Here is a 113693-nt window from a genome sequence, read left to right on the forward strand (position 1 = left end):
GAGTAGGGAACTGCCAGGCATCAAATTCGTTCCTTTTCCCCTGACAAGGAAAGCAACAGGAACAGACGGTGATCAGCGCGTTGCTGAGAGCTGTGAAAGAATCGGTGGAGCGGTAGTTCAGTTGGTTAGAATACCTGCCTGTCACGCAGGGGGTCGCGGGTTCGAGCCCCGTCCGTTCCGCCACTTAATTGGAAAGCCCTGACTTAACGGTCAGGGCTTTTTCCATTGCAGCTAAATCAGCCCGGGAAGTTCGCGCACTGATTCCCATCGATCTGCAGGATCATGTTAACGACAGCTGATAATCTGAACATAAAGCAATAATCCCGTTGTCGATTCCACCATTACGAATGTGTTCGGTTAAACGCCGACAATGCCAGCCTCTTAAGCGTTCACATACGCTGTCGCTGCTCAGCTGTCCACTCAGTAAGAAAACGATAAAAGCCCGCACACAGGCTGGCTCACCCCAGTGTCGTAGCAGTCAACCGCATTAAGGCGCATCCCGACCGGCAGACGTAGTGACTGCAACGGTGCTCCCTCCGCCACTTCACAATCGATCATAAAGTCCGAAAGACGGCTAATATCCTTACCCAAAGACAGAGCTGATTAATTGTCTGCCCACTGACAGGGCTCAATGATGATAAAGACAACATCGCCTCCCGATCTGCCTCGATTTGCTTAGCGAGCGTAAAAGGGCTGCTTTATGCTGGAAATGCGTGATGAATTCCGACATTCACCTGCATCCATTGAAACCCCGGTCTAGAATCCCTATAACAGACAGGTGTTAACTGTATTTTTGAATCATCAGCCAGGCGGGAAAGTGCGCAAAAAAACTTATGCAATGCGATATGTAGCAGGACAACCAGTGGAACAGATCTTTCCACCTGGCGCGATGCTCCATCTCGGTCAGGCACTGCCTCCCGGCGCCCCGTTGCCAGCGCATCCAAACCTCAAGGTCCTGGTATGGAACATCTTTAAGCAGCAACGCGCGGATTGGATGTCAGTACTGGAAGGATTTGGTAAGGATGCACATCTTGTATTACTGCAGGAGGCGCAGACCACACCTGAACTGGTGGAGTTTGCGACCAGTAACTATCTGGCTGCCGATCAGGTGCCCGCGTTTGTGCTGCCTCAGCACCCCTCTGGAGTGATGACACTTGCCTCTGCGCACCCGGTCTATTGTTGTCCGTTACGTGAGCGAGAACCTCTGCTGAGGCTGTCAAAATCGGCACTGGTCACGGCTTACCCTCTGCCGGCCGGTGATATGCTGATGGTCGTCAACATCCATGCGGTTAACTTCAGCCTCGGTGTGGACGTTTACAGTAAACAGCTGGGACCTATTGGTGAGCAGATTATGCACCACCAGGGACCGGTAATTATGGCCGGTGATTTTAATGCATGGAGCCGTCAGCGCATCAATGCGCTCTACCGGTTTGCACAGCGGATGAAACTGGAAGAAGTCATGTTTACTGCCGACCATCGTCGTAAAGCGTTTGGCCGCCCGCTGGATTTCGTCTTCTATCGCGATCTCAGAGTGAGCGAAGCATCCGTACTGGTCACGCGCGCGTCCGACCATAATCCGCTACTGGTGGAGTTCAGTTCAGGACGTTAGTAAGAGACATTAAGGCTGCCAGCAGAAGGCAAGGGAAGGGGAGGGGAATGCGTAGACGGCGGCAGATGCATAAAAGAAAAAGGCTGACAATTGTCAGCCTTTTCAACGTATCAGGTATCAGGGGTTGCGTTATTATTCACAAACAGCGTTAAGTTATCGCCGGGTTGAATATCTTTCGCATTGTCCAGCACACTGTTCCAGCGCATCACGTCTTTAATATTGACGCCGTGATGACGGGCAATACTGTCAAGAGAATCACCCTTACGAACACGGTAGGTGATGCTGTTGCCGTTATCAGCCAGTCGGGTGCCATTCGAACCGATAGTCAGAGTCTGACCCGGTCGGATATCAGCACCGCGCAGGTTGTTTTCCTGCTTCAGTGTCGAGACGCTGACGCCAAGTTTAGCGGCGATACCAGAAAGCGTATCCCCACGTCGCACTTTATACCCGCCACTCGCGCTGGCTTTTGCAAGCTGCGTCGGCTGTACTGCTGCGATGTCACCGGAAGCCAGTGAGTTACGCAGTTTAGCGACGTTCGACTTCGGCACCATAATATAGTGCGGGCCGTTTGGCGCTGTTGCACCGCCTTTGTAGCCGGTATTGAAGCTCTTCAGTTTCGTGAGCGACATACCTGCCATTTCGGCAGCCTGCGTCAGCTGTATCTGCTGACCCACTTCCACTCGCGCCAGAGCACGACTTTCATTAGGTGTCGGCAGTTTGATACCGTAACGCTTGTTATTTTTGAGCAGTTCACTCAGAGCTAACATTTTAGGCACATACACGGTTGTTTCGCGTGGCAGCGATAAATGCCAGAAGTCAGTCGGCTTACCGCGCGCCTTGTTCTGCTTAATCGCTTTAAGCACACGTCCTTCACCACTGTTATAGGCGGCGATGGTTAATAACCAGTCACCGTCAAACATAGTGTTAAGACGCTGCATCATATCCAGCGCAACTTTCGTGGATGCGACCACATCACGTCGCCCATCGTAATACTGGTTTTGTTTCAAACCATAGTTTCGACCCGTAGCTGCAACAATCTGCCAGATGCCAGCGGCATTGGCGGATGACGTTGCCCGGGGGTCAAAAGCGCTCTCCACTATGGGTAGCAGTACCAGTTCCATCGGCATTTTACGTTTCTGTATCTGCTCGACTATCCAGTACATGTACGGCTCTGCCCGTAATGTTACATCGTGGAGATAGCTCTTATTTTTTAAAAATTTTCTTTTTTGTTCGCGGATTGCCGGGTTTTCCGGAATCCCCATCTTCAACTCGTCACTAATGAAACTCCAGAGATCTGCGTCTGCTGCGAGGCCAGTTCCATCTTCCTGCCATCGCGGCGACAAAAACTCGTCTCCGTACTTTCCATTTTCACCTTGACCAGCTGAAGACAGACTCTGTGCATGCTGTTCGGGAATATTGGCATCGTTCCTGGACGCCTGACATCCCACCAGCAAGACTGAGGCGAGTAATATCGCTTTAGCCTTCATATGTGTGTCAATAGTTCGCTTAAAAGACGAGCAACTATACGTGACGACTTTTCACAACACAACCCGAAAAATCAAAAAGCGTCTTTCTTCTCGCGTAGAACAGCAAATGTATGCCATAGCGGTTCATCAGAAACATTAACGTTTAAAGCGCGTTGTAAATCAACGTCTTGCGAACGGAGAAATAAATTAATTGACCGTTCGTGCGCCAGTTTTACAGGCAGACTAATGCCATTTTCAGCGCGTAAGTCCTTAATTTTCTGATATTCGGCCATTATTTGCGGGTCATGAGGCAGAATAGCCGCAGCAAACTTCAAATTGGATAAAGTATATTCATGCGCGCAACAGACTAAGGTTTCTCCTGGTAGCTGATTAAGCTTTTGAAACGAATCATACATTTGCTCTGCTGTGCCCTCAAAAAGGCGTCCACAGCCACCCGAAAAGAGGGTGTCGCCGCAGAAAAGATAAGGCGCACTGTAATATGAGATATGTCCTAAAGTGTGACCAGGAGTGTGGATCACGTCGAAAGTCAGCCCCAGAACCGTGACTTTATCCCCTTCGCTGACGATCGTTCTGGCTCCTTTGGCCTCGGTTTCCTGAGGGCCGTACACCTCCAGTTGCGGGAAATGCTCACACAGGGTTTTCACTCCACCGGTATGATCGTTATGGTGGTGAGTCAGCAGGATGGCGACCGGCTCCCAGCCGTTGGACGCCATTTTTTCTAACACCGGTTGGGCTTCGCCGGGATCGACAATCAGGCATTTACCTTGATCATCCGTCAGTGCCCAGATGTAGTTGTCCTGCAACGCAGGAATACTGGTAAGATTCATCATCACCTCTCGCAGGTCGTAGTAAAAGGAAGAGCGTAAAGCATGAAGCCCGCTAAATCACGCCAGATTCTGAACGCTCCGCTGTCATGGCGCGATATGCCGTGGGGAGAGTATTTCCGCGACGCGTTAACGCAGCAGCTTCAGCCTTACCTCGGAAAGCTATATGGCTTTCATATGCTTAAGCTTGGCAATCTCAGCGCAGAAATCAACACAGAAAATTGTGCTATTTCACATCAGGTCAATGTGGGCAGTAAAGGTGAGCAGTTGCAGGTGCTGGCCGACCCGATGCAGTTGCCGTTTGAGTCGAAGTCGGTGGATGCCTGTCTGATGGCCCATACGCTCGCCTGGAGCCAGGATCCTCATCGGGTATTGCGCGAAGTGGACAGGGTGTTAATCGATGATGGCTGGATGATCATCAGCGGTTTTAATCCCTTCAGCCTGCTTGGCGTGAGCAAAATGGTGCCGGGATTAACTCGCAAGGCGCCGTGGAGCGGACGGATGTTCAGCCAGATGCGGTTGCTCGACTGGCTGGGGCTGCTGAATTATGAAGTGGTTTATCGCACCCGGTTTCAGGTGCTGCCGTGGCATCGACAGGGCGGGAAACTGATCAGCGCCCACTTACCGGCGCTGGGCTGCCTGAATATTGTGGTGGCACGTAAACGCACCTTCCCGCTGCTGCCGACACGGGCAAAGAAGAGCCTGAGTACCAGCAAGATCCGCCAGACGGTCAACGCGACGCGTCAGTTCCGCAAGGCAGAGGATCAGGACTCGGCTTTATAACCGATATCTTCAAAGGCAGGGTTTTCAGCTGCAGTGCGGGCCAGCACGTCGCAGCGTTCATTTTCCGGATGTCCGGCATGCCCTTTAACCCACTCCCACTGAATTTTGTGGGTGCTGAGTGCTAAGTCGAGACGCTGCCAGAGATCGACATTCTTTACTGGCTTTTTATCGGCGGTTTTCCAGCCACGCTTTTTCCAGTTATGAATCCAGCTGGTGATTCCCTGGCGCACATACTGACTGTCGGTGCTGAGCACCACATCGCAGGGTTGAGTCAGCGCTTCAAGCGAAACAATCGCCGCCATCAACTCCATCCGGTTATTGGTGGTAAGGTGATAGCCCGCGCTGAACGTCTTTTCATGCTGACCGTAGCGTAAAATCGCACCATAACCGCCGGGACCGGGATTTCCGAGGCAGGATCCATCGGTGAATATTTCTACCTGTTTGCGCATCTCTGGTAGACTTCCTCTCAAAAACGCTAAGTCTGACATAAAACGGGTCTTATGAGCACTGCAAATAACCGCCAGATCGTTCTCGATACTGAAACCACCGGCATGAACATGATCGGGGTACATTATGAGGGGCACCGCATCATTGAGATTGGTGCGGTGGAGGTGATTAACCGTCGCCTGACCGGCAACAATTTTCATATGTATCTCAAGCCCGATCGGCTGGTCGATCCTGAAGCCTTTGGTGTCCACGGGATTGCAGATGAATTTCTTGCCGACAAGCCCGCGTTCAGCGAAATCGCTGATGAGTTTCTCGACTACATTCGCGGTGCTGAATTAGTCATTCACAACGCACCGTTTGATATCGGCTTTATGGACTACGAGTTCTCAAAGCTGAACCGTGGCATTGAGAAAACCGAAACCTTCTGCAAAATTACCGATAGTCTGGCGCTGGCGCGTCGTATGTTTCCCGGCAAGCGTAACAGCCTTGATGCGCTCTGCTCGCGTTATGAAATAGACAACACCAAGCGTACTCTGCACGGCGCACTGCTTGATGCCGAGATTCTGGCGGAAGTCTTCCTGACCATGACCGGTGGTCAGACGTCACTCTCGTTCTTATCGGAAAGTGAAAGTGCCCGTGAGGCGCAGGGAGAGAGCATTCAGCGCATCGTCCGTCCCGCCTCTGCACTGCGCGTGGTTACGGCCAGCGAAGAGGAAGTGGTTGCCCATGAGTCCCGTCTGGATCTGGTGATGAAAAAGGGTGGCAGCTGTCTGTGGCGTGGCTGAATGGCCTGTTTTTGTGGATAAAATCAACGCCAAGCTGAAAAAAACAGCAAACGATTTATTCACCTGGAAAAAGCGTTGACGCCGTAACAACCTGCCATTACTATGCGCCTCGTTCCCGACGGGGAACAAAGCGCGGAGCGGTAGTTCAGTTGGTTAGAATACCTGCCTGTCACGCAGGGGGTCGCGGGTTCGAGCCCCGTCCGTTCCGCCAATCTCTTTAAAAAAGCCGATTCAGAAATGAATCGGCTTTTTGCTGTCTGCTATTCAGCGACGGCTTGATTCTTCTGCGCCACTACCTCGCCATGCGCGCGGGTCACATCTTCAGCTTCACGATCTTCACGGGCGATAAAGCGATAGCAGCCCGCCGCCAGACCGGCACCAATGAACCAGCTGAAGTTCGCCACCTGATGCAGGGAAGGAATAAAACTAATCACCAGGCAGATCGCTACCGACGGCAGCAGCGCGCCAATCGCTTTGGGGTTAAAGCCACCGCGATACCAGTAACGACCAGATGGCGTGTCATTAAACAGATCGTCGACTGAGATACGGCCACGCTTAATCAGATAGAAATCGGTTAACAGAATCCCGAACAGCGGCCCGATAAAGGATCCCAGCACATCCAGGGTGTAGTGAATCAGCTCAGGCGACTGGAACAGGTTCCACGGCGTTAACAGCACTGAACCAACGGCGGCGATCATCCCACCGGTGCGGAAGCTGATTTTCTGTGGGGAACAGTTCGAGAAGTCAAACGCGGGTGAAACGAAGTTCGCCACGATGTTGATGCCGATGGTGGCGGTAATCATGGTCAGCAGGCCAATCGCGACCGCCAGATCGTTGCCGACCATGCTTACGGTTTCGATAGGATCGGTGATCATTTTGCCAAACAGCGACTGGGTGCCCGAGACAATCACCACCGTCACCACTGAGAACAGCAGGAAGTTAAACGGCAGGCCCCAGCGGTTGCCGCGACGAATCTCGGACATATTCTTGCCGTAGCGTGAAAAGTCACCGAAGTTCAGCAGCGGCCCGGAGAAGTAAGAGACCACCAGCGCCGTGGCCGTAATCATCTGCCAGGTCTGTTCGCCTGCGGTCAGCGATTTGCTGGCGAGGGTAAATGAGATGCCATCGAAACCGGTCTTGTATACAATCCAGCCCGCCAGTGCCACCATCACCACATAGACCGCCGGTCCAGCGACATCAATAAACCGCTTAATGGCGTTCATGCCGTGCCAGAACACCATCGCCTGCAGTAACCACATAATGCCGAAACAGCACCAGCCCAGCAGCGACAGGCCCAGCCAGTGTGGCACGGTCATTGATGTCAGCGACGGCGCAAACTTCAGCAGCACCAGCATCAGGGCATTCGCCGCCAGATAGGTCTGAATGCCATACCAGGCGAACGCGATCAGCCCGCGAATCACCGCCGGAATATTGGCGCCAAACACGCCAAACGCCTGACGGCAGATCACCGCATAAGGGACACCCGCCATCTGGCTCGGTTTCGCCACCAGGTTGGCACAGATTTGCACGATGCAAATCCCGGCCAGCAGGCAGAGCAGCACCTGCCAGCTGGCTAATCCCAGCGTGAAGAAACTGGCGGCTACCACATAGCCGCCCATGCTGTGCACATCGGACATCCAGAAAGAGAAGATGTTGTACCACGACCAGTTCTGATTGCGAGTCGGTGCCAGGTCTTCGTTACAAAGCCGTGGGCTGTAACGGGCACTGGCTTCAGAGGCCGCGCTGGCCACCGTTGATTGTTTTGGCATGAAACCTGCTCCTGTACCTGAAAGTGGAATGAATAATCTGGTAAGACGGTATTGCAGGATTCAGGCCAGATCTGTTTTCTTGTATACAATATTTATTTTTCACGTATACGATAGTGGCACACAGCGAGCGACCGGAGCAGGTAATGACGAGTAAAACAGGCCAGCGAGACGCCACTCATCTGCAGGACAAAGATGAAGGGATTTACCAGGCGTTGATGAACGCTATTGTTGAGCACCAGCTGCCGCCAGGCAGTAAATTGCCGGAAGAGGCACTTTCCGGGGTCTTTGGGGTGAGTCGCACCGGCATCCGCAAAGTGCTGCAGCGCCTCGCGGCGGTGCAGATGGTCACCCTGACGCCCAAACGTGGTGCGCAGGTGGCGACACCCGGCGTTGAAGAGGCACGTGACATCTTCTCAACCCGCAGTTTAATGGAGTGCGCCAATCTGCCTGCGGTACTGGCGCATCTGCAGCCTCCGCATCTGGCGGCACTGGAGCAGCTCATTGCACAGGAAAACCAGGCGCACGCCGATCATGATGGTCCGGCAGCCATCCGGCTTTCCGCCGCGTTTCATATTCAGCTACAGGCGATCTCCGGTAATCAGGTGCTCACCGGCATGGTGACCAGCCTGACTCAGCGCTCCTCACTGGTAATTGCCGCCTGGGGCGCGCCCTGGCAGCGCGGCTGTCGCTGTGACGATCACGCAAATCTTCTGGCGTTACTGCGCGCTCGTGCGCTGGAACCGCTGACTCTCGCGCTTCAGCATCACTTTGAGCACATCGTTTCCAGCCTGCACTTTGAGCGCAGCGGAGAAACCCTGCCCGATTTCTCCCGACTGTTTGCCTCAGTCTCTGGAGTCGCTTCATGAGTCTGATTCAGGTCATTAATCCCAACACCAGTCTGGCGATGACCGAAACTATCGCTCAGGCCGCGCGTGCGGTCGCCGCGCCGGGCACCGAAATTCTGGCGGTTTCGCCGTCGCAGGGTGTGCCCTCCATTGAAGGGCACTTCGATGAGGCGATCGCCGCCATCGGCGTGCTGGAGCAGATCAAGCTGGGCAGGGAGCAGGGTGTCAGCGGACATGTCATTGCCTGCTTCGGCGATCCGGGTTTACTGGCCGCACGCGAGCTGGCCAGCGGGCCGGTAATCGGCATTGCGGAGGCGGCGATGCATACCGCCACGCTGCTGGCGACACGCTTCTCCATTGTCACCACGCTGCCGCGCACGCTGGTGATTGCGCGTCATCTGTTGCAGCAGTATGGCTTTACCCATCACTGTGCCGCGCTGCATGCCATCGATCTGCCGGTACTGGCGCTGGAGGATGGCAGCGGTCTGGCGCAGGAAAAAGTGCGGCAGCGCTGTATTCAGGCGAAACGGGAAGATGGCAGCGGGGCGATTGTGCTGGGTTGTGGCGGAATGGCGACGCTGGCGGCTTCGCTGACCCAGGAGCTGGGCCTGCCGGTGATTGATGGCGTCAGCGCAGCGGTGAAAATGGTCGAGTCGCTGGTGGCGCTTGGTTTTGGCACCAGCAAACATGGCGATCTGGCCTGGCCTTTGCAGAAACCTCTCTCAGGTGCGTTTCAACATCTAAACTAACGGAACTTTCCCGAATCAAAACAGGTGGAGTAATGACTGACGCTGCAGAGAAGAAAGAGTACAGCTTTAACAAAAACTATCCGCGCGATTTAATCGGTTATGGCGCCAATCCGCCGCACGCCGCCTGGCCCAATAACGCCCGTGTGGCAGTGCAGTTTGTCCTGAATTACGAAGAGGGTGCAGAAAACAGTGTGCTGCATGGCGATGCGGGCTCAGAGCAGTTCCTCTCCGACATCATCGGTGCAGCCAGCTATACCGATCGTCACATGTCGATGGAGTCGCTGTATGAGTACGGCTCCCGCGCCGGCTTCTGGCGCATCCACAATGAATTTCAGAAACGTGGTCTGCCGCTAACCGTTTTTGGTGTGGCGATGGCGCTGGCGCGTCATCCGGAAATTGTCGAGGCGATTAAACAGGCGGACTACGATGTGGTCAGCCACGGCTGGCGCTGGATCCACTATCAGGGCATGGATGCAAAAACTGAACGTCAGCATATGCAGCAGGCGGTGGATGTGCTGGTGGATCTGTTTGGGAAAGCGCCAACAGGCTGGTACACCGGGCGCGACAGCCCGAACACCCGTCGGCTGGTGGTGGAGCAGGGTGGGTTCAGCTACGACAGTGACTACTACGGCGATGATCTGCCGTTCTGGACGCAGGTTACCTGCCAGGATGGCACGGTAAAACCGCACCTGGTTATTCCTTACACCCTTGAGTGCAACGATATGCGCTTTGCCTCGCCGCAGGGGTTTAACACCGCCGAACAGTTCTTCACCTATCTGCGCGACACCTTTGATGTGCTGTATGAAGAGGGAGAGACGGCGCCGAAGATGATGTCGGTCGGCATGCATTGCCGCCTGCTGGGTCGCCCTGGCAAATTCCGCGCGTTGCAGAACTTCCTCGATCACATCCAGCAGCACGACGACGTCTGGATCTGTACCCGCCAGCAGATTGCTGACCACTGGATCGCAACTCACCCGGCACCTTAAGCCAGTTCCGGCGCTTGCCCCGTTCTGAACGGGAGCAGCGCCGGATGCCGTCAGCTCATCAGACTGACCTGCGCCGCCACGATGCACCAGCCGTGGGGCATTCGTACCCAGGTCTGCTGCTGACGGCCAATCTTATCGCTGCCAGGGCGGGTAAATTCGGTGCTGCAGACCGCATAATCCTCGCCAAAAGTCGTAATCACGGTGTTCCGTAGCGTCCTGTTCAAACCGGCTGAAGGACGCGCGGCACGGAAGGCCCGAATTTCATCAATGCCATACAGATTCTCTCCCGCCCCGAGACGCACGGTTCGCGGGTCATGCCAGAACAGCGCATCCAGTTCTTCCACGTCATTGCTGACCAGCGCCTGCTCGTAGCGATAAAACTGCGCCGTTACCTCGGTGAGCACCTGCGGTAAATTAATCTCTCTGTTCATCAGGCTCCTGCCATATTCATTTGCGGCATCGTAATGCCCTTTTTTTCCAGTGCCCAGGCGGCGCGTAGTACTGCCTCTTCATTAAACGGACGGGCGATAAGCTGTAATCCAATCGGCAGGCCACTTCGGGTCGCCAGCGGCACGGTACAGACCGGCAATCCCAGGAAGGAGATCGGCTGCGTCAGCATTCCCATGCTCGCCTTGGCGGGCAGCGACTCACCCTGAATCGTCAGGGTTTGCTGACCGATAGTAATCGCGCTGCAGGGCGTCGCTGGGGCGATCAGCACATCGAACCGATCAAACAGCGGTAACACCTGCTGCTGAAAATGGCGACGGAAACGCTGTGCCTGCACATACCAGGCACCAGGCATCATGGCACCGGCCAGCAGACGCTCACGTGAGTTCGGTTCAAACTGCTCCGGCATCTGGCGCAGGGCAGGCAAATAGTGATTGCCGCCCTCGGCGGCGGTCATGATAAACGCCGCCGAGCGGGCCAGCTCCGCCTCCGGCATCAGCACCTCTTCCTGAGCCTCAAGCGCGGCTGCAACTGCCGCGACGGCCGCGCGGGCATCCTCATCGCACCAGCGGGCAAAAAAACCACCCAGTACGCCACAGCGCAATCCTTCGCTGCCCTGTGACAGCCCTGGCAGCGTCTCGGCCAGTGGACGGTCAGCCTGAAACGCGTCAGCGTGGTCTGCACCCTGCAACAGGTCATACACCAGTGCCAGGTCCTCAACCCGGCGCGCCAGTGGGCCGATGTGATCAAGGCTGGCGACAAACGGATGGCTGCCGCTGCGTGACAGACGACCAAAAGTTGGCTTAAGACCAAAAATACCGCACAGCGACGCGGGCACCCGAATCGAGCCGTTGGTGTCGGTGCCCAGTGAAAAGTGGACCAGCCCGGCGGCCACGGCGGCGGCTGAACCGCCTGAAGAGCCGCCCGCCACGCGGCTCAGATCGCGCGGATTGTGCGTCGCACCATAGTGGCTGTTTTCGGTGGTAAAACCATAGGCATAAGCATCCATGTTCAGCATGCCCGACAGCAGCGCGCCTGCGTGACGCAGTTTCTCCACGGCAAACGCATCTGCCTGGGCCGCAGGGCGATCGCGGAACAGGCTGGCACCGGCCAGTGTGCTGTGACCCGCCACATCAAACAGGTTTTTCACCGCATACGGGATGCCCGCCAGCGGTGGCAGGGTTTCGCCGCGCTGCCGCTGCGCATCAATCGCGCTGGCCTCTTTTAACATGCGCGGCCCGGTCACTTCCGTCCAGGCATTCAGCGCCGGATTATGCTGCTCAACGGCCTGCAGCGTGCTCTTCGCTACCTCCACCGCGCTGATCTCACCCTGCTGGATCGCCCGTTGCAGGCTCTGAATCGAAACATCACCTAATCTCATGCCTGGTATACTCCTGCCACTTCCAGCCGATCGTCCAGCGGAAACGCCATCAGCGGTGCCGCCATCTCCGCGATACGCGACAGCTGGATCAGCAGTTCAGCGCGGCGGGCGTCATCCAGTTCCAGTTGCAGTATCTGCTCCATATGGCCGATGTAGCTGGCCCAGTCGTGTTGATTCATGATTCGCTCCTGTTAAAAACCGGCAGCGCTGCCGTTACTGCGCGGATCGCTTGCGCCCTCAAACATGCCGTTGCTGTGACGCACGATGGCGCCCGCATGGCCCACGGATTCGCTGAAGTCCGGCAGCATTTCCACCTCATGTCCCCACAGACGCAGCATCAATACCGTTTCGTCGTCAAAACGGCCTTCCAGTTTCAGTGAGTCGGACGATTGACCCCAGGTCCGGCCCAGCAGCCAGCGCGGCGCACTGACCGCCTGCTGTAACGGCAGGCCCTGAATGACATGGCGGGTAAAAATCGCCGCCTGGGTCTGCGGCTGACCATCTCCGCCCATGGCGCCATACACCATTGTCCGGCCATCTTTCAGGCGCGCAGCGGCGGGATTCAGGGTATGAAACGGCTGCTTGCCGGGCGCAAGGGCGAGTAAGTGGTCAGGATCCAGGCTAAACGCCGCGCCACGGTTCTGCCAGGTAATACCGGTGCCGGGCAGCACCACACCACTGCCAAACTCGTGATAGATGCTTTGAATAAAGGAGACCGCCAGACCGCTGCTGTCCATCACGCCCATCCAGACGGTATCGCCCGGGCCGCGTCCGCTCCCCCAGGCTGCCGCCTCACCATCGGTGATCTGGCTGGCGAGTGTGGCAAGGTGATCGCTATCCAGCAGCGCCTGCAGATCTTCGGTGACGTGACGCGGATCGGTGATGTGTTTGTCCCGCAGCGCAAAGGCTTTCTTGGTGGCTTCAACGATGCGGTGCACCGTCTGCGCGTCATCAGCCTCCGCCATCGCCAGCCGGTCGGTGATGCCGAGGATGGCCAGCGACACCATGCCCTGCGTCGGCGGGGCGATATTCCAGATGTCGCCTTCACTGTGTGCGAGGTGCAGTGGCGTTGTGCGGCGGGCGCGATGCTGCTGCAGATCGTTCAGCGTCACCGGCATGCCCAGTGTCGCCATCTCGTCGGCCAGATGATGAGCCAGCGGGCCGCGATAAAAACTGTCGAGTCCCTCTTCGGTGAGCTGACTCAGGGTGTTCGCCAGTGCGGGCTGGGTAAAACGGCTGCCGGGCTGCGGCACCTCGCCGTCAGGCATAAACGTGGCGCTGAAGCCGGGTTGATGCTGCAACTCACTGCGAAACGTCGCGGTGGCGGCGCTCTGTGAAGCGGTCACCGGAATGCCGTCGGCGGCGTACCGAATGGCATCACGCAGCAGACGAGCCAGCGGCAGCGGCGGGGTGCCCATCTCCTTAGAGAGCATCAGTGCCTCCTGCCAGCCACTGACTGTACCGGCTACGGTCAGCGCCGCTTTCGGTCCGCGATGTGGAATTTTCGGGTGATCGGCGTAAAAATCGCGGTGAGCCAGTGAACCTGCTGCGCCGCTGGCGTCGATAGCGACAGGATCACCACCGGGCGGCAGAATCAGCCAGAAACCGTCGCCGCCCAGTCCATTCATGTGTGGATAGACCACCGCGATAGTTGCGGCGGCGGCCACCATCGCTTCAATGGCATTACCGCCATCACGCAGTACCGCGAGTGCGCTTTCACTCGCCAGATGGTGCGGCGTCACCGCCATCCCCTGCGGGGCCATATTGCTTTGAATCATCGTTTTCTCATTCTTCGGGTGACAGTACGCATAACAAAGCAAGAGCTGTTCCAGTTTTCACCCTGCGATGACAATGCGCCGGTTAACCTGGCGTAAATTGTGCTAGGTTTTGCTAAACAAAAGTGCTGAAACAAAAGTTACAGGACGCCTTATGCAACAGCTTGATGAACGACTCAGAAGTCACTATCCCCAGCTCTCGCCACAGGAACAGCGCATTGCTGACTTCGTGTTTGACCATTTCGATGACCTGATCAGCTACAACAGCGCCGAGCTGGCGCGGCTCAGTGGTGTGTCGAAAGCCACGGTCAGCAGGCTGTTTAAGCGTCTGGGCTACGAGAAATACAAAGATATGCGTGATGAGTTACGCATCCTGCGTCAGAGCGGCATGCCGCTGACAGATAATCGTGATGCCGTGCAGGGCAATACCTTGCTGGCACGCCACTATAAGCAGGAGATGGCGAATCTGACGCAGTGGGTTAACAGCCTGGATGCACAGCACTTTAACGAGGTTATTCAGCAGCTGTCGCAGGCAAAACGCATCTTTATCATCGGTATGCGCAATGCCTACCCGGTGGCGCTGCACCTGCGCCAGCAACTGGTGCAGGCGCGTTCACAGGTGCATATTCTGCCGCAGCCGGGCCAGACGCTGGCAGAGGAGCTGGTGGATATCACACCGGACGACATGGTCATCGTGATGGCCTTTCGTCGTCGTCCACGCATTATTCGCCCGCTGATGCAGCAGTTGCAGGCAGCCGGTATCCCGCTGCTGGCGCTGTGTGAGCCGCAGGCGCAGACGGTGATTACCCTGGCGCGGTGGCAGCTTTGTACGCCGCTGGATAGCGTCTCCGCTTTTGACAGTTACAGCGCGGCCATGAGTCTGGTTAACCTGATTGCTAATGCCCTGCTGCATGAAATGCTGGCTCAGGGACGTCAGCGGATTCATCAGATCGCTGACCTGTATCAGCAGTTTGACGAACTGGAGCACCGTTAGCAGGCACCGTTTTGGTGCTTTGCCCCATTTCAGAACACATCTTTCCCGGCGTAATCGTCCCGATTACGTCCAGTTTCAACGGAACTCTCTGCCGTCTAACCCTTTTTTAATTGCCACCCGCATTGGCACATTAGTTGCAGAATGCATCCCAAAGAATCTTTTGTTTCATGTTAATCTCACCGGGGTGCATAATGAAAAAAGTTTTAATGGCGGTAGCAGCTGCAGCATTACTGATGGCGCAGGCGGGAAGTGCGCTGGCCGATCAACTGCAGGACATCCAGAAGCGCGGTGTCATCCGCGTCGCTGTGCCGCAGGATTTCCCACCCTTTGGCTCGGTCGGCACTGACCTGCAGCCGCAGGGGTATGACATCGACACGGCGAAATATCTGGCAAAGCAGATGAAACTTAAGTTGCAGCTGGTGCCGGTCAGCAGTGCCAACCGCGTGCCTTATCTGCAAACTGACAAGGTCGATCTGGTTATCTCCAGCATGGGTAAAAATGCCGAGCGTGAGAAAGTGATCGACTTTACACGTGCCTATGCGCCGTTCTTCCTGGGCGTATTTGGTCCGAAAGGTGATGAGATCAAAGCGGCGTCGGCGCTGAGCGGCAAGTCGATTGGCGTCACGCGCGGTGCGGTAGAAGACATGGTGCTCAGCGACGTTGCGCCGAAAGATGCGCAGATAAAACGCTATGAAGATAACAACACCACGTTGTCTGCCTATCTCTCCGGTCAGGTGCAATATGTCGCCACCGGTAACCTGGTGGTCGCCGCGATTGCACGCCAGAATCCGGCTAAAGCGCCTGTCGCGCAGTTTATGCTGAAAGATTCACCCTGCTTTATCGGCCTGAAGAAAGATGAGCCTGCGCTGAAAGCGAAAGTCAATGCGCTGATTGAGCAGGGCATCAAAGATGGCACTCTGAATAAACTGTCAGAAGAGTGGCTCAAAGCGCCGCTGCCCGCCAACCTCGGCGCCTGAGGACGGATTCATGACCGGGCAACTTAACTTTCCCGCCCTGTGGCCCTACTGGCCGGAGCTGCTCTCCGGTCTGTGGGTCACCCTCCAGCTGACGGTGCTGGCGACGACCGGTGGTGTGGCGCTGGGCATTGCGGGCGCGGCGCTGCGCAGCGGCAAACCCAGCTGGATGAGCCGCCTGTGGGGCATCTATGTCGAGCTGATCCGCAATACGCCGTTTGTGGTGCAACTGTTCTTTATTGTTTTCGGTCTGCCTGCGCTGGGGCTGAAACTCACCGCTGGCGAGGCGGCGCTGCTGGCGATGCTGATCAACCTTGGCGCTTACAGTACCGAGATCATCCGCGCCGGAATTCAGGTCACGCCCAAAGGGCAGTGGGAAGCAGGCCGGGTGCTGGGATTAACCCGCAGCCAGACATTTTTGCGGGTGGTGTTGCCACCTGCGCTGCAGCGCATTTACCCAGCGCTGGTCAGTCAGTGCATCATCGTGATGCTGGGGTCGTCGGTGGTGTCCCAGGTTTCTTATGAGGAGCTGACCTTCGCCGCTAACCTGATTCAGTCGCGCACCTTCTTAAGTTTTGAGGTCTATCTGGTGACCACGCTGATCTACCTGGCGTTGTCGATTGCGATGCGCCATCTGCTGCTGGCAATTGGCCGTAAATGGTTTGGAGTGCAGCCATCATGATGACGACCTTTACTGACTGGGACATCCTGCGCAACCTGCTGCTGGCGGCGCGCTGGACCCTGTTACTGTCGCTGGTGGCCTTTGCCGGCGGAACGCTGGTAACGCTGCCACTGCTGTTTCTGCGTCTGCTGCAACGCAAGTGGCTGACGCGCGTGATACGCGGTTACACCGCGCTGTTTCAGGGCACGCCGCTGCTGATGCAGCTGTTCCTGGCATTTTTCGGCGTCGGGCTATTCGGCATTGATGTCGCGCCCTGGACCGCAGCTTCGCTGGCATTGACCTTCTACACCAGCGCCTTTCTGGTGGACATCTGGTACGGCAGCATTCGCGCCCTGCCGAAAGGGCAGTGGGAAGCGTCGCGCTGCCTCGGTCTGACCTTTGGTCAGACGCTATGGCGGGTGGTGGCACCCCAGGCGATCCGCATCGGTATCGCGCCGACCGTGGGCTTTGCCGTGCAGGTGATCAAGGGCACCGCGCTGGCCTCAATAATCGGCTTCATTGAGCTGACTAAGGCGGGCACCATTCTGAACAACGTGACCTATCAGCCGTTTAAAGTCTTTGGGCTGGTGGCGCTGGGCTACTTCCTGATGTGTTATCCGCTGTCTCGCTACAGCCAGTATCTGGAGAAAAAATTCAATGCCGCTCATCACCATTAATCAGGTGCAAAAATATTACGGCGACAACCATGTGTTGAAAGGCGTGGATCTGGATATCGACATGGGCGAGGTGATCTCGATCATTGGTCGCAGTGGATCCGGCAAAAGCACGTTGCTGCGCTGTATGAACGGGCTGGAAGGCTATCAGGAGGGCAGCATCAAGCTCGGCGGGATGACGATTACTGACCGTGATTCGCAGGCGCGTGAAATCAGCCGCTCGGTCGGAATGGTATTTCAGAGCTTCAATCTGTTCCCGCACATGACGGCGCTGGAGAACGTGATGCTGGCGCCGCGCCGGGTGCTGAAGAAAAGCGAGGCCGAGTGCCGGGCGCTGGCGGCGCAGATGCTGGAGAAAGTCGGGCTGGGTGAACGTCTTGACTACTATCCTGCCAGCCTCTCTGGCGGTCAGCAGCAGCGCGTGGCGATCGCCCGTGCGCTGGCGATGACGCCGAAAGTTTTACTCTGTGATGAGATCACCTCCGCGCTCGATCCTGAACTGGTGGGCGAAGTGCTTAAAGTTCTGGAGCAGCTGGCGGCAGAGGGAATGACGCTGATCCTCGTCACCCATGAAATGAGCTTCGCCCGCGACGTGGGCGATCGTGTGGTCTTTATGCATCAGGGGCGCGTCTGGGAGCAGGGCGACAGTAAAACGCTGTTCGCCCAGCCGCAGACGCCGGAGCTGAAGCAGTTTATCTCTTCGGTTCGTCTCTAAATGTTTAGTTTGACAGGCGTTTATTGTTGCAGACAGTCTGACCACGGACAGCGCGGAACAACCGGAGCGTACACGAAGTACGTGAGGATGACTCGCTGTGCTCGCCCCTTCAGGGCCGCCCTTACGGGCGTTCAGGTTGCTAAAGCAGCCTGTGTGAGCACTGCCCGGGGCCAGAATGGCAAATAAAATAGCCTGTCGGGCATCAGAAAAGGAAATGATGATGAATATAACACAATACCCGCAACTCAATCCGCCACAGCGTCTGCTGATGGGACCGGGACCGATCAACGCCGATCCCCGCGTGCTGCGCGCCATGTCGAGCCAGCTGCTGGGTCAGTACGATCCCGCGATGACCCACTACATGAACGAAGTGATGGCGCTCTATCGCGGCGTGTTCCGCACAGAGAACCGCTGGACGCTGCTGATTGATGGCACCTCTCGTGCCGGCATCGAATCGATACTGCTCTCCGCTATCCGCCCTGGCGACAAAGTGCTGGTCCCGGTGTTTGGCCGCTTCGGTCATCTGCTGTGCGAAATTGCCCGCCGCTGTCGTGCGGACGTTCACACCATCGAAGTGCCGTGGGGCGAAGTCTTTACCCCGGACCAGATTGAAGATGCGATCAAAAAAGTGCGGCCACGCCTGCTGCTGACCGTGCAGGGCGATACCTCGACCACCATGCTGCAGCCACTTGAGCAGCTGGGGGCGATCTGTAAACAGTACGGCGTGCTGTTCTACACCGATGCCACCGCGTCGCTGGCGGGCAACCCGCTGGAAACGGATGCCTGGGGACTGGATGCCGTATCGGCGGGGATGCAGAAATGCCTGGGCGGCCCATCGGGCACGTCGCCGATCACCCTGAGCGCAGAGATGGAAGCGGTGATCCGCAAACGCAAATGCGTGGAGCAGGGGATCCGCACCGAGGCGCATCAGGATGGAGATGATGAAATGATCTACTCCAACTATTTTGATCTCGGCATGATCATGGATTACTGGGGGCCGGAGCGGCTTAACCATCACACCGAAGCGACCAGTGCGCTGTTTGGCGCCCGCGAGTGTGCCCGTCTGATCCTGCAGGAAGGGCTGGATAACGGCATCGCCCGTCACAAACTGCATGGTGAAGCGATGCTGAAAGGCATTCAGGGAATGGGGCTGGAGACTTTTGGCGATCTGAAAAACAAGATGAACAACGTGCTGGGCGTGATGATCCCGTCAGGTGTCAACGGCGATCAGGTGCGCAAACTGATGCTGGAGGATTTCGGCATTGAGATTGGCACCTCATTTGGTCCGCTGCATGGCAAGGTGTGGCGCATCGGCACCATGGGTTACAACGCGCGCAAAGATTGCGTGATGCAGACGCTATCGGCGCTGGAAACAGTGCTGACTCATGTTGGTTATCGCACGCCGCAGGGCGCGGGTGCGCAGGCCGCCTGGGATCACTACGGGAGCCAGGCATGATGATGAGTGCCAGCGAAGCTCAGGCCGCTGCACAGCGCGTGATGGCGCGCTGTGATGCGCTGGCAGCGATCAGCGAAACGGCTGAGGGCCTGACCCGCGTCTACCTGTCGGCGGAACATCTGCGCGCCAACGCCTGCGTCGGTGAGTGGATGCAGGCAGCGGGGATGCAGGTGTGGCAGGATGAAGTCGGCAATATCTGTGGGCGCTATGAGGCGGCAGAAGCGGGTGCGCCTGCGCTGCTGCTCGGCTCCCATCTCGATACGGTGCGCAACGCCGGCCGCTACGACGGGATGCTGGGCGTGCTCAGCGCCATTGAAACCGTACAGTGGCTAAATGAACATCAGCGCCGCCTGCCGCTGGCCATTGAGGTGATTGGCTTTGGCGACGAAGAGGGCACCCGTTTTGGCATTACGCTGCTGGGCAGTCGCGGGATTACCGGCAGTTGGCCGCAAAGCTGGGTGACACATCCCGACGGCAACGGCATTACTGTCGCGCAGGCGATGGCCGATGTTGGTCTCGACAGCGACAGGATCGCATCTGCGGCGCGGCGGGTTGAGGATATCGTCGGATATCTTGAGCTGCACATCGAACAAGGCCCCTGTCTGGAGCAGGAAGATCTGGCGCTGGGTGTGGTCACGGCGATTAACGGTGCGCGCCGCCTCAACTGTCGTTTCACCGGCGAAGCGGGCCATGCGGGAACGGTGCCGATGACGCATCGCAAAGATGCGCTGGCCGCCGCCGCCGAGTGGATGGTGTTTATCGAGCAGGCCACCCGTGAGCAGGATCCGCAGCTGGTCGCGACTGTGGGCACGATTAACTGCGCGCCGGGTGCAGTGAATGTGATCCCCGGCGAGGTATCGCTGTCGCTGGACGTGCGCGGTCCGCTGGATAATCCGCTGGAGACGCTGCTCTCCAGCCTGCTAACGCAGGCTGAGGCGATTGCGCTGCGTCGTGGACTTCGCTTCGAGTCGAACGAATATTATCGCATCGGTGCTACCGCCTGTGACTCCGCGCTGCAACAGGCGCTGAGCCATGCGGTGGAAACGGTGCAGGGTCGCAGTCTGTCACTGCCGAGCGGGGCCGGGCATGACGCTATCGCTATCGCTGAACGCTGGCCGGTCGGCATGTTATTTGTGCGTAACCATCGCGGCATCAGTCATCATCCGGCAGAGTCGGTGGCGGTTGACGATGTGGCTCCTGCGCTGCAGGCTTATCTGGAAGCGGTCTCGCTGATTGCCGGACGGAGTTAAAATATGGAGTTAGCCACATTTAATCAGCTGTCAGCTAACGAGGCGCAGTCGGCCATCCGGCACTGTGTGGTGATCCCGCACTGGCAGCAGTCGATGGTGGCGGGCCGGCCTTTTGCCACCATTGAGGCGCTACTGGCCACTGCCGATGCGCTGGCTCGCCAGTGGCAGCAGCCCGAGCTGGAAGCGGCCTTGTCGGCCCATCCCCGCATTGGCGAACGCGCGAACGGCGCGGACAAAGAGTCTGTACTGTCGCGTGGGGAGCAGTCCGCGATGCAGCAGGCCGATTATGCTCTGCAACAGGCGATGCAGCAGGGGAATAAGGCGTATGAAGCGCGTTTTGGCCGGGTGTTTCTGATTCGTGCCAAAGGGCGCAGCGGCGAACAGATGCTCGCAGAGTTGCAGCGTCGGTTGCAGAATAGCGATGTTACCGAGCAGCAGGAGGCGCTGGATCAACTGCGTGAAATTACCCTGTTACGCCTTAAGGAGACGATTCAATGAGCACTGTGACCACCCATATTCTCGACACGGCGCTGGGTAAACCGGCCAGCGGCGTGGCGATTTCACTGGAGCAGAACAGCCCGGAAGGCTGGTTTCCGATTTCACAGGGTGAAACGGACAGCGACGGGCGTCTGAAAGATCTGACGCCTGAGCCGCTGACGCCGGGCCACTACCGTTTAACGGCGGAAATCGGCGACTATTTTGCCGTCGCCGGTCGGGATGCGCTCTACGTCAGTGCACAGATCGATTTTATGATCGCCGAGGCGGGCAGCCATTTTCATCTGCCATTTCTGATTTCGCCCTGGTCCTGGTCAACTTATCGCGGCAGTTAACCGGCGGTGGTTTACAGCGAAAACCGGTCTGCATCCTGCCAGGCCGGGAAGCGCTCGCGGTAAGCCTGAAGCGCGTCCAGTGACAGCTCGGCATCCAGCCGGGCGCGCTGATGCGGCTCGGCCGCGCTGAGGATCTCCCCCTGCGGTGAAATAATCTGGCTGTCGCCACTGTAGTGATGCTGATTGCCATCGCTGCCAACGCGGTTACAGCCTGCCACGTAAGCCTGATTTTCAATCGCCCGCGCTAACAGCAGCGCCTGCCAGTGCAGCGCACGTGGCGCAGGCCAGTTGGCGACATAGAGCGCCAGATCGTAATCATTGCGGTTGCGCGAGAAGACCGGGAAGCGCAGGTCGTAACAGATTTGCGGCAGAATGCGCCAGCCGCGCCACTCAAACACCTGCCGCTGTTCGCCGGGCTGATAGTGGTGATGCTCGTCCGCCATACGGAACAGGTGACGCTTGTCATACTGATGCAGCGTGCCATCCGGTTCGACCAGCAGAAAGCGGTTTACCGCGCCGTGTTCTGTCTGAATTGCCGCGCTGCCGCCGACCAGGGCATCGGTACTGCGGGCATGCTGGTGCAGCCACTCAACCACCTGCGCCTCTGGCAGCGAGCTTTTCGCCGCCTCCATCGCAAAGCCGGTCGTAAACATCTCTGGCAGGATAATCAGATCGCGTCCGGTAAGTCCGGCCAGTTGCGCGTCAAAATGGCGCAGGTTGGCCTCGCCATCCATCCAGCTCAGCGTCTCCTGCAATAGCGTGATTTTCAAAGCTGACATAAGCGCTCCGCGGCGGCATCTAATGTCGCCGGCTGTTTGGCAAAACAGAGGCGGATCAGTTTATGGGGGAAAGCATCGGCGCAGAACACCGACAGGGGTATCGCGGCGACGCCGACTTCACGGGTCAGCCACTGGCAGAAACTGACATCATCCCGATCGGAGATGGCGCTGTAATCGACCAGTAAAAAGTAGGTCCCTTCGCAGGGCAGAACCTTAAAGCGGCTGTTGCTCAGCGCCGTGGCCAGCCTATCGCGGCGATCGCGATAGAACGCTGGTAGCTCAAGATAGTGTTCCGGATGCTCACCCAGCATATCGGCGATTGCCAGCTGCGCCGGGGTATTCACCGAGAAGGTCAGGTATTGATGCACTTTGCGCAGTTCAGCGCTGATCGCCGCAGGGGCAATGCAATAGCCCACTTTCCAGCCGGTCATATGGAACGTCTTGCCAAACGACGACACCGCGATGGCGCGCTGACGCAAATCAGGATGGGCCAGCACACTGGCGTGGCCCGCCTCATCGAAGCAGATGTGCTCATAAACTTCGTCGCTTAGCACATAAACCGGGTGCGCCGAAATCGCCTGCCACAGCGCGGCGAAATCGGATTGCTGCCAGACGGTAGCGGTAGGGTTGTGCGGCGTATTCAGAATCACCAGCCGGGTTTTGTCACTCAGCAGCGCAGCAAACGCCTGCCAGTCCACCCGAAAAGCGGGCGGCTGCAGCGTAATGCGTTTCATCACGCCGCCAGACAACTCCACCGCTGGCGCATAGCTGTCGTAGCTGGGATCAAAGCAGATCACCTCATCGCCCGGCCGCACCAGTGCGGTAATCGCCGCATAGAGCGCTTCGGTCGCGCCCGCCGTCACCGTAATCTCCGCGTCAACATCCGGGCGGTAATCATAAAGTCGCGCGGTTTTCTCCGCTATCGCCTCGCGTAACGGCAGCGCACCGGTCATCGGCGCATATTGATTCGCGCCCTGGCTGACGTGATACGCCAGCCGCTGCTGCAGATAGTCCGGGCCGCTGAAATCGGGAAAGCCCTGAGAGAGATTGATGGCGTTATGCTGCTGCGCCAGCGCACTCATCTGGCTGAAAATCGTGGTGCCGAGTAAGGGAAGTTTACTCTCGGGGATCAGGTTGTGCTGCGTCATGGTGTCAGGCCTTAAGCGCGAAAATTGATGCGGTGTCACCCGGTGTTTGTGCCACTATAAACAGGATGATAGTATTTGGCAATCAAGACGCTTAGACGGCTAAATGCTTCATGCTCCGCGCGTCAGCGGTGTTGGCTGCACTTGCTTACCCGAGTCACTTACTCATGTAAGCTCCCCGGGATAAGCGCGCTTGCCGCCTTGCTGACACACGGATCATTTCGCATTTATATGCGCCATGTTACACACGGTCCATTTAGCATTTGCATGCGTCATGATCCGCGCGTCAGCAGCGTTTGCTTACCCGGGATTACATTTCACCGTAAGGAACCTTTATGTCGCAGAGTCTTCCGTTAGATCAGCTGGTCGCCGCCTGTCACTGGATTGGCGAAAAAGGCTGGGCACCGGCCACCGGCGGAAATATGTCCGTGCGCCGCGATGAACATGTCTGCCTGCTGAGTGAATCGGGCAAAGATAAAGGCACGCTGACGCGGGATGACTTTATTGAGGTCGATATCGCCACCAGCCAGTCGCTCTCTGGCCGTAAGCCGTCGGCAGAAACCGGCCTGCACACGATGATCTATCGCCTCTTTCCTGAGGCGGGCGCGGTGCTGCACACCCACACGGTGAATTCGACCGTGCTGTCGCGGGTGGAGCAGGGTGCGGCGCTATTGCTGCACGGCTATGAGATGCAAAAATCGTTAAGTGGTCAGCATACTCACCTGGATACGCTGGCGATTCCCGTGTTCGACAATAGCCAGGATATCGCGGCGCTGGCGTCAGAAATTGAAGATTACGCCGCACGTTTTCCGCTGCGTTACGGTTTTCTGCTGCGCGGCCACGGCTTAACCTGCTGGGGCCGGGATGTCAGCGAAGCCCGCCGTCATCTGGAAGGTCTGGAATTTTTATTTGAATGTGAACGTCAACGTCGCCTGCTGGAGAAAGCATGATTCGCGCCATTGTTACTGATATCGAAGGCACTACCAGCGATATCCGCTTTGTACATAACATCCTGTTTCCCTATGCCCGCAAGCATCTGCCGGATTTCCTGCGTGAAAATGCGCACCAGCCCGACGTGGCGGCCGCACTGCAGTCGGTGCGCGAAGAAGCCGGTCAGCCGCAGGCCGATCTGGCTGGCGTGACAGATATTCTGCTGGGCTTTATGGACCAGGATCGCAAATCGACCGGCCTGAAGGCGTTGCAGGGCATGATCTGGCGCGATGGCTACGTGAACGGCAGTTTTACCGGTCATCTCTATCCCGACGTCGTGCCTGCGCTCAGCCGCTGGAAGGCGCAGGGCATTGAACTCTATGTATATTCCTCCGGCTCGGTTGCGGCGCAGAAATTGTTATTTGGCTACAGCGATGAAGGTGATATTACTGGCCTGTTCAGTGGCTATTTTGACACCCACGTCGGCGCCAAACGCGACGTCGCGGCTTATCGCACTATTGCCGCTGAGATGGGGCAGCCAGCGGAGCAGCTGCTGTTTCTCTCTGATATTCATCAGGAGCTGGATGCCGCCGCAGAGGCGGGCTGGCAGACATTGCAATTACTGCGTGGCGATGCGGATAATGAGAGCCGCCATCGTCAGGTGACGGATTTTTCTCAGATTAACCCGGAGTCGATTTAGCATGAGCGCACTGACTATTTTTACCGACCGTGAAGCCAGCCAGCCGGTGTGGCACAGCACTGACGCGGAAGCGATTCGTGACCGCCTGAATGTAAAAGGTGTCCGTTTTGAGCGCTGGGAAGCCGATCGTGATTTGGGTGAAAATCCGGATCCCGAAACGGTGATCAACGCCTATCAGCATGCGATTGATCGGCTGGTGGCGGAAAAGGGCTATCAGAGCTGGGATGTGATCAGCATGCGTGCTGATAACCCGCAGAAAACCGTGCTGCGGGAGAAATTTCTCAATGAACATACGCACGGCGAAGATGAAGTGCGTTTCTTTGTCGAGGGTGCCGGGCTGTTCTGCCTGCATCTGGATGGCGAGATCCTGCAGATCCTTTGCGAAAAAAACGATCTGATCTCAGTGCCAGCGGGAACGCCGCACTGGTTTGATATGGGGTCGTCACCCCACTTCACGGCTATCCGTATTTTCGACAATCAGGAAGGCTGGGTGGCGAACTTTACCGGCGATAAGATAGCGGATGCCTATCCGCGTCTGGCGTAATCTGTCAGCCTGTTATGCGAGGCGTCTGCCATAGCGGCAAACGCCTCGCAGACCATTACTGCGGCTGGAAGATGCCGTCCTGCACCTGGTCAGGCGTCACCACGCCGGTGTCCAGCACCCAGCCGCTGATCAGCGCCGCTGGCGTTACGTCAAACGCCGGGTTATAAACCCAGGCTGCTTCTGGCGCCCACTGCACGCTGCCAAAACTGCCGGCAACGCCCGTCACTTCACTGGCGGCGCGCTGCTCAATGGGAATCGCTGCGCCGTCAGGGCAGCTGCGATCCAGCGTGGTATGCGGGGCCGCCACGTAGAACGGGATCTGATGATAATGCGCCAGCACCGCCAGGCTGTAGGTGCCGATCTTATTGGCGACATCGCCATTGGCGGCAATGCGGTCAGCGCCGACCCACACCGCATCTACGTCGCCACGGGCCATGAGGCTGGCGGCCATGGAGTCGGTAATCAGGGTGTAGGGAACCGCCAGCTCGCCCAGTTCCCAGGCGGTTAAGCGGCCGCCCTGTAACAGCGGACGGGTCTCATCAACCCACACATTCTTAATCAGGCCCTGCTGATGGGCACGGGCAATGACGCCCAGCGCGGTACCCACACCCGCCGTTGCCAGCCCGCCGGTATTACAGTGAGTCAGCAGCTGGCTATTAGGTTTCACCAGCGTGCAACCCGCATCAGCGATGGCATCACACAGTTGCTTATCCTCCTGCACCAGCCGCCAGGCTTCCTGAGCCAGCGCAGGCGCAAAGTCCCGCTGGGCCAGCGCCCCTTTCATCCGGTCAAGATTGTTCATCAGGTTGACGGCGGTAGGGCGGGCGGCGCGCAGGGTCTCCAGCGCCTGAGCCAGTTCAGCGCGCGGCTGCCCCTGTTCTGCCAGCAGCGCCAGCAGCAGCGAGGCAGAGAGGCCGATTAGCGGCGCACCGCGCACCCGCAGTGCATGAATATGTTCAATCAGTTGATGCACGCTGTGCGCGGGCAGCCAGTTCTTCTGCTGCGGCAGTGCCTGCTGATCCAGAATCCAGAGCTGATTGTCACGAACCTGTAAGCTGGTGGTTTGAAGTGTCTGCATTGTGGGTGAAATCCATGTTGCGTTAATGATGCGTATTGTGCCAACATGCTGAACGGATGTATAGACGTCTGAACGGCTTATTACACCTGAGTGACCCCCTTCGAATGATGAGGAACAGGCAATGTCGCAATACCGTACCTTTACTGCTGCTGATGCTGTGGAATATGCCCGACAATTTGGCGGCGTGGACAATCCTGCCGCGCTGAGCAGCGCAGAAGAGATTGGTGATGGCAACCTCAACCTGGTGTTTAAGATTTATGACGATCAGGGCATCAGTCGCGTTATCGTCAAGCAGGCACTGCCTTATGTGCGCTGCGTGGGGGAGTCCTGGCCGCTGACGCTGGATCGGGCGCGGCTGGAAGCGCAGACGCTGGTCGAGCACTACAAATATTGTCCGCAGCACACGGTGAAGATCACCCATTACGATGCGGAGCTGGCGGTGATGGTGATGGAAGATCTCTCCAGCCATCGCATCTGGCGTAGCGAGCTGGTGAAGGGCGCTTACTACCCGGAAGCGGCTCAGCAGTTAGGCAACTATCTGGCGCAAACCCTGTTTCATACGTCCGATTTCATCCTGCATCCGCATCAGAAAAAAGCGGAAGTGGCGCGTTTCATCAATCCGGAAATGTGTGAAATCACTGAAGATCTTTTCTTCAACGATCCCTACACCAATCATGAGCGCAACAGCTATCCTGAAGCGCTTGAACCACTGGTCGCCAGCCTGCGTAATGACGATCCCGTGCGCATCGCGGTGGGCGGTCTTAAGCATCGTTTCTTTGCTCACGCCGAAGCACTGCTGCATGGGGATATTCACAGCGGCTCGATTTTCGTTGCTGACGGCAGCCTGAAAGCGATTGATGCGGAATTTGGCTATTTTGGTCCCATCGGTTTTGATGTTGGTACTGCGGCAGGCAACCTGCTGATTAACTACTGCGGCCTGCCAGGTCTGCTGCCTCCGCGCGAGGCTGCCGATGCCCGCGAGCAGCGCCTCAGCGATGTGCATAAACTCTGGACGACCTTTGCTTCAGGCTTCCTGGCGCTTGCGGCAGAGAAAACCCGCGATGAGGCGCTGGCTTATCCAGGCTATGCGGAAGCGTTTCTGCGTAAAGTATGGGCTGATACCATCGGTTACTGCGGCACTGAGCTGATTCGCCGCACGGTGGGAATGTCACATGTGGCGGATATGAAGCTGATTGCCGATCCGGCGATGCGCACTGACTGCATCCGTAATGCGATTAACCTGGGTCGTACGCTGATTCTGGCAGCCGATCACGTCGAAGATGTGGATGCGCTGATTGCCCGCATCCGTCAGGCAGGATAAAAAAAGCCGACATGATGTCGGCTTTCAGGTAAATCAAAAGCTGGCTATAAGAGTGTGCCCGCGCCGGTAACAGGGACAGATCGGAAAGTCGCTAAAGCCATCTCTGGCTCGCTCGGCCCGCGTCGTCCTGACGCGGGACGCTTTCCTCTTCTGACCCTGTTCCCTGCGCTTTGGGCTTAATTATTGCGGCCAGATTTCCCCTGATTTGGCATAGTGCCGCCCTACTGATGAAGAGCGCTGAACTTCAAGCGATGGGACCATACGCCTGGAATAAAGCATCGCGGGCCATGGATGGCCCGCGCTGAGCATGCCATGGATGGCGTTTTTGCGTCTTTACGGAAGGCGTATGCTCCCTGAGCCGATGCAACGCTAACCCTATGCCGCCTCACTCGCGCGTGATGCAGGCTGAGGGGCTTTCTCTGGCACCGGTACTGCCAGTGCCTCCGGCTCAAACTCATCGACGTTAATCGAACGCAGACGGCTGACTTCGGCACGCTGCAACACTTCCGCCTCTTTGGCATCAATCCAGCCCTGATCCAGCGCACGCTTCGCCAGCGCGTCCAGACGGGTAAAGGAGAGGTGCTGCTTCGTCTGTTTGCACAGCCTGTCATGAATCACTTCTGCCGCCATCACATCCTGCAGCGCCTGTTCCAGCTGACCGGCAGGGTTATGTTTACTCGGCGTCAGGTACATGCCACGGCCCAGTCGGCTGCGGGTGGCTGACGGCTGCTGCAGCATTTTTGCCAGCTGATGATCAAGACGGTCAGACGGAGCAGGGCAGTGATGACCGCCAGCGAAAATCGTCATCCGCAAGGCGCCCGCCACCAGACGGTTCGGGAAGTTACGCAGCAGATCGTCAATAGCCACTTCTGCCTGATGCAGTGCATCCTGTACGCCCCAGTGAACCAGCGGCAGATCGGCTTCGTTGCGACCTTCATCGTCATAGCGTTTCAGGGTTGCGGAGGCCAGATAGAGCTGACTCAACACATCGCCCAGACGCGCCGAGATACGCTCGCGACGTTTCAGGCTGCCACCCAGCACCGCCATCGACACATCAGAGAGCAACGCCAGGTTGGCACTGATGCGGTTCAGGTGCTGGTAATAACGGCGGGTGCCATCGCGGGTCGGGCTGGCGCTGGTGCGCCCGGCAGTTAAGCCCAGCCACAGGCTGCGCATCGTGCTGCTGCCCACATGACCGATATGGCTGAACAGCGCCTGATCAAACGCATTCACATCGTTGCTGGCTGCCGCCGCCATCTCCTGCAGCACATAAGGATGGCAGCGAATTGCGCCCTGACCAAAGATAATCATGCTGCGCGTCAGAATGTTCGCGCCTTCCACGGTGATAGCGATCGGCGCACCCTGATAGGCACGGGCCAGGAAGTTACTGTTCCCGAGCATAATGCCTTTACCGCCGGCAATATCCATAGCGTCGATAATGGCGCGCTGACCGCGATGGGTGCAGTGATATTTCACAATCGCCGACAGCACCGCCGGTTTTTCACCCTGCATAATGCCGGCTGTGATCAGCGTAGCGGCCGCATCCATCACATAAGCATTACCCGCAATGCGTGCCAGCGGCTCTTCAATCCCTTCCATCTTACCGATTGAGACGCGGAACTGGCGGCGGATATGGGCATAAGCACCTGTTGCCAGCGCCACACTTTTCAGGCTGCCGGTTGAGTTCGATGGCAGCGTAATGCCGCGACCCACTGACAGACACTCCACCAGCATCCGCCAGCCCTGGCCGGCCATTTCCGGACCGCCGATAATATAGTCAATCGGCACAAATATATCGTTGCCGCGTGTCGGCCCGTTCTGGAACGGCACGTTAAGCGGGAAGTGGCGATGGCCAATTTCCACACCGGGCGTGTTGGTCGGAATCAGCGCACAGGTAATACCAGGATTTTCGTTGTCGCTGAGCAGATGATCCGGGTCGGAAAGTTTAAACGCCAGGCCCAGCACGGTGGCGATCGGTGCCAGTGTAATGTAGCGCTTGTTCCAGGTCAGGCGCATACCCAGCACCTGCTGACCTTTCCATTCGCCCATGCAGACGACGCCAGTATCGGGGATCGCGCCGGCATCTGAACCTGCTTCCGGGCTGGTCAGCGCAAAGCAGGGGATCTCATCGCCGCGTGCCAGCCGGGGCAGGTAATGATTTTTCTGCTCTTCGGTGCCGTAGTGCTGCAGCAGTTCGCCCGGACCCAGTGAGTTAGGCACACCCACAGTAATCGCCAGAATCCCGGAGACGCCCGACAGCTTTTGCAGCACACAGGCTTGTGCATAGGCAGAGAAATCGAGGCCGCCATACTCTTTTTTAATGATCATCGCGAAGAAACGATGCTCTTTCAGATATGCCCAGAGTTCCGGCGGCATATCGGCCAGCTCATGGGTGATCTGGAAATCGTTGGCCATGCGGCACGCTTCTTCGACCGGGCCATCAAGAAAGGCCTGCTCCTCGGCAGTCAGGCGTGGCTGAGGATAGTTGTGCAGCTTCTGCCAGTCCGGTTTACCCTGGAACAGATCGCCTTCCCACCAGGTGGTACCCGCATCGATGGCCTCTTTCTCGGTGCGCGACATCGGCGGCATTACTTTCTGGAAGCGCTGAAAGATCGGCGTTGAAAAGAGGCTGCGGCGCAGCGACGGCAGGTTAAACGGCAGCAGAATGATCGCCAGTGGCAGCAGCAGCCATGGCGTCCAGAGATGCGCAACAGCCATCGCCGCAGTCCACAGCAACAGAATGGCGCTGCTGAGCCGTAACGACAGGCGGTGGTAGAATAGGGCGCCAATCAGCGCCACCGTGGCAAGTATCGAAACAACCATCATAATGAACCGCTCCAAGTAGTAAGAGGTCTGACCTGTTATACAGAGAGGTTTAGAGCAGTTGAGAGCATTTATCAATTTGTTTACATCGCAATTACAACCTGCCTCACAAAAACCTGTTTTAGCCCATTTTTGCAGCACCTTCGGCAACAATATTCCGCGTTAGAGTCCGGACCGACGTGGCATGACGCTTTGCGCTGACCGGCCATTCCGTTAAACTTGCTGCGATTAACCTCTCCTAAAAAAGGACATCCCTATGTACCAGGACATCATCCGCTCTGAGCTCAATGAAGCTGCTGATACGCTGAATAAATTCCTCAGCGACGATGCCAATATCCATGCGATCCAGCGTGCTGCGGTACTGCTGGCTGACAGCTTTAAGGCTGGCGGAAAGGTGCTTTCGTGCGGTAACGGCGGTTCACATTGCGATGCGATGCACTTCGCCGAAGAGCTGACCGGTCGCTACCGTGAAAATCGTCCTGGCTATCCGGCGATTGCCATCTCTGATGTCAGCCATCTCTCCTGCGTCAGTAATGATTTTGGTTATGACTATGTCTTTTCGCGCTACATAGAAGCAGTAGGGCGTCCGGGCGATGTGCTGCTGGGCCTCTCAACCTCCGGTAACTCTGCCAATATCATTAAAGCGATTGAAGCTGCCCGTGCGCAGGGAATGAAAGTGATCACCCTGACCGGTAAAGATGGCGGTAAGATGGCAGGCAGTGCCGACATTGAAATCCGGGTGCCGCACTTTGGTTATGCCGATCGCATTCAGGAGATCCACATTAAAGTGATCCACATCCTCATGCTGCTGATCGAAAAAGAGATGGTGAAGTAACAGCGCTGGCCTCCCACAGAAGGAGGCCACTTAATCAGAGGCGGTAGCTATGTGCGAATTGCTCGGGATGAGCGCCAATGTTCCCACGGATATCTGTTTCAGCTTTACCGGACTGGTTCAGCGTGGCGGTGGGACCGGGCCTCACAAAGATGGCTGGGGCATTACCTTTTACGAAGATAAAGGTTGCCGTACGTTTAAAGATCCGCTGCCGAGCTTTAACTCACCGATTGCGCGTCTGGTGCAGGAATACCCGATAAAATCACATTCGGTGGTGGCGCATATCCGCCAGGCGAATCGTGGTCAGGTGTCGCTGGAAAACACCCATCCGTTTACCCGTGAGCTGTGGGGCCGTCACTGGACCTATGCGCACAACGGACAGCTCAAGGGGTATCGGCAACTGGAGACCGGCACATTCCGGCCGGTAGGCGAAACGGACAGCGAGAAGGCGTTTTGCTGGATCCTTCATCAGCTGGCGACGCGCTATCCACGCACGCCGGGCAACTGGCCTGCGGTGTTTCGTTTTATCGGGGAGCTGGCTGGCACGCTGCGGCAGAAGGGCGTGTTTAACATGCTGCTGTCAGACGGGCGATATCTGATGGCCTTTTGCTCCACCAACCTCTTCTGGATCACCCGTCGTGCACCCTTTGGCCGGGCGCAGTTACTGGATCAGGATGTGGAGGTTGATTTTCAGCAGCACACCACGCCGCATGACGTGGTGACGGTGATTGCTACGCAGCCACTGACGGCCAATGAAACCTGGCAGCGGATTGCGCCAGGTGAATGGGCGTTATTCTGCCTTGGAGAGCGCCAGGAATGAACGGGAGGCCGCTTCGGGACTGGCTAAAACCGGTGCCGGGCTGCTGTTCATCACATATTTACCGCTGGCGACGTTGACCGTCGGCGGCTGGTGATATTTAGCAAAATAAGCGTATCCGGGCTGGAGCTGCTGCCAGAAACTGGCATCGCTGGAGTAGCGGTGACGCTGCATGTTGCTGTCAGTCATGCGGAACGGATAGATGCTGATGCTGACATCCTGCTGGCCATTACGCAGCGCCGCGTTCACATAAGTAAAAATCTCATCCATATAGGCGTTCGTCATGGCATAGCAGCCAATTGACTTACAGTCGCCATGAATCATCAGGTAGTTGCCGCTGTAGCCCTGATTACGATCGAACTGATTCGGGAAGCCAATGTTGATCGCGCGATAAAAACGGCTATCCGGCTTCAGCTGATTCAGCTTCACGTTGTAAAAACCTTCCGGGCTTTTGAAATCGCCTTCACGGCGTTTCGGGCCGAGGCCGCCAGAAAAGTTACAGATGCGGTAGGTATCCAGCAGGCGGTATTCATTACCGATTTTGCCGTAGAGTTCGAGGGTGCGTTCTTCCTTGAAGATCTGGATATAGACCGGGGTACCCAGTAACTGTTTCTTTAATTCTTTGCTGACCGGAGCCGCTGTCTGGACGGGTTCGGGTGTCATTGCCATGCTGAGGGCTGGCAGTAAAATCATCGCAAACAGGAGTGCGATTTTGCCCATGCTGTGTATACCTTGAGGTGAATAGAACATGACGCAAATTGTGCGTCTCTGTTTGCATTATCGGAACTGTCCGCTATCGCAGCGCAACATTAAACATTGTCTGTTTTTTTAGCAAGACGCTGGCAGCCAGATTCGCGATTTACTGAAGGATATTCGGCCACAAATTTGTAAACTTTAATTGTGGGCGCGACAAATATTGCAGTTACCCCTGCCAACTGTATACTTATCCAGTGCCGGAGGGGGTATGCGTAAAATCATTCATGTCGATATGGACTGCTTCTATGCCGCGGTGGAGATGCGTGATAATCCCCAGCTGCGCGACATCCCGATCGCGATTGGTGGCAGCCGTGAACGTCGTGGCGTCATCAGCACCGCCAACTATCCGGCCCGCAAATATGGCGTGCGCAGCGCGATGCCAACTGGCATGGCCCTCAAGTTATGCCCGCATCTCCGTTTGTTGCCAGGACGTTTCGATGCCTACAAAGAAGCCTCCGCACAAATTCGCGACATCTTTACCCGCTACACCCCGCTGATTGAACCGCTCTCCCTTGATGAAGCCTATCTGGATGTCACCGACAGCCCGCACTGTCACGGCTCTGCCACACTGATGGCGCAGGCGATCCGCGCCACCATCTACCGTGAAACCGGGCTGACCGCTTCAGCGGGCATCGCGCCGATTAAGTTTCTTGCAAAGATCGCCTCTGACCTGAATAAGCCCGATGGGCAGTTCGTGATTACGCCGCCGGAGATGGCCGGTTTTTTGCTGACGCTGCCGCTGGCGAAGATCCCCGGTGTTGGCAAAGTCTCGGCCAAAAAGCTGGAGGAGATGGGGCTGGTGACCTGCGGTGACGTGCAGAAGGCCGATCTGGCGCTACTGTTAAAGCGCTTTGGTAAGTTTGGCCGGGTGCTGTGGGAGCGCAGCAATGGCATTGATGACCGCAGCGTCATTGTGGAGCGCGAGCGTAAATCGCTGGGGGTGGAACGCACGCTGGCAGAAGATATCAGCGACTGGGATGCCTGCCTGGAGATAATCGATTTTCTCTATGCCGAGCTGGATCGCCGGCTGACGCAGATCCGACCCGACAGGCAGGTGGCGCGTCAGGGCGTTAAACTCAAGTTCAGTGATTTTCAGCAGACGACCCAGGAGCATATCTGGCCGGTACTGAATAAAGAAGACATGATTGCCATCGCCCGGAAAACCTGGGATGAGCGTCGTGCCGGGCGCGGCGTGCGGCTGGTGGGACTGCATGTCACCATGGTCGATCCCCAGCTTGAGCGTCAACTGCTGCTGGGTCTGTAACGGTCAGCCTCACCGGTCGGCAAGGCTGACGCCGGATTACTTCTTATATTTCGCCGCCAGGGTAGCAAACCACGGCGCGACGAAATCCTCATTGCTGCCCCAGCCCGGAATGATCTTGTTCAGCGACGCGACGTTCACCGCACCAGGCTGGCTGCCGAGCTGCTGCTGAGAGATCGATGCCGCTTTAAACTGGTAAGTCGCAGGCGTCTCTTCACCGGCAATCTTCTTCGCCACCAGCCGCATATTCACCGCGCCAATGGTTTTAGGGTCGACGGCCACCGTCTGCATCCACGGGCTGTTCTTCTCACGCATCAGCTGCAAATCCTGATTCGAGACATCAATGCTGTAGAGCTTGATCTCGGTCCGGCCATTCTCCTGCAGCGCTTTGTAAGCGCCCTGGCTGAAGGCATCCCAGGCACCCCAGATTGCGTCTATTTTGCCTTTCGGGTATTTCGCCAGAATCGCACCAATTTTGTTGGCGGTGTCGCCCTGTACGTCCGTTGAAACTGCGCCAATCGACTCCAGCTGATGAATGCCCGGGTTCTCTTTCAGCAGTTTTTCATACACCACCTGACGGCGTTCCATCGGCGGGAAACCGGCAACCCACAGCTTGACGATGTTCGCCTTGCCGTTGAAATCATGGATAAGCTGACCCAGCGACAGCTGCGCCAGTGAGGCGTCATCCTGCGCGGTGACGGTGACGCCCGGAATCGGACTATCTACCGGCGTATCAAACACTGACAGCTTGATGCCCGCATCGGCAATGCGCTTCACCAGGCCGCTGGCGTAGGGCGCTTTACCGTGCGACAGCACGATGCCGTCATATTTCTGGCTGATCGCCTGATTCACGAAATCCTGGAAGCGCGCATCGTCGCCGTTGCTCAGGAAGGTGCTGACTTTAAAGCCCAGCTGGCGCCCCTGTTGAATGGCACCAGCAACAAACTGGGTGGTGTTGTCATCGGAACCAAGGTTGCGGATCACCGCAATACGGATCGGGCCATCATGGCTGGCGATAGCCGCAGGCACCGGCGTGACGGTCTCCGCGAAGGCAGCGCTGGCGTTCAGCAGGCTCAGGGCCAGCAGCGAGAGTGTTATTTTTTGCATTGTTATCAACTCCGGTAAACGCGCCTCAGCGGCGCTGGATATAGGTGATCGCCAGTGCTAAAGCCAGCACCAGCCCTTTAATAATGTCCATCGCGTAGTAGGGAACAGAGAGCATCACCAGACCGTTCTGCAGCACGCCGAGAATCACCGCGCCGACCAGCGTGCCAAGCGCATTGGGCTTGCCGGAGCCGGCCAGCGAGAAGCCGATCCATGCCGCCGCGACAGCGTCCATCAGGTAGCCGCTTCCGGCGTTAACCTGCGATGAACCGATACGCGAGGCGAGCAGGATGCCGCCCAGACCGGCCAGCAGTGAGGCGATCACATAAGCCAGCACCCGATAACGGGTGGTGCGGATGCCGGAGAGGCGCGCCGCTTCCGGATTGCCACCCAGCGCGTACATCCGGCGACCATGTTTGGTCAGAGACAGCGCCAGCTGCGCGGCGACGGTCACCACCAGCATGATGATGACAATGGTTGGCACCTGGCCGAGCAGGCCAAACGTCGCCGGAATAGTGCCTTCCGCCATATCACCGCTCGGCAGCACCATGTTCTCAGTGATCGATCCGCCAAAACTGTAGGTCATCGCCACACCCTGAATCACAAACAGCGTCGCCAGCGTCGCCAGCATGTCGGGGATACGCAGGATCACAATCAGGAAGGCGTTAAACAGACCGACCAGCGTGCAAAGCGCCAGGGTAATCAGGATCGCGGTGGTGGTGCCGAAGCCGTACCAGACAAACAGTGAAATCACTAACGCATTCGCCAGTGAGGCGGTCGAGCCGACCGACAGATCAAAGCCGCCCACGGTCAGTGATATCGATACGCCAATCGCAATCACCGTAACAATGGCAATCGATCGCAGAATATTGATGATGTTATTGGGTTCAAGGAAGCTGTCGGAGGCCAGGCCAAAGGCGGCAATCAGGATCACTACCGTGAGCAACATGCCCCATTTGTAGAGAAAGTCGAACAACTGGTGACGCCATGGCGAGGGGGTCAGGTTCAGGCTGGTTTCTTTGCTGCTCACGCAGGGGTTCCTCCGGTGGAATAGAGCAAAAGCGTCTCTTCAGTGACGTCGCGTGCAGCCAGCTCGGCCACGATGCGTCCATCCCAGAGCACGCAAATCCGGTCGCATAAGCCGACCAGTTCAGAAAATTCACCCGACGCGTAAATAATGCCTTTCCCTTCGCGCGCCAGGTTATCGATCAGGGTGAACAGCTCGGTTTTGGCTTTAATGTCCACGCCTTTGGTCGGCTCATCGAAGATCAGCACATCCGCGTTGTTGCGCAGCCATTTGCCAATGGCCACCTTTTGCTGGTTGCCGCCGGAGAGACGTCGCAGTGTCTGTGCCGGACCGGTGGTGCGCACCTGCAATTGCCGTATAACCTGTTCTGCCCAGCGCCACGCCTGGCGATGACCAAACAGGCTCCAGCGCGAAAAGCTGTCGTCGGCGCTGACGCTGAGGTTCATTGCGACGGATTCATCAATAAAGATCCCCTCTTTGCGACGCTCTTCCGGCACCAGCGCCATACGACGACTGACCGAGTCGTGCGGCGAACGGGGTCGCCACGGCTGACCGTGCAGTTCACCGCCACTGACGCGGCTTTTGCTGGCACCAAACAGCGCTTTGCAGAGCTCGGTTTTGCCGGCACCGGCCAGTCCGGCAATCCCCAGAATTTCACCTTTATGCAGCCGCAGCGAGATATCCTGCAGCAGCTGCTCATCGTGCAATCCTTCCACCGTCAGCAGCAGCGGCTGTGCCTGTTGTTCACGGCGGGCCGGGAAGATATCGGTCAGCTGATGGCCGAGCATCTTCTCCACGATCTGTTCACCGCTCAGCGCCGCCATCGGGCCGGTTTCGATTAACCGGCCATCACGCAGCACCGTCAGCTGGTCGCAGATCGCTTTGAGTTCATGGATACGGTGAGAGATAAACACCACGCCGATACCGCTTGCTTTAAGACGACGCACCACGGCAAATAGCCGCTCGCTTTCGTGCTGATCCAGCGGGGCAGTGGGTTCGTCGAGAATCAGGAAGCGGCAGTGATGCGACAGCGCCCGCGCCAGCAGTATTTGCTGTTTTTCCGCCAGGGTGCAGCGCTCCACCAGCCGGTTAACGTCCAGCGCCACGTCGAGCTGAGCCAGTAAGGCCCGGGCCTGACGGCGAATCTCGCCCCAGCGATAGCGGTGGCCTGGCTCTGCCAGCCGATCCAGCAGAATGTTTTCCGCCACGCTGAGCTGCGGTACCAGGGCGACATCCACTTCCTGCTGAACCAGATGGATACCCAGCTGTTTCGCGTCACGCGGGGTGCGGATAGAAACCGGCTCCCCATCCAGCAGGATCTCGCCGCTGTAGTGACTGTGCGCGCCGGAAAGGATCGCCATCAGCGTTGACTTGCCCGCGCCGTTAGCGCCGGTCAGTGCATGTATCGAATGGCCGTCACTGCGGAAATCCACCGACGATAGCGCGGAAAAACCGCCAAAAGCGATGGAGATATTACGCATCTCAAGGCAGTTTACCCCTGGCATGTGATGACTCTCCTGAATAAACACTGGCCGCATTTTTTCCTGAACCTTCAGGCGCGGCAACAGCCGAAAGCGCATAAGCTAGCACAAAATCTTATTAGCCATCCAGACATCTGGACATAATGGCGGCTGTGACCAGCGAAGCGTGAGAACGTGGCGGAATAGTAGGGGAAAGCGCGAAAAAGGTAGCGAATTATGCTGGTGAAAAGTCACAGGCATAAAAAAACCAGGCCGGAGCCTGGTTGACTTTTTTTGTGACAGAATTACTTTTCTGGCACCACATTCAGCAGGGTGGTCAGCAGTTTCCAGTAAAGACCCACGCTTTCGATGTGAACCTGCTCATCCGGCGAGTGCGGCCCGGTGATGGTTGGCCCAATCGAGACCATATCCATGTCCGGATACGGCTTTTTGAACAGACCACACTCCAGACCGGCGTGAATCACCTGAATGTTAGGGGTTTTATCAAACAGCGCGATGTAGGTCTGACGGGTCAGCGCCATGATGGCGGAGTCTGCATCCGGCTGCCAGCCTGGGTAGCCGCCTTTCGCTTTCGTCTGCGCGCCGGCCAGCTGGCCCAGCGAGGTCAGCATCTGCACCACATAATCACGGCCGGTGTCGATCAGCGAACGAATCAGGCAGTTGATCTCTGCGTGATCGGCTTCCATCGTTACTACACCGATATTCAGTGAGGTTTCGACCACGCCTTTCGCCACGTCTGAATTGCGGATCACGCCGTTTGGCGTGCTGTTCAGCAGGTTCAGGAAGCGATCGCGGCTGTCAGTGCTCAGGGCATCGCCCTGATGCGCCAGCGGCTCGGTGACCAGTGCAATGTTCGGCTCTTTGATGCCGTGCTCGTTTTTGATGGCGCTCAGGAACTGCGCTGCCGCTGATTTCAGCGCATCTGCTTTGTGGCTTTCTACCGCGACGGTAGCGAAGGCTTCACGCGGAATTGCATTACGCAGCGTACCGCCGCTGAACGCCAGCAGACGCAGATCCAGTTCAGCCGCGTGGGCCGCCAGGAATCGCGCCAGCAGTTTGTTAGCGTTGCCCAGGCCCATATGAATATCGGCACCGGAGTGACCGCCACGCAGCCCTTTCAGCGTCAGTTTCAGGGTCTGGAACTCAGCAGGCACGGCTTCACGGGTCAGCGGCAGGGTGGAGACGAAATCGATACCGCCTGCGCAACCCATATAGATCTCACCTTCCTCTTCAGAGTCGGTGTTGATCAGGATCTCAGCCTGCAGCCAGTTGGGTTGCAGACCGAAAGCGCCATCCATGCCGGTCTCTTCGGTCATGGTCAGCAGCACTTCCAGCGGACCATGCGTCAGGCTGTTATCAGCCAGTACCGCCAGCGCAGAAGCCATGCCGATGCCGTTGTCGGCGCCCAGCGTGGTGCCGCGCGCTTTCACCCACTCGCCATCAATCCACGGCTGAATAGGATCTTTGGTGAAGTCATGAACGGTGTCGTTATTTTTCTGCGGCACCATATCCAGATGCGCCTGCAGCGCGACCGGAGTACGGTTTTCCATGCCTGCAGTGGCGGGCTTACGAATCAGGATGTTGCCGACCTGATCGCGCTCACACCAGAAGCCCTGCTCTTTAGCCCAGCCAGTGATGTAGTTCGCCAGCGCTTCTTCGTGAAAAGAGGGATGGGGAATAGAGCAGATCTTAGCGAAAATATCCCACAGCGGCTGTGGAGAGAGTTGAGACAATTCAGACACGACAGGTCTCCTGTGTCAGTGTACCGGCGAGGCCGGACATCGCGAGTTTCCAGTGAAAAATCGCCGTCAGAGAATCTGACGAGCCAGTCCTGAGAATATCACTGTTTTTTACCGGGTGCGCTCTCAGACGCGCTAAAAAGCCGCAACCGGCGCACGGGTGCTGGTTTTTAGTGCGTCAACTCCTTATAATCTCGCGCAACCTTTTCCCCGTTGCACATTTTTACGCCACCTCGGTTGGCTGGGATTTCTATTTATGAGCGAAAAATACGTCGTTACCTGGGACATGCTTCAGATTCATGCCCGCAAACTGGCCCAGCGTCTGCTCCCTGTTGAACAGTGGACAGGCATTATCGCGGTGAGCCGCGGCGGTCTGGTACCGGCTTCGCTGCTGGCACGTGAACTGGGTATCCGCTACGTTGATACCGTCTGCATCTCCAGCTATGACCACGATCATCAGCGTGAAATGAAAGTCCTGAAGCGCGCAGAAGGCGACGGTGAAGGCTTTATCGTAATCGACGACCTGGTCGATACGGGCGGCACCGCGCAGGCGATTCGCGAAATGTATCCGAAAGCGCGTTTCTGCACCATTTTCGCTAAACCCGCCGGTCGTTCACTGGTTGATGATTACATCGTCGATATTCCGCAGGATACCTGGATCGAGCAGCCGTGGGATATGGGTGTCGTTTATATCCCGCCGATTGTAAAAAACTGATTGATATACATCAGACAACGCCCGGTTTTCCGGGCGTTGTGCATTCTGAGCCTCGCACCCCGAATTGCCGTACAGTACACTTAGCCATCGCCGTTCTGTTGCAGGAGAAGTGAGTATGTCGAGCAAAAATCTCAGCGAGGAGCTATTCAAGCCGCGCTTTAAACATCCTGAAACCTCTTCCCTGGTTCGCCGCCAACATCACGCTACCCCGAATGTCCACTCTGCCCTGGAGGGTGACAGCCAGCGCGGCTGGTATCGCATGCTGAATAAGCTGATGTGGACATGGCGAGGCCTGACGCCGCAGGAGATCAGTGAAGTGCTGGCACGTATTGCCATCAGCAACGCTGAACATACTGATGAGACGCTGCTCGACACCGTGATTGGTTTTCGCGGCGGCAACTGGCATTTCGAATGGTCTAAGCAGGCGGGCATCTGGCAGCAGAAAGCGCTGGAGGCATCCGACGACAGCGAGGCGGGCGACGACTGGCTACATGCGGCCCATCTTTATAGCGTTGCGGCTTATCCCTATATAAAAGGCGATGAACTGGCTGACCAGGCACAGACGCTGGCCAATCGTGCCTATGAAGAGGCGACTCAGCGGTTGCCTGGCGAACTGAAAATCCTGACGTTTGCTATTCCGGGCGGCAGTCCGGTCAGCGGCTTTCTGCATATGCCGCCGGATGTTGAAGCGCCTTATCCCACCGTACTGTTTTGCGGCGCACTCGACTCGTTACAGAGCGATCACTATCGCCTGTTCCATGATTACCTTGCCCCGCGTGGCATTGCTATGCTGACAATTGATGTGCCGTCAGTGGGCAACTCGGTGAAATGGACGCTGAATCAGGACACCAGTTTTCTGCATCAGCAGGTGCTGCGCGATCTAATCAATGTGCCCTGGGTCGACCATACCCGCGTGGCGGCATTCGGTTATCGCTTTGGCGCTAACGTGGCCGTGCGGCTGGCCTATCTGGAATCGCAGCGGTTGCGTGGGGTCGCCTGTCTGGGCCCGATTGTGCATGCTCTGCTGACCCAGACGGCGTTGCAGGATGCGATCCCGGATATGTATATGGATATGCTGGCGAGCCGGCTGGGTATGGCCACCGCCTCCGACAGTGCGCTGCGCACTGAACTCAACCGCTATTCGCTTAAAACCCAGGGATTACTGGGCCGCCGGACGCCCACGCCGATGCTGTCGGGCTACTGGCAAAACGATCTCTTCAGCCCGGAAGAGGAGAGCAGGCTTATCGCAAACTCTTCCTCAGACGGCAAAGCGTTGCGAATTCCGGTGAAGCCGGTGATGGCCAGTTTTGATAAGGCGCTGAATGAAATTTGTAACTGGCTGGAGAAGCGTTTAAAAAGGTGACTGGCAAAATTTACAGTATTTGCTACAACTAGTAGCGGAATTCTTCCGGGCTGCCGCTAAGTGAAATATGACGTCATCGGGCCCATGCGGTGTAGCGTCGTGCTGGCCGTCCGGAAATCAAGGCTGTATAGCGGTCAAAACCTATGGAGAATCAGCATGACGTTACCAAGTGGTCATCCCCGCAGTCGCCTGCTTAAGCGCTTTACGGAGCTTGGGCCTTATATTCGCGATGGGAAATGTGGCGAAACCCGTTTCTTCTTCGACTGCCTGGCTGCCTGCGTCAATGTGAAACCGGCACCGGAATTGCGAGAGTTCTGGGGCTGGTGGATGGAGCTGGAAGCACAGGCTGACCACTTTACCTATGTCTACCATATCGGTCTGTTCGATAAAGAGGGTGACTGGTCGGTGGCAACCATTAAAGGGAAAGAGAACACGGCGCGCGTGGAAGAGACCTTACGGAATTTCCATACCCGTCTGAAAGCGATGCTGAAAGAGTTCGAGCTGGATCTGATCCCAGCCAGCGATTTCGATGAGAAACCGGTGAAGCTGAGCGCCTGATAGGGTAGTGTAGTGAAATAAAGACGAAAAAAATGGCGAGTTTAAAAACTCGCCATTTTAGTTGAAGTCTGACCCGCTGTTGGATCGAGCCTTCTCAGAGAACACGGTCAGATCGGAAAGACGCAAAAGCCGCCATCCATGGCACGCTCGGCCCGCGCCGTCCTGGCGCGGGACGCTTTCCTCTTCTGACCGTGTTCCCTGCGTGTTGAATTTATGCGTTGCTGCCAGCTCCAAATCTGCCCGGTTTGCGAGCCTGAAATCAGAACTGGTAAGTCACACCCATCGCCACAATGTCGTCGTTGTTAAGCGAAAGCGCATTGTCGTCATCCAGCTGGTTAATTTTGTAATCAACGAAGGCGGACATATTTTTGTTGAAGTAATAGGTCGCGCCCACATCGATATATTTCACCAGATCCGCATCGCCGATACCGTTTTCGATATCTTTGCCTTTGGTCTGTACATAACCGATTGACGGACGCAGGCCGAAATCAAACTGATACTGCGCCACCAGTTCGATGTTCTGCGCTTTGTTGGCTGCGCCCGCAACCGCTGCGCCTGTGGCACGGTTGGTACCGCTGATTGGCGTCATATTACGGGTATCGGTGTAGATTGCGGCCAGGTAGACACTGTTAGCATCATACTTCACGCCTGCGCCCCAGGAATCCGCACGGTCACCGCCACCATAAGCGCGCGCCTGTTGCTGGTTGGTGCGGTCAGATGAGGTGATGGCACTCATCAGGCTCACACCAGAATCACCCAGAGCATAGCCGAGAGACGCACCGTAGCCGTCGCCATTCTGACGGTTAATATCAGTACGGGTGTTGGTGCTGGACGCGTCATTTTTGCCCTGGTACTGCAGCGCAAATTTCAGGCCATCGACCAGACCAAAGAAGTTATTGTTACGATAAGTCGCAACACCGGTGGCGCGCTGTGTCATAAAGTTATCAGAGCGGGCTGTACCGTCACCGCCGAATTCCGGGAACACGTCAGTCCAGGCTTCAACGTCATACAGCACACCGTAGTTACGGCCATAATCTACCGAACCGTACTGAGAGAATTTCAGACCAGCAAATCCGAGGCGGGTTTTGTTGCCATTGTTGGCGTCACTACCTTCGGAGTTGTTAACGTTGTACTGATATTCCCACTGACCATAACCGGTCATCAGGTCGTTAATCTGTGTCTGACCCTTAAAGCCGATACGGGTATAGGACTTGTCTCCATCCTGGCTGGCATTATCGCTGATGTAGTGCTCAGCTTTAACTTTGCCGTACAAATCCAGTTTGTTGCCATCTTTGTTATAGATTTCGGCAGCCTGCGCGGCAGAAGCCAGCGTCAGCGTGGAGAGGAGCATGGCCAGTGTGCTTTTCTTCATTTGCTATCAATCCCAATGTGAACACCGTAAAAAAATGAAAGTTTTTGTAAAACACGGACTTTTTACCCGTCAGTGATGAACTTTTTATGACACTTTTCATGATTTCTTGTTAACCATGAACTTTTGGTCTACCTCCTTGTCCGCGTAATTTCGTGCTTTTCCCCCGCTGGCTGTTGGCTTCCTTATCGACTCCTGTTAAAACGTCCTTTCGTAAAAATTTTTCTCTACGGCAGGAAATATGAGTGGCAGTCAGACCTTAGTGGTCAAGTTGGGTACCAGCGTTCTCACCGGCGGATCTCGCCGGTTGAACAGGGCGCACATGGTGGAACTGGTTCGTCAGTGTGCGCAGCAGCACGCCGCAGGCCACCGCATTGTGATCGTGACTTCTGGCGCAATGGCCGCCGGACGCGAACATCTGGGCTACCCCGAACTGCCACCGACCATCGCCTCAAAGCAGCTGCTGGCTGCGGTGGGGCAGAGTCGTCTGATTCAGCTGTGGGAACAGTTATTTTCTATCTACGGTATTCATATTGGTCAGATGCTGTTGACCCGTGCCGACATGGAAGATCGCGAACGCTTTCTGAACGCCCGCGACACGCTGCGTGCGCTGCTGGATAACCATATTGTGCCGGTGATCAATGAGAACGATGCTGTCGCCACCGCTGAAATCAAAGTGGGCGACAACGACAATCTCTCTGCGCTGGCGGCGATGCTCGGCGGCGCCGACAAGCTGCTGCTCCTGACCGATCAGCAGGGGCTTTTTACCGCCGATCCCCGTAACAATCCTGAGGCTGAGCTGATCAGTGATGTGCATATCATTGATGATGCGTTGCGCGCCCTGGCGGGCGACAGTGTTTCCGGGCTCGGCACTGGCGGCATGTCGACTAAGCTTCAGGCGGCGGATGTTGCCTGTCGTGCCGGTATCGATGTGATCATCGCCTCGGGCAGCCGCAGCGGCGTGATCAGCGATGTGATTGATGGTAAGCCGGTCGGTACGCGCTTCCATGCGCAGCAATCGCCACTGGAAAACCGTAAACGCTGGATTTTCGGTGCGCCTCCGGCGGGTGAGATCACCGTCGATGACGGTGCACTGGCAGCCATTATCGAACGTGGCAGTTCGCTGCTGCCGAAAGGGATCCGGGCGATCCAGGGAAATTTCTCGCGCGGTGAAGTGATCCGCATTCGCAGCCTGCAGGGCCGGGATATCGCTCACGGCGTTTCACGCTACAACAGCGACGCGATGCGAATGATCGCCGGTCATCATAGTCAGCAGATCAGCGAGATCCTGGGATATGAATATGGCCCGGTGGCGGTTCACCGCGACGACATGATCGTCAGTTAAGGAGCGGACAATGCTTGAAGAGATGGGAAAAGCGGCGCGTGCCGCAGCGTATACCGTGGCCGATCTGTCAACGGCAGAAAAGAACGATGTTCTGATGACGATTGCTGACCGGCTGGAAACCGAGAGCGCTGACATTCTTGCGGCTAACGAGCTGGATTTAGCCGATGCGCGTCAGAACGGCATGAGTGCCGCGTTATTAGATCGACTGACGCTTAATCCGCAACGCCTCAGCAGCATCGCCAGCGATGTGCGCCAGGTTTGTCAGCTTGCCGATCCGGTAGGGCAGTTAATCGACGGTGGTCAGCTCGACAGCGGGCTGCGCATTGAACGCCGTCGCGTGCCGCTGGGCGTCGTTGCGGTGATTTATGAGGCGCGCCCTAATGTGACGGTTGACGTCGCCAGTCTGTGCCTGAAAACCGGCAACGCCGCTATTCTGCGTGGCGGCAAAGAGACCTGGCGCACCAATGCGGCCACCGTTCGGGTCATTCAGAACGCGCTGAAGCAGCACGGTTTACCGGTAGCCATTGTCCAGGCGATTGAAAATCCTGACCGCGAGCTGGTGAATCAGCTGCTGAAGCTGGATCGCTACGTCGACATGCTGATCCCGCGCGGCGGAGCCGGGCTGCATAAACTGTGTCGCGAGAACTCCACCATTCCGGTGATTACAGGCGGCATTGGCGTCTGCCATATCTACATTGATGAGACGATGGAGATTGAACCGGCACTTGATGTGATCGTCAACGCCAAGAAACAGCGTCCCAGCGCCTGTAACTCACTGGAAACGCTGCTGGTGGACCAGGCGATGGCCGAACGTTTTCTGCCAGCTTTCAGCGCGCGAATGGCGCAGGAAGGAATCGCGCTGCATGCTGACAGCAACGTGCTGGCACAACTTCAGCATGGCCCCGCCCCGGTGAAACCCGTGAATCCTCAGCAATACAATGACGAGTGGCTGTCGCTGGATCTTAACGTTAAATTGGTGGCGGATATGGATGAGGCGATCGATCACATTCGTACGCACGGCACACAGCACTCAGATGCTATCCTCACCCGTAATACGCGTAATGCCGCGCGTTTTGTTCGTCAGGTCGACTCGTCAGCGGTTTATGTCAACGCCAGCACCCGCTTCACCGATGGGGGTCAATTTGGCCTGGGCGCGGAAGTGGCGGTCAGTACACAGAAATTGCATGCCCGTGGCCCCATGGGGTTAGAGGCGCTGACCACCTATAAATGGATAGCGTGGGGAGACGATACGCTCCGCCCATAACGACGATAATTTTTAACAAAGCGGGAGTCTTTCAAAGGCTCCCGTTTTTTTTATCCCGATTTTTCGGACCAGTGAAAGATAGGATTTTCTGCGCATCAGATCATTTTCTGTTCTGTTCTCGTCATCCCTGGCAATTATGCTGCCTGATATTCACGCAATTTCTTACGGAACATTCCTGAAAGCCGGGGCTGCAAGCGGCCTGAGGCAATATTTTTTGTTTAGCCGCAGGCTGAAGCGGATAATGATAGTTAGCAATGCTTGATAAAGCGGTTAGGTAGTAAACGAGCGGTAATATAAAATGAACTGGTAGCAATAACGAAAATAACATCCAGTATCTCTTCTATGGCTGATTATTAACTAATGGTTAAAAAAGAAAGTACAAGACAAGCTTTCACCGCCAGGCTGATAGCGGCCTGTGAGAGTGCCGGCATTGTCGGACATGGACGAAACAAAAAGGTTGCCAGAGCTCTGCAGCAGCAGGGCTGTAAAATTTCAACGCCAGGCGTGTGGAAGTGGTTTAACGCGCAGTCAGTGCCTGATGGCGGCAATTTACTGGCACTCAGTCAATTGCTGGGCGTCAGGGTAGAGTGGCTCCAGTACGGCATGGAGCAATCCACTGAACCTGTAGCGATGAGTACACTCACTGGCCACAAGAGTGTGTTTCGTATTGATAGCCTCGACATTGGTCAGCGCAGTGCTGCGGGCCTGCCCGCGCGCGATGAGTTTGTCGAGACTATCCAGGCGATTGAATATGGTCTGGATGAGGCACGGGTTCTGTTCAACGGCCGTCCGGCGGAAAACATTCGGTTGATCGCTATCAACAGTGATTCTATGGCTGACACCTTTGCACCGCGCGATCAGCTGTTTGTGGATATCAGCGTGCGGATGTTTGACGGCGATGGTATCTATATTTTTACCCTCGACGAGCAGCTCTACCTTAAACGCCTGCAGCTGCAGCATAAAAAAATTGCAGTGATATCAGATAATAAACGCTATGAAACGTGGTATCTCAATCGTGATGAGGTCACCAGCCTGAAGGTGCTCGCAAAAGTGATTATGAGCCAGGCGCGACACTATCAAATTCTCGGCTAAAGCCGTTTCTGCCGCTTTTCTCCGGAGAGCTGCAAAAAAATAATCGGCATAAATTCATAAATTTAACCAGCGGTAAATAAAAAATTAACCAACAGTGTTTGATAAAGCATAAGAACCTGTTAATAATTTGGACATGGATGAACGAAGACGTTCTTTTCAGGGATGACCCGCTCTTAAACAATTCAGGCGCTGCACAAGCGCGAATCATACCACCCAAAAGTCAGTGAACTTTGGGATGGGGTGGATGCGCAAATGCAGCGTCGTCAGATGCCGTTTATTTCCCCTCGCTTACTTTCCACCTGGCTGCTTACGCAGCCGGGCGGTGAGCGTGCGACCGCGATATACGACATTCGGGTCCGTTCGGTTTCCCGAAAGCTCGCGCCTGCCACCCCATCGCCAAATACTCATTCACAGGAGGAGTTATGGCGATTATTCACTATGGCAAAAGCGTTTTCACTGGCAACGCACGTACGCGTCGCCATCGGCGGCGCCAGCCTCTCAGCAGCCTGCAACAGAGCATCGATCAGGCATTGAACTTTCCAGCTGAACCACCAACCCTGAGGCGTGCAGAGCAAATCTGCCAGCGTCAGGTCGCCCCGCGCGTTGATCGCGCAATCACAACACCCCGCGTGACCAGTCAGGAAACACCCAGTTTCGACAATTGCTGTCTTCCGCATGTTCATCTCTACGCCGTGAGCTGAAGCGGAAGCGCGCGCCGTTTTTCGTTCCGGCTAACGCTTTGTTATCTCCAGCTCTCATTGGGCGCAATCTGCTGAATTACTGTTTAGTTTTGCTGCAGCTTCAGCAAGGCCCTTTGCTGTGCCGGGCTTGTTAATGATCAGCGGGCGTTATGTATTTATTTTCACAAGGCTGAAGGCCTTAATTCGTCATTGAGGAGTCCGTATGAGCCAAATCATCGCAGTACTGAATTTTGAAGAGGGATATGTCGACACACCTTATCTCGACACGCTGGGTTTCCCCACGGTGGCGGGCGGCATACGCATTGGGCCAAAAGGGGCGTCGCTCAGTAATTACACTTTCCGCGTGCCACGGCGCGTCGGTGATGTCTGGAAGCAGTGCATTCTGGAAAACAAAGTTCAGGAGATGCAGGGCAGGGAGCTGCTGCGCAATGCGCTGACGAAGTGCAATGACGCTCGTACCGATGTGTTGCTGAGCATGACGTATCAACTGGGCGTGGAGGGCGTCCTGCAGTTCAAAAACATGCTCACCTCCATCATCGCTGAACAGTTTAGTGATGCGGCTGACGCGATGATGAACAGCCTCTGGGCGCGTCAGACGCCGGGCCGGGCCCGGCGTCATGCGGAGATGATGCGCACCGGCACCTATGCGATTTACAGGGGGCTGCTATGAGATGGCTCATGTTTCTCATTGCCGTGCTGACGGCAATCATCATTCTGCTGCTGCTGCAGCGCTTTACCACCCTGCAGTTTGTCTCTCATGCCCGCCTGCTCTTCAAAACCTGGTCTGTCTGGCTTGCGTCGTTGGGTTCCATGCTCAGCGCCTGGGCGCAGTCATTTCCCTCTGCCGCCGTTGATGCCTGGAACGTGCTGCCGGAGGACGTGAAATCGATTCTGCCCCACAACTACCTGGGGCTGGTAGGCGCATTCATGGTGGCGATGGGAGTAATTGCCCAGTTTGTTCGTCAGAAAAACCTGCTCACCGCGAAGGAGCAGGCGGGAGGAGCGAAACCATGACTCTCATTACCACCTTACTGGGCGGCAGCTGGCACTGGCTGGCCGCACTCGCTGGCGTGATTGCGGCGCTGGGCGCCAGTTATTTCGGCGGCAAAAAAATCGGCAAAGTGCAGCAAAAAGCACGTTCTGACGTCGATAACGCGCAACAGGAGGCGTCTCGCGTTAGCGCGGTGGCGCAACAGCAACAACACAACCGCGAGGAGGCTAACCGTGTGGCGACCGACAACCATAGCCTTGATGACGCTGCTGCTCGTGACAAGCTGCAGCAGTCGAAATACCACAAACCCTGAGCCGGTAGCGATTACCGACTCTGCCTGCGTACTTTTTTCCCCTCTTTATACCTACGGCGATGACGCGCAAAAAATGGACGTTCGTACGGTGCGCGCCATCAACACCCACAACGACATGTGGGACTCCCTTTGCGGCCATCCGGCTGCGGCTAAGTAGTGCGCTGATTTCAGCGCGATATCTCTGTGATCCTGAGGAGGATTCTATGATCGAAGTTAACTCTTTTGCTGAACTGCGTACCACTGTTCCACCAAAATCAGGTGAAGTCGCCAGCCTTAAACGCTATTACGATAAGGACTCCAGCTTCCGGGGTGGCGCAGACTTTGTCGGTTTCCTGAGTACGACACCGCTAAAAGATGATGGCGGTACGGTGGCGATAGGCAACGGTTTCTACTGGAAACGCACCATCAACGATCCTACGGAAGTGAACATTCTGCATTTCGGTGCGAAAGGGGATGGCGTCACCGATGATACTGATGCTTTCAAGCGGATGCTGGCATGGACCCAGACCTACAACACCTACGTGAAAGCGATGCCGGTGCGATTTCCGGGTGGCCGCTTCCTGATTTCACCCATCGATCTCACCGATACGGAGTTGCCGTTCTTTGGTATCAGCGGTGATGATACCGAACTCGGATCGTCACCCCGCACCACCATTGTCTCTGACAAAAGCGCGAATACGGTATTCAAGGTGAATGCGCGCAAAATCGTCATTAAAGGCATTTGCTGGCACGGACAGGCTAACGCCGGAACTGTCGACACCTCTCTCAAAGTCACCGTCACGCCTGAACAGTGCAGCAACGTTCAGCCATTCTTTGAAAATACGATTGTTGGAGGCCAGATCGTCAATATCTTCTGCTTCAAGGCTCAAAGCACCGGGGGAACTGTCTTTAAACTGCAGGATACGCTCGACAGTAAATTCGATCAGATCTACAGCTCCAGTACCTATTCCCGTGTGTTTGATGTCGGCTGGTCAAATACACCAAAGGGAAACTGGGACCACTCAACAGCGATTGAGCTGTGTAATGCTAACTTCCAGTCGGGCTATGGGGACGCCACGCTCTACATGCCGCGCGTCACACAGGGAGTCATGCGCAACGTCTGGATTGAGCACACGACTAACCCGGGTGATCTGTCGGACGGGGGCTGGAACATCGAAACGCTTAACATTGAAGATTGCGCCACGCCGCTCAATCTCAACAATGCCCGCGTGGTGATGCGTCATATCAACCTGCAGGCGGGGGCGAAAATCACCAATGATATAGCCGGAAACAAATGGCTATCGACTTTTGAATATGGCTACCGTCGGGATGAGAACTACGGCACGTTCATGACCGGTTCACTGCGTGCCGGCTATTACAGTGGCTATAAAGTGGTGAACAACACCGCTACCGATAACTGGTATCGGCTGGGGCAGCTCTATTTCCCGGCGCCTAACCAGCAATGGGTGATGGAGCTGATCGGTAAAGCGGATGCCACCACGCCGTCCGGCACCGCCGGTTCACCGGTAAATATGCCGGCCACAGGTAAAACCCTGATCAACCTGCAGCGACTGGAGACGGTCTGGGCCGATGCTTACCATATGGGACAACCTTCTGTGCTGGACATTCGTTATGGCCGGGTAGGGACCACCTATGCCGTAATCTGGGTCAAGCTGAAAGCCAATAGCGGCGAGACCATGTTCAATCTGAAGACCACGGGTCCCACCCGGTTTGATACCGGTTCCTGCTCGCTGTTCCAGTCAGATATGACGATGGTTGATGACATCACCAAAATCAGCAACCTGAAACCCGCTGCACGTTTCGGCATGCACAATGGGCTGGCGGGTATCGGTGCCAACGAGAAAGGGGTGGTGACGCTGGCGACTGCGGCGGGTACACCGACTAACAAGACCGCGCCGACCGGTTTTGTGCTGATCAATATCAACGGCGTGGATCGTAAGGTTCCTTACTACGATTGATGATCGGCATATTTTGGGCGAGGTGTGAGCCTCGCCCTTTTTTTGCTCTGTGGGTATCTCCACTTCTCTTTATGTCGGCAGGAACGCATCGCTGCAGAGCCCTGCCAGGCTGCTTCCCTGAGAGAGTCTCGCGCTTTCATGTTCTCCAGTCGACGGATTACGATTAATTTGAATTAGGAGTTGCGTCACTGTGAGAAGTGTGGCCTAATGAATCGTCGGTTTGATTAACAGACACTATCAAAGTAAGTAACCAAAGCAGTTCTCATCTCTAAGTTTGTCGCGAGACATCCCTTCTTTTTGAGTCTTCTCTTACGTTCTGATTAAAATCTGTTCTCAGGCCATTATGCCGGAAGGCTCGATATATTAAGGATTTAAGCATGTCTAACAAAATTCGCGGTACCGTTAAATGGTTTAACGCAGAGAAAGGCTTCGGTTTCATTTCTCCTGCAGACGGCAGCAAAGATGTATTCGTACATTTCTCTGCAATCCAGGGCACCGATTTCCGTTCATTAGATGAAGGTCAGCAAGTTGAATTCACAGTAGAAAATGGCGCCAAAGGCCCAGCTGCTGCGAACGTTGTTGGTCTCTAAGGACTGAAAATTACTTTTAAGTGTCCTCACTGTAATGGCTCACAGTTTCGTACATCACATTTTGATGTTACAAGAGCCAATCCGCATGGAGCGAAATGCATTTTCTGCAAATCTGTCGTCGTTCAGGTGAACATGGCAAGGATTGCAACTCAGAGCCAGCTTCGCGCGCTCTGATAAAGGCTAGTGAGCTTTATAGCGTTGTTGCATTTATAGTAATAAAAGGTCGCCTCTGGCGGCCTTTTTTGTGTCCGCTATTCCTGTCCTCAAACCTCAAACCTCAAACCTCAAACCTCAAACCTCAAACCTCAAACCCTTCCTGCACGCGTCGGGTGGCGTCAGCTTTCTTTGTCTCGGAACAGTGTTAACAGCCTGAAATCTATCCGCTCTCCATCATCGTGCAAAAAAAAGACCCGCCGGGGCGGGCCGTTAAGAAGGTTTAACGCAGTACGGGTTGCAGAGAAAGCTTGCCGGTATTGAACACGCTCATCGCCTGTGCCATGCGCTCGGCCTGATCCTGCAGTGCCTGAGAGGCGGCTGATGCTTCCTGTACCAGCGCGGCGTTCTGCTGCGTTACCGCTTCCATCTGAGTAATTGCCTGATTGATTTCATGGATGCCGCTGCTCTGTTCGCTGCTGGCGATCGTGATTTCGCTCATAATGTTTGCCACGCTCTGCACGCTGTTCACCACTTCACCGATGGTTGAACCTGCATGCGTCACCAGTTTGCTGCCTTCATCGACTTTAGCGACAGAATCTTCAATCAGCACCTTAATCTCTTTGGCTGCGGAAGCTGAGCGCTGTGCCAGATTACGCACTTCACTCGCCACGACGGCAAAGCCACGACCCTGTTCACCCGCGCGCGCGGCTTCTACGGCGGCGTTAAGGGACAGGATATTGGTCTGAAAGGCAATCGAGTCGATAACGCTGATAATATCGACAATTTTGCGTGAGGAGAGGGCGATGGCTTCCATCTTCTCGATGACCTGCTCCATGACCACGCCACCTTCACGTGCCACGCTTGAGGTGGTGGAAACCAGGTGATTAGCTTCACGCGCGTTGTCGGCATTGTGTTTCACCGTCGACGTCATCTGCTCCATCGCAGAGGCGGTCTCTTCCAGGGAGCTGGCCTGCTGCTCAGTTCGGGTTGAGAGATCAAGGTTGCCGCTGGAAATCTGCGTTGATGCAACCGCGATAGTGTCGGAGCCGGTACGCACTTCCGTCACAATTGACAGCAGGTTATCGTTCATCCGCTGCAATGCCTGCATCAGAACACCTGTTTCATCGCGTGAGGTCACCTGCATCTGGGTACTCAGATCGCCGGCCGCCACACGTTCAGCGACATCAACAGCTGCAACCAGTGGACGCACGATTGAACGGGTCAGGAAGTAGCCCAGCATGATAGAAGCAAGAATGGCCAGTGCGGAGAAAATCAGCGTGATGGAGATAGCAGACTGGCCATTTTCCACAATACCCTGACCTTCAGTCCGCAGCTGTGCATCCTGAGAGTTGGCAAAATCCACGGCATCCTGCAGGAATTTATTCTGGGTAGCCGTCATTGATTTCAACACATAGATGCTTGCTGCATCAAAGTTGCCCGCTTTTACCAGGGTAATTAATTCGGCTTTGACCTTTTCAAATGCCTGAGAAGAGGCCAGCAGACCGGCGATCTTTTTCTTACCGATTGGCGTGACCTGAATGTCTTCAATCCTTTTCATGGCGCGGTTGGTACGTTGCGTGGCTTCATCCAGCTGACCATAACGTTTCACATTATTTTCCGGATGTGTCGTGTCGATCACCATGCCGCGCAGGTATTTGATCTGATCGTTGACGCCATCGCGCACATCAAATGCCAGTCGTACTTTCACATAGCGATCATCAACGATCGACGAGATCGCCGTATTGATATTGTTAATTCTGGTAATAGATGTCACACCAATCACTATCAGTAACGTCACAATAATGCCGAAGGCTGCTGCAAGCCGCATTCCGACCTTCATATTCCTGATGCTGAACATGTTCTTTTCCCCGTTATTTTATTAATCAATTTATTAGCAACACTCAGATTCCCTGCTGTTGTACGCAAAGCCGTGCTGAAGTCTGTGGTCACAGCCGCAGGCAAAATGTGATCTCGCGCATACAGTTATCGGAGTGCAGAGTTGTATCTTTAATAATTTTTAAGTAATCACGCAGCGTGAATAAATAATCAGTGAAAAGCATCAGAAAAGGTTAACAAACGAGCGGAGGCGGAATTCAGGCAAAAAAAAGGGCTGTCAGCAGTGGTGCTGACAGCCCGATCCAGACAAACATGAATGGATTCAGAAAACTAAAAAGTAGAGGCCTACCCAGAACGCGACGCTTAAACTGACGGCGCTAATCCAGGCCAGCTGACGTAAACGGCCACGCAATACCTTTTGAGGAGAAGGTGTCGCAGGTGCGGGCGTAACAGGTAAAGTTTCAATGTGCATAGTCGTTTCCTGGTCAGGTCAGCGATTCCGCTGATCAAAAAAAGTAAAAGTGTGCCGGGCATTCTTTGCGGCCCGTGTTCACTTAACGGGCGGTATCGAGAACGTTGAAAATCACGTCTGAAAGTTCATTCAGCTCAAACTTTGCCACATAGCCGTCGGCACCCACTTTACGCACGTGGTCTTCGTTGGCGCTTCCAGAGAGTGAGGAGTGGATCACGACCGGCAGCGTTTTCAGAATCGGGTCACGCTTGATGTTGCGGGTCAGCGTAAAGCCATCCATCTCGGGCATCTCCAGATCGGTCAGTACCAGGGCAATTTTGTCGTGAATCGACTCGCCTGAAGCCTGCACTTCCTGGCTTAGCTGCTTAATTTTTTCCCAGGCATCAAGGCCGGTGTTAAACATCAGCGCCGGAATGCCCATGCTCTTCAGTCCCTGCTCCAGCAGCTGACGCGCGACTTTGGAATCTTCTGCCACAATTGCAACCGCACCCGGACGATAGTTGAAGGCACGCGGTTTGGCCGCTTCAGGCTCGACGCCGCGTGACGACGGGATGATGTCATACAGGATTTGCTCAACGTCCAGCACCATCGCCAGCTCGCTGCCCTGCTTATCGGTGTCCAGGCAGGCGATGCTGGTAATGTTGCGACCGCCGATACCGGCTTCAGCGGTATGGACCTGGCTCCAGTCGAGACGCACGATGTTATCCACGGATTCCACGGCAAATGCCTGGGTGTTACGGGCATACTCGGTGACCAGCAGCAGGTTAAGGCCCGTTTCGGGTACGCAACCTGCCACAGCAGGCAGGTCGATGACCGGAATGAACTGACCGCGAATACTAGCCATACCCAGCAGCGGCGAACTCATTCCCGCGGCTTTGGTGATGGTCTGCATTGGTACAATTTCACGCAGCTTGAAGACGTTAATGCCAAACAGCTCAGACTTGCCTTTCAGCTGATCAGAACCTAAGCGAAACAGCAGCAGCTCAAACTTATTCGATAATGCGAGGTTCGCTCTCTCATCGATCTCTTTCTGAAAATTATCCATGGTTGCCTCTGCATTAACGCAGCTGGTGAAATAGGGTGTGAACAGGTTATCGGCAGCAAACGGAAAAAGGTGAGAAGAGAAAGGTGAAATAAAACGGACGCCAATTATTGTGCCAGGCTTAACCCTGAAGGTTCAACATGGACACCTTTCCAATAAAGGAGTGTGAAATGAAAAAAGTGATTTTAGCGTCGTTGCTGGTGATGATGAGCGCGGGTGTGTCGGCTGAAGAGGGCGGATACAAAGCGGGTGATGCGCCACCGCCGCAGCACAAGCAGGATGCGGGCTATAAAGGCTCAGAAGATACCGGTCAGACACATATTGATCAGATCCGCGACTTCCGTCAGGGCGGGTATGTGACGCTGGAAGGTTACATCGTGAAGAAAGAGCAGGGCGAGCGCTATCAGTTCCGCGACAACACCGGTACGTTACCGATTATCGCACCGAAGAAGACCTTTGATGGTAAAACCTACTCCGCGGAAGACAAAGTACGTGTCAGTGGTAAGGTACAGGGCAAAGGGGATAAAACCACGCTGCATGTGACACAAATCGAAGAGCCATAAGAAATCGGGCGAGGTAATAACCTCGCCCGATTTTATTCAGTCCTTCAGCAGAATCGCCCGGCAGGTTTTGCCTTTGATTTTGCCCTGCTTGAGTTTCACCAGTGCCGCTTTAGCGTGGTTCGCTTCAATCGCCACGTAGGCATGGGTTGGGGTCAGAACGATTTTACCGATCTGATCGGCGCGATAACCCGCTTCACCGGTCAGCGCACCCAGAATGTCTCCCGGACGCATCTTGGCTTTACGACCACCATCAATACACAATGTCATCATGGCGGCAGGCAGAGGCTTGCTGCTGCCTTTTTTCAGTGTGCTGGCAGAAACCCACGGCAGTTTTTGCTGCAGGAAATCCTCCAGTGCATGTGCGCGCGCCATTTCATCGGCAGCAACCAGGCTGACGGCAACGCCATGTTCGCCTGCACGTGCGGTACGACCGATGCGGTGCAGGTGGATTTCAGGATCCCAGGCAAGCTGGTAGTTGACCACCATCGCCAGTGATTTAATGTCGAGTCCGCGTGCCGCGACATCAGTGGCAACCAGTACGCGTCCACTGCCGTTAGCAAAACGGATCAGCACACGTTCGCGATCGCGCTGTTCCAGGTCACCATGCAATGGCAGGGCGCTGATATCACGCGCGTTAAGCGCCGCAGCGACATCGTCACATTCACGTTTGGTGTTGCAGAAGACCACACAGGATGAGGGCTGACGGTCGCTAAGCAGTGCGATGAGCAGACCCAGTTTTTCATTGTGGCTGGCTTCAAAGAACTGCTGGTCAATTGAAGGCAGTTCGCTGACTTCTTCAGTTACCACGCTCAGCGCATCACGCTGGAAGCGGGTACTGATGGCGGTGATGCCGTCGGGCCACGTAGCGGAAAAGAGCAGCGTCTGCCGCGAGGCGGGCGTCGCCTCAATGATAGTTTCCATATCATTGAGGAAACCCATCTCCAGCATCCGATCTGCCTCATCCAGTACCAGCGTGTTGAGCTGGTCCAGTTTGAGGTTTTCGCGGTTGATGTGGTCGAGGATACGACCCGGCGTGCCGACCACGATATGCGGTGGATGCACCAGCGAGTCACGCTGTGCACTCATCGGTTGTCCGCCACACAAGGTGAGGACTTTGATATTTCGGGTGAAGCGGGCCAGCTGGCGCAGCACGTTGCCCACCTGATCGGCCAGTTCCCGGGTTGGACACAGGATGAGTGCCTGAGTCTGAAAGCGGGTGCTGTCAATATGGTGCAGTAAACCAATACCAAAGGCAGCCGTTTTACCGCTGCCGGTTTTCGCCTGCGCACGCACGTCGCGTCCCTGCAGAATGGCGGGCAGCGTAGCAGCCTGCACGGGCGTCATGCTGGTGTAGCCCATCTCGCGCAGGTTATCGAGCTGGCTGTCGGGAAGCGAATTGAGGGTAGAAAAAGCGGTCACGGGCGCGGCCTCTGAGGCTGAAAGTGTAGGGCATTATTGCGGGGCAAGTCTGGCAGAAAGCACGCCTGACAGCAACGGGAACCTCGATGGTTAACGGTATGAAACTATCTCTGCCGGTACGCTTAGGAATAGACTGAAGTTTGCCTGGAAAAGACGGTTTTTTTTAATCGATTCGCTGAATGTAAAGCTTTTCATTTCAAAGTGATAATTTACCAGGACCATGCATTGCTATATAAGCCTTCGTTTTTAAAAATTTATTTCATTGTTAATCAGATGATTCCTTAATAATCACTCCAGTAATAGAATTAATCATTAAAAAATATCGCTCTCCATGCCGATAAAAATCCTGAGCTAATTGCTTTATATTTAGCGCGCCATATTCCTGGTACAACGACCGGTAGAGGGTATTTGCATTGAGTAAACGCATCCAGGGACCACATGAAAATGTGCTTAAAATAGTAGGCCGCGCCGTACTGACACTGCATATTCATGGAGAGGGCTTATCGGCTGATAAGATCGCTTCGATGATTGCGTGTTATGCGGAAGATGAGCCCTGTGATCAGGAAGATCGTCGCTTATACGCGCTGGCAATGGAACTAATGTCGAATAATCAATGGGCCAAAAGCGCGTAACCCGCACTTCGCTCAGGTAAATGCAGAGCCTCCCTTGTGGAGGCTCTGTTGTTTTTGGGGAGAGGGCTGGCTCGCGGTCGATTGAGTCTGGCTCGGTGAAAAGGGTGGTAGCCCGCGATGCTTTGCTTCAGGCGCAGGCTCCCATCGCTTCACGTCAGGTGGTCGTCTGTTAACCCAATGCGGTTTTGCTGTGTCAGGCGGAGGCCAGCGCAAACACCGGTTTACCGCGCGAGAAGGTCGCGACCACCGGCGAGATCCGGGCTACGGCTTCGGCGGAACAGCTTGCCGCCACCAGCATCATACTCGCGTCATCGCCCGTCACGGGCCACTGGCGTTGACCCTGAGCAGAGAGTGGCAGCCGGTCGCCTGTGGCAATCGCCAGCGCCCGCGACAGCGAGAATTCATCCGAGCCGCGATAGAGTTGTGCATAAAGATTCGCTTTTTCCAGCATGCTGCCCGTGCCAAAGGGTGACCAGTGATCGATGACGCTGTCTGTGCCGGTCATCACTTTCACACCCGCTTTCTGTAGCTGCGGAACTGGCATGGTGAGCTTGCCGATCGGCAGCGTGGAGGCGACGCTGAACTGCTGCTCCGCCAGCCCTTCGATCATCCTGTCCAGCGCACTGCCGGTCAGGGTCGCCAGCGCGAAACCGTGGCTCAGCGTCACTTTGCCTTTTAGCACCGGATTCTTCGCCACGGTGTCAATCATGTACTGAATCGCCGCCACGCCAGCAGGGGAGGTTTCATGCAGATGAATATCCACGCCGCGCTGGTAATCGAGCGCAATCTGGAACATCGCATCCAGCGACCTCTCCATCGCACCATCGACATTGGTGGGATCCAGCCCGCCGACATACTCAACGCCGTGCTGCATTGCTTCGCGCATCAGCCCGTCAACCTGCGAGTGCAGCAGGCCGTGCTGCGGGAAGGCAACGATCTCGCAGGGAAAATCGGGGTGCCGGGCTAATGCCGCCTGCAGATGTTCCAGGCTCCTAAGGCCGCTGACCGGATCAATGTTGCAATGGCTGCGGGCGCGGGTGGTGCCTTTGGCGTGCAACAGAGCGATCAAGGCTTCAGCGCGAGCCTCGGAGTGCGGCAGCAATTGCGGAATCAGGACTTGTTCGCGCGCAATCATATCCATGATGGTTTTGCCCTGACGGGGACGCGGAGCCTGCCACGGGCCGCCGTAGAAGGTTTTATCCAGGTGAATGTGCATATCCTGCGTGGCGGGCAGCAGCAGGGCATCCTGTGCGTCCCAGGACGGCAGCGTGCTGTCGCCCTGGCCTGCGGGCACCAGCTGGTCAATTTTACCGTCGCGTACGCTGATGTCATAACGTCCGGTCCGGGTCGCGACGATTTCGTCATCCTCGCGAATAAACCCTTCTTCCAGCCTCACATTGCGCAGCAGGTAGTGATCCTGCTGTGGCAGGGCGGTGGACTGGTCGGGATTGAGAGCGGGTGAAGATGAGGACGTGGCGGCACTGGCCTGACCGAGACCGGCGGCCAGTAAGCCGCCTGCAGCGGTCCAGCGAACACCTTGTCCAAGAAAATCGCGGCGGCTCGGTGAAGAGGAAATAGGCATCAGAGGCTCCTGCAAAGTGAACAAGACATTAATCTGACAAACGACGCTTCACCCTGCTGCGTTATTTTCCACTGACGACTATTCGATATCTCACTGCCAGCGCAGCTGGCTAAAGGCCGCCAGTGACTCTGCCAGTTCGCGCTGCAACGGATCCTGCGGCTGGCGGCAGAACAGTGCCAGTTCAAAGGTATCAATCAACGGCAGTCCCTGCTCAGGACCCAGCACCCGATGTTGCGGCAGGCGGCAGCTGGCGGGCAGTAACGTGAGTCCCAGTCCCTGCGCACTGGCGGCGGCCAGCGCGACCAGGCTGGCGCTGCTGTAGCTAATGCGCCAGCTTCGACCCAGCGCATCCAGCGTCTGGCACACCTCGTCACGATAGAGCCCCTGCTGGGGAAACAGCACCAGCGGCACCGGCGTCTGTTCAAAGCAGGGCCACTCCGCGCTGTCGAGCCACAGCAGGGGTTCGGGACGCGACGCCATCGGACGCTCGCCGTAAGGCTGCTTGATCAGCATGATGTCGAGCTCTTCACGCTGCCAGGCGCGACGCAACTCCACCTGCATGCCACTCATCACATCCAGCCGCAACTGCGGATGGTCGCGGCTGAAGTGCGCCAGCAGGCCGGCAGTGGGTGCAGCGAAATCCTCCGGCACGCCAAGGCGCAACACGCCGTCGCGCCACTGGTCACTCAGCACATCGTGCGCTTCGCCATTCAGAGCAATAATCCGGCGGGCGTAGCCTAAAAGTTTTTCGCCCTCTTCGGTGATCTGCACCTGATGCGAGGTGCGAACCAGCAGTTCCTTTCCTAACATCTCTTCAAGACGCCGCACCTGCTGGCTGACAGTGGATTGCGACAGGTGCACTCTGTCGGCGGCGCGGGTAAAGCTGAAGGTTTCGCACACCGCCACAAAGCTAAGCAACTGCTGCGGGGTAAACATGGGCTGACGATTCATTTTTCCACTACCTGGCAGAGTAATATTTCATTTCCAGATAGTAGCGACTGCTGCCAGGCTGGCAACCTTTAACTGCTTGGATCTCAGATGAAGAGAGAGAACAATCTGCTGCTGGCGGCGCTGGTGCTGGCAGGACTCAATATGCGGCCACTGATGACTTCGGTTAGTCCGTTACTCGGCCAGTTGCGGCAGAGCATTGGTCTGTCGTCACTGGCGGCATCGCTGCTACCTGCGGTGCCGATGATGATGATGGGCGCTATTGCGTTAATCAGCGCCCCGCTGATGCAGCGTTTTGCGGTGCGCAGACTGCTGCTCGGCGGTCTGGTGCTGCTGTTGCTGGCGCTGGTGAGTCGGCTGTTGGTTACTGATGGCCGCTGGCTGGTGCTGACTGCCGTGCCGGGTGGGGCAGGCATTGGCATTGTACAGATGGCGATGCCGGGATTGATCCGTCAGCGTTTTGGCAGCCGGAGCGCCGGCGTGACCGGACTCTGGGCCGCCGCGCTGATGGGTGGCGGCGGAATTGGCGCGGCTATCTCGCCGTGGCTGAGCGCACATTTTGGCTGGCAGGGCGCGCTGAGTAGCTGGGCGCTGCCGGTGGTGCTGGCTATTCTGGTCTGGCTGTTTATCACCACCGCGCCGCCCACAGCCCGGACAGAGGCAGCAGAGATGCCTTCGCTGTGGCGAAAAACCCGTGCCTGGACGCTGGCGCTGAGCTTTGGACTGGTGAACGGAGGATATGCCATCTGTGTTGCCTGGCTGCCTGACTTTTATCATCAGCTCGGCTGGAGCACACAGGCGGGCGGTTCACTGCTTGGTATGATGATCGCCTGTCAGGTCTCGGGTGCGCTGCTGTTGCCGTTGCTGGCTCGGGGCCGCGATCGTCGTCCGCTGTTGCTGTTCACGCTGGCGATGCAGCTCAGCGGCATGCTCGGCTTTCTGCTTGCGCCACAAGGGGCGCCGTGGCTCTGGGCGGGGATTGCGGGCGTCGGACTGGGCGGGGCGTTTCCGCTGGCACTGGTGCTGGCGCTGGATCATCTTGATAAACCCCAGACTGGCGCACGGCTGGTGGCCTTTATGCAGGGCGTCGGCTTTATTATTGCGGGCAGCATGCCGTTTATCGCCGGTCAGCTGCATGCGTTCACCGGCCAGTTCGCCAGCATCTGGATTCTGCAGGCGGCGGTTACGCTGCTGCTGGTCGTCCTGACTCTGCGTTTCCATCCACGCAGCTATCAGCGGGCCTTTCCCGGCGTGAGTAGCTGATTTTGGTCGGACCAATCAAAGCAATACTTTTCTCTGGTTCACACTCCAGAAATATTCGCGCAACTTCTATTGCCACGGATTAACAATACATTAACTATCTCTTGCCACAAGCCCCGATAAAGCATTTTGGTCTGACCAATTCGGGGCGCAGGGCATGCAGCGCTGCGGCTACATGCTTCGTCACCTCTTCCTCTGGAGATACTGGCATGCAGATCTGGCAACAAAACTACGATCCGCTGGGTAATATCTGGCTCTCAAGCCTTGTTGCTCTGATCCCGATTCTCTTTTTCTTCTTTGCGCTGATTAAGCTGAAGATGAAAGGCTATCTGGCGGCCACCACTACAGTGGTGCTGGCGCTGCTGGTGGCGCTGTTTCTCTATCAGATGCCGGTTGCACAGGCGCTGGCTGCCGTGGGTTATGGCTTTCTCTATGGATTGTGGCCGATTGCCTGGATTATTGTCGCGGCGGTATTTGTTTACAAGATCTCGGTCAAAACCGGTCAGTTCGATATTATCCGCGCCTCTATCCTCTCGATTACGCCCGATCAGCGTCTGCAGATGCTGATTGTCGGCTTCTCATTCGGGGCTTTCCTGGAGGGCGCTGCAGGCTTTGGTGCGCCAGTGGCGATTACTGCCGCGCTGCTGGTGGGACTCGGCTTTAATCCACTCTACGCCGCCGGCCTCTGCCTGATTGTAAACACCGCGCCGGTCGCCTTTGGTGCGATGGGCATTCCGATTATTGTGGCGGGCCAGGTGACCGGACTGGACAGTTTTGCCATCGGTCAGATGGCTGGACGCCAGCTGCCGCTGCTGACCCTGATTGTGCTGTTCTGGATCATGGCGATCATGGATGGCTGGCAAGGCGTGAAAGAGACCTGGCCAGCGGTGGTTGTCGCGGGCGGATCCTTTGCCATTGCCCAGTTCCTCAGCTCCAACTTCCTGGGGCCTGAACTGCCCGATATTATCTCTTCACTCGCCTCGCTGGTTTCGCTGACGCTATTCCTGCGGGTCTGGAAACCGGTGCGTATCTTTCGGTTTGCCGATGCAGAGGCGAAGCAGGGCGATCCGCTGCTGCCTCCGCAGAAGTATCGGCTGGGCCAGGTGATCCGTGCCTGGATGCCGTTCCTGTTTCTTACTGCTACCGTCACGCTCTGGAGCATTCCGCCGTTTAAAGCGCTGTTTGCCAAAGGCGGTGCGCTCTATGACTGGGTGCTGGCTGTGCCGGTTCCGATGCTGAATGAGCTGGTGGCGCGGATGCCACCGGTCGTCAGCAGTGCGACGCCTTATCCGGCGATCTATAAACTGGATCTAGTTTCTGCCACGGGTACCGCCATTTTAATCGCAGCCATCATCGCTATGCTGTTCCTGCGCATGAAACCAAAGGCGGCATTGCAGACCTTTGGTGAAACGCTGAAAGAGCTGGCGCTGCCAATCTACTCCATCGGAATGGTGCTGGCGTTTGCGTTTATCTCCAACTATTCCGGCCTCTCTGCGACGCTGGCACTGGCGCTGGCACACACCGGCCACGCATTTACCTTCTTCTCGCCGTTCCTCGGCTGGCTGGGTGTCTTCCTGACCGGATCAGATACCTCATCGAATGCACTGTTTGCCGCGTTACAGGCCACCACTGCCCAGCAGATTGGCGTCTCCGATATTTTGCTGGTGGCGGCGAATACCACCGGCGGCGTGACCGGTAAGATGATCTCGCCACAGTCGATCGCCATCGCCTGTGCAGCGGTCGGGCTGGTGGGGAAAGAGTCCGACCTGTTCCGGTTTACCGTTAAACACAGCCTGATTTTCACCTGTATGGTCGGTGTGATTACCACACTTCAGGCCTATGTCTTCCCGTGGATGATCCCATGAACAGCCATGTCGATCCGCTGGTGATGCGCCTCCGGGCGTATATCACCGAACATCAGCTTGAACCGGGTATGCGACTGCCCGCCGAACGTCAGCTCTCTGCGGAGCTTGGCGTCTCCCGCTCCTCGCTTCGGGAAGCGATACAGCAGCTGATCAGCAGCGGAATGCTGATCAGCCGACGTGGCGGCGGCACCTGGCTCCGTCAGCAGCTGGCACCCTGGTCGGAGCAACGCATCGTCGAGCCGATTCGTCAGTTACTGCGCGACGATCCCGACTACCGTTACGACATTCTGGAGGCGCGCCATGCCATCGAGGCCAGCACGGCCTGGCATGCCGCACTGCGCGCCACCGACAGCGACAAAGAGAAACTGCAGTTCGCTTTCGACGCCACCCTGAAACTCAAGGAGAGTGACGATCCCGATCTCGCCGCGCAGGCGGATGTGCGCTTCCACCTTGCGATTGCCGAGGCGTCGCACAATGTGGTGCTGCTGCAGACCATGCGCGGTTTTTTTGAGCTGCTGCAGTCATCGGTGATGCAGACCCGTCAGCGCATGTACACCCAGCCTGCGATTTTCGGCCGCCTGACGGAACAGCATCAGGCGCTACTTGATGCAATCCTTGCGGGCGACGCCGAAACGGCCCGTCAGGCGGCGATGCACCATCTGGGTTTTGTGCACACCACCATGAAAAGCCTGCATGAAGATGAAGCGCGTCAGGCGCGCATCACCCGTTTACCGGATAACGACATACGCAACCCTAAGGAATCTGACTGATGATTATCTCAGCTGCCAGTGACTATCGCGCCGCCGCGCAACGTATCCTGCCGCCGTTCCTGTTTCACTATCTTGATGGCGGTGCCTACGCCGAGCACACCCTGCGACGTAACGTGGAGGACCTGTCTGACGTAGCGTTGCGTCAGCGCATCCTGAAGAACATGTCGGAACTGAGCCTTGAGACAACATTATTTAATGAAACGTTGTCGATGCCGGTTGCGCTCGCACCGGTCGGTCTGTGCGGCATGTATGCCCGTCGGGGTGAAGTACAGGCCGCGCGCGCTGCCGCCCTGAAAGGCATTCCGTTTACGCTGTCGACAGTCTCGGTTTGCCCGATTGAAGAGGTGGCCCCGCAGATCAACCGCCCAATGTGGTTCCAGCTCTATGTGCTGCGTGATCGCGGGTTTATGCGCAATGCGCTGGAACGCGCCAAAGCCGCCGGTTGCTCAACGCTGGTGTTTACCGTGGATATGCCGACGCCGGGTGCACGCTATCGCGATGCGCACTCCGGGATGAGCGGTAATCATGCGGCGCTGCGTCGATACTGGCAGGCGGTTACTCATCCACAATGGGCACTGGATGTGGGCCTGCAGGGGCGTCCACACGATCTGGGGAATATCTCCGCCTATCTGGGTAAGCCGACCGGGCTGGAAGATTATATCGGCTGGCTGGCGAACAACTTTGATCCCTCGATCAGCTGGAAAGATCTGGAGTGGATCCGCGAGTTCTGGGACGGACCGATGGTGATCAAAGGTATTCTCGATCCGGAAGATGCGCGGGATGCGGTGCGCTTTGGCGCAGACGGCATCGTGGTCTCGAATCATGGCGGACGTCAGCTGGATGGTGTGCTCTCTTCGGCGCGGGCGCTGCCCGCGATTGCCGATGCCGTCAAAGGTGACATCACGATTCTGGCGGACAGTGGCATTCGTAACGGGCTGGATGTGGTGAGAATGATCGCGCTGGGCGCAGACAGCGTGCTGCTGGGAAGGGCCTTTATTTATGCGCTGGCGACCCACGGTCAGCGCGGTGTTGAAAACCTGCTGAACCTGATTGAGAAGGAGATGCGCGTTGCCATGACACTGACCGGCGCAAAATCCATTAGTGAAATCACCCGCGATTCACTGGTCCAGGCGGAGGCGTTGCTGGCCCCAGCAAGCACAACGCCACGTCCGCGTGCGGTGAGTTAGCCTGCGAAAATGAATGCATTGTCTATACTTAGCTTCTTTACCAACAGGAGGAATGACATGACGATTCACAAGAAAGGTTCGGCGCACTGGGAAGGCGATATCAAAGGTAAAGGCACCGTCAGCACCGAGAGCGGCGTGCTGAGCCAGCAACCTTATGGCTTTAATACCCGTTTTGAAGGCGGTAAAGGCACCAACCCGGAAGAACTGATTGGTGCAGCGCATGCAGCCTGTTTCTCTATGGCGCTGTCGCTGATGCTGGGTAACGCGGGTCATCCGCCGGAAAGCATTGATACCACGGCCGACGTGTCGCTGGACAAAAAAGGCGACGGCTTTGCCATCACCAAAGTGGCGCTGACCAGCACCATCTCTCTGCCAGGCATTGATGCGTCAACTTTCGACGAGATTATCAATAAAGCCAAAGCAGGCTGCCCGGTTTCTCAGGTTCTGAATGCGGAAATTACGCTGGATTACACCCTGAACAACTGATGCCGGCGACGGGTCGCCTTTTGGTGGCCCGGACGTTATGCTATCCCCTCGGTCCTGTTACTGACCGAAACTGATGCGCCTTCTGGCGCATCTTCGCTTTCTGATGAGAGGAAACCGAGGTGACAAGATACCGGGCGGCCAAAAAGTACTGGAAGATGGTGCTGGTTCTTTTATGCATTTGCGGTGGTCTGCTGTTGATTCGCTGGGCCGCCATGATCTGGGCATGAGTCGATGAAGGGGACCGGGCGTCACACGCCGTGCAACGTTTTGATGGTGATGATTGCGCTGGAAGGGGAGCTCTGCCGGCTCACAGCCTCATGTCTGCCGGGATAATCGTGTTATTCAGACAAAGGCATCTTCACGCCGTTGTTTAGCCCGCACGTCACTGCGCGCAATGCGATACGCTTTGCGGGGATCGCCCACCACAAATTCAAAGGTTGGCGTGTAGTAAAATGGCAACCAGCCGCCATAGCTGCTCTCCCACTCCCATCGGACGGGGCAGGGCCACAGAATGCCATCATACAAAAGATAGTATACCCAGCGTCCACCAGGACGACGGGGGCGTGATGTTTTCATGGGATTCACTACGGTAATGGTTAACAACAGCTTATATTTTGTACGCTAAAGCGCCAGCTTGCAATGTTACAGCGCCGCTTTATTGAACCTGGTCCTGAATTAGCGATGGACCTCTCCGCAAAGCAGGACCACATTCGGCCTGACTTTATGAATGCGGTTCGCCATCGTTTCGCAGTCGACCTTTGTCGGATAGATGCGCTCCGAGACCGGCAGCGCTTCGCAGGCATCGTAGCCGCACGCGCTCACTAACAACACAAATCCTATCAACATAGTTCCTCTCCTTTGCACGGTCTGGTGGTACGGACTGCGGTGCTTTTTATCCCTTTTTAACATCCAGTATAGACAAACGTGACGGTGCGGCATTGTCAGTGTGAGCTATGGTCCGCCCGCAGGGTCATGCCGGCGTCTGTCAGCGTGTAAGAAGAGGAGTGATGCCTGCATTAACCCGCGAAATACCAGGCGGGCAGCAGCGCAATCAGGTTATTCAGGGTGTGGAGGAAGATGGGCAGCGCCAGACTGTTGCTCCGCAGCCGGGCATAGCAGAGCAGCAGTGAAAACAGCGTCAGGGCGATAAGCGTCTGCCAGTGCACATACTGCGTATGCATTACCGCAAACAGCAGCGAGGTGAGCAGCATACAGGCAAAGCGGCTACGTGGCGCCCACAGCAGAAACCCCTGTAACAGAAAACCGCGGAACAGCACTTCTTCAAAAACCGGCGCCAGCAACACGGCGGTCAACAGCAGGATAAGCAGCGAATTACGTCCCTGCTGCGCCTGCATCACCAGCCAGCCTTCCGGCTGCATAAATTGCATCTGTGCTGCCATCAGGACAAACAACGCGCCGGTAAAGAGCAGGGTTTGCAGGGTATAAAGTTCACCCAGCGGTAAATCGGTACGGCGCTGGCAGTAGAAGCGATAAAGCGGGTAGATCACAGCAAATTCAAACAGACAGAGCACGGGCACCAGCAGGCCGTCATTACGCAGCACGCCGTAATTAGGGAACAGGGTGATCAGCATGGTAACCAGGTAATAGACCACAAAGCTGCCGACGTAGAACAGCGTCAGGGTCACTCTGTCGGAATTGATGTTCATAGGCGACTCAGCCAGCGAAGGTAAGCGCATAGTAGCAATGCCCCCGATCGCTGTCGAGTCAGCCTGTAACACAATATTTAAGCGCAAAATGTTTACCGCAGACTAAACACCCGAGCGCCCGAGCCGATAACTGAGGAAACTAATCGGGTCAGCACCCTGTGTGGTATTGCCGGCCTTTCCTCTCAACCCCTGGTTGTGTAGTGGGCACTCTTAATGACTTTTAATCCTCCGGCGCCACCCGCGTTGCCATTCAGACATGTTGCTGAAGATCGCACTGTCCGCTTTACGCGGCGCAGCCTGCGTGTCCTTTCGCTGCTGCTGTTTGGCGTGCTGGCGCTCTCGATGCTGATGGTGCTGACGATTGCGCAGCGGCAAAACAGCGTATCGGTTGAGCATGACCGGCTGCTGATGCAGCAGGCGTGGAAAAGTCGTCAGGAGGCGATGGTAACGGATATCCGGGATTATGCGTTCTGGGGCGAAGCCTGGCAAAATCTCCATGTCAGTGTGGACAAAGTCTGGGCGTTTGACGAAGAGAACTTTGGTCCAGGCCTGTATGAGGAGTATCACTACGAGGGTGTTTTCGTGGTCGATGGTAAAGGCCACACCCGTTATTCAGTCATTAACGGCAAACTGGTGGATACGCCGCTGGAGGCCTGGCTGGGCAAAGAGACCTCTGCATTTATTGCGGCGGCACGTCAGCTTAACAACAAAGCGATGCATCGTGATGTGCTGATCAATCATCTGCCCGCCATCGTGGTTGCTGCCCCTATCACCAGTGGCAAAGTGAGGGCGGTGACGCCAGTGGCGGGGCCTCCGTCCATCATGATATTTGTGAGTCTGTTTACGCCTGAAAAATTAAAGGCGCTGGGAACATCGCTGGATGTACGCGAACTGCGCGCGCCAGCCAGTGAGGAGGATGCCCTGCGTGAACCCCGGATGATGTTAACGTTGCCGATGGGCGACCCGATTGTGCTGCGCTGGACCTCAAAGATGCCTGGCATGGGCCTGATCTGGTTTTTGCTGCCACTGCTGATGTTGATGGCGATCATCATCGCCATAATTACCCGTCGCGTCAGTCGCCATGCGCTCTCAAATGCAATTATCTCTGATCGGCGTTTCGCTATGCTGGCGATCAGTCAGCAGGAGCTTGCCAACAGCGAAGCGCGGTTTCGCGATCTCGCTGAGGCGGCGTCAGACTGGATCTGGGAGACGGATGCAGAGGGCCGGCTAATCTATCTGTCAGCGCGCTTTCATACCGTCACCGGCCATGACATTACGCACTGGCTGGGGCGTCACATCGATCATCTGCTGACGCATCCCAGCCATTCGCTGGTTGCCTGGCTGCGACGTCAGGAGGAGGACGGACAGCAGATGCCGCTGCGCTGTCAGTTCATGTCTGCGCACGGCAATCGTCGCATCGGCCAGCTGGTGGCAAAAACCATCTGGCACGACGCGAAACGCATCGGGTTTCGCGGTACGGTATCGGATATCACTCAGGGTATGGAAGCTGAGGCGCGCATTCAGTTCCTGTCGCGTCACGACGTCTTAACCGGCCTGTCGAACCGCATGCAGCTGCTGGAGTTTCTGACGCTACACCTTGCAATAACGGATGGCTCCGCGCCGCTGACGCTGGTCACACTCGATCTTGATCAGTTCCGGCCGATTAACGAAACCTGGGGTCATGCAGCAGGCGACGAGGTGCTGAGCCAGATAGCACAGCGACTGAAGCGCTGTATTGGTCCGCAGGAGCTGGTGGCGCGGCTGAGTGGCGATGAGTTTGTGCTGGTATTACGTGAAGCGAACCGTGAGCGGGTCGATCAGCGTTGTGCTCAGCTGGTGCATGAGGTTCAGCAACCGATCAGCACCGGCCATCATGTCCACTATCTTACCATCAGCATGGGGATTGCCTGCGCACCTCAGGATGCCAGCCACCCGGAAGCGCTGCTGGAAATGGCAGATATTGCGCTGAATGAAGCGCGTGACGCGGGACGCAATCAGTGGGTCTGGTATGCCAATGAGATGACCAGCCAGCGGGAAGATAAACGTGAAATGGCGCGGCGGATTGAGAAAGCGCTGAAGAACAATGAGTTTCGCCTGCACTATCAGCCACGCTATCAACTGCTGACGGGGCAGCTGGCGGGCGCTGAGGCCCTGATTCGCTGGCAGATTGCCCCGGATCAATGGATAACGCCCGACCACTTCATTCCACTGGCGGAAGAGAGCGGTCTGATCGCCACCATCAGCGACTGGGTGCTGATGCGCGCCTGTGAGGATGCTCTGGGGTGGGGCGGCGAACGCTATGTTTCAGTCAATATATCGCCAATGGAGTTTCGCACCAGCGACCTGGTGCAACGAGTCGCGAACGCGCTCGAGAAAAGTGGCCTGCCGGCAACCCGGCTGGAGCTCGAAATTACTGAGAACGTTACCTTTGAACACCCACAGCATGCGCTGGAAATCATGCAGGGATTACGTTCGCTGGGTGTCCGGTTGACTGTTGATGATTTCGGCACCGGCTATGCCGCGCTGGGCTACCTGAAAACCTTCCCGTTTAATGGCCTGAAGATCGATCGTTCCTGGATGAAAGATTTCCCGGAGTCGCAGCAGGCACAGTCGGTGGTCGCGGGGATTATTGCGCTGGCTCGCGCCTTTGCCCTGACGATCACAGCAGAAGGCATTGAGACAGAAGCGCAGTTAAACCAGCTAAAACAGCTCTCATGCGAAGAAGGGCAAGGTTACTTCCTTGGCCGGCCGATGCCACTGGCTGCATTCAGAACGCTGCTGGAAAGAACGGCGTAAAATCAGCCTGAGATGGCTTAACGCACTTTGACCGCGAGGGCGGTCATTAGCATTGCGCAGACAACAAAAATAATCAGTTCCATTATGACCTCCACGGGGCTGGGTAAGAAAATTCTTAAGAAATTGTAGGGGTTCACGGTGACTTTTTTTGGCTGAAAATGCGATTAATCTCAAAAGGACGCCTGCCCAGCAGTTGGCTTAATCCTGCTGTAACAACTTTACCTTTTAAGGGTTCAGGTCTGCCGGCGCGTTTTGCTACTCTTGGGCAAGGTGTTACACGTCCAACAGGAGAATAAACGTGAGATTTTATGGAAAAGGGCTGCTGGTAGTCGGTCTGTTCGCATTAACCGCCTGTCAATCTGCCTCTCAACCCGACACTGCCCGTGTGGCGCAGGATCCCGACGCTGACCGCTGCGGCGCCTCACAGTTTCAACACTATATCGGCAAACCGTTGACCGCACTGCAGGGTCAGCACTTCGAACAGCAGGTGCGTCCGATCCCCTATAATTCAGCCGTCACCATGGACTTTAATCTCAACCGGCTTAATTTCCTGGCCGATAAAAATGGCAATATCAGCTCAGTTTATTGTGGCTAATGGCCAGAATGTCATAGGCTTGTCATAACAGCAGGCGAGGATAGCTGCGCGTTTGAGAAACTTCCTCGTCACACAATAGATAGTGCTCGTCTTGTTTATTCCCGCCCCGGCGGGAATTTTTTTAGCGTCCGCGGACCGGAACAGGAGCGAAGAAGAAGATGAAACGCATAGTGGCATTTCTGCCCACGTTGTTACTCAGCAGCACACTGGCGCATGCGTCCAGTGAAGACGCCTGGAAAAAGAGCCGCGAGGTGATGGTTCAGGCGTGCGTCAACGCCAGCCACCTGAGCAAAGTCAGGGTGCTGGGCGAACCGATCGAATATGACGACAACACAGGTTACAGTGCACTGTTGCTGGAGGGACGCTACCCGCAGCAGCACATGAAAAATAAGCGGGGACGGGAGCTCTGCCTGTTTCAGCGCAGCAGCGGACGTGCCAGCGTCAGCGAAGCGGATAAGTTACGCTGGGTGAAGTAGACGCCGGGTTGATTTACGGCTCCGGCTGCGTGTCGATCAACTGAGCCAGCAAGGTGCGATAACGTTGCAACTGCATCTCGTCGCCCTCTACTTCCAGTTTATCGATCACCCGCGCAATCAGCACTTTACTGGTGGCGGGCTCGCCCGCTTCCATTATTTCACGCAGGATCACCGCCAGCAGATCGGACTCTGGCGGTGTCCGCCAGGCCGGGCTTTTAAAATAGTCGCTGATTGCACGGCTGGCGCTATTTGGTTGTACTCTCATTTCCCCACCTCCGCTGAAACACGCCACTGCCCCTTACTGCTGAGTAAGGGCGTATCTGTATGAAATAAGCTGGTTTGCCTCAGCGTAGCCGGATGGTCTGCACCGTTTTTTGCGGAGGACGTCGCACCGATCAGAATGATCGCCACACCGCCACGGCTGGCGGTTTTTTAAACATAGAAGCGGGGAGCGGGGTTGTCAGTAACAGAATGACATATTTTTCCATATTGATGAGGGGGCGTTTAAGAAGCGCGTTTCAGTGCCGTATGTCATCCGCGCGCTTCGCACTCTGAATTCCTGCGTCGGTGAAATTTGTGCCGGTAATTGAGCCGAATCAAAGCAGAATCCGTTCTTTCACTCTATGTGCCATGTTTTGTCGGTCACGCTGAGAATGCGCGCGTTAGACTGAGCCTTCCCTCTCTTTATATCGTCTGCTCATGCCACGCACTATTGAACCCTGGAAGATAAACCTGATCTCGGTCTGGTTTGGCTGCTTTTTTACCGGACTGGCGATTAGTCAGATTATCCCGTTTCTGCCGCTCTACCTTGAACAGCTAGGCGTAACCGGTGGCGAATCACTGAGCCTCTGGTCGGGTCTTACCTTCAGTATCACCTTTGTGGTCTCGGCGGCGGTGGCGCCGCTATGGGGCAGCCTGGCCGATCGCAAAGGTCGTAAACTGATGCTGCTGCGTGCGGCTTTTGGCATGGGCGTGGTGATCCTGCTGCAGGCTTTTGTCACGGAGGCCTGGCAGTTGCTGCTGCTGCGTGCCCTGATGGGGCTAACCTCCGGATATATCCCCAACGCCATGGCGCTGGTGGCGGCTCAGGTTCCGCGTGAACGAAGCGGCTGGGCGCTGAGCTGTGTCTCAACCGGTCAGATTGGCGGGGTGATTCTGGGGCCCATGCTGGGCGGGCTGCTGGCCGACTGGGTCGGTTTGCGTACGGTGTTTATTGTCACTGCGGTGCTGTTGATGGTCAGCTTTCTGGTGACGCTGTTCCTGATTAAAGAGACCGGTTATATCCCGGTCAGTAAAAAAGATAAGCTCAGCGGACGCGAGGTTTTCCGCTCGCTGGATAACCCAAAGCTGATGCTCTGCCTCTTTTTTACCACCATGGTGATTCAGATGTGCAACGGGTCGGTGAACCCGATTCTGACGTTGTTTGTGCGTGAACTGGCACCGACTGCGGAGAATATCGCTTTTCTGAGTGGCGTGATTGCCGCGCTGCCAGGCGTCTCAGCGCTGCTGGCGGCACCCCGGCTGGGGCGACTCGGCGATCGCATCGGCACGCAGCGTATCCTGCTGGCGACAATGGTTATCTCGCTGCTGCTGTTTGTTGCGATGTCGTTTGTGACCAGCACGACACAGCTGGGGATATTGCGGTTTCTGCTGGGCTTCGCCGATGGCGCAATGATGCCTGCGGTGCAGACGCTTCTGGTACGTCATTCGCGCGACAACATCACCGGGCGAATCTTCGGCTATAACCAGTCGTTTATGTATCTCGGCAATGTCGCAGGCCCGCTACTGGGGGCTGCGGTGTCGGCGGTGGCAGGTTTCCGCTGGGTCTTTTTTGCCACCGCCGTGGTGGTGCTGATTAATGTGCTGTTTCTGAAGCGTTTTTACCGGCGTCCGAAGACCGAGCTGCCGCTGGCTGAGAAATCGTCAGCTCAGCCTGCCAGCGCTGCTGAGTCAGTAAAAACTCAGGACTGACGCTGGGGCTCCAGGAGTCATCGCCGCCAACGCCCATGTGAAACGCATCCAGATGCAGCCAGCAGCCCGTTTCAGGACGCAGAAGGTGGCGGTGTGAAGTCTCCCGCAGCTGCTCCAGACTGAAGCGGCTTAGCGAGAAAGCGAAGTCGCCGCTGACCTGCCAGCTGCCGCTGTCGAGCTGACGCGTACCGCCACGCTGACCATTCTCGCTGGGGAAAACGTAGGGCGTTGAAAGCTGATCCAGCGGCAGCTGCCAGCGGGAAAACTGCGCGGCCAGCTGGCGGTCGGGATAGTTTTCATGCGGACCCAGGCCCAGCCAGCTAACCTGCTGCGGGATGTGTGCCAGCTCACAGCGCAAGCCGATGCGTGCGGGCGGTGGCAATCCGCGCGACTGCTCAACCGACAGCTGTAGGTGTAACTCACCCTGCGCGTTGATCACATAACGTTTACGGCTGATGAACGCGAGCTCACCGTTGGCGAGCCAGCCATGCAGCGTCTCAATCTGCACTGCCTGCGACAACGTATTCGCCGTGATCGATACCAGACTGCTGCTCATCTGGTCATAACCCGCCGTTTTCCAGCGTTCAACCCAGGCATCAGGATCAACCCGTTCCGCTTCGCTGGTGCCGATGTCATTGTCCAGCGGCGCGCGGATAAAGCAGTCCTGAAGAGGGGAGAGCAGCGTCGGCTCCTCATTGACAAACCACTGCGTCAGTTCGCCGCTGTGGCGTGAAAAATGCCAGCGTTGCTGCTGATGAGTGACAACAATGTCACTGGCATCATCGTGCAGCACAGGTGCTTCGGCCGCCTCTGGCTGTGATGGCATCGCCAGCGCCGAGGGCAGCGCCCACTGGTGCCAGGCGACGCGCCAGCCAGCAACGCTCCAGGGTGTGGCGTTAATCTGATGAATCGCGACGTTCAGCCAGCATTCGCCGTATAACGCGGGCTGTGTGGGCAGCGTGATTCGCTGCTGACCCTGCGCGGTGATATCCAGCACTATTTCGCCTTCTGTCACCACCTCTCCTTCCTGCTCAATGGACCATCGCAGCACTTCATTGTCACTGTGGCGGAACAGATAGTCGCTGCTGATCGTAACGCTCAGCGGATCGCGGGGATCAACGGTAAACTGATAAAACTGCTGGGCGCGCTGCGCTTCATAAAGCGCTGGATGTGGCGTGCGATCGGCAAACACCAGCCCGTTCATACAGAACTGACGATCGTTAGGCTTATCGCCAAAATCACCGCCGTAAGCCTGCCAGGAGTTGCCCTGTTCATCATGGCGGGTCAGGCTCTGATCCACCCAGTCCCAGACGAAGCCGCCCTGCAGTCGCGGGAACTGACGGAAGGCCTCCCAGTACTTCGCAAAACCGCCGAAACTGTTGCCCATGGCATGCGCGTATTCACAGAGGATCAACGGACGCGTTTCGCCCGGCAGACCGATCCACTTCTTCAGCGACCATTTCGGCACTGCCGGGAACGGCTGATCTTCATCAACCCTGGCATACATCGGGCAGATAATATCGGTTGCGGCGGTATCTGCACCGCCGCCTTCATACTGAACCGGACGGGTTGGATCGCTGCTTTTCACCCAGCGGTAGAGCGCGTCATGGGTGGCGCCATGTCCTGACTCGTTGCCCAGCGACCAGATGATAATGCTGCAGTGATTACGATCGCGCTGCACCATGCGCGTGACGCGTTCGCTGTAGGCCGCGAACCAGCGGGGATCATCGGAGAGCCGGTTCATCGGCTGCATGCCGTGGGTTTCGATATTGGCCTCATCCACGACATAAAGCCCGTACTGGTCACACAACCGGTACCAGAGCGGATGATTAGGGTAGTGCGAACAGCGGACCGCATTGAAATTGTGCTGCTTCATCAGCTCGATGTCACGGCGCATCGTCGCCTCATCCACTACCTGACCGTGCTCCGGATGGTGCTCATGGCGGTTGGTGCCCCGGATCAGCAGCGGTTTGCCGTTGAGGCAGAGCAGGCCGTTGTCGATGGTGACCTGACGGAAGCCAACATCGTAAGCTTCCACTTCGACCAGCTGCTGATCGCCATCCAGCAGCGCCAGCGTAGCACGATAGAGGTGGGGCGTTTCGGCGCTCCACAGCGCGGGCTGTTCAACCGGCAGGCTGAGCAGGGCGCGTTCAGGATAGTGACCCCGTTCGTCAATGATCGCGCTGCCCAGCGGCTGCTGACACTGCGCAACCTGCTGTTTACCCTGCCACAGCGTCAGGCGCAGCTGATAGCGCGAGGTGGCGTCCGGCGGTAAGGCGACGCGGACCTGGGCGCGTAGCTCGGCACGGGTAAACTCCGGGCTGAGCCGGGTTTCCAGCTGAACGTCGGCCAGATGCACCTGCGGTTTATGCAGTAATGTGACATCGCGGAAAATGCCGCTCATCCGCCACATATCCTGATCTTCCAGATAGCTGCCGTCGCTCCAGCGCAGCACCATCACCGCCAGCCGGTTTTTGCCCGGTCGCAGATGAGGACTCAGGTCAAATTCGGCGGGCAGGCGGCTGTCCTGAGAGTAGCCAATCCAGCGCCCATTGCACCACAGGTGAAAAGCCGAGTTTACGCCGTCAAAAATGATGCGTGTCTGTCCCGAATCGAGCCAGGCTGTGTCAGTCGTGAATGTGAGCGAGTAACATCCGGTGGGATTCCCGGCGGGAACCAGCGGAGGATTAACGGGAATCGGATATTGTACGTTGGTGTAAATGGGCGCATCGAAGCCGTGCATCTGCCAGTTAGCCGGGACCGGAATCGTGCTGGCATCCGGCAGATCCTGCAATAACCAGCTGGCAGGCACCGCTTCAGGCTGAGCAAAGTAACTAAATCCCCACTCTCCGTTGAGACATTGCCGTGACGCCGAAGGATGATCATCGCGCGCCGCCGCTTCATCGCGCCAGCTGGCGAATGGCGGATGGGCATCCAGACGATGCAGCGAGGTCACGACCGGGTTCTCCCAGTCGCGCCGGGAGAGGATGTCACTGAAAGTAGCCAGAGAGAGAGTCATGATTTTATCCTGTAAATGTAATGCGCTCACAATGCGCAAAATTCGTCAGTCTGTAAAGTGTTCACCCTCCCGATTTACACAAATAGTCCTGTTAACAAACTCACCGGGATGTTGAGAATACGACGACATACTGGCGGTAAAACGTTAAGTCTGGTCAGCAAAGATGAATAGCCGCCTGAAGCAGAGGAATCTCACTTGTCGCCATGCCAGCGGCTTCATACACTCAGCCCGATTTTTTCACTCTGAGGTAGATAGGGTACGAATCATTAAGCTGGTGGCTGTTGTGGGATTAGTGACTGCATTAAGTGGATGTATTTTCCCGCCTCCCGGCGGCGGTTGGGGCGGACACGGTGGCGGGCCGGGTCACGGATTCGTAAATCCTCGTTAAGCTTCACTGTTTCATTTCAGGCAAGCGACATTTAACCGCGGCAGTGCAACCCCGCAAAACGTTTCGCCAGCAAAATAACCGTAAATGGCTGAACAGATGGGATAAATGTGGGCTAAGCCACTGAAAAAATGGCTGTCGCCCTCTGTTTTTTTACCCAGCGTGGTGATAATTTCAGCTTTTCTCCACCGCTGAGACAACAGCATGAAAAACCTGATTGCTGAGTTACTGGTAAAGCTGGCTGAAAAAGAGGCGACAGCGAAAGAGCAGATGGCGCAGATTGAAGCACTGGAGATCGTTGTCACTGCGCTGGTTCGCAAGCTGGAGCCGCAACAACATCTGGCAATCACCACCAGCATTGAAAGCGCTATGGACAACGTGGCTGATGCTGATGATAACGATGCACGCCTGCTGCGCAATTACATTGAAAAGCTGCTCCATCATCCCCGCCAGTATTGATCCCGGAACAGGTCGGGAATGGGATCTTCCCATCACTTTGACCTCAAACATTTTCTGCTTTGCTTATTCGCTGCCAGAATAATAGAGGACAATCCACTGTGGAGTTATCAAGATGAAAGTCGGTTTAATGGCGATGATGATGGCAGGCCTGCTGGTCAGCGGGCTGGCAGGTGCTGCGGAGAAAACTCCGCAGCAGGAGAAAATGACGATGTGCAACCAGCATGCGAAATCACAGGATCTCAAAGGGGATGCGCGCAAAACCTTTATGAGTGAATGCCTGAAAAAGGACAGCAAGATGTCGCAGATGTCACCGCAGCAGATGAAAATGAAAAGCTGTAACGGTGAAGCCGGTGATAAAAAACTGGCAGGCGATGCCCGTAAAACCTTTATGAGTCAGTGCCTGAAAAAGAGCTGATGATGCCCACGGCCACGCAGGTGGCCGCTTCTATCTGCCGCCCGATGCGGATTCACTTCCCCTTCAACGCCGATTAAATTACCTGCCACAACAGCAGGTTATCTTTCTGAAACAGATTCCTCATCAGGCTTCCCGGTTCCTTTGCCACACTTACTGTTTGTAGGGGATTGCGCAGCGGGCTTTTTTGCCGTGCAGCATAAGACCAGAAACAGTGAAAGGAGCCATGCCGTGAACTATCAATTTACCGTCGACCTGAACGATCTGCCGCAGCGACAGCCGGTTAAAAAGACGCTCGGCGATGTTGATCTATTATTGATTCGCGACGGTGACAACGTCCGTGCTTTTCAGGCGAAATGTCCACACGCTGGCGCACCGCTTGAACAGGGCGCGATTTGCGGCGATCGGCTGGTCTGCCCGTGGCATAAAGCCGCGTTTGATATCGCCGATGGCAAAATGTGTGAACCGCTGGCGTTAGCCGATCTCAAACAGTACCCGCTTCGCATTGAAGAGGGCCGGGTACTGATAAACCCCAAAGCGATGTCACCCGCAGCACCCATTGGCAGCGGGGCAGATGCACCGGTCTATGTGGTATTAGGTGGCGGCGCGGCGGGTAGCGCAGCGCTATGGCGTCTGCGTCATGAAGGTTTTAAAGGCCGCCTGATACTGGTCGAGCGTGAAGCCGATGCACCTTATGACCGCACCGCGCTGACCAAATTTGTGCCGTCGGGAAAAATGGATATTAACGAAGTGCCGCAGCTGCTGAAAGCGGATGTGATGGACCACGTTGAACGACTCCAGGCTACAGTGAGCCGGCTGGATGCACAGCAACAGCGGTTAATCTTCGGCGATGGCGGGACGCTTGCGTTCGACAAACTGTTGATCGCCAGCGGCGCGACGCCTGTTCTTCCTGATTTGCCGGGCAGCGATCTTGACGGGGTTCATCTGCTGCGCAGCAAAGCGCAGACCGATGAGCTGCTTCAGGCGGTGGATGCCAGCCATAAAATCGTGATTATCGGCAACAGTTTTATCGGTACCGAACTGGCGTCGGCACTGCGTAACCGCGATATTGACGTCACAGTCATTGCCCGCCAGGCACTGCCTTTTGCTAAACGGTTTGGCGAGCAGATTGGTCGCTATTTCTACCAGCTTCATGAGCAAAACGGCGTGAAGTGGGTGCAGGGCGAGATCGAAGCGCTGCAGGGTGACCAGAAGGTAAATGGCGTGCAGCTGAAGGGCGGACGCAGGCTGGATGCTACCGTTGTGCTGTTCGCGACCGGGGTTAAACCGGCCACCGACTTTATTCACGATCTGCCGCTGGCAGAGGATGGCAGCCTGCAGGCGGATGATCAGTTGCGGGTCGCTGATAATATCTGGGTGGCGGGGGATATCGCCACCTATCCGGCGGCACAGGGGCCGCTGCGTATTGAGCACTATCGCGTTGCACATCAGCAGGGACAGACTGCCGCATGGAATATGCTGGATCAAAACGTCGCTTTTGATCGGGTGCCGTTCTTCTGGACGACCCAGTATGGCACTCGTTATGAGTATGTTGGCCACGCGGCAGAATGGGATGAATTCCAGCTAATCGGTTCGCTGGAGGATAAAAAGTTTATGGCGTTTTATGGTCAGCAGGGGCAACTGGCGGCGATCTGCTCATGCGGTATGTATACGCTGACCGCTGAGCTGGTGCAGCAGATGCAGCATCCCATGACGCTTTCTGACGCGGTGGCGCGCTGTCAGGCGAAAATCAGTTAAGCTGCACGCAGGGCGGACCAGGCTGACGGGCCGCCCTGCGCACTTTCTCACCGGTTAGCTGCGACTCAGTTTCTCTGACTTCGCCATGCACTGCTGCATCGCTTCCATCACTGCCGAGCGCATCCCTTTTTCTTCCAGCACTTTCACCGCTTCAATGGTGGTGCCGCCTGGAGAGCAGACCATATCTTTGAGTTCAGCCGGATGTTTACCGGTGGTCAGCACCATCTGCGCCGCGCCTTTCACCGCCTGCGCAGCAAACTGATAGGCCTGAGCACGCGGCATGCCACCCAGTACGGCTGCATCCGCCATCGCCTCGATAAACATAAACACGTAGGCCGGTGCAGAACCGCTCACGCCGACCACAGAGTGAATCAGATATTCATCCACTACGGCCGCTTTGCCGAAGCTCTCAAAAATCGCCACGACTTCGTCGATCTCCGCCTGCTCAACCAGCACGTTAGGCGTTACCGAGGTCATGCCTTCGCTCACCAGTGAGGGCGTATTCGGCATTGCGCGGACAATTTTGCGATCGTAACCCAGCACGGATGAGAGCGAGTCCAGCGTCACGCCAGCGGCAATCGACACCACCAGCGCCTCTTTTTTCAGGCTGCCTGCCAGCTCTTTTAATACTTTCAGAATGACATTCGGTTTTACTGCGCCGAACAGGATGTCCACTTCACGCGCCAGCGCATCCGCGCTCTCTGCTGCGTTGATGCCATACTGCTCTGCCATCGCCTGGTTGGTCTCAGCTTTGCGATCGTAAACGAAGATATCAGACGGGGCGATTTTGCCGCTGTTGACCAGTCCGCCGATAATGGCTTTCGCCATGTTTCCCCCGCCGATAAATCCGATTTTCTTTGCCAGCATCGCCATCTCCTTAGGACATTATTCGTTTTTCTCAGTGAGCTAGCTTACTTCAGCCAGCCCGAATAACAAGTCAGCTGCAAGCGCGCTGGAAAGCGTGGCGCAAATTAAATTTGCCATTTAAGAGGAACCCGGCAAGATCTCAGGCTTCTCTGACTGTAAGGAATCATGATGTTTATCTGGGTCGATGCCGATGCCTGTCCGAATGTGATCAAAGAGGTGCTCTACCGTGCGGCGGATCGTACCGCGACCACGGTCACTTTTGTGGCGAACCAGTTTTTGCGCGTGCCGCCATCGCCGTATCTGCGCACGCTGCAGGTGCCTGCTGGCTTTGATGTGGCGGACAATGAGATTGTCAGACGTTGTCAGCCCGGCGATCTGGTGATCACCGCCGATATTCCGCTGGCGGCTGAGGTGATTGAGAAAGGGGCAGCGGCGCTGAATCCGCGCGGCGAGCGTTACTCACCGGCGACGATACGCGAACGTCTGACGATGCGTGATTTTATGGATACGCTGCGGTCAAGCGGCGTGCAGACCGGCGGCCCCGCGACGATGAGTCCGCGTGACCGCCAGCAGTTTGCGAATGAACTGGATAGCTGGCTCACCCAGCAGAAACGCTCAACTTAAACGAAGCTGTCGTCGTCGTCGAAATCGTTGCCGCCAAAATCGTTGAGATCGCTGTTGTCGGCATAATTGCTGTCCCAGCCCGTGTTCTGGTCGAGGAAGGCGCTGTCGTTACCACCGTTAAAGTTATCGGCATTGTCATCGCCACCGTTGAAGGTGTTGAGATTATCATTCACCTCCGGCAGCGGCGGCTCATTGATGATATTCACAATCTCTTCCGGCTGTGAATGGTGGAACATGCTGGTCAGCATGTCGGCCATCACGACACCACCCGCGACGCCCACGGCAGTTTGCAGAGCGCCGCCAAGGAAACCGGTGCCGCGTGGCGCGGGTGCCTGGGCAGGGGCATACTGCTGCTGTGCCGGTTGCTGCGGCGCACTGTTCCACGGCGACTGTTGCTGTTGTTGCGGCTGCTGAACGGGAGGCTGCTGACGCGAACCGCTGCCAAACAGTCCCGACAGGAAGCCGCCGCTGCTCTGTGCAGGCTGCTGCTGTTGTTGTTGCTGCAACTGTGCCACCTGGCTTTCCAGCGCTGACACTTTCTCATTGAGTTTTTTCAGCGCCGCTTCCTGAATCAGGATTGCCTGCGTCATGTAGTAAGGCGCGCCTGGCTGCGCCTGAAGATGCTGGTTAATCAATTGTTCGGCAGCGGCATCGCGTGCCACGGCCTGGCTTTCGGCCTGTTTCAGACGGCTGAACAGCCCATCAATCAGTTGTTGTTCTTCGCGTTGCATGATGACTCTCCTGTGGCGATTGTTATCAGTATATGGGGGCGTCAACACGAAAAGTAAAATCCGGGCGGTAAGCAAATATTGCCAGCCCATTTTAGCCGCCGTTTTATGCGTTTTTTAGCGCCCGGTTACTCACCTGATGCACAAAACGTGCATGCATTTCCCCTTGAAAATAGAGAGATTATCGCTGTTCATGTGAGGAAAAAGCGTAAATCATGCCTGACAGGTGGAGGCCATAATAATTTCCAGTTATGATGCGTCGCATTAATCAGCTAACCATGCAGCCGCATCGCGCGGTCAGGCGGAGGAACGGCCCTGATGTCACTACCCATCTTTTTGATTGGCGCTCGCGGTTGCGGCAAAACCACGGTCGGCGAGGCGTTATCGCAGGCGCTGGGCTACGCCTTTACGGATACCGATCACCATCTGCAACTCAGCACGCAACGCAGCGTGACGGAGATTGTCGAGGCGGAAGGCTGGGAAGGTTTCCGCGCCCGTGAAACGGAGTCGCTGAAAGCAGTCACGGCCCCCAGGACGGTCATTGCCACGGGCGGTGGCATGATCCTGGCTGAAGAGAACTGCCGTTTTATGCAGGAGCAGGGGCAGGTGATCTGGCTCAGCGCGTCCCCCGAAGTGCTGGCAGAGCGACTGGAAAGCGAACCTGAAGCGGCCCAGCGTCCGACCTTAACCGGACGTCCGATTGCTGACGAGATGAGTGATGTACTGCGTGAACGCGCGCACCTTTACCAGGCGGCGGCCCATCATCAGGTGAATGCCATGCAGGCACCGGAGTGTGTGGTGGAAGAGATTCTGCTGTCACTTTCTCTGGCGCGCGCCAGCTAACCCTCAGATTTTTCCCGCTTTGATCCCGCTTCAGATGGCATTGTCTATACTTATCCTATGACAGGCAGCAGCCTGTCCTGTGGAATGTTGTTCAGACAAGAGGGACACAGTATGCCTACCAGACCGCCGTACCCGCGTGAAGCGAAAATTGTGACTGTTGAAAAGGGGCCTGAAGGTAATAAGGTAACCTTTTATGAATTGCGTGCTGATCATCCCAAACCGAATTCATTAATCAGTGAGCATGAGACGGAAGAAGAAGCGCACGATGCTAAAGCGCGCTACGAAGACGTCGAAAAAGAGTAAAGCATTGCGGCTGGCAGGGAGGCCAGCCTGATATTCAGCGTCATTTCGCCGTTTGTCAGTACGTTGCCTGAGTTATGCCCATCGCCTCTTTATTCCCGACATCCCCTTGCCGACGCACAACAAAGCTGCCTGGAATACTGGCTTAACGCTTTTTCGCTCTGCGCGTCTGATTTCTCCCGCCGGAACAGATCACAAACGACCATCATTTCGCGTGACAGATCAGCGGGTTCCCTTCTACACTGCCAGACACACAACATGTGCTCTGGAGAACTATTATGCTCAACGTTAGTGAGTATTTTGACGGAAAAGTTAAATCTATTGGTTTTGACAGTGCGAGCACCGGTCGTGCCAGCGTCGGCGTGATGTCTGAAGGTGAATACACATTTGGTACCGGCCAGCCGGAAGAGATGACCGTCGTTAGCGGCTCGCTTAAGGTGTTGCTGCCAGGTGAGACCGAGTGGAAATGGTTTGAAGCGGGTTCGGTGTTTAATGTGCCGGGTCACAGCGAGTTTCATCTGCAGGTTGGCGAGCCAAGTTCCTATCTCTGCCGTTACCTGAAAGATAAAGATTAAAAAAAGGGCCGCTAAGCGGCCCTTTTTTCTAGCGAATAATCTTCACATCACTCAGGGTGATAGCGCCCATCGGTTTATCACCTGTTTTTGCCCTTAGTGGCGCTAAAATCCGCAGGTCTTCAAGCCAGGCACTCTCTATGACGGTGACAGGCTGTTTGTCTGTCGCAATGGTACAGGTTACCTTCAGATAGCGTCCGCTAAATGCCAGGTTAATCTCTCGCGCGTCGCCACCGCTGGAGACGGTACAGGTTTCCCGCTGATGACTGTCCTCATCCTTGCCCACGCTACTCTCACTCACCGCGTCGTTCTGATAGTGCTGTCCGGCGGTTAGCGGATAACGCAGCGTCGAACTAAGTTGTTTTAACCGCGAAGGGGAATAGGAAATCGACATGGTATAGGCGAGCTGGATATCATTGGCAATCGTCAGACGCTGCACTTTCCAGATACCGTAATCCTCCAGCTTGCGAATAAATCCAGCGTCATCCGCCACCATATGCACGCTGACGCGACCTTCCCGACTATTTTCGACCCAGCTGAGCTGCTGAAAACGCGGTGTGGCCCAGGGATGGACCAGGTTTTTCAGTTGTTGCTGCAGGGCAGGGGCAAGCGGGACGGCGGCCAGCACCGAGGCCGGATTGCCATTCAGGTCGGGTAGCATCTGTTGTGCCATCGAACCGGGCGATTTATGCGAAGCGGGTCTGAAGTGGCCCAGTGCATGAAATCTCTTAACATCTGGCAGCGTACAGAGCTGGGCAAAAGTTTTTTGCAGCAGAGGCGTCAGATCAAAAGCGGTTTTACGGCGCGCCAGCTGGCCTCCATCCAGTGAATCGGTTACGTAACCGTTGTCATCAATATCAAATGCGGATAACGGTGTACTGACACCGGTTTCGCAGTTAAAACGGTAATTTTCGACCTTTAGACTGTAGGGCGCATCATAGGGTGGATCGAAATCGCTGGCCGCATAATCAGTGCCGACCCGGACCCGCAATATCTCTGCCTCACGCTTCAGGCTGGCAACGTCAATCAGTGTCGTGGCACCATACTTATCAGCAGATTCAATTTTTTCCCATAGCACTGACCTTTCGGGTAATCCGCAGATTTTTTTCAGAACAGCCGGATCCTGATTTGAGCCAGGCTGAGGTGCGCTGTAGCGGCCATATTCATTGCCGTAAAACCGGCCTTGTGGGCTGCCTTCTGCATCGACCATGTGGCGGTAAAGCGCTTCGGCATAAGGTTTTTGGCAATCATAAGCCTGCCAGACCTGCATTGCGCCCCCGTTTTTACCGGGAATAGCCACCATCACATTCAGGCGATCGTTGATGCGCACCGCATCGAAACGGCTGACGCTGGGCGGATCATCCGAGGCGGGCTGACTGCGTGCAGAGAGTGAAAGAAGCGACAGTGTGCAAAATAAAAACAGGTGCCGAAATAAGCGGGACATAAGTGGAATTCCTTTGCCAAAGACCCGGTTATCGACAAAGTATGCCAAAACTTCAGGGCGGAACGGCGCCGCCCTGATAATGCTTAACGCTGGGCTTCGCCGCCTAACGCTTCCACCAGATTACTGGTCAGTGCTGCCAGTTCGCTGGTCATCAGAATAAAGTCGGCATCAAAGCGCTGCGCGAAATCTTCGCGGTCGATATCGTCGTTCTGGTCGCGCAATGTGTCGCTGAACTTCAGACGCTTCACTGAACCGTCATCGGCCAGCACGAACTGAATACGCTCCTGCCAGTCGAGTGCCAGTTTTGTCACGACCTTGCCGGCTTCGATATGGTTGGCGATCTCATCGCACACCAAATCCTGTTTCTTGCAGCGGATGACGCCGCCATCTTCCAGCAGGGCTTTCAGCTCCGCTTCATCCATCAGCGCAAACCCGGCTGGCAGGTCGCCTGAACGCACCCATTGGGTCAGCGTCAGTTCAATCGGATTTTCCAGCGTCAGTGGCACCACCGGCAGTGAACCCAGGCTTTTGCGCAGCAGCGCCAGGGTATCTTCCGCTTTTTTCGCGCTGGCACAGTCCACCATAATCAGGTTATTGACCGTGTCGATCCACAAATAGGTCTGGCTGAAACGGCTGAAAGCACGCGGCAGCAGGCTATGCAGCACTTCATCTTTCAGCGAATCTTTTTCGGTCTTTTTGAGCTTGCGGCTCTGCTCAGATTCCAGCTTGTCGATTTTTGCTGCCAGCGCCTGTTTCACGACCGGCGAAGGCAGGATTTTCTCTTCTTTGCGGGCGCAAATCACAATCTGGCCTTTATTCTCGTGGGTCAGCGCGTCGCTGCGGTTACCCATCGGCGAGACCCAGCCGGTCTTGCTCATATCCTGACTGCCACACGGTGAAAAAGTGAAGGCGTCGAGCTGTTTTTCCATCTCATCTGCGGACAGCGGAATGTCACGATTCAGACGATAAACCATCATATTTTTAAACCACAACATCGGGATTCCTTACCGTGGCGCGATCGGGCGCACAAGTCTGCGAGAGTCAGCGCGCATGATAGCGAAACATCGGAGTGGTTTCATTGCCTTTAAGGCAGCCGCCTTTTACTGTATCTCTCACCTGAACGAATAACGAGGAAGTAACCTTGCGCATAGGCATAGATCTGGGTGGCACCAAGACAGAAGTGATTGCATTGTCAGATAAGGGAGAGGAGCTGTTCCGTCACCGCGTGAATACCCCGCGTGACGACTATCAGGCAACGGTGCAGGCAATTGTTGATCTGGTCACGCTGGCGGAGCAGAAAACTGGCGAGACCGGTACGGTCGGCCTGGGCATTCCCGGCTCGCTTTCGCCTTTCAGTAAGCGGGTGAAGAATGCGAACTCCACCTGGCTTAACGGCCAGCCGCTGGATAAAGATCTGGCTCAGGCGCTGAACCGGGAAGTGCGCATCGCCAACGACGCGAATTGCCTGGCCGTATCGGAAGCGGTCGACGGTGCCGGTGCCGGACAGTCGCTGGTGTTTGCCGTGATTATCGGTACCGGATCGGGTGCAGGTGTCGCGATTAACGGTGAATCGCGCATCGGTGGCAACGGTAATGCCGGTGAGTGGGGCCACAATCCGCTGCCATGGATGGATGAAGATGAGCTGCGTTATCGTCAGGAAGTGCCCTGTTATTGCGGGCAGCAGGGCTGTATCGAAACCTTTGTTTCAGGCACCGGTTTTGGTATCGACTATCAGCGGCTTAGCGGCGTACATCGCAAAGGTGCGGAGATCGTCTCGCTGCTGGCGCAGCAGGATCCGATCGCCGAACTGGCAATGAGCCGCTATGAACTGCGTCTGGCAAAATCGCTGGCGCAGGTGGTGAACCTGATCGATCCTGACGTGATCGTGCTGGGCGGCGGGATGAGCAATGTGGATCGGCTCTATCAGACTGTGCCGGTGCTGATGAAGCAGTGGGTGTTTGGCGGGGAGTGTGAAACGCCGGTGCTGAAGGCGCAGCATGGCGACTCCAGCGGCGTACGCGGTGCGGCGTGGCTCTGGCCGCTTAACGGCTGAGTGTCCCGCACATCCGCTGACGTTCAGCGCCTGGATTTCAGGCGCTGAACGTAACCCACAGCGCGGCACCTTGCCGCGCCGCGTTTATTCGCCCACCAGCATCGTGTCCTGTGGCGCCCGGTCGCGCTGCGCTTTGGTGGCGAGGAAGTAAATATAGCCGACCAGCATGATGGCAAAGAACAGTGCGCCAATCACCGGGTTAAACCACAGCATCGCCAGCAGACAGACCACCGACAGCAGCAGGGCGATGCCCGGAACAATCGGATAGCCCGGCGCGCGGAAACTGCGGGGCATTTCCGGCGCGCTGCGGCGGAGTTTAAACAGGCTCAGCATGCTCATGATGTACATCACAATCGCGCCAAACACCGCCATGGTGATCATCGCCGCCGTCAGCGTCATTCCCTGCAGATTAATCACGCCATCGCTGTAAATCGCCGCGATGCCCAGTACGCCACCGAGAATAATCGCCCGATGCGGGGTCTGGAAACGTGACAGTTTTGCCAGAGAAGGAGGCAGATAGCCCGCGCGTGCCAGAGCAAAAAACTGCCGTGAATAGCCGAGAATAATGCCGTGGAAGCTGGCAATCAGACCAAACAGGCCAATCCACACCAGCATATGCATCCAGTTAGAGTGTTCGCCGACAATCATTTTCATCGCCTGCGGCAGCGGATCGTTTATGTCCGAGAGTTTGCGCCAGTCGCCCGCGCCGCCTGCCATCAGCATCACGCCAATCGCCAGCACCACCAGCGTCAGAATCCCGCTGATGTAGGCGCGGGGAATGGTTCGGGTGGGATCTTTTGCCTCTTCGGCGGCCATCGCTGCACCTTCAATGGCAAGGAAGAACCAGATGGCGAAGGGAATGGCGGCGAAAATACCGGAGAAGGCGGGCATGCCGAAGGTGTCGCTGCCTGCCCAGCCGTGCGCAGCAAAATTCGCCAGGCTAAAGCCGGGTGAGACCACGCCCATAAACACCAGCAGCTCAATGACAGCCAGCACGGTGACAACCAGTTCGAACATCGCCGCCAGTTTTACACCCAGAATATTCAGCGTCATGAACACCAGGTAAGCCCCGACCGCTGCGGTTTTTGGGTTGAGCTGGGGATACTGCACATTGAGATAAGCCCCAATCGCCATGGCGATCGCCGGTGGCGCAAAGACAAACTCAATCAGCGTCGCCAGACCGGCAATCAGTCCGCCGGTTTCGCCAAAGGCGCGACGACTGTAGGCAAACGGCCCGCCCGCATGAGGGATCGCAGTGGTCAGTTCGGTGAAGCTAAAGATAAAGCAGGTATAGAGTGTGGCGATCAGCGCGGTAGTGACCAGAAATCCCAGCGTGCCTGCCACAGCCCAGCCGTAACTCCAGCCGAAATATTCGCCTGAGATCACCAGGCCAACCGCAATCCCCCACAGGTGCAGGGTGCCCAGCGTGGGCTTGAGTCTGTTTGTCATACTGTTATCCCCGTCGTTGTTGGTCGCACGCGGCGTTACACCGCCATTACGACTAAAGTAAGGTGATAATGCCGTTGCATTACTCACCACGACTTGACGCGGGCGCAGTGACTTCTGTCCTCCACGGTCAACTCACAGGCAACAACCGGGCCGGATGCACGCTGCGGTCAACTTTGTCTCTTCTGAGGTCAAGCAGCTCACCTTCTGGCAACGCATGCTGAGATAACGCAAGTGAAAAGGAGCCGGACTGATGAGCGCTAAACAATATGACAACCTGACTGATTCCCAACTCACCCTGATGGCGCAGCAGGCGCTGGCCTGCTATCCCGCCGCGCTACAGGGAGATCTCAGCCTGCTGTGCCGCTCAGAGAATGCCACATTCCTCTTGCAGGCAGCAGGCCGGCGTTATGCGCTGCGGCTGCATCGCGGCGATTACCATCAAAAAGCGGACATTGTCAGTGAGCTGCTGTGGCTCGATGCGCTGCGTGAAACCGGCATTATGGTGCCGGAAGCGGTGCCGGACAAAGAGGGTGAAACCGTACTGACGCTGCGACTGCCGGATGGCGGTGAGCGGTACGTAGTGTTGTTTCACTGGATTGATGGCGAGATGCCAACCACCGACGTCGATCCCCGCGCTTTTCAGCAGCTGGGCAGGATTACCGCGCGGCTGCATCAGCACAGTAAACAGTGGCAGCCGCCTGCGGGTTTCCAGCGGATTATTTGGGATCACCACACCATGACGAGTAGCGAGAGTCACTGGGGACGCTGGCAGGATGCGCCTAATCTGAATCCCGCCGATCACGGCGTGGTCGAGCAGGCGATAAGTCAGGTGGGTGCGTCGATGGCGCAGTTTGGCAAAGGACCTGATCGTTATGGCCTGATCCACGCCGATCTGCGACTCACCAATCTGCTGCTGCACAAGGGTGAAACGCGGGTGATCGACTTCGATGACTGCGGACTTGGCTGGTATCTGCACGATCTGGCGGCGGCGATCAGTTTTGTTGAGCATCATCCGCGCGCGCCAGAGTGGATCGATCACTGGATTCGCGGTTACGAGCAGGTGGCGCATATCAGCGACGCGGAGATGGCCATGTTACCCGCGCTGCTGATCCAGCGTCGCATCCAGCTCACTGCATGGGTGGGATCCCATGCCGAGACTGAAATGGCGCACAGTCTGGGTCCGGAGTGGGCCAGCCATTCGGTTCGTCTTTGCCGCCGCTATCTGGACGGTCAGCAGCTGCCGGTTGGCGTCTGATGCACCAGCGGCGGGCGTGACTGCGCCGCCGCAGTGCCCGATGCCATGCCCGCGCGCAGCCTGACGCCCCCACAGGCGGCGTGGCAGGCATCGGGGACCTGGTATGGAATTTGCTCTGATCATGTGACGGGTGATCCACCTGAATTCTGACAGAGGCGACCATGAATCCGACACTGATAAAGCCTGATGCCTTTGCGGCCTGTTCTGCAGCGGCGGGCGCAGGCAATCACGGCGTGCTGGCAGCGGCGGCGACCGGCTTAAGCGACTTTATTCATACCCAGGGCGGCGATGTTGATCGCATCTTCGGCATCAGCGGCATTGATCCGGAGCGCCTGGCCAGCCCGACGCTGAGTCTGGGACTGGTTAACTACTGTCGGGTACTGGAAGAGGCGGCGCGTCACTCTGGTTTTGATAACTTCGGTTTGCACTACGGCAGGCAGTTTAAACCGCAGTCATTAGGCCTGATAGGTTATATCGGCTTGTGCTCCGACACGCTGGAGCAGGCGCTGCACAATGTGGTCAATGCGTTTCCCTGGCATCAGCACGACACCTTAACCCGGCTGGTGGATAAGGGGGAGTGCTGGCGGCTCGACTACCAGGTGCGACACGGCGCAATCCTGTCGCGCCGTCAGGATGCCGAGCTTACACTTGGCATGTTTATGAATCTGATCCGTCACGTGGCAGGCAGGCACTGGGCACCTCGTGAAGTTCACTTTGAACATCCGCGTCCCGGCCAGTGGCACGATCACTGTAAAGTGTTTGATGCGCCGGTCTGGTTCGATCAGCCGTTTAATTCGCTGGTGATCCCGAAGCGCGATCTGCTACGCGCAATGCCAGAGAGCGATCCGATCCTGTTAATGGTGATGCAGGATGCGATCCGGCGGCTTAATCGTGGTACGTCACAGCAAAGCATGATTGAACAGGCGCGATCGCAGGTTAATTTATCGCTGATGCAGGGTGAGCCTGTGCTGGAAGAGGTGGCGGATAAACTCGGGCTGTCGAGCTGGTCACTGCAGCGGCGGCTGCGCGAAGAGGGCAGTAGCTTTACCGCGCTGGTGGATCAGGTGCGCTGCGAAATGGCGACATATTATCTGCAGCAAAAGCAGCTGCCGATCTCAGAGATGGCGCTGCTGCTGGGCTATTCGGAAGTCAGTGCGTTCTCACGCGCGTTTCGCCGCTGGTTTGGCATCAGTCCGCGCCAGTGGCGTCAGGAAGGTCTGGCAAGCTAACCGCGCGGCGCAAAGCCGAACCACGCCGGTTGCCCGGGCTCCGGTGGCGGCGGCAGATCGCGGGTCTGCGCCACCAGCTGCCAGGCACGCAGGCAGAGCGCTTCATCACCCTGAGTCTGTGTCACCGCATAATGTCTGCTGTGCGCCTGCCACTCCATCCGTACCAGACATTGCTGACCGGCATAACGCGCCGCATCCGTGAACTGCCTGTTGAGCACCGGCTGCATTTGATTAGTCCAGTGACAGGATTTGCTGTCCGGATCTTTCGCAGGCTGACAAAGATTTGCCACACTATCCTGTTGCTTTGCCACAGGTTGCTGACAGGCGCTGAGCGACACTGCAATAATCATCCCCAGCAATATTCTCATCTTCATATTAATTAAATTCATTTAACTGGCCAATTTTCCTTAAAGATCTTCCTGTCTGCTGCCGACAGTCTACAGACCGGCATCATGAATGCTATGGCATTACTCCGACTGTCGACAGAACCAGAATTTACCGCCCTGGCGCGGATTACGTCTCTTTTACTTCATGGATTAGAAATGCAGAAAAATTATGCCTTTGCGGCACTCTCCCTGTTAATGGCGTCACTGATCAGCGGCTGTGCCACCGAATCTTCCCGCGCTATTCAGGCCCCGCAGGTTCGCGCAGCCAGTCAGCCGGTTTACCAGGGCGTGCGCAGCCCGATTGCGGTAGGCCAGTTTGATAATCGCTCCTCGTACATGAACGGCATCTTCTCTGATGGCGTCGACAGGCTGGGCAATCAGTCGAAAACCATTCTGATTACCCATCTGCAGCAGACCAATCGTTTCAGCGTGCTGGATCGCAGTAACCTGAAAGAGCTGCAGCAGGAGTCGGATTTCAAACGCAGCCAGCAGAATATCAAAGGCGCGAACTACATCATCACCGGTGATATCACCGAATTTGGCCGCAAAGAAGTGGGCGATCAGCAGCTGTGGGGCATTCTGGGCCGCGGCAAAACGCAGGTCGCCTATGCCAAAGTGAATCTGAACGTGGTGGATGTCACCACTTCTGAAGTGGTCTACAGCTCCCAGGGCGCAGGCGAGTACCAGCTTTCGGCGCGTGAAGTCATCGGCTTTGGCGGCACCAGCAGCTATGACTCAACGCTGAACGGCAAAGTTATGGATCTGGCGATTCGTGAAGCGGTCGATCATTTAGTGGATGGAATCAACAACGGCGCATGGCGTCCGGCTAAATAAGGAAGCAGTAAATGAAGATGATGACACTGAGCAGCCTGCTGATTGCCGCAGCGCTGCTGGCCGGCTGTGCGCCAAAAGCGCCGAAGACGATCTACTACTGGGGCGATTATCAGCAGCAGGTCTACAGCTACTATCAGCCGGGCAGCGATCCGCTGAAGCAGATTGATGCGCTGAATCTGGATATCGAAAAAGCCCGTGCTGTTAACCAGCCGGTTGCGCCTGGCCTGCATGCCCAGCTGGGTCTGCTCTTTGCCAAAACCGGCGACACCAATAAAGCCTTTGAGCAGTTTGCCATCGAGAAGCAGCTGTTTCCCGAATCGGCACCTTACATGGATTTTCTGATGAGTAAAAAACAAGGAGTGGTTCAGTGAAAAAACTGATTGCCCTGAGCGGCGCGCTGATGGTGTTGTTGCTGACCGGCTGTGCGCACCCGAAAAAACCTTATGATTACAGCGCGTTTCGTGCCAGCAAGCCCGCCTCAATTCTGGTGTTGCCTGCGGATAATAAATCACCGGATATCAACGCTGCTCACAGCCTGAACTCGCTGGTGACGCGTCCGCTGGCCGAAGCCGGTTACTACGTCTTCCCGGTGGCGGTTGTTGAAGAGACCTTTCAGCAGAATGGCGTGACCAGCGCCACTGACGCCCAGGCGGTCAGCGCGAAGCGTCTGAATGAGATTTTCCATGCCGACAGCGCGCTCTATGTCTCGATCAGCGAATATGGCAGTAGCTATCGGGTCATTGACAGCGTGACGACCGTGACGGCCCAGGCACGGCTGGTGGATCTGCGCAGCGGCAAAGAGATCTGGCAGGGTAAGGCCACTGCCAGCGACAGTGAAGATAACAACAATAACAATGGCGGACTGGTGGGGATGCTGGTGAACGCGGCGATCAAACAGATTGCCAGCAACGTCACTGATAAAGCGCACACCGTGGCCGGACTGACCAGCAATCGACTGCTGGCCCAGAACGAGCAGGGCGGGTTACTTACCGGCCCACGCTACACACTGGTTAGCGCCCGCTGATCAGACTCAGACGGGCGCGCTGGCGCCCGTTATCCCTGCGGCAGTTCCAGCTGGCTGTAGCCTAACCCATTCATCTTACGCACTTTAATCTGCACCGGAATACGCTCTTTCATCGCTTCCACGTGGCTGATCACCCCAATGGTTTTACCGCTGGCGTTAAGCGCGTCCAGCGCATCCAGCGCGGTATCCAGCGTCTGAGCATCCAGCGTGCCGAATCCCTCATCCAGAAACAGCGATTCGATACGCGTTTTATGACTGACCAGATCCGATAGCGCCAGCGCCAGTGCCAGACTCACCAGGAAGCTCTCGCCACCCGACAGCGTGCGGGTGTCGCGTGCCGCATCAGCCTGCCAGGTATCGACCACATCCAGCTCCAGCAAATCCTGCGCCCGCCGTTGCAGCAGATAGCGGCCATGCAGCCGATCGAGCTGCCTGTTAGCGAGCGACACCAGATGATCCAGCGTTAAGCCCTGGGCGAAGCGCCGGAATTTATCGCCAGTCGCGGAACCGATCAGATCGTTGAGCCGGCTCCACTGCGCCAGCACCACACCATCCTGTTCAATCTGTGTCATCAGGCTCTGCTGACGGGCGCGAAGGCTGGCATCGCTGTGCAGCTGCTGCTGAACCTGGCCCTGCAGGCTGGCGTTGTCGCGCAGAGCCAGCCGTAACTGCTCGAGCTGTTGTGCCAGCGCTTCGGCGGATTCCGGCATCGCGTCAGGCTTCGCCTGCTGATGGACACTGAGCCGCTGACGCAGATCTGCCCGTCGCGCCTGCTGCTGCTGGCATTGCTGGTCGAGCTGCTGCAGCTGCTGACGCAGTTGCAGCGCGGTCTGCTCATCCAATAGCGCCGCGCGCAGGCTGGCTTCATCCGCGAATCCGGCGCTCTCCAGTGACTGCTGCAATGCACTTTCCGCTTCAGCCAGTTTGCCGCTGAGCGTCTGACGCTGATTTTCCAGTCCCGACAGCTCACCCTGCAGTCGACTGACCTCAGCCTGCGCCTGCTGCAGGGCAGCGAGCTGCTGCGTCAGCTGTTCATCAGACTGCTGAATACGGGCCTGCATCTGCTGACGGGCGAGGGTGACCTCGCGATCGCCAAACAGCGCCTGACGCTGCTGACGCATTTCACCTAACTGTCTCTGGCTCTGCTGTTGTTGCTGTTGACGGATGGCCAGTTGCTGCTGTTCCTGCTCTGCCTGCTGTTGCAGGGCGGTGAGCTGGGTTTCGCCTTTTAACAGTTGCGGCTGCAGGTTAGCGAGCAACTGCTCACTCTCCTGCCAGCGCTGCCAGCGCCTCTGCTGTTCCGCCAGCCACGTGTCGCGATTCGCGGCATCCGGAAGGGCAAGGTTGTGGTCGCTGAACTGTTGGGCTAAACGGGATTGCAATTGCGCCATGGCCTGCTGTTCCTGCTGCTTCCGCTGGTGCAGCGCATCCAGCGCCTGCTGCAGGCTGATCAGCGACTGCTGCGCCAGTTGCTCTGCCTGCAGATGTTGTTGCCAGGCCTGCAACTGCTGAAGATGGTGATCTTTCGCGGCCTGACGTGCCTGTTCGGCGGCTTCCTGTGCCTGCCGCTGTTGCTCAAGCTGGCTTTCGTGTTCGCTTTGCTGCTGCTGCCACGCGGCTAACGCTTCGCGGTCGACAAGGGTGAAGGTAAGTGCCAGCTCACCGCTTAGTGCCTGCCATTGCTGCTCAAGCTGGTCAAGCTGACGCTGCATTTCCGCGATTTCGTCACGCAGGGTCTGCTGCTGAACGGCAGATTGCTTTAGCTGTTCGCTTTTTGCCGTTCCTGCTTCACGCAATGCCTCAGTTTGCTGCAGCAGCGCAGCCCGGCGCTGCTGGTTAGCACTCACTTCCAGCGTGCTGTAGGTTTCAACAGCCGGATGGGTGCAGGAGCCGCACAGCGGGCACGGCTGATCGGGGGTGAGCCGGGCGCGGTAATCGCTGAGATCGATAATCTGCTGCTCCAGCGCACAAATTTTTTCAACGTCATCCAGCTGCTGCTTTTCGCGTTTCCACGTTTCACGCAGAGTCTGAAGTTCCGCTTCGCTCTGCTGTTGCGCTTTTTCAAGCGCGGTCAGCCGCTGCTGGCGCTGATTCAGCTGCTGATGCAGTGGCTGCCACTGCGTGGAGAGCAGCAACAGTTGCTGACGGGCCGGACGGCTACTCTGCAACTGGCTTAATGCCTGCCGCAGTGCAGCGGGCGGATGCTGTTCATGAAGCGAAGTGAGTGCCTGCTCCGCCTGCAACAACGCCTGGTGCGCCTGTTGCTCCGCCTGCTGGCGCGGCAGGGCCTGCTGTGCCTGCTGTTGCTGTTTCGCCTGCTGGGCGTCGATCTGTTTTTGTTGCTGTTCGCACTGCTGCTGCAGTTCGGCCAGCATCGCCTCACGCTGTGCCAGCAGGGCAAAGTTCTCCTGCCATACCGGCAGTGAAGCGCCCCAATGCGCAAGATCGGCAAGCTGCTCACGTAACTGATGCTGTTCAGTCATCGCCTGCTGCACTGACGTGACCTGACGCTTCTGCTCCGCCAGTCTGGTCTGCGTCTGGTCAGCCTGCTGTTGCTGGCGGGCATTTTCCTCCTGTTGCTCTGCAAAGTGCTGCTGCAGCGTCGTGATTCGCTGATCCAGCGGTAATACCTGTTCCGTCAGCAGGTTCTCCTGCTGCTGCTGTTCCTGAAGCGCCTGCTGGCGGGCCGTCTGAGCAGCAGCGTAATTTTGCTGATGCTGCTGCTGTTGGTTCTGCGCCTGCTGCGCCGATGCGGTCAGTTGCTGGCAGTGGCTCTCGATCTGCTGCTGTTCGGTGCGTAATGCATCACGCTGCTGCAGTTTTATCCGCAGCTTTTCAGCCGGTTCGCTGCGAGCCAGCCGCTGGCGGTCCGTCTCTGCCGCCTGGGATGCAGACTGAGCCTGCTGCAACGCGGCATCAGCCTGCTCACTCTCCTGCTGTAACTGCTGCGCCTGCTGCTGCCACTGCTGCTGCTGCTGCGCCTGTTGATAGTGCGCGCTGAGCCGCTGTTCCGCGTCGGTCAGATCGGTGAGCTGCTGTTGCAGGGCGTCACGCGCGTCACTATCCAGCAGTGCCATCGCACCCGCCTGACTGCGCAACATATCCAGCTGCGTTTTCGCCTCTTTGTGACGCTCGTAGATAGCGGCGGAGATCAGGCCGTAAATTTCGGTGCCGGTCAGCTCCTCCAGCAGTTCGGCACGCTCACTGGCTTTAGCGTTGAGGAAGGCGGCAAACTGGCCCTGCGACAGCATCATCGAACGGGTAAAACGTTCGAAATCAAGCCCGGAGAGGGTTTCGATCATATTCAGCTTGTCACCGACTTTATCGGCAACAATGGTGTTGTCGGCGCAGCGCGCCAGCTCAACGCGCGGGGCCTGCAGCTTACCGTCGGCGGTGCCGCGCGCACGGTTCTGGCTCCAGAAGGCGCGCCAGGCTTCGCCTTTGATCTCAAACTCTACTTCAGCCAGACATTCGGCACAGTCGCGCGTCATCAGCGCATTCTGGCTCTGGGAAATCGCGCCCAGGCGCGGCGTCTGGTGATAGAGCGCCAGACAAATGGCGTCCAGCAGGGTGGTTTTACCTGCGCCGGTCGCGCCGGTTATGGCAAACAGGCCATTACTGGCAAAAGGCTCGGCGCGGAAGTCGATGAACCATTCACCGCGCAGAGCATTGAGGTTTTTAAACCGTAGCGTGAGGATCTTCATTGGGTCTCTTCCATGGCGGCCAGCGTCTGGCGGAACAGGGTGGTCATCTCGTCGATTTGCGCAGGCTGCAGCTCCTCATCCAGCGCGAGCCGGCGGGCAAAGACCTCTTCCACTTTCAGTTCACTCAGGGTTTCGTTGTCGAGCCGCGCCAGGCTCTGCTGCCGCTGCTCGCGGCTGCGGCGCAGCAGCAGGACTTCAACCGGCAGCGTGGCGGTCAGGGTTTCGACCTGATGCTGCAGATCGCTGAGGTACTCCTGCGTGGTGACTTCGATGTCGAGCCAGGTTGGCTTCTCCTGCTCAGCCGTGCTGAAGGCGTGTAACTGTTCCGCAATCTGTGCCAGCGATCCTTTCAGCACCTGCATCGGCTGCGCCTGCGGCACCACCAGCGGCGTAACGGATTGCAGGCCGCTTGCCGCAAGCTCCAGCAGAAAGACGCTTTTTTCGCTGCCCAGCTCATCAAAGCTCAGCGGAATGGGCGAACCGCTGTACCGGATATGCTCGCTGCCCGCCACGCGCTGGGCGCGATGAATATGGCCCAGTGCAATGTAGTCAGCGGCCGGAAAGGCACTGGCGGGGAAGGCATCAAGCGTACCGATGTAGATGTCACGCACCGAATCGCTCTGGCTGACCCCGACGGTGGTGAGATGTCCGGTAGCGATAATCGGCAATGCATGACCCAGCGCCTGGGCGGCGGCGAAGCGTTGCTGATAGTGATGGGCAATCGCCTCCAGCAGCGAGGTCTGTTTATCGCGCCCTGACTGACCCGCCCGGCTGCGCACAATATCGCGCGGTCGCAGATAGGGAATGGCACAGAGCAGCGCGCCCGGTTCGCCCTGGCGGGTGTTCAGCAGCAACACATCATCCTGCTCCTGGGGGGTGGCGATTACCCGGGTGTTGAGACAGGCGAGCAGTTCGCGCGACTCATTCAGCGTCGCCACGGAATCGTGGTTGCCCGCCAGCACAATCAGCTGACAACCGGTGGGCTGCAGCGCCACCACAAAGCGGTTAAACATCTCGCGGGCGTAGCTGGGCGGCGTGCCGGTATCAAACAGATCGCCTGCAATAATCAACGCATCCACCTGATGCTGTTCAATCTGGATCAACAGCCAGTCGAGAAACGCCTGATGTTCGGCTGCCCGACTTTTGTTGTAAAAGAACTGCCCCAGATGCCAGTCCGCAGTATGAATGATGCGCATGATGAGTCCCTGCCGTTGTGATTCGCCCGGCGATTATACTGGCTCTGCGGCCAAAGCGAAAAATTGTCGCTGCGCTGTCATAAATGATTACCAACGGCGTTACAGGCAGGTTATGTTTTTCATAAAAGTGTCACAAATCTGACGCATAATGGCGCCGCGAATCTCAGTGACAGCCGTCATAATCAGCAGGAGTAATAATGGCTAAGCGCATTTTGGTTGTGGAGGATGAAGCCCCCATCCGTGAAATGTTGTGTTTTGTTCTGGAGCAGAACGACTATCAGCCAATTGAGGCGGAAGATTATGACAGTGCCGTGGGCAAGCTGATTGAACCCTGGCCCGATCTGATTTTACTGGACTGGATGTTACCTGGTGGCAGCGGTATTCAGTTTATCAAGCATCTGAAACGCGAGGCGATGACGCGGGATATCCCGGTGATGATGCTCACCGCGCGTGGCGAAGAGGAAGATCGGGTGCGTGGCCTGGAAGTGGGCGCCGATGATTACATTACCAAGCCGTTTTCGCCTAAAGAACTGATGGCGCGAATTAAAGCGGTGATGCGCCGTATTTCACCGATGGCGGTGGAAGAGGTGATTGAGATGCAGGGACTGAGTCTGGATCCTTCTTCACATCGCGTGATGTCCGAAACCACGCCGCTGGAGATGGGCCCGACCGAATATAAGCTGCTGCACTTCTTTATGACTCACCCGGAACGCGTATACAGCCGCGAACAGCTGCTGAACCACGTCTGGGGCACCAATGTGTATGTGGAAGATCGCACTGTTGATGTTCACATCCGCCGTTTACGTAAAGCGCTGGAAGTCTCCGGCCACGACCGCATGGTACAAACCGTCCGTGGAACAGGGTATCGTTTCTCTGCCCGCTATTAAACGGAGCCTTTACCGTGCTGGAACGCCTCTCCTGGAAGAGATTACTGACAGAACTGCTGCTGGCCTGTCTGCCTGCGGTGCTGCTGGGCCTGCTGTCTGGCGGTTTGCCCTGGTGGCTGCTGCTGAGCGTGGTCATGGTGCTGTTATGGCATTTCCACAATCTGATGCGGCTGTCGCACTGGCTGTGGCTCGACCGCACCATGACGCCACCCGCCGGGCGTGCCAGCTGGGAACCGCTGTTTTATGGTCTTTACCAGATGCAACTGCGCAACCGGCGGCGGCGACGTGAACTCGGTAATCTGATCAAACGTTTCCGCAGCGGTGCCGAGTCGCTGCCGGATGCGGTGATCCTGACCACGGAAGAGGGCTCTATTTTCTGGTGTAACGGTCTGGCGCAGCAGCACCTGGGTCTGCGCTGGCCGGAAGATAATGGCCAGAACATCCTCAATCTGCTGCGTTATCCGGAGTTCTCACGCTATCTGCGCCAGCGCGATTTTGACAAGCCCCTGACGCTGGTGCTGAACAACAAACTTCACATGGAATTCCGCGTTATGCCCTACAGCGAGGGGCAGTGGCTGCTGGTGGCGCGTGATGTGACGCAGATGCATCAGCTGGAAGGGGCGCGCCGCAACTTTTTTGCCAACGTCAGCCATGAGTTACGTACGCCGCTCACGGTGCTGCAGGGCTATCTGGAGATGATGAACGACTCGGTGATGAGCGAGCCTTCGCGCAGCAAAGCGCTGCACACGATGTCTGAGCAGACGCGCCGTATGGACAGCCTGGTCAAACAGCTGCTGACGCTGTCGCGCATTGAAGCCGCGCCTGCCATCGATCTGAAAGAGAAGGTGGATGTGCCGGTCATGCTGAAGCTGCTGCAGCATGAGGCGGCGACGCTAAGTGGCGGTCGTCACGATATTCATTTCCATACCGATCCCCATTTGAAAGTGTTCGGCAACGATGAACAGCTTCGCAGTGCTATCTCCAATCTGGTTTATAACGCGGTAAATCACACTCCGGATGGTACGCGGATTGATATCAGCTGGCTGCGCGGCAAACAGGGCGCCACCTTCCGGGTTTGCGACAACGGGCCGGGTATTGCTTCAGAACATATTCCCCGTCTGACCGAGCGTTTCTACCGCGTCGATAAAGCGCGTTCACGTGCCACTGGTGGCAGCGGGCTGGGTCTGGCGATAGTGAAACATGCGCTGAGTCACCACAACGCGCGGCTCGACATCACCAGCGTGCCGCACAAAGAGACCTGTTTTACGTTTACGCTGCCCGCGAGGTTGATTGTCAGCAGCGTGATGCAGGAGAATGCCGTTCATTAATGGCTGCCGGATCTTCCTGATGCGCATTCTTCTTGTATTGATTGTTACGCTGCTGCCGGGCCTGGCGCTGGCCCAGCACGGCACGCTCTCCGGCAATCTCAGCAGTGTCGGCTCAGATACGCTTGGCTATCTTATGACCCTGTGGGGCGAGGATTTTAGTCGGCAGGCGCCGGGCGTCAATGTGCAGGTTCAGGCCTCCGGTTCCTCAACCGCGCCGACTGCGCTGGCAGCAGGTGCCGCACAGCTCGGTCCGATGAGCCGCCCGATGCAGGCCGATGAGCGTCAGGCTTTTGAGGCGCGCTACGGCTATCCGCCGCTGGCGGTGCCGGTGGCGATGGATGCGCTGGTGGTGGTGGTGAATCAGCGTAACCCGCTGCAGCAGATTGAGCCGCGTCAGCTCGACGCCATCTTCTCCGTTACCCGTCTGTGTGGCGCACACAGTGTGCCGCTGCGCTGGGGCGATCTCGGTTTAACCGGCGCGCAATGGAACAAACGCCCCATTCAGCGCTATGGACGTAATTCCGCCTCCGGCACCTGGGGTTTCTTCAAACAGCAGGTGCTATGCAAAGGCGATTTCCGCAGCGACGTAGCGGAGTTTCCTGGCTCGGCCGCGGTGGTGCAGGCGGTGGCCGGTAATTCGCGCAGCATCGGCTACGCCAGTTTTGGCTTTCATCTCAGCGGCGTAAAAATGCTGGCGGTGACGAATGAGCAGGGCCAGGCGATTGCCCCGGATGCCGATGCTATTCGTAGCGGCCGTTATCCCTGGGCGCGCCCACTCTATCTCTATGTTAATAAAGCACCCGGTAAACCACTGCCGCCGCTGGTGGCGGCATTTCTGCAGCAGGTTCTTTCACCACAAGGACAGCGGCGGGTCAGCGAAGCGGGCTATCTGCCGCTCTCAGACAGCCAGATGGCAGAGGCGCGCGCCGCCCTGCGTTAATCCCGGTTGAATTTTTTTCATCATCCCTGAATTTTCTTCAGTTGCAGATGCATGCCACTCATGACACTCTGTTTTCAGACATGTAGCCATCCAGATGGCTATTTATTTCAGAGTGCAATGATTTCCTGTCGTTATTACCGGCAGGAGAGACAGGAGTGATCATGCAAAGAGAAACCGCCCCGTTCCGTGCCGACACCGTTGGCAGTTTTCTGCGTCCCGCTGCGATTAAGCAGGCGCGCGAAGCGTTTGCTGCCGGAAAGATTGATGCGGCGGCCCTGCAGCAGGTCGAAGATGAGGCGATTCGCGATGTGGTAGCGAAGCAACGTGAAAATGGCCTGAAGGTGGTCACCGATGGCGAGTTTCGTCGCGGCTGGTGGCACTTCGACTTCTTCTATGGCCTGAATGGCGTTGAGCGCTATGAAGCGGAACAGGGCATCCAGTTTAATGGCGTGCAGACCAAAGCGCATGGCGTGAAAGTGGTAAGCAAACTCGGTTTCCCGGCGGATCATCCGATGCTGGCGCATTTCCGTTTCCTGCAGAGTATTGCCGGGGATGCGGTGCCAAAAATGACCATTCCCAGCCCCAGCGTTTTACACTTCCGCGGTGGCCGCAAAGTGATTGATGCAGAGGTCTATCCCGATCTGGCGGACTACTTCGAGGATCTGGCGCAGACCTACAAAGCGGCGATTCAGGCCTTTTATGATGCGGGCTGCCGCTATCTGCAGCTGGATGACACCGTCTGGGCTTATCTCTGCTCTGAAGATCAGAAGCGCGATATCCGCGAACGCGGCGACGATCCGGATCAGCTGGCACAGATTTACGCTCAGGTACTGAATAAAGCGCTGGAGGATAAGCCTGCCGATCTGACGGTGGGTCTGCATGTCTGCCGCGGGAACTTCCGCTCCACCTGGATCTCAGAGGGGGGCTACGGGCCGGTGGCAGAAATCCTGTTCGGCAGCGTCAACGTGGATGCGTTCTTCCTGGAGTATGACAATGCCCGGTCCGGCGGCTTTGAGCCACTGCGTTACATTAAACCGGGTCATCAGCAGGTGGTGCTGGGTTTAATCACCACTAAGGTGGGTGAACTGGAAGATCCGGCGCAGGTGAAAATCCGGCTGGAAGAGGCGGCGCAGTACGTCAGCCTGGATCAGATTTGCCTCAGCCCGCAATGCGGTTTTGCCTCAACTGAAGAGGGCAACAGCCTGAGTGAAGCGCAGCAGTGGCAGAAAATTCGTTTGGTGGTGGATATCGCGAATCAGGTCTGGTAGTGCTGTAACGTTGTGCAGACAGGCGCGTAAAACGCGCCTTTTGTGTATCTGAAACCCCGTTTATGCGGGGATTTCTCACGCTCTGTCTATTATTTAGGCACATCATCTTGTGTCCCAGCAGCAAAAATTAACGCTATCTACTGCCTTTGGGAAAAATGGTGGTATAACCTTCTGGTTTTCCGATCCCGTATTGCCTTTCACCGCTATAAACGTTTTACTTAGCGCCGTTGTCGATCCATCCCTCTGTGAACAGAATAAAAGCAGCTTAAATCACCTGCGCTTTACCCTGCGACGAGCATAATGCGCTGACATTGTCAGCCAGATCGCGGTTTACACGCAGCGAGGGGACAACACTAACCCAACTTCCACCGCAACATCAGTGACAGGCCGTATGACACATCGTTTAACTTCGAAGGACATTCTCGCGCTGGGCTTTATGACATTCGCCCTGTTTGTTGGCGCGGGCAACATCATTTTCCCGCCAATGGTCGGTATTCAGTCTGGTGAACACGTCTGGACCGCCGCAATTGGTTTTCTGATTACCGCAGTCGGGTTACCGGTGATGACCGTGATCGCGCTGGCTCGCGTCGGCGGCGGCGTGGATGCACTCAGCACTCCGATTGGCAAGGTTGCGGGCATTGTTCTGGCTACCGTGTGCTATCTGGCTGTTGGGCCGCTGTTTGCCACCCCGCGTACGGCAACGGTTTCATTTGAGATGGGTATTGCGCCGCTGACCGGCGATGGTGCGCTGCCCCTGTTTATCTACAGCCTGATCTACTTCGCGCTGGTGATTGGTGTATCGCTTTATCCGGGCAAACTGCTCGACACTGTAGGTCACTTCCTTGCGCCCTTGAAAATTATCGCGCTGACCGTGCTGGGCGTGGCTGCACTGGTGTGGCCGGCGGGTGGCACCATTCCCGCGACCGTTGATTATCAGCATGCGGCGTTCTCAAGCGGTTTCGTTAACGGCTATCTGACGATGGATACGCTGGGCGCGCTGGTTTTTGGCATCGTGATTGTCAACGCCGCCCGTTCGCGTGGCATCGACAATGCCGCGCTGCTGACGCGCTATACCGTGCTGGCAGGCCTGATCGCGGGTCTGGGCCTGACGCTGGTCTACCTTTGCCTGTTTAAGCTGGGCGCGGGCAGCGGTGAGCTGGTTGATCAAAACGCCAACGGCGCAGCGATTCTGCATGCGTATGTTCAGCACACCTTTGGCAATATGGGCAGTCTCTTCCTGGCCGCACTGATTTTTGTTGCCTGCATGGTGACCGCCGTTGGCCTGACCTGTGCCTGTGCGGAATTTTTTGCGCAATACCTGCCGTTATCGTATAAAACGCTGGTGTTTATTCTGGGTCTGTTCTCGATGGTGGTGTCGAACCTCGGCCTGAGCCACCTGATTCAGATCTCCATCCCGGTACTCACGGCGATTTACCCGCCTTGTATCGTGCTGGTTGTACTGAGTTTCACCCTTAACTGGTGGAACAAGAGCAGCCGGATTATCGCGCCAGCGATGCTGGTAAGCCTGCTGTTTGGCATTGTTGATGCGATTAAAACCACCGGGTTTAAAGATTTGCTGCCCGCTTTCAGTCAGCATCTGCCGCTGGCCGATCAGGGTCTCGCCTGGTTGCCGCCGTCGCTGGTGATGCTGCTGATTGCCGCTGTTGTTGATCGGGTGAAGGGGCCGGAACAGGTTGCCGTTCACTCGTAACAGAACGCACTGATTTTTCTTTAACCACGGGCCTGCCCGTGGTTTTTTCATTTCACAGGTACAGGTTGTTATGCAAGAAACCAACAAGCTCAAACGCGGACTGAGCACGCGCCACATCCGTTTTATGGCGCTGGGATCGGCGATTGGCACCGGGCTGTTTTACGGTTCCGCCGACGCGATAAAAATGGCCGGCCCGAGCGTGCTGCTCGCCTATATCATCGGTGGGGCCGTGGCTTACATCATCATGCGTGCGCTGGGTGAGATGTCCGTTAATAATCCTCAGGCCAGTTCCTTTTCACGCTATGCGCAGGACTATCTTGGGCCGATGGCGGGTTACATTACCGGCTGGACCTACTGTTTTGAGATCCTGATTGTCGCGATTGCAGATGTCACCGCGTTCGGCATCTATATGGGCGTCTGGTTCCCCGAGGTGCCGCACTGGATTTGGGTGCTGAGCGTGGTGCTGATCATCGGTGCCGTCAATCTGATGAGCGTGAAAGTGTTCGGTGAAGTGGAGTTCTGGTTCTCCTTCTTCAAAGTCGCCACCATCATCGTGATGATTCTGGCCGGTTTCGGCATGATCATCTGGGGGATTGGCAACGGCGGCCAGCCGACCGGCATCCATAATTTATGGACCAATGGCGGCTTCTTCGCGCACGGCGTGGTCGGCATGCTGCTGTCGCTGCAGATGGTGATGTTCGCCTACGGCGGCATTGAGATCATCGGGATTACGGCGGGTGAAGCGAAAGATCCGGAGAAGTCGATTCCGCGTGCGATTAACTCAGTGCCGTGGCGCATTCTGGTGTTCTATGTCGGTACGCTGTTTGTGATTATGTCCATCTACCCATGGAATCAGGTAGGCACGTCGGGCAGCCCGTTTGTGCTGACATTCCAGCATCTTGGCATCGCCGCCGCCGCCTCTATCCTCAATTTTGTGGTGCTGACCGCGTCACTCTCGGCGATTAACAGCGATGTGTTTGGTGTGGGTCGCATGCTGCACGGAATGGCGCAGCAAGGCCATGCGCCTAAAGTCTTTATGAAGGTCTCTTCACGCGGGATTCCGTGGGTGACGGTTGTCGTGATGATGTTTGCCATGCTGATTGCGGTCTATCTCAACTACCTGATGCCCGAAAAAGTCTTCCTGGTGATCGCGTCGCTGGCGACCTTTGCAACAGTATGGGTCTGGATCATGATTCTGCTGTCGCAGATCGCGTTCCGTCGCAAAATTGGCAAAGAGGCGGCCAGTAAGCTGAAGTTTGCACTGCCAGGTGGCAGTTGGACGGCGGGTGTCGGCGTTGCCTTCCTCTGCTTTATCATCGGGCTGATTGGATATTTCCCCGATACCCGTATTTCACTCTATGTGGGTATGGTGTGGATAGTGGTGTTGCTGCTGGGTTATAAGCTGGTGCGTAAAACCCGCTAATCCTCTGTTCTGCTCTCCCGATTTATGGGGGAGCAGAACACGCTATTTCCCTCTCAGATTTTCCCCGCATCTGATTATTTATGTGATCCCCGCCACAACACGAACTCCTTTTATTCGGCACTTATTGTGTATCAGCGAAATAAGGTCATGCATCACATTATTTCAGCAAATAGTTCCGGGAATGATTATTTCAAAGAGCAGTGAATATCACGGAGGATGCAAACCGGGGACAGGGACACAAGAGAGCCTGAGCAGGAGAGGGTGCAGCTAATCGGGCACGAAGGGTAATAAAGGCAGAAATAAAAAACGGCGAAACCAGTCGCCGAAATACTCAAGGATTACAGGAAAATAGTTAATAAAGGGATGATTGACGTAACTATCGTAAAACAAAACGGATAGCGCTGATAGTCAGTCGTTTTAAATAAGAATAGGTCGGAGTGGCGTTAATTAACCGTGGTTAACATTAATAAGGCCGCATTGAGACTGCGGCCTTAATTTCATTAGCCACAGACTCAAGGCAATATAACCGAAACCGGCAACACAGCGCTGTTATCCAGGTTTTTCCGCAGCTGAGTCAGCGTGGATTGATAAGGGCAGAGCACGCCGACATGGGTAACTCTGCAGTCTGACTGATGCCATTCCTGATGTAATAACGGATGTTTATCATCAATTGGTTGCAGCTGTCGGATACCATCCAGACTCTGCGCCTGAAAATAGAGTCGCAAAAAACGTTTGCCACTGTGAATGTCGCGCCAGCGCTCCAGCACCAGACTGCTGCCCGGCGGAATGTTGCCGCGTGAATAGCCGGGTAACTGCCAGCTAAAGTCCATCAGAGTGCGCACCATTGCGATGTTGGTGTCATGCGCTACCAGAATCAGCCAGCGGGTTGGCGAGCGGTCAGACGCAATTTCCGCCAGCAGGGCGTTAAGCAGTATTGAGCCACGGTGCTGAGCCTGATAAAGGATATCGTTGCTCAGATCGTAGTTGGCGGTCAGCAATGGAAGCAGCGAGGTGATCTGCGCGGCCGAGGTGATGTGTCCCCAGGCGAGCTGATCAAACGGCAGGTTTTCGCTGTAACCCAGTCGCAGCGTCTCCACCATGCTCGCCATCACACTCAGCCCGTAAACGTAAGTATTGCCGTTGCGCGTCTGCCGAAACGCCCAGGGCGCATCAAACAACGGGCAATCTGTTGCGGGCGGGCAGACGGCAGCTTTCAGTTGCTGAATCGCCGGCTGCAGCTGCTGTTGCAGCCGGGCCAGATCGCCTGCTTTCTGCTGTTTCGCGGCGAGCTCCTGAGCGGGATCGGTCCGGGTGATGGTCAGCTTTTCGCTCTGAAACAGGGGATCGGCATCGCCTGCTACGTGATGCACGGGCACGCCGCAGCCGGGAAATGCGCCGTCCGTCAGCGCCGCGGCGGTGGCGCGGGTGCGCTGAAGCGGACTGGCGCGAACGTAGACCTCAGCCGCGTCAGGACAGCCCGTGCTCAGCAGCCCGAGCTGACGATAGCGATCGCTTTCCCAGCGTCCTTTATTCACCACAGCGCTGTAGCCATGGCCGGTCAGCTCACCATCGGCAGTGGTCCACTGCGGCCAGGGTTGCTGGCTGGCGGCTTCGATCTCTTTGCGATTGCCGGGCGTGGGCGGACGAACACCGTGACGGCTCAGTTCGACTACTTTCTCCAGCTGGTAATCCGCCGCCTGTGACGCCGGGCTTAGCAGCCAGAGAGAACTGAGGATCAGCGCGCAGCGGTACAGGGCAGGCATCGTCATTTATTCCTCCAGCGCCAGATTGCCGGTCAGCGCTTTTATTTTCGGGTAAAGGGCTGCATTGGACAGCAACACCGGGTTGCCGTTTTTCATTCCGTCATTACGCAGGTAATCATTGGTGACACCGCCTGCTTCACGCATCAGGACGATGCCCGGCAGACTGTCCCAGGGATGCATATGCGCTTCATAGTAGCCAATCAGCCGCCCGGCGGCCGCCCAGGCGCTGGTAAGCGCACCAGAACCGATACGAATAAACATGCCACCCTGTTCTGTTAAGCCGCTAATCAGCCGCGAGGTACTTTCACCCGGTGTGCGGCTGGAGTTGCTGATGCCGAGTAACCCCTCGTTGAGATGCTGCGCGTCATGGGCCTGCAGACGGCTCTCATTAACCCACGCGCCCTGGCCCGCTCGTGCATGAAACAGCTCCTGATGGTTAGGATCGCAGACCACGCCGATCACCGGTTCGCCCTCACAGACGACGGCCAGCGAGACGCACCAGTTAGGCAGGCCATTGACGAAGCAGGCGGTGCCATCGATCGGATCAACGACCCAGATAAAAGGCGCGCCCTGGACCTCGCCGCCGCTCTCTTCGCCATAGACGGCATCATCAGGAAAACGCTCGGCAATTAACGACTTAATTAATGCCTCAACGTTACGATCAGCCTCGCTGACCACATCCTGCAAATCCCTTTTGTGTTCCACTACCAATGTCTGACGCTGTTGATACCATGACAAAGCCCGGCTGCCCGCAGCACGGGCAATGTCGCAGGCGTAACGATAACGCGCGTCTATTTCAGAATGCGAAGCGGATGACATCTTTTCCTCTTATGATTTTTTTGCCATAACGAACGGAAGGTGCGCCTGAGCAGGCGGTCTGGCTGTAATGTTTTCTTAGCTATTGTTAAGAAAGGCTTCATTAAGCCGCAGATAAGCAGCAATGGCAAGATGGCGGGAAGTCAGGAAAGCGGCTTTTTATTCAGACGAAAGCTGGCATCCGCCAGCCCGGCAGCAGAGGATCGGGTTTTACAGGGTTCTGCTGGTCGCCAGCGCCATTAAACGCGGATAAAAAATAAAAAACAGCGCTTCCAGCTGATCATAATGTTCGGTGAAATCATGGTGGGAGTCACGCAGTGCCGCCAGGCGTGGACGTCGGCTGGCCATGCCGTGCAGCACCCGCTCAAGCCGTGCAGGTTGGGCATAATGCTCAAACCAGCGCTCACGCCACATCACAGCATTGAGTTCCTGAAATTCAGTGGGGGTATCTGGCAGTTGCGGCAGGATTTCGCGCTCGGCGGCGGCAGAAAACTGCACCAGCGTCTGATTGGGTGTGAAACGCTGCCAGTGACGCGCCAAAAAATGGTCCCAGATGACATCCAGTGTGATGGGTGCCACGCGATACGTTTCCGCACGGAACAGCTGACGGGCGCTGCGCACTTCCGGCAGCCCATCGGTCATCACATCCAGACGACGATGCATCAGAATGCCGTCTGCAACAGGTGCAGACCAGTGCTGGTGCGGGTTGCCACGCACAAAGTCGGCCATTAAATTGCCGAGTAAGGAGCTGTTGGCCAGCTTAGCCAGATGGAGATGCGCAAGAAAGTTCATGCCGCATTATAGGCTGAACTGCCTTAGCGCAGCCAGTTGTTCAGAATTGGTCGTTTTTCCGCTAAACTGTGCCGCCTGTTTTTGCCTGAGAAAGAACATTTCAATGCGTGTCGCTGATTTTGCTTTTGAACTGCCCGAATCCCTGATTGCTCACTATCCCCAGGCACAGCGCAGTGGCTGTCGCCTGCTGTCGCTCGATGGCCCCAGCGGGGCCTTGTCGCACGGTGTTTTCACCGACGTGCTGGATAAGCTGAATCCAGGCGATCTGCTGGTGTTCAACAACACCCGCGTGATTCCGGCGCGCGTCTTTGGCCGTAAAGCCAGCGGTGGCAAAATCGAAATGCTGGTAGAGCGGATGCTCGACGATAAGCGTGTACTGGCACATGTGCGCGCCTCGAAAGCACCAAAGCCGGGCGCAGAACTGCTTCTGGGTGAAGATGAGAGCGTGAAAGCGACGATGGTGGCACGCCACGATGCGCTATTTGAGATTGTCTTTGATGATGAGCGCGCGGTGCTCGATATTCTCAACAGCGTCGGCCATATGCCGCTGCCGCCCTATATTGACCGTCCGGATGAAGAGGCGGATCGCGAGCTTTATCAGACGGTTTACAGCGCCCGTCCGGGTGCTGTCGCGGCCCCGACCGCCGGTCTGCATTTCGATGAACCGCTGCTGCAGGCGCTGAAAGAGAAGGGCGTTGAAATGGCGTTTGTGACGCTGCATGTTGGGGCGGGGACTTTCCAGCCGGTGCGTGTCGAGACCATCGAAGAGCATCACATGCACGCAGAATATGCCGAAGTGCCGCAGGAGGTTGTTGATGCGGTGCTGGCCTGTAAAGCGCGCGGCAATAAGGTGGTCGCCGTCGGCACCACCTCCGTCCGTTCGCTGGAGAGCGCCGCCAAAGCGAGTCAGGATGCTCTGATTGCGCCGTTCTTCGACGATACCCAGATTTTCATCTATCCGGGCTATGAGTATCAGGTGATCGATGCGCTGATCACCAACTTCCATTTGCCCGAATCGACGCTGATTATGCTGGTCTCGGCATTCGCCGGTTATCAGCACACCATGGCGGCGTATCACGCAGCCGTGGCTGAGCAATATCGTTTCTTCAGTTATGGTGACGCGATGTTTATCAGCAAAAATCCGCAGGCGCCGCTGGAAAAAGTGGGCGACTGATTTATTAACCGATAGCCGGAACCGCCTTAATAGCGTGAAGGTTGTATACATTGGACTGTTTCTCCAATGGGGGCTTTGTGAAATTTGAACTTGATACTACAGACGGGCGCGCACGCCGTGGCCGTCTGATTTTTGATCGCGGTGTGGTGGAAACCCCTGCGTTTATGCCTGTCGGCACCTATGGCACCGTGAAAGGCATGACGCCGGAAGAAGTGCAGGAGACTGGCGCACAGATCATTCTGGGCAATACCTTCCACCTCTGGCTGCGTCCGGGCCAGGAGATCATGAAACTGCATGGCGATCTGCATGATTTTATGCAGTGGAAAGGGCCGATTCTGACCGACTCCGGCGGCTTCCAGGTCTTCAGCCTGGGTGACATCCGCAAAATCACCGAAGCGGGCGTTCACTTCCGTAACCCGATCAATGGCGACCCGATCTTCCTCGATCCGGAAAAATCGATGGAGATTCAGTATGACCTCGGTTCCGACATCGTCATGATCTTCGATGAATGTACGCCCTATCCGGCGAACTGGGACTATGCCAAACGCTCCATGGAGATGTCGCTGCGCTGGGCGCGACGCAGCCGTGATCGTTTCGACAGCCTGGGGAATAAAAATGCGTTGTTTGGCATTATCCAGGGCTCGGTTTACGAAGATTTACGAGATGTCTCGGTGAAAGGTCTGGTAGAGATTGGCTTTGATGGGTACGCTGTGGGCGGCCTGGCGGTGGGTGAGCCCAAGCAGGACATGCACCGTATTCTTGAGCACGTCTGTCCGCAGCTTCCGCAGGATAAACCACGTTATCTGATGGGTGTCGGCAAGCCAGAAGATCTGGTTGAAGGCGTCCGTCGCGGCGTCGATATGTTTGACTGCGTGATGCCTACCCGTAATGCCCGAAATGGTCACCTGTTTGTGACTGAGGGTGTGGTGAAAATCCGCAACGCCCGATACAAAGATGACACTGCGCCGCTGGATGCGGAGTGTGATTGTTACACCTGTCGCAATTATAGCCGCGCCTACTTGTATCATCTCGACCGTTGTAACGAAATACTGGGCGCGCGTCTGAACACTATCCACAATTTGCGCTATTACCAGCGTCTGATGGCAGGTTTACGCCAGGCCATTGAAGAGGGTAAATTAGAACACTTTGTAACTGAGTTTTACCAACGGACGGGCAAAGAAGTTCCGCCATTAACGTCTGATAATTCATCAATGAGGGAAATTTAATGAGCTTATTCATTTCTGACGCCGTGGCTGCAGCTGGCGCACCGTCTCAGGGAAGTCCGTATTCTCTGGTGATCATGCTGGTGGTGTTTGGTCTGATTTTCTACTTCATGATCCTGCGTCCGCAGCAGAAACGTGCGAAAGAGCACAAGAAGCTGATGGATTCCATCTCTAAGGGTGATGAAGTGCTGACCAGCGGTGGCCTGGTAGGCCGCGTAACGAAAGTCTCTGACACGGGATACGTCGCTATCGCGCTGAATGACACCAATGAAGTCGTCGTTAAACGTGATTTCGTCGCCGCCGTGCTGCCTAAAGGCACTATCAAGGCGCTGTAATTCTTTCTTCCCTAAGGGAACTGCCGTGTTAAATCGTTATCCTTTGTGGAAGTATGTGATGCTGGTCGTCGTGATTCTCGTCGGCCTGCTCTATGCGCTTCCCAACCTGTATGGTGAGGATCCGGCCGTTCAAATCACTGGTGCGCGCGGAAGCGCCGCCAGTGAGCAGACGTTGGATCAAATTCAGTCCGCATTAAAACAAGACAATATCCAGAGCAAATCTGTTGCGCTGGAAAATGGTGCGATTACCGCGCGCTTCAACAATACGGATGTGCAGTTACGCGCCCGTGAAGCCATCATGAAAGCGCTGGGTGAGAACTACGTTGTCGCGCTGAACCTTGCGCCAGCTACGCCGCGCTGGCTGAGCATGCTGTCAGCAGAGCCGATGAAACTCGGTCTCGACCTGCGTGGTGGTGTGCACTTCCTGATGGAAGTGGACATGGACACCGCGCTCAGCAAGCTGCAGGAGCAGAATGCTGACACGCTGCGTAGCGATCTGCGCACCAAAAATATCCCTTATACCACCGTCAACAAAATCGCGAACTACGGCGTGGAAATTCGTTTCCGTGACGCTGCCAGTCGTGATGCGGCGATCTCCTGGCTCTCCTCGCGTCATCAGGATCTGGTGATCAACAGCAGCGGCAGCGATGCGCTGCGTGCCACCATGAGCGATGCCCGTCTCAGCGAAGCGCGTGAATATGCGGTTCAGCAGAACATTACGATTCTGCGTAACCGTGTAAACCAGCTTGGCGTGGCGGAACCGCTGGTTCAGCGTCAGGGCTCCGATCGCATCGTAGTTGAGCTGCCGGGTATTCAGGATACGGCGCGTGCCAAAGAGATTCTGGGCGCAACCGCGACGCTGGAATTCCGTCTGGTGAACACCAGCGTAGATCCTACTGCGGCGGCCAGTGGCCGTGTTCCGGGTGACTCAGAAGTTAAAGACATGCGTGATGGCCAGCCGGTCGTGCTCTACAAGCGGGTGATCCTGACCGGTGACCACATCACCGACTCGACGTCCAGCATGGATGAGTACAACCAGCCACAGGTGAACATTTCACTTGATAGCGCAGGCGGTAACATCATGTCCAACTTCACCAAGGACAACATCGGCAAGCCGATGGCGACCCTGTTTGTGGAGTATAAGGACAGCGGTAAAAAAGATGCTAACGGCCGTTCAATTCTGGTGAAACAGGAAGAGGTGATTAACGTCGCTAATATCCAGTCTCGCCTGGGGAACAGCTTCCGCATCACCGGTATCAACAACCCGAACGAAGCGCGTCAGCTGTCGCTGCTGCTGCGTGCCGGTGCGTTGATTGCGCCCATCCAGATTGTGGAAGAGCGTACGATCGGGCCGACCATGGGTCAGCAAAACATTACTCAGGGTCTGGAAGCCTGCCTGTGGGGTCTGCTCGCCTCGATCCTCTTTATGGTGGTGTTCTACAAGAAGTTTGGTCTGATTGCGACGAGTGCGCTGCTGGTTAACCTGGTGCTGATTGTCGGCATCATGTCCCTGCTGCCTGGCGCGACCCTGACCATGCCGGGTATTGCCGGTATCGTGTTAACACTGGCGGTAGCAGTCGATGCTAACGTACTGATTAACGAACGTATTAAAGAAGAGCTGCGTAACGGGCGCTCGGTTCAGCAGGCAATTCATGAGGGCTACAAAGGCGCCTTCTCCAGTATTGTCGATGCGAACGTGACCACCCTGATCAAAGTTATCATTCTTTACGCG

Annotated in this window: 111 protein-coding genes and 2 tRNA genes (1 of these 113 running past the window's edge); 72 read left to right on the forward strand and 41 right to left on the reverse strand. The window is 56.4% G+C overall.

Features of this window, described 5'->3' with window-relative positions:
* Window positions 1–106: 106 nt before the first annotated feature.
* A tRNA-Asp gene (locus tag NP77_RS03035) sits at window positions 107–183 on the forward strand.
* A gap of 634 nt (window positions 184–817) precedes the next feature.
* Window positions 818–1609 (forward strand): endonuclease/exonuclease/phosphatase family protein, encoded by a 792-nt coding sequence (locus NP77_RS03040; protein WP_033762764.1) that lies wholly within the window; start codon window positions 818–820, stop codon window positions 1607–1609.
* A gap of 110 nt (window positions 1610–1719) precedes the next feature.
* Here the strand turns inward: NP77_RS03040 and mltD are convergent, their stop codons facing one another.
* Window positions 1720–3096 carry a murein transglycosylase D gene (gene mltD / locus NP77_RS03045; protein ID WP_033742950.1) on the reverse strand — a complete coding sequence of 459 codons (1377 nt, stop codon included), beginning with the start codon at window positions 3094–3096 and terminating at the stop codon, window positions 1720–1722.
* Between the two features lie 71 nt (window positions 3097–3167).
* A complete protein-coding gene (gene gloB, locus NP77_RS03050) occupies window positions 3168–3923 on the reverse strand; it encodes a hydroxyacylglutathione hydrolase (protein WP_003852545.1) in 756 nt (251 codons plus the stop codon).
* Between the two features lie 42 nt (window positions 3924–3965).
* Here gloB and NP77_RS03055 point away from each other — a divergent pair, with 42 nt between their 5' ends.
* Complete coding sequence (locus NP77_RS03055; RefSeq protein ID WP_003852547.1) at window positions 3966–4703, forward strand: class I SAM-dependent methyltransferase; 738 nt, start codon at window positions 3966–3968, stop codon at window positions 4701–4703.
* Here the strand turns inward: NP77_RS03055 and rnhA are convergent.
* On the reverse strand, window positions 4685–5152 hold the full coding sequence (gene rnhA, locus NP77_RS03060) for a ribonuclease HI (RefSeq protein ID WP_003852549.1): 468 nt from the start codon (window positions 5150–5152) through the stop codon (window positions 4685–4687). The genes NP77_RS03055 and rnhA overlap by 19 nt on opposite strands.
* A 51-nt stretch (window positions 5153–5203) precedes the next feature.
* On the opposite strand from rnhA, the gene dnaQ reads away from it, so the two are divergent.
* The gene (gene dnaQ, locus NP77_RS03065; protein ID WP_003852550.1) at window positions 5204–5935 is read left to right on the forward strand and encodes a DNA polymerase III subunit epsilon; all 732 of its coding nucleotides are present in this window, start codon (window positions 5204–5206) and stop codon (window positions 5933–5935) included.
* A 134-nt stretch (window positions 5936–6069) separates the two neighbouring features.
* Window positions 6070–6146, forward strand: a tRNA-Asp gene (locus tag NP77_RS03070).
* A gap of 49 nt (window positions 6147–6195) precedes the next feature.
* Here the strand turns inward: NP77_RS03070 and NP77_RS03075 are convergent.
* Complete coding sequence (locus NP77_RS03075; protein WP_003852551.1) at window positions 6196–7704, reverse strand: NCS1 family nucleobase:cation symporter-1; 1509 nt, start codon at window positions 7702–7704, stop codon at window positions 6196–6198.
* A gap of 143 nt (window positions 7705–7847) precedes the next feature.
* Between NP77_RS03075 and NP77_RS03080 the strand changes: the two genes are divergently transcribed.
* The 3 genes from NP77_RS03080 to puuE are packed head-to-tail and all read left to right on the forward strand — an operon-like array spanning window position 7848 to window position 10284.
* Window positions 7848–8570, forward strand: a complete 723-nt coding sequence (locus NP77_RS03080) for a GntR family transcriptional regulator (protein ID WP_039658997.1) — start codon at window positions 7848–7850, stop codon at window positions 8568–8570.
* On the forward strand, window positions 8567–9298 hold the full coding sequence (gene hpxA, locus NP77_RS03085) for an allantoin racemase (protein WP_003852554.1): 732 nt from the start codon (window positions 8567–8569) through the stop codon (window positions 9296–9298). The genes NP77_RS03080 and hpxA overlap by 4 nt, the downstream gene beginning before the upstream one ends.
* 32 nt (window positions 9299–9330) lie before the next feature.
* Window positions 9331–10284, forward strand: a complete 954-nt coding sequence (puuE, locus tag NP77_RS03090) for an allantoinase PuuE (RefSeq protein WP_039658999.1) — start codon at window positions 9331–9333, stop codon at window positions 10282–10284.
* A 50-nt stretch (window positions 10285–10334) separates the two neighbouring features.
* On the opposite strand, the gene hpxZ is transcribed toward puuE, so the two are convergent.
* From hpxZ to NP77_RS03110, 4 genes are read right to left on the reverse strand one after another with little or no spacing between them, the layout of a single operon-like run.
* Complete coding sequence (gene hpxZ, locus NP77_RS03095; protein WP_003852558.1) at window positions 10335–10715, reverse strand: oxalurate catabolism protein HpxZ; 381 nt, start codon at window positions 10713–10715, stop codon at window positions 10335–10337.
* On the reverse strand, window positions 10715–12112 hold the full coding sequence (locus NP77_RS03100; RefSeq protein WP_039659000.1) for an AtzE family amidohydrolase: 1398 nt from the start codon (window positions 12110–12112) through the stop codon (window positions 10715–10717). The genes hpxZ and NP77_RS03100 overlap by 1 nt, the downstream gene beginning before the upstream one ends.
* Window positions 12109–12291 (reverse strand): oxalurate catabolism protein HpxX, encoded by a 183-nt coding sequence (gene hpxX, locus NP77_RS03105; protein ID WP_003852562.1) that lies wholly within the window; start codon window positions 12289–12291, stop codon window positions 12109–12111. Before hpxX ends, NP77_RS03100 begins: the two co-directional genes overlap by 4 nt.
* Before the next feature lie 12 nt (window positions 12292–12303).
* The gene (locus NP77_RS03110) at window positions 12304–13890 is read right to left on the reverse strand and encodes a gamma-glutamyltransferase family protein (protein WP_039659002.1); all 1587 of its coding nucleotides are present in this window, start codon (window positions 13888–13890) and stop codon (window positions 12304–12306) included.
* 151 nt (window positions 13891–14041) lie between these two features.
* Between NP77_RS03110 and hpxU the strand changes: the two genes are divergently transcribed.
* The 9 genes from hpxU (at window position 14042) to uraH (ending at window position 21441) form a co-directional block, all read left to right on the forward strand.
* On the forward strand, window positions 14042–14881 hold the full coding sequence (hpxU, locus tag NP77_RS03115) for a MurR/RpiR family transcriptional regulator HpxU (protein ID WP_039659004.1): 840 nt from the start codon (window positions 14042–14044) through the stop codon (window positions 14879–14881).
* A 191-nt stretch (window positions 14882–15072) separates the two neighbouring features.
* A complete protein-coding gene (locus NP77_RS03120) occupies window positions 15073–15858 on the forward strand; it encodes a transporter substrate-binding domain-containing protein (protein WP_003852569.1) in 786 nt (261 codons plus the stop codon).
* Window positions 15859–15868: 10 nt separating this feature from the next.
* A complete protein-coding gene (locus tag NP77_RS03125; protein WP_008924825.1) occupies window positions 15869–16537 on the forward strand; it encodes an amino acid ABC transporter permease in 669 nt (222 codons plus the stop codon).
* Window positions 16537–17193 carry an amino acid ABC transporter permease gene (locus NP77_RS03130; RefSeq protein WP_033742952.1) on the forward strand — a complete coding sequence of 219 codons (657 nt, stop codon included), beginning with the start codon at window positions 16537–16539 and terminating at the stop codon, window positions 17191–17193. The genes NP77_RS03125 and NP77_RS03130 overlap by 1 nt, the downstream gene beginning before the upstream one ends.
* On the forward strand, window positions 17174–17905 hold the full coding sequence (locus NP77_RS03135; protein ID WP_008924827.1) for an amino acid ABC transporter ATP-binding protein: 732 nt from the start codon (window positions 17174–17176) through the stop codon (window positions 17903–17905). The genes NP77_RS03130 and NP77_RS03135 overlap by 20 nt, the downstream gene beginning before the upstream one ends.
* Window positions 17906–18125: 220 nt before the next feature.
* Window positions 18126–19361, forward strand: a complete 1236-nt coding sequence (locus NP77_RS03140; RefSeq protein ID WP_039659280.1) for an alanine--glyoxylate aminotransferase family protein — start codon at window positions 18126–18128, stop codon at window positions 19359–19361.
* Window positions 19358–20611, forward strand: a complete 1254-nt coding sequence (gene hpxK, locus NP77_RS03145) for an allantoate amidohydrolase (protein ID WP_039659006.1) — start codon at window positions 19358–19360, stop codon at window positions 20609–20611. Before NP77_RS03140 ends, hpxK begins: the two co-directional genes overlap by 4 nt.
* Window positions 20612–20614: 3 nt before the next feature.
* The gene (gene uraD, locus NP77_RS03150; protein ID WP_039659007.1) at window positions 20615–21109 is read left to right on the forward strand and encodes a 2-oxo-4-hydroxy-4-carboxy-5-ureidoimidazoline decarboxylase; all 495 of its coding nucleotides are present in this window, start codon (window positions 20615–20617) and stop codon (window positions 21107–21109) included.
* Window positions 21106–21441, forward strand: coding sequence for a hydroxyisourate hydrolase (gene uraH, locus NP77_RS03155; RefSeq protein WP_003852574.1), 336 nt, complete (start codon window positions 21106–21108; stop codon window positions 21439–21441). Before uraD ends, uraH begins: the two co-directional genes overlap by 4 nt.
* Before the next feature lie 11 nt (window positions 21442–21452).
* On the opposite strand, the gene NP77_RS03160 is transcribed toward uraH, so the two are convergent.
* Together NP77_RS03160 and NP77_RS03165 are read right to left on the reverse strand one after the other, a co-directional pair.
* Entirely contained in the window at window positions 21453–22220 is a 768-nt protein-coding gene (locus NP77_RS03160; RefSeq protein ID WP_003852575.1) for an amidohydrolase, read from the reverse strand.
* Window positions 22208–23368: a pyridoxal phosphate-dependent aminotransferase gene (locus NP77_RS03165; protein WP_039659009.1), complete on the reverse strand. Its 1161-nt coding sequence runs from the start codon at window positions 23366–23368 to the stop codon at window positions 22208–22210. The genes NP77_RS03160 and NP77_RS03165 overlap by 13 nt, the downstream gene beginning before the upstream one ends.
* A gap of 332 nt (window positions 23369–23700) precedes the next feature.
* Here NP77_RS03165 and NP77_RS03170 point away from each other — a divergent pair, with 332 nt between their 5' ends.
* From NP77_RS03170 to NP77_RS03180, 3 genes are read left to right on the forward strand one after another with little or no spacing between them, the layout of a single operon-like run.
* Window positions 23701–24315 carry a methylthioribulose 1-phosphate dehydratase gene (locus tag NP77_RS03170; RefSeq protein ID WP_003852577.1) on the forward strand — a complete coding sequence of 205 codons (615 nt, stop codon included), beginning with the start codon at window positions 23701–23703 and terminating at the stop codon, window positions 24313–24315.
* On the forward strand, window positions 24312–24995 hold the full coding sequence (gene mtnC, locus NP77_RS03175; RefSeq protein ID WP_008924833.1) for an acireductone synthase: 684 nt from the start codon (window positions 24312–24314) through the stop codon (window positions 24993–24995). The genes NP77_RS03170 and mtnC overlap by 4 nt, the downstream gene beginning before the upstream one ends.
* 1 nt (window position 24996) lies before the next feature.
* Window positions 24997–25539, forward strand: a complete 543-nt coding sequence (locus NP77_RS03180; protein ID WP_039659011.1) for an acireductone dioxygenase — start codon at window positions 24997–24999, stop codon at window positions 25537–25539.
* 55 nt (window positions 25540–25594) lie between these two features.
* Here the strand turns inward: NP77_RS03180 and mtnA are convergent, their stop codons facing one another.
* Window positions 25595–26617, reverse strand: a complete 1023-nt coding sequence (gene mtnA, locus NP77_RS03185; protein ID WP_039659012.1) for an S-methyl-5-thioribose-1-phosphate isomerase — start codon at window positions 26615–26617, stop codon at window positions 25595–25597.
* A 121-nt stretch (window positions 26618–26738) separates the two neighbouring features.
* On the opposite strand from mtnA, the gene mtnK reads away from it, so the two are divergent.
* On the forward strand, window positions 26739–27938 hold the full coding sequence (gene mtnK, locus NP77_RS03190; protein WP_039659014.1) for an S-methyl-5-thioribose kinase: 1200 nt from the start codon (window positions 26739–26741) through the stop codon (window positions 27936–27938).
* A 375-nt stretch (window positions 27939–28313) separates the two neighbouring features.
* On the opposite strand, the gene fadE is transcribed toward mtnK, so the two are convergent.
* Complete coding sequence (gene fadE / locus NP77_RS03195; protein ID WP_003851151.1) at window positions 28314–30764, reverse strand: acyl-CoA dehydrogenase FadE; 2451 nt, start codon at window positions 30762–30764, stop codon at window positions 28314–28316.
* Window positions 30765–31017: 253 nt separating this feature from the next.
* Here fadE and lpcA point away from each other — a divergent pair, with 253 nt between their 5' ends.
* On the forward strand, window positions 31018–31596 hold the full coding sequence (gene lpcA, locus NP77_RS03200; RefSeq protein ID WP_003851153.1) for a D-sedoheptulose 7-phosphate isomerase: 579 nt from the start codon (window positions 31018–31020) through the stop codon (window positions 31594–31596).
* 49 nt (window positions 31597–31645) lie between these two features.
* Window positions 31646–32413, forward strand: a complete 768-nt coding sequence (locus NP77_RS03205) for a class II glutamine amidotransferase (protein WP_003851154.1) — start codon at window positions 31646–31648, stop codon at window positions 32411–32413.
* Here NP77_RS03205 and dpaA read toward each other — a convergent pair.
* A complete protein-coding gene (gene dpaA / locus NP77_RS03210) occupies window positions 32384–33130 on the reverse strand; it encodes a peptidoglycan meso-diaminopimelic acid protein amidase (RefSeq protein WP_008924835.1) in 747 nt (248 codons plus the stop codon). The two genes, NP77_RS03205 and dpaA, sit on opposite strands and share 30 nt — an antisense overlap.
* 244 nt (window positions 33131–33374) lie before the next feature.
* On the opposite strand from dpaA, the gene dinB reads away from it, so the two are divergent.
* On the forward strand, window positions 33375–34430 hold the full coding sequence (dinB, locus tag NP77_RS03215) for a DNA polymerase IV (protein ID WP_008924836.1): 1056 nt from the start codon (window positions 33375–33377) through the stop codon (window positions 34428–34430).
* 36 nt (window positions 34431–34466) lie between these two features.
* On the opposite strand, the gene NP77_RS03220 is transcribed toward dinB, so the two are convergent.
* From NP77_RS03220 to pepD, 4 genes are all read right to left on the reverse strand, one after another.
* Window positions 34467–35534, reverse strand: coding sequence for a sugar ABC transporter substrate-binding protein (locus tag NP77_RS03220; RefSeq protein ID WP_039659017.1), 1068 nt, complete (start codon window positions 35532–35534; stop codon window positions 34467–34469).
* Window positions 35535–35559: 25 nt separating this feature from the next.
* The gene (locus NP77_RS03225; protein WP_003851161.1) at window positions 35560–36561 is read right to left on the reverse strand and encodes an ABC transporter permease; all 1002 of its coding nucleotides are present in this window, start codon (window positions 36559–36561) and stop codon (window positions 35560–35562) included.
* Window positions 36558–38063 carry a sugar ABC transporter ATP-binding protein gene (locus NP77_RS03230; RefSeq protein WP_039659281.1) on the reverse strand — a complete coding sequence of 502 codons (1506 nt, stop codon included), beginning with the start codon at window positions 38061–38063 and terminating at the stop codon, window positions 36558–36560. The genes NP77_RS03225 and NP77_RS03230 overlap by 4 nt, the downstream gene beginning before the upstream one ends.
* A 260-nt stretch (window positions 38064–38323) precedes the next feature.
* The gene (pepD, locus tag NP77_RS03235) at window positions 38324–39781 is read right to left on the reverse strand and encodes a beta-Ala-His dipeptidase (RefSeq protein ID WP_003851169.1); all 1458 of its coding nucleotides are present in this window, start codon (window positions 39779–39781) and stop codon (window positions 38324–38326) included.
* A gap of 253 nt (window positions 39782–40034) precedes the next feature.
* On the opposite strand from pepD, the gene gpt reads away from it, so the two are divergent.
* From gpt to crl, 3 genes are all read left to right on the forward strand, one after another.
* Window positions 40035–40493, forward strand: a complete 459-nt coding sequence (gpt, locus tag NP77_RS03240; protein WP_003851171.1) for a xanthine phosphoribosyltransferase — start codon at window positions 40035–40037, stop codon at window positions 40491–40493.
* Window positions 40494–40608: 115 nt separating this feature from the next.
* Window positions 40609–41856 carry an esterase FrsA gene (frsA, locus tag NP77_RS03245; protein WP_039659019.1) on the forward strand — a complete coding sequence of 416 codons (1248 nt, stop codon included), beginning with the start codon at window positions 40609–40611 and terminating at the stop codon, window positions 41854–41856.
* Window positions 41857–42012: 156 nt separating this feature from the next.
* Window positions 42013–42414 carry a sigma factor-binding protein Crl gene (gene crl / locus NP77_RS03250; protein WP_003851176.1) on the forward strand — a complete coding sequence of 134 codons (402 nt, stop codon included), beginning with the start codon at window positions 42013–42015 and terminating at the stop codon, window positions 42412–42414.
* A 259-nt stretch (window positions 42415–42673) separates the two neighbouring features.
* Here the strand turns inward: crl and ompC are convergent, their stop codons facing one another.
* Window positions 42674–43786, reverse strand: coding sequence for a porin OmpC (gene ompC / locus NP77_RS03255; RefSeq protein WP_003854421.1), 1113 nt, complete (start codon window positions 43784–43786; stop codon window positions 42674–42676).
* A gap of 238 nt (window positions 43787–44024) precedes the next feature.
* On the opposite strand from ompC, the gene proB reads away from it, so the two are divergent.
* The 10 genes from proB to NP77_RS23765 all read left to right on the forward strand — a co-directional run bounded on the left by proB (window position 44025) and on the right by NP77_RS23765 (window position 52211).
* Entirely contained in the window at window positions 44025–45128 is a 1104-nt protein-coding gene (proB, locus tag NP77_RS03260; RefSeq protein WP_008924844.1) for a glutamate 5-kinase, read from the forward strand.
* 10 nt (window positions 45129–45138) lie between these two features.
* Entirely contained in the window at window positions 45139–46392 is a 1254-nt protein-coding gene (gene proA / locus NP77_RS03265; RefSeq protein WP_039659021.1) for a glutamate-5-semialdehyde dehydrogenase, read from the forward strand.
* Between the two features lie 360 nt (window positions 46393–46752).
* Window positions 46753–47484, forward strand: a complete 732-nt coding sequence (locus tag NP77_RS03270) for a S24 family peptidase (RefSeq protein ID WP_039659022.1) — start codon at window positions 46753–46755, stop codon at window positions 47482–47484.
* A 422-nt stretch (window positions 47485–47906) separates the two neighbouring features.
* On the forward strand, window positions 47907–48185 hold the full coding sequence (locus NP77_RS03275; RefSeq protein ID WP_003854417.1) for a hypothetical protein: 279 nt from the start codon (window positions 47907–47909) through the stop codon (window positions 48183–48185).
* 202 nt (window positions 48186–48387) lie between these two features.
* Complete coding sequence (locus tag NP77_RS03280; RefSeq protein WP_039659024.1) at window positions 48388–48855, forward strand: glycoside hydrolase family protein; 468 nt, start codon at window positions 48388–48390, stop codon at window positions 48853–48855.
* A complete protein-coding gene (locus NP77_RS03285) occupies window positions 48852–49199 on the forward strand; it encodes a hypothetical protein (protein ID WP_008924848.1) in 348 nt (115 codons plus the stop codon). The genes NP77_RS03280 and NP77_RS03285 overlap by 4 nt, the downstream gene beginning before the upstream one ends.
* Complete coding sequence (locus tag NP77_RS03290; RefSeq protein WP_039390758.1) at window positions 49196–49489, forward strand: hypothetical protein; 294 nt, start codon at window positions 49196–49198, stop codon at window positions 49487–49489. The genes NP77_RS03285 and NP77_RS03290 overlap by 4 nt, the downstream gene beginning before the upstream one ends.
* 203 nt (window positions 49490–49692) lie before the next feature.
* Window positions 49693–51447, forward strand: coding sequence for a glycosyl hydrolase family 28-related protein (locus tag NP77_RS03300; RefSeq protein WP_003854410.1), 1755 nt, complete (start codon window positions 49693–49695; stop codon window positions 51445–51447).
* A 377-nt stretch (window positions 51448–51824) separates the two neighbouring features.
* On the forward strand, window positions 51825–52037 hold the full coding sequence (gene cspA / locus NP77_RS03305; RefSeq protein WP_003854408.1) for an RNA chaperone/antiterminator CspA: 213 nt from the start codon (window positions 51825–51827) through the stop codon (window positions 52035–52037).
* 3 nt (window positions 52038–52040) lie between these two features.
* Window positions 52041–52211 carry a cold-shock protein gene (locus NP77_RS23765; protein ID WP_085980553.1) on the forward strand — a complete coding sequence of 57 codons (171 nt, stop codon included), beginning with the start codon at window positions 52041–52043 and terminating at the stop codon, window positions 52209–52211.
* Between the two features lie 262 nt (window positions 52212–52473).
* Here the strand turns inward: NP77_RS23765 and NP77_RS03310 are convergent, their stop codons facing one another.
* The 3 genes from NP77_RS03310 to NP77_RS03315 all read right to left on the reverse strand — a co-directional run bounded on the left by NP77_RS03310 (window position 52474) and on the right by NP77_RS03315 (window position 55546).
* Complete coding sequence (locus NP77_RS03310; RefSeq protein WP_033761898.1) at window positions 52474–54051, reverse strand: methyl-accepting chemotaxis protein; 1578 nt, start codon at window positions 54049–54051, stop codon at window positions 52474–52476.
* A 300-nt stretch (window positions 54052–54351) separates the two neighbouring features.
* Window positions 54352–54501, reverse strand: coding sequence for a hypothetical protein (locus NP77_RS23615; protein WP_003850104.1), 150 nt, complete (start codon window positions 54499–54501; stop codon window positions 54352–54354).
* Between the two features lie 82 nt (window positions 54502–54583).
* On the reverse strand, window positions 54584–55546 hold the full coding sequence (locus NP77_RS03315) for a chemotaxis protein (protein WP_003850102.1): 963 nt from the start codon (window positions 55544–55546) through the stop codon (window positions 54584–54586).
* 167 nt (window positions 55547–55713) lie between these two features.
* Here NP77_RS03315 and NP77_RS03320 point away from each other — a divergent pair, with 167 nt between their 5' ends.
* Window positions 55714–56106 carry a YgiW/YdeI family stress tolerance OB fold protein gene (locus NP77_RS03320; protein WP_003850101.1) on the forward strand — a complete coding sequence of 131 codons (393 nt, stop codon included), beginning with the start codon at window positions 55714–55716 and terminating at the stop codon, window positions 56104–56106.
* 36 nt (window positions 56107–56142) lie between these two features.
* Here the strand turns inward: NP77_RS03320 and dbpA are convergent, their stop codons facing one another.
* Window positions 56143–57525, reverse strand: a complete 1383-nt coding sequence (gene dbpA, locus NP77_RS03325) for an ATP-dependent RNA helicase DbpA (RefSeq protein WP_008924852.1) — start codon at window positions 57523–57525, stop codon at window positions 56143–56145.
* Between the two features lie 413 nt (window positions 57526–57938).
* Between dbpA and NP77_RS03330 the strand changes: the two genes are divergently transcribed.
* Window positions 57939–58157 carry a hypothetical protein gene (locus tag NP77_RS03330; protein WP_008924853.1) on the forward strand — a complete coding sequence of 73 codons (219 nt, stop codon included), beginning with the start codon at window positions 57939–57941 and terminating at the stop codon, window positions 58155–58157.
* A gap of 193 nt (window positions 58158–58350) precedes the next feature.
* Here NP77_RS03330 and NP77_RS03335 read toward each other — a convergent pair whose 3' ends face one another.
* Together NP77_RS03335 and NP77_RS03340 are read right to left on the reverse strand one after the other, a co-directional pair.
* Entirely contained in the window at window positions 58351–59739 is a 1389-nt protein-coding gene (locus NP77_RS03335; RefSeq protein ID WP_039659027.1) for an amidohydrolase family protein, read from the reverse strand.
* 90 nt (window positions 59740–59829) lie between these two features.
* Entirely contained in the window at window positions 59830–60690 is an 861-nt protein-coding gene (locus tag NP77_RS03340) for a LysR family transcriptional regulator (protein ID WP_039659029.1), read from the reverse strand.
* Window positions 60691–60777: 87 nt separating this feature from the next.
* Between NP77_RS03340 and NP77_RS03345 the strand changes: the two genes are divergently transcribed.
* From NP77_RS03345 to yniD, 6 genes are all read left to right on the forward strand, one after another.
* Window positions 60778–61950 carry a cyanate transporter gene (locus tag NP77_RS03345; RefSeq protein WP_008924855.1) on the forward strand — a complete coding sequence of 391 codons (1173 nt, stop codon included), beginning with the start codon at window positions 60778–60780 and terminating at the stop codon, window positions 61948–61950.
* A 206-nt stretch (window positions 61951–62156) separates the two neighbouring features.
* The gene (lldP, locus tag NP77_RS03350) at window positions 62157–63812 is read left to right on the forward strand and encodes an L-lactate permease (RefSeq protein WP_039659031.1); all 1656 of its coding nucleotides are present in this window, start codon (window positions 62157–62159) and stop codon (window positions 63810–63812) included.
* Window positions 63809–64582 carry a transcriptional regulator LldR gene (gene lldR / locus NP77_RS03355; RefSeq protein WP_039659034.1) on the forward strand — a complete coding sequence of 258 codons (774 nt, stop codon included), beginning with the start codon at window positions 63809–63811 and terminating at the stop codon, window positions 64580–64582. The genes lldP and lldR overlap by 4 nt, the downstream gene beginning before the upstream one ends.
* A complete protein-coding gene (gene lldD / locus NP77_RS03360; RefSeq protein WP_039659035.1) occupies window positions 64582–65769 on the forward strand; it encodes an FMN-dependent L-lactate dehydrogenase LldD in 1188 nt (395 codons plus the stop codon). The genes lldR and lldD overlap by 1 nt, the downstream gene beginning before the upstream one ends.
* A gap of 57 nt (window positions 65770–65826) precedes the next feature.
* On the forward strand, window positions 65827–66255 hold the full coding sequence (locus tag NP77_RS03365; RefSeq protein WP_003850085.1) for an OsmC family protein: 429 nt from the start codon (window positions 65827–65829) through the stop codon (window positions 66253–66255).
* Between the two features lie 119 nt (window positions 66256–66374).
* A complete protein-coding gene (gene yniD / locus NP77_RS23770) occupies window positions 66375–66482 on the forward strand; it encodes a small membrane protein YniD (protein WP_085980552.1) in 108 nt (35 codons plus the stop codon).
* 115 nt (window positions 66483–66597) lie between these two features.
* On the opposite strand, the gene NP77_RS03370 is transcribed toward yniD, so the two are convergent.
* The 3 genes from NP77_RS03370 to NP77_RS03375 form a co-directional block, all read right to left on the reverse strand.
* Window positions 66598–66831 carry a hypothetical protein gene (locus tag NP77_RS03370; protein WP_008924857.1) on the reverse strand — a complete coding sequence of 78 codons (234 nt, stop codon included), beginning with the start codon at window positions 66829–66831 and terminating at the stop codon, window positions 66598–66600.
* Window positions 66832–66930: 99 nt separating this feature from the next.
* Complete coding sequence (locus NP77_RS23620; RefSeq protein ID WP_003850083.1) at window positions 66931–67101, reverse strand: hypothetical protein; 171 nt, start codon at window positions 67099–67101, stop codon at window positions 66931–66933.
* Window positions 67102–67271: 170 nt separating this feature from the next.
* Window positions 67272–67922, reverse strand: coding sequence for a CPBP family intramembrane glutamic endopeptidase (locus tag NP77_RS03375; protein ID WP_003850082.1), 651 nt, complete (start codon window positions 67920–67922; stop codon window positions 67272–67274).
* Window positions 67923–68135: 213 nt separating this feature from the next.
* Between NP77_RS03375 and NP77_RS03380 the strand changes: the two genes are divergently transcribed.
* The 3 genes from NP77_RS03380 (at window position 68136) to NP77_RS03390 (ending at window position 71789) form a co-directional block, all read left to right on the forward strand.
* Window positions 68136–70718 (forward strand): EAL domain-containing protein, encoded by a 2583-nt coding sequence (locus NP77_RS03380; protein ID WP_039659037.1) that lies wholly within the window; start codon window positions 68136–68138, stop codon window positions 70716–70718.
* Between the two features lie 298 nt (window positions 70719–71016).
* The gene (locus NP77_RS03385) at window positions 71017–71313 is read left to right on the forward strand and encodes an I78 family peptidase inhibitor (protein WP_003850080.1); all 297 of its coding nucleotides are present in this window, start codon (window positions 71017–71019) and stop codon (window positions 71311–71313) included.
* 158 nt (window positions 71314–71471) lie between these two features.
* Window positions 71472–71789, forward strand: coding sequence for a hypothetical protein (locus NP77_RS03390; RefSeq protein ID WP_003850079.1), 318 nt, complete (start codon window positions 71472–71474; stop codon window positions 71787–71789).
* Window positions 71790–71802: 13 nt separating this feature from the next.
* On the opposite strand, the gene NP77_RS03395 is transcribed toward NP77_RS03390, so the two are convergent.
* On the reverse strand, window positions 71803–72054 hold the full coding sequence (locus tag NP77_RS03395; RefSeq protein ID WP_003850078.1) for a biofilm development regulator YmgB/AriR family protein: 252 nt from the start codon (window positions 72052–72054) through the stop codon (window positions 71803–71805).
* A gap of 434 nt (window positions 72055–72488) precedes the next feature.
* Here NP77_RS03395 and NP77_RS22740 point away from each other — a divergent pair, with 434 nt between their 5' ends.
* Entirely contained in the window at window positions 72489–73760 is a 1272-nt protein-coding gene (locus NP77_RS22740; protein ID WP_071591687.1) for a multidrug efflux MFS transporter, read from the forward strand.
* Here the strand turns inward: NP77_RS22740 and NP77_RS03400 are convergent.
* Window positions 73645–76779, reverse strand: a complete 3135-nt coding sequence (locus NP77_RS03400; RefSeq protein WP_039659040.1) for a beta-galactosidase — start codon at window positions 76777–76779, stop codon at window positions 73645–73647. The two genes, NP77_RS22740 and NP77_RS03400, sit on opposite strands and share 116 nt — an antisense overlap.
* A 399-nt stretch (window positions 76780–77178) precedes the next feature.
* A complete protein-coding gene (locus NP77_RS03405) occupies window positions 77179–77370 on the reverse strand; it encodes a hypothetical protein (protein ID WP_039659043.1) in 192 nt (63 codons plus the stop codon).
* Between NP77_RS03405 and iraP the strand changes: the two genes are divergently transcribed.
* From iraP to NP77_RS03420, 3 genes are all read left to right on the forward strand, one after another.
* Complete coding sequence (iraP, locus tag NP77_RS03410) at window positions 77369–77623, forward strand: anti-adapter protein IraP (protein WP_003850075.1); 255 nt, start codon at window positions 77369–77371, stop codon at window positions 77621–77623. The genes NP77_RS03405 and iraP overlap by 2 nt on opposite strands.
* A 112-nt stretch (window positions 77624–77735) precedes the next feature.
* Window positions 77736–78038 (forward strand): PsiF family protein, encoded by a 303-nt coding sequence (locus NP77_RS03415; protein WP_003850074.1) that lies wholly within the window; start codon window positions 77736–77738, stop codon window positions 78036–78038.
* Window positions 78039–78266: 228 nt separating this feature from the next.
* A complete protein-coding gene (locus tag NP77_RS03420) occupies window positions 78267–79793 on the forward strand; it encodes an FAD-dependent oxidoreductase (protein ID WP_039659045.1) in 1527 nt (508 codons plus the stop codon).
* Window positions 79794–79847: 54 nt separating this feature from the next.
* On the opposite strand, the gene proC is transcribed toward NP77_RS03420, so the two are convergent.
* A complete protein-coding gene (proC, locus tag NP77_RS03425) occupies window positions 79848–80660 on the reverse strand; it encodes a pyrroline-5-carboxylate reductase (protein ID WP_003850072.1) in 813 nt (270 codons plus the stop codon).
* A gap of 168 nt (window positions 80661–80828) precedes the next feature.
* On the opposite strand from proC, the gene NP77_RS03430 reads away from it, so the two are divergent.
* Window positions 80829–81284 (forward strand): YaiI/YqxD family protein, encoded by a 456-nt coding sequence (locus NP77_RS03430; RefSeq protein WP_003850071.1) that lies wholly within the window; start codon window positions 80829–80831, stop codon window positions 81282–81284.
* Here the strand turns inward: NP77_RS03430 and NP77_RS03435 are convergent.
* On the reverse strand, window positions 81281–82015 hold the full coding sequence (locus NP77_RS03435; protein WP_039659047.1) for a DUF2076 domain-containing protein: 735 nt from the start codon (window positions 82013–82015) through the stop codon (window positions 81281–81283). The two genes, NP77_RS03430 and NP77_RS03435, sit on opposite strands and share 4 nt — an antisense overlap.
* A 315-nt stretch (window positions 82016–82330) precedes the next feature.
* On the opposite strand from NP77_RS03435, the gene aroL reads away from it, so the two are divergent.
* The 3 genes from aroL to ppnP all read left to right on the forward strand — a co-directional run bounded on the left by aroL (window position 82331) and on the right by ppnP (window position 83730).
* Complete coding sequence (gene aroL, locus NP77_RS03440; protein ID WP_003850067.1) at window positions 82331–82855, forward strand: shikimate kinase AroL; 525 nt, start codon at window positions 82331–82333, stop codon at window positions 82853–82855.
* Between the two features lie 111 nt (window positions 82856–82966).
* On the forward strand, window positions 82967–83158 hold the full coding sequence (locus tag NP77_RS03445) for a YaiA family protein (protein WP_003850063.1): 192 nt from the start codon (window positions 82967–82969) through the stop codon (window positions 83156–83158).
* A gap of 275 nt (window positions 83159–83433) precedes the next feature.
* Window positions 83434–83730 (forward strand): pyrimidine/purine nucleoside phosphorylase, encoded by a 297-nt coding sequence (gene ppnP, locus NP77_RS03450; protein ID WP_003850060.1) that lies wholly within the window; start codon window positions 83434–83436, stop codon window positions 83728–83730.
* A 28-nt stretch (window positions 83731–83758) separates the two neighbouring features.
* Here the strand turns inward: ppnP and NP77_RS03455 are convergent, their stop codons facing one another.
* Window positions 83759–85171, reverse strand: coding sequence for a hypothetical protein (locus tag NP77_RS03455; protein ID WP_039659049.1), 1413 nt, complete (start codon window positions 85169–85171; stop codon window positions 83759–83761).
* A gap of 83 nt (window positions 85172–85254) precedes the next feature.
* A complete protein-coding gene (rdgC, locus tag NP77_RS03460) occupies window positions 85255–86166 on the reverse strand; it encodes a recombination-associated protein RdgC (RefSeq protein WP_039659050.1) in 912 nt (303 codons plus the stop codon).
* Window positions 86167–86312: 146 nt separating this feature from the next.
* Here rdgC and mak point away from each other — a divergent pair, with 146 nt between their 5' ends.
* Complete coding sequence (gene mak, locus NP77_RS03465) at window positions 86313–87224, forward strand: fructokinase (protein ID WP_039659051.1); 912 nt, start codon at window positions 86313–86315, stop codon at window positions 87222–87224.
* Between the two features lie 84 nt (window positions 87225–87308).
* Here the strand turns inward: mak and eat are convergent, their stop codons facing one another.
* Entirely contained in the window at window positions 87309–88673 is a 1365-nt protein-coding gene (gene eat / locus NP77_RS03470) for an ethanolamine permease (RefSeq protein ID WP_008924864.1), read from the reverse strand.
* Window positions 88674–88923: 250 nt separating this feature from the next.
* Between eat and NP77_RS03475 the strand changes: the two genes are divergently transcribed.
* Both NP77_RS03475 and NP77_RS03480 read left to right on the forward strand, forming a co-directional pair.
* Window positions 88924–89928, forward strand: coding sequence for a phosphotransferase enzyme family protein (locus NP77_RS03475; protein ID WP_039659052.1), 1005 nt, complete (start codon window positions 88924–88926; stop codon window positions 89926–89928).
* 161 nt (window positions 89929–90089) lie between these two features.
* Window positions 90090–91157 (forward strand): AraC family transcriptional regulator, encoded by a 1068-nt coding sequence (locus tag NP77_RS03480; RefSeq protein ID WP_003852478.1) that lies wholly within the window; start codon window positions 90090–90092, stop codon window positions 91155–91157.
* Here NP77_RS03480 and NP77_RS03485 read toward each other — a convergent pair.
* Window positions 91154–91531, reverse strand: coding sequence for a cell envelope integrity TolA C-terminal domain-containing protein (locus NP77_RS03485; RefSeq protein WP_223296435.1), 378 nt, complete (start codon window positions 91529–91531; stop codon window positions 91154–91156). The genes NP77_RS03480 and NP77_RS03485 overlap by 4 nt on opposite strands.
* A gap of 168 nt (window positions 91532–91699) precedes the next feature.
* Between NP77_RS03485 and NP77_RS03490 the strand changes: the two genes are divergently transcribed.
* The 3 genes from NP77_RS03490 to NP77_RS03500 are packed head-to-tail and all read left to right on the forward strand — an operon-like array spanning window position 91700 to window position 93401.
* Complete coding sequence (locus tag NP77_RS03490) at window positions 91700–92377, forward strand: CsgG/HfaB family protein (RefSeq protein WP_008924867.1); 678 nt, start codon at window positions 91700–91702, stop codon at window positions 92375–92377.
* Window positions 92378–92388: 11 nt separating this feature from the next.
* Window positions 92389–92748, forward strand: a complete 360-nt coding sequence (locus tag NP77_RS03495) for a DUF4810 domain-containing protein (protein WP_008924868.1) — start codon at window positions 92389–92391, stop codon at window positions 92746–92748.
* Window positions 92745–93401 (forward strand): DUF799 domain-containing protein, encoded by a 657-nt coding sequence (locus tag NP77_RS03500; protein WP_008924869.1) that lies wholly within the window; start codon window positions 92745–92747, stop codon window positions 93399–93401. The genes NP77_RS03495 and NP77_RS03500 overlap by 4 nt, the downstream gene beginning before the upstream one ends.
* Before the next feature lie 29 nt (window positions 93402–93430).
* On the opposite strand, the gene NP77_RS03505 is transcribed toward NP77_RS03500, so the two are convergent.
* Window positions 93431–97105, reverse strand: coding sequence for an AAA family ATPase (locus NP77_RS03505; protein ID WP_039659053.1), 3675 nt, complete (start codon window positions 97103–97105; stop codon window positions 93431–93433).
* Entirely contained in the window at window positions 97102–98301 is a 1200-nt protein-coding gene (gene sbcD, locus NP77_RS03510; protein WP_039659054.1) for an exonuclease subunit SbcD, read from the reverse strand. The genes NP77_RS03505 and sbcD overlap by 4 nt, the downstream gene beginning before the upstream one ends.
* Before the next feature lie 197 nt (window positions 98302–98498).
* Here sbcD and phoB point away from each other — a divergent pair, with 197 nt between their 5' ends.
* The 6 genes from phoB to proY all read left to right on the forward strand — a co-directional run bounded on the left by phoB (window position 98499) and on the right by proY (window position 105858).
* Window positions 98499–99188, forward strand: coding sequence for a phosphate response regulator transcription factor PhoB (gene phoB / locus NP77_RS03515; protein ID WP_003852491.1), 690 nt, complete (start codon window positions 98499–98501; stop codon window positions 99186–99188).
* Window positions 99189–99202: 14 nt separating this feature from the next.
* Entirely contained in the window at window positions 99203–100516 is a 1314-nt protein-coding gene (gene phoR / locus NP77_RS03520; RefSeq protein WP_039659056.1) for a phosphate regulon sensor histidine kinase PhoR, read from the forward strand.
* A 19-nt stretch (window positions 100517–100535) separates the two neighbouring features.
* Window positions 100536–101456, forward strand: a complete 921-nt coding sequence (locus NP77_RS03525; RefSeq protein WP_039659284.1) for a PstS family phosphate ABC transporter substrate-binding protein — start codon at window positions 100536–100538, stop codon at window positions 101454–101456.
* 161 nt (window positions 101457–101617) lie between these two features.
* Window positions 101618–102724 carry a cobalamin-independent methionine synthase II family protein gene (locus tag NP77_RS03530; protein ID WP_039659057.1) on the forward strand — a complete coding sequence of 369 codons (1107 nt, stop codon included), beginning with the start codon at window positions 101618–101620 and terminating at the stop codon, window positions 102722–102724.
* Window positions 102725–103115: 391 nt separating this feature from the next.
* Window positions 103116–104435, forward strand: coding sequence for a branched-chain amino acid transporter carrier protein BrnQ (gene brnQ, locus NP77_RS03535; protein WP_039659058.1), 1320 nt, complete (start codon window positions 103116–103118; stop codon window positions 104433–104435).
* 70 nt (window positions 104436–104505) lie between these two features.
* Entirely contained in the window at window positions 104506–105858 is a 1353-nt protein-coding gene (gene proY, locus NP77_RS03540; protein ID WP_003852502.1) for a proline-specific permease ProY, read from the forward strand.
* A 512-nt stretch (window positions 105859–106370) separates the two neighbouring features.
* Here the strand turns inward: proY and NP77_RS03545 are convergent.
* The 3 genes from NP77_RS03545 to NP77_RS03555 all read right to left on the reverse strand — a co-directional run bounded on the left by NP77_RS03545 (window position 106371) and on the right by NP77_RS03555 (window position 109229).
* Complete coding sequence (locus NP77_RS03545; RefSeq protein WP_039659060.1) at window positions 106371–107627, reverse strand: histidine-type phosphatase; 1257 nt, start codon at window positions 107625–107627, stop codon at window positions 106371–106373.
* Entirely contained in the window at window positions 107628–108440 is an 813-nt protein-coding gene (locus NP77_RS03550) for an inositol monophosphatase (protein WP_039659061.1), read from the reverse strand.
* Window positions 108441–108647: 207 nt separating this feature from the next.
* Window positions 108648–109229, reverse strand: a complete 582-nt coding sequence (locus NP77_RS03555; protein WP_039659063.1) for an ACP phosphodiesterase — start codon at window positions 109227–109229, stop codon at window positions 108648–108650.
* A gap of 103 nt (window positions 109230–109332) precedes the next feature.
* On the opposite strand from NP77_RS03555, the gene queA reads away from it, so the two are divergent.
* The 4 genes from queA to secD all read left to right on the forward strand — a co-directional run.
* Entirely contained in the window at window positions 109333–110403 is a 1071-nt protein-coding gene (gene queA / locus NP77_RS03560; RefSeq protein WP_003852507.1) for a tRNA preQ1(34) S-adenosylmethionine ribosyltransferase-isomerase QueA, read from the forward strand.
* A 77-nt stretch (window positions 110404–110480) separates the two neighbouring features.
* The gene (gene tgt, locus NP77_RS03565; RefSeq protein WP_039659066.1) at window positions 110481–111629 is read left to right on the forward strand and encodes a tRNA guanosine(34) transglycosylase Tgt; all 1149 of its coding nucleotides are present in this window, start codon (window positions 110481–110483) and stop codon (window positions 111627–111629) included.
* Entirely contained in the window at window positions 111629–111961 is a 333-nt protein-coding gene (yajC, locus tag NP77_RS03570) for a preprotein translocase subunit YajC (RefSeq protein WP_003852509.1), read from the forward strand. Before tgt ends, yajC begins: the two co-directional genes overlap by 1 nt.
* Before the next feature lie 25 nt (window positions 111962–111986).
* A protein-coding gene (gene secD / locus NP77_RS03575; protein ID WP_072040347.1) for a protein translocase subunit SecD crosses the window boundary here: on the forward strand, window positions 111987–113693 show its 5' portion. Its footprint extends 141 nt past the window's final position; 1707 of the gene's 1848 nt are visible here — the first part of the coding sequence; the start codon lies at window positions 111987–111989; the stop codon falls past the right edge of the window.

Source organism: Pantoea sp. MBLJ3 (assembly GCF_000816655.1).
Classification (GTDB): domain Bacteria; phylum Pseudomonadota; class Gammaproteobacteria; order Enterobacterales; family Enterobacteriaceae; genus Pantoea; species Pantoea eucalypti.

Excerpts from the sequence above, each read along its gene's own strand:
- mltD (WP_033742950.1), bottom strand. The coding sequence starts at position 3,096 with ATGAAGGCTAAAGCGATATTACTCGCCTCAGTCTTGCTGGTGGGATGT.
- gloB (WP_003852545.1), bottom strand. The coding sequence starts at position 3,923 with ATGAATCTTACCAGTATTCCTGCGTTGCAGGACAACTACATCTGGGCA.
- NP77_RS03055 (WP_003852547.1), top strand. The coding sequence starts at position 3,966 with ATGAAGCCCGCTAAATCACGCCAGATTCTGAACGCTCCGCTGTCATGG.
- rnhA (WP_003852549.1), bottom strand. The coding sequence starts at position 5,152 with ATGCGCAAACAGGTAGAAATATTCACCGATGGATCCTGCCTCGGAAAT.
- dnaQ (WP_003852550.1), top strand. The coding sequence starts at position 5,204 with ATGAGCACTGCAAATAACCGCCAGATCGTTCTCGATACTGAAACCACC.
- NP77_RS03075 (WP_003852551.1), bottom strand. The coding sequence starts at position 7,704 with ATGCCAAAACAATCAACGGTGGCCAGCGCGGCCTCTGAAGCCAGTGCC.
- NP77_RS03080 (WP_039658997.1), top strand. The coding sequence starts at position 7,848 with ATGACGAGTAAAACAGGCCAGCGAGACGCCACTCATCTGCAGGACAAA.
- hpxA (WP_003852554.1), top strand. The coding sequence starts at position 8,567 with ATGAGTCTGATTCAGGTCATTAATCCCAACACCAGTCTGGCGATGACC.
- puuE (WP_039658999.1), top strand. The coding sequence starts at position 9,331 with ATGACTGACGCTGCAGAGAAGAAAGAGTACAGCTTTAACAAAAACTAT.
- hpxZ (WP_003852558.1), bottom strand. The coding sequence starts at position 10,715 with ATGAACAGAGAGATTAATTTACCGCAGGTGCTCACCGAGGTAACGGCG.
- NP77_RS03100 (WP_039659000.1), bottom strand. The coding sequence starts at position 12,112 with ATGAGATTAGGTGATGTTTCGATTCAGAGCCTGCAACGGGCGATCCAG.
- hpxX (WP_003852562.1), bottom strand. The coding sequence starts at position 12,291 with ATGAATCAACACGACTGGGCCAGCTACATCGGCCATATGGAGCAGATA.
- NP77_RS03110 (WP_039659002.1), bottom strand. The coding sequence starts at position 13,890 with ATGATTCAAAGCAATATGGCCCCGCAGGGGATGGCGGTGACGCCGCAC.
- hpxU (WP_039659004.1), top strand. The coding sequence starts at position 14,042 with ATGCAACAGCTTGATGAACGACTCAGAAGTCACTATCCCCAGCTCTCG.
- NP77_RS03120 (WP_003852569.1), top strand. The coding sequence starts at position 15,073 with ATGAAAAAAGTTTTAATGGCGGTAGCAGCTGCAGCATTACTGATGGCG.
- NP77_RS03125 (WP_008924825.1), top strand. The coding sequence starts at position 15,869 with ATGACCGGGCAACTTAACTTTCCCGCCCTGTGGCCCTACTGGCCGGAG.
- NP77_RS03130 (WP_033742952.1), top strand. The coding sequence starts at position 16,537 with ATGACGACCTTTACTGACTGGGACATCCTGCGCAACCTGCTGCTGGCG.
- NP77_RS03135 (WP_008924827.1), top strand. The coding sequence starts at position 17,174 with ATGCCGCTCATCACCATTAATCAGGTGCAAAAATATTACGGCGACAAC.
- NP77_RS03140 (WP_039659280.1), top strand. The coding sequence starts at position 18,126 with ATGAATATAACACAATACCCGCAACTCAATCCGCCACAGCGTCTGCTG.
- hpxK (WP_039659006.1), top strand. The coding sequence starts at position 19,358 with ATGATGATGAGTGCCAGCGAAGCTCAGGCCGCTGCACAGCGCGTGATG.
- uraD (WP_039659007.1), top strand. The coding sequence starts at position 20,615 with ATGGAGTTAGCCACATTTAATCAGCTGTCAGCTAACGAGGCGCAGTCG.
- uraH (WP_003852574.1), top strand. The coding sequence starts at position 21,106 with ATGAGCACTGTGACCACCCATATTCTCGACACGGCGCTGGGTAAACCG.
- NP77_RS03160 (WP_003852575.1), bottom strand. The coding sequence starts at position 22,220 with ATGTCAGCTTTGAAAATCACGCTATTGCAGGAGACGCTGAGCTGGATG.
- NP77_RS03165 (WP_039659009.1), bottom strand. The coding sequence starts at position 23,368 with ATGACGCAGCACAACCTGATCCCCGAGAGTAAACTTCCCTTACTCGGC.
- NP77_RS03170 (WP_003852577.1), top strand. The coding sequence starts at position 23,701 with ATGTCGCAGAGTCTTCCGTTAGATCAGCTGGTCGCCGCCTGTCACTGG.
- mtnC (WP_008924833.1), top strand. The coding sequence starts at position 24,312 with ATGATTCGCGCCATTGTTACTGATATCGAAGGCACTACCAGCGATATC.
- NP77_RS03180 (WP_039659011.1), top strand. The coding sequence starts at position 24,997 with ATGAGCGCACTGACTATTTTTACCGACCGTGAAGCCAGCCAGCCGGTG.
- mtnA (WP_039659012.1), bottom strand. The coding sequence starts at position 26,617 with ATGCAGACACTTCAAACCACCAGCTTACAGGTTCGTGACAATCAGCTC.
- mtnK (WP_039659014.1), top strand. The coding sequence starts at position 26,739 with ATGTCGCAATACCGTACCTTTACTGCTGCTGATGCTGTGGAATATGCC.
- fadE (WP_003851151.1), bottom strand. The coding sequence starts at position 30,764 with ATGATGGTTGTTTCGATACTTGCCACGGTGGCGCTGATTGGCGCCCTA.
- lpcA (WP_003851153.1), top strand. The coding sequence starts at position 31,018 with ATGTACCAGGACATCATCCGCTCTGAGCTCAATGAAGCTGCTGATACG.
- NP77_RS03205 (WP_003851154.1), top strand. The coding sequence starts at position 31,646 with ATGTGCGAATTGCTCGGGATGAGCGCCAATGTTCCCACGGATATCTGT.
- dpaA (WP_008924835.1), bottom strand. The coding sequence starts at position 33,130 with ATGGGCAAAATCGCACTCCTGTTTGCGATGATTTTACTGCCAGCCCTC.
- dinB (WP_008924836.1), top strand. The coding sequence starts at position 33,375 with ATGCGTAAAATCATTCATGTCGATATGGACTGCTTCTATGCCGCGGTG.
- NP77_RS03220 (WP_039659017.1), bottom strand. The coding sequence starts at position 35,534 with ATGCAAAAAATAACACTCTCGCTGCTGGCCCTGAGCCTGCTGAACGCC.
- NP77_RS03230 (WP_039659281.1), bottom strand. The coding sequence starts at position 38,063 with ATGCCAGGGGTAAACTGCCTTGAGATGCGTAATATCTCCATCGCTTTT.
- gpt (WP_003851171.1), top strand. The coding sequence starts at position 40,035 with ATGAGCGAAAAATACGTCGTTACCTGGGACATGCTTCAGATTCATGCC.
- frsA (WP_039659019.1), top strand. The coding sequence starts at position 40,609 with ATGTCGAGCAAAAATCTCAGCGAGGAGCTATTCAAGCCGCGCTTTAAA.
- crl (WP_003851176.1), top strand. The coding sequence starts at position 42,013 with ATGACGTTACCAAGTGGTCATCCCCGCAGTCGCCTGCTTAAGCGCTTT.
- ompC (WP_003854421.1), bottom strand. The coding sequence starts at position 43,786 with ATGAAGAAAAGCACACTGGCCATGCTCCTCTCCACGCTGACGCTGGCT.
- proB (WP_008924844.1), top strand. The coding sequence starts at position 44,025 with ATGAGTGGCAGTCAGACCTTAGTGGTCAAGTTGGGTACCAGCGTTCTC.
- proA (WP_039659021.1), top strand. The coding sequence starts at position 45,139 with ATGCTTGAAGAGATGGGAAAAGCGGCGCGTGCCGCAGCGTATACCGTG.
- NP77_RS03270 (WP_039659022.1), top strand. The coding sequence starts at position 46,753 with ATGGTTAAAAAAGAAAGTACAAGACAAGCTTTCACCGCCAGGCTGATA.
- NP77_RS03275 (WP_003854417.1), top strand. The coding sequence starts at position 47,907 with ATGGCGATTATTCACTATGGCAAAAGCGTTTTCACTGGCAACGCACGT.
- NP77_RS03280 (WP_039659024.1), top strand. The coding sequence starts at position 48,388 with ATGAGCCAAATCATCGCAGTACTGAATTTTGAAGAGGGATATGTCGAC.
- NP77_RS03285 (WP_008924848.1), top strand. The coding sequence starts at position 48,852 with ATGAGATGGCTCATGTTTCTCATTGCCGTGCTGACGGCAATCATCATT.
- NP77_RS03290 (WP_039390758.1), top strand. The coding sequence starts at position 49,196 with ATGACTCTCATTACCACCTTACTGGGCGGCAGCTGGCACTGGCTGGCC.
- NP77_RS03300 (WP_003854410.1), top strand. The coding sequence starts at position 49,693 with ATGATCGAAGTTAACTCTTTTGCTGAACTGCGTACCACTGTTCCACCA.
- cspA (WP_003854408.1), top strand. The coding sequence starts at position 51,825 with ATGTCTAACAAAATTCGCGGTACCGTTAAATGGTTTAACGCAGAGAAA.
- NP77_RS03310 (WP_033761898.1), bottom strand. The coding sequence starts at position 54,051 with ATGTTCAGCATCAGGAATATGAAGGTCGGAATGCGGCTTGCAGCAGCC.
- NP77_RS23615 (WP_003850104.1), bottom strand. The coding sequence starts at position 54,501 with ATGCACATTGAAACTTTACCTGTTACGCCCGCACCTGCGACACCTTCT.
- NP77_RS03315 (WP_003850102.1), bottom strand. The coding sequence starts at position 55,546 with ATGGATAATTTTCAGAAAGAGATCGATGAGAGAGCGAACCTCGCATTA.
- NP77_RS03320 (WP_003850101.1), top strand. The coding sequence starts at position 55,714 with ATGAAAAAAGTGATTTTAGCGTCGTTGCTGGTGATGATGAGCGCGGGT.
- NP77_RS03335 (WP_039659027.1), bottom strand. The coding sequence starts at position 59,739 with ATGCCTATTTCCTCTTCACCGAGCCGCCGCGATTTTCTTGGACAAGGT.
- NP77_RS03340 (WP_039659029.1), bottom strand. The coding sequence starts at position 60,690 with ATGAATCGTCAGCCCATGTTTACCCCGCAGCAGTTGCTTAGCTTTGTG.
- NP77_RS03345 (WP_008924855.1), top strand. The coding sequence starts at position 60,778 with ATGAAGAGAGAGAACAATCTGCTGCTGGCGGCGCTGGTGCTGGCAGGA.
- lldP (WP_039659031.1), top strand. The coding sequence starts at position 62,157 with ATGCAGATCTGGCAACAAAACTACGATCCGCTGGGTAATATCTGGCTC.
- lldR (WP_039659034.1), top strand. The coding sequence starts at position 63,809 with ATGAACAGCCATGTCGATCCGCTGGTGATGCGCCTCCGGGCGTATATC.
- lldD (WP_039659035.1), top strand. The coding sequence starts at position 64,582 with ATGATTATCTCAGCTGCCAGTGACTATCGCGCCGCCGCGCAACGTATC.
- NP77_RS03365 (WP_003850085.1), top strand. The coding sequence starts at position 65,827 with ATGACGATTCACAAGAAAGGTTCGGCGCACTGGGAAGGCGATATCAAA.
- NP77_RS03370 (WP_008924857.1), bottom strand. The coding sequence starts at position 66,831 with ATGAAAACATCACGCCCCCGTCGTCCTGGTGGACGCTGGGTATACTAT.
- NP77_RS23620 (WP_003850083.1), bottom strand. The coding sequence starts at position 67,101 with ATGTTGATAGGATTTGTGTTGTTAGTGAGCGCGTGCGGCTACGATGCC.
- NP77_RS03375 (WP_003850082.1), bottom strand. The coding sequence starts at position 67,922 with ATGAACATCAATTCCGACAGAGTGACCCTGACGCTGTTCTACGTCGGC.
- NP77_RS03380 (WP_039659037.1), top strand. The coding sequence starts at position 68,136 with ATGACTTTTAATCCTCCGGCGCCACCCGCGTTGCCATTCAGACATGTT.
- NP77_RS03390 (WP_003850079.1), top strand. The coding sequence starts at position 71,472 with ATGAAACGCATAGTGGCATTTCTGCCCACGTTGTTACTCAGCAGCACA.
- NP77_RS03395 (WP_003850078.1), bottom strand. The coding sequence starts at position 72,054 with ATGAGAGTACAACCAAATAGCGCCAGCCGTGCAATCAGCGACTATTTT.
- NP77_RS22740 (WP_071591687.1), top strand. The coding sequence starts at position 72,489 with ATGCCACGCACTATTGAACCCTGGAAGATAAACCTGATCTCGGTCTGG.
- NP77_RS03400 (WP_039659040.1), bottom strand. The coding sequence starts at position 76,779 with ATGACTCTCTCTCTGGCTACTTTCAGTGACATCCTCTCCCGGCGCGAC.
- iraP (WP_003850075.1), top strand. The coding sequence starts at position 77,369 with ATGAAAAACCTGATTGCTGAGTTACTGGTAAAGCTGGCTGAAAAAGAG.
- NP77_RS03405 (WP_039659043.1), bottom strand. The coding sequence starts at position 77,370 with ATGCTGTTGTCTCAGCGGTGGAGAAAAGCTGAAATTATCACCACGCTG.
- NP77_RS03415 (WP_003850074.1), top strand. The coding sequence starts at position 77,736 with ATGAAAGTCGGTTTAATGGCGATGATGATGGCAGGCCTGCTGGTCAGC.
- proC (WP_003850072.1), bottom strand. The coding sequence starts at position 80,660 with ATGCTGGCAAAGAAAATCGGATTTATCGGCGGGGGAAACATGGCGAAA.
- NP77_RS03430 (WP_003850071.1), top strand. The coding sequence starts at position 80,829 with ATGTTTATCTGGGTCGATGCCGATGCCTGTCCGAATGTGATCAAAGAG.
- NP77_RS03435 (WP_039659047.1), bottom strand. The coding sequence starts at position 82,015 with ATGCAACGCGAAGAACAACAACTGATTGATGGGCTGTTCAGCCGTCTG.
- aroL (WP_003850067.1), top strand. The coding sequence starts at position 82,331 with ATGTCACTACCCATCTTTTTGATTGGCGCTCGCGGTTGCGGCAAAACC.
- NP77_RS03445 (WP_003850063.1), top strand. The coding sequence starts at position 82,967 with ATGCCTACCAGACCGCCGTACCCGCGTGAAGCGAAAATTGTGACTGTT.
- ppnP (WP_003850060.1), top strand. The coding sequence starts at position 83,434 with ATGCTCAACGTTAGTGAGTATTTTGACGGAAAAGTTAAATCTATTGGT.
- NP77_RS03455 (WP_039659049.1), bottom strand. The coding sequence starts at position 85,171 with ATGTCCCGCTTATTTCGGCACCTGTTTTTATTTTGCACACTGTCGCTT.
- rdgC (WP_039659050.1), bottom strand. The coding sequence starts at position 86,166 with ATGTTGTGGTTTAAAAATATGATGGTTTATCGTCTGAATCGTGACATT.
- eat (WP_008924864.1), bottom strand. The coding sequence starts at position 88,673 with ATGACAAACAGACTCAAGCCCACGCTGGGCACCCTGCACCTGTGGGGG.
- NP77_RS03475 (WP_039659052.1), top strand. The coding sequence starts at position 88,924 with ATGAGCGCTAAACAATATGACAACCTGACTGATTCCCAACTCACCCTG.
- NP77_RS03480 (WP_003852478.1), top strand. The coding sequence starts at position 90,090 with ATGAATCCGACACTGATAAAGCCTGATGCCTTTGCGGCCTGTTCTGCA.
- NP77_RS03485 (WP_223296435.1), bottom strand. The coding sequence starts at position 91,531 with ATGAAGATGAGAATATTGCTGGGGATGATTATTGCAGTGTCGCTCAGC.
- NP77_RS03490 (WP_008924867.1), top strand. The coding sequence starts at position 91,700 with ATGCAGAAAAATTATGCCTTTGCGGCACTCTCCCTGTTAATGGCGTCA.
- NP77_RS03495 (WP_008924868.1), top strand. The coding sequence starts at position 92,389 with ATGAAGATGATGACACTGAGCAGCCTGCTGATTGCCGCAGCGCTGCTG.
- NP77_RS03505 (WP_039659053.1), bottom strand. The coding sequence starts at position 97,105 with ATGAAGATCCTCACGCTACGGTTTAAAAACCTCAATGCTCTGCGCGGT.
- sbcD (WP_039659054.1), bottom strand. The coding sequence starts at position 98,301 with ATGCGCATCATTCATACTGCGGACTGGCATCTGGGGCAGTTCTTTTAC.
- phoB (WP_003852491.1), top strand. The coding sequence starts at position 98,499 with ATGGCTAAGCGCATTTTGGTTGTGGAGGATGAAGCCCCCATCCGTGAA.
- NP77_RS03525 (WP_039659284.1), top strand. The coding sequence starts at position 100,536 with ATGCGCATTCTTCTTGTATTGATTGTTACGCTGCTGCCGGGCCTGGCG.
- NP77_RS03530 (WP_039659057.1), top strand. The coding sequence starts at position 101,618 with ATGCAAAGAGAAACCGCCCCGTTCCGTGCCGACACCGTTGGCAGTTTT.
- brnQ (WP_039659058.1), top strand. The coding sequence starts at position 103,116 with ATGACACATCGTTTAACTTCGAAGGACATTCTCGCGCTGGGCTTTATG.
- proY (WP_003852502.1), top strand. The coding sequence starts at position 104,506 with ATGCAAGAAACCAACAAGCTCAAACGCGGACTGAGCACGCGCCACATC.
- NP77_RS03545 (WP_039659060.1), bottom strand. The coding sequence starts at position 107,627 with ATGACGATGCCTGCCCTGTACCGCTGCGCGCTGATCCTCAGTTCTCTC.
- NP77_RS03550 (WP_039659061.1), bottom strand. The coding sequence starts at position 108,440 with ATGTCATCCGCTTCGCATTCTGAAATAGACGCGCGTTATCGTTACGCC.
- NP77_RS03555 (WP_039659063.1), bottom strand. The coding sequence starts at position 109,229 with ATGAACTTTCTTGCGCATCTCCATCTGGCTAAGCTGGCCAACAGCTCC.
- queA (WP_003852507.1), top strand. The coding sequence starts at position 109,333 with ATGCGTGTCGCTGATTTTGCTTTTGAACTGCCCGAATCCCTGATTGCT.
- yajC (WP_003852509.1), top strand. The coding sequence starts at position 111,629 with ATGAGCTTATTCATTTCTGACGCCGTGGCTGCAGCTGGCGCACCGTCT.